The 115,343-nt window shown below is 63.1% G+C and carries 103 protein-coding genes and 6 pseudogenes (2 of these 109 running past the window's edge); 68 read left to right on the top strand and 41 right to left on the bottom strand.

What is annotated here, in order from left to right; genetic code table 11:
• Positions 1 to 631: the 5' portion of an IS5 family transposase gene (locus OVY29_RS23055; protein ID WP_313912364.1), read on the bottom strand. 191 nt of this gene lie to the left of the window's left edge; only the first 631 of its 822 coding nucleotides appear in the window; it begins with the start codon at positions 629 to 631; its stop codon lies beyond the left edge, outside the window.
• A gap of 574 nt (positions 632 to 1,205) precedes the next feature.
• Here OVY29_RS23055 and OVY29_RS23060 point away from each other — a divergent pair.
• The 10 genes and pseudogenes from OVY29_RS23060 to OVY29_RS23105 all read left to right on the top strand — a co-directional run bounded on the left by OVY29_RS23060 (position 1,206) and on the right by OVY29_RS23105 (position 15,019).
• Complete coding sequence (locus OVY29_RS23060; protein WP_037456189.1) at positions 1,206 to 2,510, top strand: replication protein RepA; 1,305 nt, start codon at positions 1,206 to 1,208, stop codon at positions 2,508 to 2,510.
• Between the two features lie 116 nt (positions 2,511 to 2,626).
• The gene (locus OVY29_RS23065) at positions 2,627 to 3,481 is read left to right on the top strand and encodes a toprim domain-containing protein (RefSeq protein WP_066521740.1); all 855 of its coding nucleotides are present in this window, start codon (positions 2,627 to 2,629) and stop codon (positions 3,479 to 3,481) included.
• Positions 3,482 to 3,562: 81 nt separating this feature from the next.
• Positions 3,563 to 7,786 carry a strawberry notch-like NTP hydrolase domain-containing protein gene (locus OVY29_RS23070; protein ID WP_126002771.1) on the top strand — a complete coding sequence of 1,408 codons (4,224 nt, stop codon included), beginning with the start codon at positions 3,563 to 3,565 and terminating at the stop codon, positions 7,784 to 7,786.
• A gap of 142 nt (positions 7,787 to 7,928) precedes the next feature.
• Positions 7,929 to 10,028 (top strand): ParB/RepB/Spo0J family partition protein, encoded by a 2,100-nt coding sequence (locus tag OVY29_RS23075; RefSeq protein ID WP_313912365.1) that lies wholly within the window; start codon positions 7,929 to 7,931, stop codon positions 10,026 to 10,028.
• An 86-nt stretch (positions 10,029 to 10,114) separates the two neighbouring features.
• A complete protein-coding gene (locus OVY29_RS23080) occupies positions 10,115 to 11,065 on the top strand; it encodes an ArdC family protein (protein ID WP_066521747.1) in 951 nt (316 codons plus the stop codon).
• A 31-nt stretch (positions 11,066 to 11,096) separates the two neighbouring features.
• A pseudogene (locus OVY29_RS23085) lies at positions 11,097 to 11,363 on the top strand (hypothetical protein); the annotation flags it as partial.
• A gap of 612 nt (positions 11,364 to 11,975) precedes the next feature.
• Positions 11,976 to 13,898, top strand: coding sequence for a reverse transcriptase domain-containing protein (locus OVY29_RS23090; RefSeq protein WP_024018999.1), 1,923 nt, complete (start codon positions 11,976 to 11,978; stop codon positions 13,896 to 13,898).
• Between the two features lie 20 nt (positions 13,899 to 13,918).
• A pseudogene (locus OVY29_RS23095) lies at positions 13,919 to 14,260 on the top strand (DUF6927 domain-containing protein); the annotation flags it as partial.
• Positions 14,261 to 14,303: 43 nt separating this feature from the next.
• Positions 14,304 to 14,504 (top strand): hypothetical protein, encoded by a 201-nt coding sequence (locus OVY29_RS23100; protein WP_209612836.1) that lies wholly within the window; start codon positions 14,304 to 14,306, stop codon positions 14,502 to 14,504.
• Positions 14,501 to 15,019, top strand: a complete 519-nt coding sequence (locus OVY29_RS23105) for a thermonuclease family protein (protein WP_209612837.1) — start codon at positions 14,501 to 14,503, stop codon at positions 15,017 to 15,019. The genes OVY29_RS23100 and OVY29_RS23105 overlap by 4 nt, the downstream gene beginning before the upstream one ends.
• A gap of 9 nt (positions 15,020 to 15,028) precedes the next feature.
• On the opposite strand, the gene OVY29_RS23110 is transcribed toward OVY29_RS23105, so the two are convergent.
• Complete coding sequence (locus OVY29_RS23110; RefSeq protein ID WP_209612838.1) at positions 15,029 to 15,517, bottom strand: hypothetical protein; 489 nt, start codon at positions 15,515 to 15,517, stop codon at positions 15,029 to 15,031.
• Between the two features lie 83 nt (positions 15,518 to 15,600).
• On the opposite strand from OVY29_RS23110, the gene OVY29_RS23115 reads away from it, so the two are divergent.
• The 17 genes from OVY29_RS23115 (at position 15,601) to OVY29_RS23195 (ending at position 26,970) form a co-directional block, all read left to right on the top strand.
• Positions 15,601 to 16,611, top strand: coding sequence for a hypothetical protein (locus OVY29_RS23115; protein WP_313912470.1), 1,011 nt, complete (start codon positions 15,601 to 15,603; stop codon positions 16,609 to 16,611).
• A 424-nt stretch (positions 16,612 to 17,035) separates the two neighbouring features.
• Complete coding sequence (locus OVY29_RS23120) at positions 17,036 to 17,530, top strand: hypothetical protein (RefSeq protein WP_209612839.1); 495 nt, start codon at positions 17,036 to 17,038, stop codon at positions 17,528 to 17,530.
• A gap of 106 nt (positions 17,531 to 17,636) precedes the next feature.
• Positions 17,637 to 18,281: a hypothetical protein gene (locus OVY29_RS23125; RefSeq protein ID WP_209612840.1), complete on the top strand. Its 645-nt coding sequence runs from the start codon at positions 17,637 to 17,639 to the stop codon at positions 18,279 to 18,281.
• A gap of 22 nt (positions 18,282 to 18,303) precedes the next feature.
• Entirely contained in the window at positions 18,304 to 19,455 is a 1,152-nt protein-coding gene (locus tag OVY29_RS23130) for a phosphoadenosine phosphosulfate reductase family protein (RefSeq protein ID WP_209612841.1), read from the top strand.
• Positions 19,452 to 19,775 carry a transposase gene (locus OVY29_RS23135; RefSeq protein ID WP_209612842.1) on the top strand — a complete coding sequence of 108 codons (324 nt, stop codon included), beginning with the start codon at positions 19,452 to 19,454 and terminating at the stop codon, positions 19,773 to 19,775. The genes OVY29_RS23130 and OVY29_RS23135 overlap by 4 nt, the downstream gene beginning before the upstream one ends.
• Before the next feature lie 12 nt (positions 19,776 to 19,787).
• Positions 19,788 to 20,600 (top strand): hypothetical protein, encoded by an 813-nt coding sequence (locus OVY29_RS23140; RefSeq protein WP_209612843.1) that lies wholly within the window; start codon positions 19,788 to 19,790, stop codon positions 20,598 to 20,600.
• A 1-nt stretch (position 20,601) separates the two neighbouring features.
• Positions 20,602 to 21,000 carry a hypothetical protein gene (locus tag OVY29_RS23145; protein ID WP_299105568.1) on the top strand — a complete coding sequence of 133 codons (399 nt, stop codon included), beginning with the start codon at positions 20,602 to 20,604 and terminating at the stop codon, positions 20,998 to 21,000.
• 347 nt (positions 21,001 to 21,347) lie between these two features.
• Positions 21,348 to 21,803, top strand: a complete 456-nt coding sequence (locus OVY29_RS23150; protein ID WP_209612845.1) for a macro domain-containing protein — start codon at positions 21,348 to 21,350, stop codon at positions 21,801 to 21,803.
• Between the two features lie 69 nt (positions 21,804 to 21,872).
• Positions 21,873 to 22,829, top strand: coding sequence for a hypothetical protein (locus OVY29_RS23155; protein ID WP_209612846.1), 957 nt, complete (start codon positions 21,873 to 21,875; stop codon positions 22,827 to 22,829).
• Positions 22,826 to 23,176, top strand: a complete 351-nt coding sequence (locus tag OVY29_RS23160; RefSeq protein ID WP_126849499.1) for a DUF3768 domain-containing protein — start codon at positions 22,826 to 22,828, stop codon at positions 23,174 to 23,176. Before OVY29_RS23155 ends, OVY29_RS23160 begins: the two co-directional genes overlap by 4 nt.
• A 231-nt stretch (positions 23,177 to 23,407) precedes the next feature.
• Positions 23,408 to 23,737 carry a hypothetical protein gene (locus OVY29_RS23165; protein ID WP_126849498.1) on the top strand — a complete coding sequence of 110 codons (330 nt, stop codon included), beginning with the start codon at positions 23,408 to 23,410 and terminating at the stop codon, positions 23,735 to 23,737.
• Between the two features lie 128 nt (positions 23,738 to 23,865).
• On the top strand, positions 23,866 to 24,375 hold the full coding sequence (locus tag OVY29_RS23170; protein WP_185867740.1) for a hypothetical protein: 510 nt from the start codon (positions 23,866 to 23,868) through the stop codon (positions 24,373 to 24,375).
• Between the two features lie 74 nt (positions 24,376 to 24,449).
• Positions 24,450 to 24,770 (top strand): hypothetical protein, encoded by a 321-nt coding sequence (locus OVY29_RS23175; protein WP_126849497.1) that lies wholly within the window; start codon positions 24,450 to 24,452, stop codon positions 24,768 to 24,770.
• A gap of 168 nt (positions 24,771 to 24,938) precedes the next feature.
• Positions 24,939 to 25,442 (top strand): DUF736 domain-containing protein, encoded by a 504-nt coding sequence (locus OVY29_RS23180; RefSeq protein ID WP_126849496.1) that lies wholly within the window; start codon positions 24,939 to 24,941, stop codon positions 25,440 to 25,442.
• A 184-nt stretch (positions 25,443 to 25,626) separates the two neighbouring features.
• Positions 25,627 to 25,893 (top strand): antitoxin, encoded by a 267-nt coding sequence (locus OVY29_RS23185; protein ID WP_126849501.1) that lies wholly within the window; start codon positions 25,627 to 25,629, stop codon positions 25,891 to 25,893.
• Between the two features lie 11 nt (positions 25,894 to 25,904).
• Complete coding sequence (locus OVY29_RS23190; RefSeq protein ID WP_209613462.1) at positions 25,905 to 26,303, top strand: type II toxin-antitoxin system VapC family toxin; 399 nt, start codon at positions 25,905 to 25,907, stop codon at positions 26,301 to 26,303.
• Between the two features lie 346 nt (positions 26,304 to 26,649).
• The gene (locus OVY29_RS23195) at positions 26,650 to 26,970 is read left to right on the top strand and encodes a single-stranded DNA-binding protein (RefSeq protein ID WP_126849494.1); all 321 of its coding nucleotides are present in this window, start codon (positions 26,650 to 26,652) and stop codon (positions 26,968 to 26,970) included.
• 63 nt (positions 26,971 to 27,033) lie between these two features.
• Here the strand turns inward: OVY29_RS23195 and OVY29_RS23200 are convergent, their stop codons facing one another.
• Together OVY29_RS23200 and OVY29_RS23205 are read right to left on the bottom strand one after the other, a co-directional pair.
• On the bottom strand, positions 27,034 to 27,207 hold the full coding sequence (locus OVY29_RS23200) for a hypothetical protein (RefSeq protein WP_185867739.1): 174 nt from the start codon (positions 27,205 to 27,207) through the stop codon (positions 27,034 to 27,036).
• Between the two features lie 111 nt (positions 27,208 to 27,318).
• Entirely contained in the window at positions 27,319 to 28,446 is a 1,128-nt protein-coding gene (locus OVY29_RS23205; RefSeq protein WP_126849493.1) for a hypothetical protein, read from the bottom strand.
• Positions 28,447 to 28,921: 475 nt separating this feature from the next.
• Here OVY29_RS23205 and OVY29_RS23210 point away from each other — a divergent pair, with 475 nt between their 5' ends.
• From OVY29_RS23210 to OVY29_RS23220, 3 genes are all read left to right on the top strand, one after another.
• Positions 28,922 to 29,896: a DUF2493 domain-containing protein gene (locus OVY29_RS23210; protein WP_313912366.1), complete on the top strand. Its 975-nt coding sequence runs from the start codon at positions 28,922 to 28,924 to the stop codon at positions 29,894 to 29,896.
• Between the two features lie 210 nt (positions 29,897 to 30,106).
• Positions 30,107 to 30,685, top strand: coding sequence for a hypothetical protein (locus tag OVY29_RS23215; RefSeq protein ID WP_126849491.1), 579 nt, complete (start codon positions 30,107 to 30,109; stop codon positions 30,683 to 30,685).
• A 121-nt stretch (positions 30,686 to 30,806) separates the two neighbouring features.
• Entirely contained in the window at positions 30,807 to 31,166 is a 360-nt protein-coding gene (locus OVY29_RS23220; protein WP_126849490.1) for a hypothetical protein, read from the top strand.
• Between the two features lie 67 nt (positions 31,167 to 31,233).
• Here the strand turns inward: OVY29_RS23220 and OVY29_RS23225 are convergent, their stop codons facing one another.
• The gene (locus OVY29_RS23225; RefSeq protein ID WP_209612848.1) at positions 31,234 to 31,407 is read right to left on the bottom strand and encodes a hypothetical protein; all 174 of its coding nucleotides are present in this window, start codon (positions 31,405 to 31,407) and stop codon (positions 31,234 to 31,236) included.
• A 344-nt stretch (positions 31,408 to 31,751) separates the two neighbouring features.
• The gene (locus tag OVY29_RS23230; protein ID WP_126849489.1) at positions 31,752 to 32,261 is read right to left on the bottom strand and encodes a hypothetical protein; all 510 of its coding nucleotides are present in this window, start codon (positions 32,259 to 32,261) and stop codon (positions 31,752 to 31,754) included.
• Between the two features lie 157 nt (positions 32,262 to 32,418).
• Between OVY29_RS23230 and OVY29_RS23235 the strand changes: the two genes are divergently transcribed.
• The 3 genes and pseudogenes from OVY29_RS23235 to OVY29_RS23245 all read left to right on the top strand — a co-directional run.
• On the top strand, positions 32,419 to 33,069 hold the full coding sequence (locus tag OVY29_RS23235) for a DUF998 domain-containing protein (protein ID WP_313912367.1): 651 nt from the start codon (positions 32,419 to 32,421) through the stop codon (positions 33,067 to 33,069).
• 290 nt (positions 33,070 to 33,359) lie between these two features.
• Positions 33,360 to 33,584 carry a hypothetical protein gene (locus OVY29_RS23240; protein ID WP_126849487.1) on the top strand — a complete coding sequence of 75 codons (225 nt, stop codon included), beginning with the start codon at positions 33,360 to 33,362 and terminating at the stop codon, positions 33,582 to 33,584.
• Positions 33,585 to 33,687: 103 nt separating this feature from the next.
• Positions 33,688 to 33,927, top strand: a pseudogene (locus tag OVY29_RS23245) (IS110 family transposase); the annotation flags it as partial.
• A gap of 122 nt (positions 33,928 to 34,049) precedes the next feature.
• Here OVY29_RS23245 and OVY29_RS23250 read toward each other — a convergent pair.
• The 3 genes from OVY29_RS23250 to OVY29_RS23260 are packed head-to-tail and all read right to left on the bottom strand — an operon-like array spanning position 34,050 to position 37,644.
• Entirely contained in the window at positions 34,050 to 35,054 is a 1,005-nt protein-coding gene (locus OVY29_RS23250) for a tyrosine-type recombinase/integrase (RefSeq protein ID WP_066489027.1), read from the bottom strand.
• The gene (locus OVY29_RS23255) at positions 35,051 to 36,418 is read right to left on the bottom strand and encodes a tyrosine-type recombinase/integrase (RefSeq protein WP_313912368.1); all 1,368 of its coding nucleotides are present in this window, start codon (positions 36,416 to 36,418) and stop codon (positions 35,051 to 35,053) included. The genes OVY29_RS23250 and OVY29_RS23255 overlap by 4 nt, the downstream gene beginning before the upstream one ends.
• Entirely contained in the window at positions 36,415 to 37,644 is a 1,230-nt protein-coding gene (locus tag OVY29_RS23260; protein ID WP_066489022.1) for a site-specific integrase, read from the bottom strand. The genes OVY29_RS23255 and OVY29_RS23260 overlap by 4 nt, the downstream gene beginning before the upstream one ends.
• Before the next feature lie 134 nt (positions 37,645 to 37,778).
• On the opposite strand from OVY29_RS23260, the pseudogene OVY29_RS23265 reads away from it, so the two are divergent.
• Positions 37,779 to 38,561: pseudogene (locus tag OVY29_RS23265) on the top strand (IS110 family transposase); the annotation flags it as partial.
• A 335-nt stretch (positions 38,562 to 38,896) separates the two neighbouring features.
• Here the strand turns inward: OVY29_RS23265 and OVY29_RS23270 are convergent.
• The gene (locus OVY29_RS23270; protein ID WP_126849486.1) at positions 38,897 to 39,115 is read right to left on the bottom strand and encodes a hypothetical protein; all 219 of its coding nucleotides are present in this window, start codon (positions 39,113 to 39,115) and stop codon (positions 38,897 to 38,899) included.
• A 706-nt stretch (positions 39,116 to 39,821) separates the two neighbouring features.
• Here OVY29_RS23270 and OVY29_RS23275 point away from each other — a divergent pair.
• From OVY29_RS23275 to OVY29_RS23305, 7 genes are all read left to right on the top strand, one after another.
• Positions 39,822 to 40,112, top strand: coding sequence for a hypothetical protein (locus OVY29_RS23275; protein ID WP_010405779.1), 291 nt, complete (start codon positions 39,822 to 39,824; stop codon positions 40,110 to 40,112).
• Positions 40,102 to 42,414, top strand: a complete 2,313-nt coding sequence (locus OVY29_RS23280; protein ID WP_313912369.1) for a type IV secretion system DNA-binding domain-containing protein — start codon at positions 40,102 to 40,104, stop codon at positions 42,412 to 42,414. The genes OVY29_RS23275 and OVY29_RS23280 overlap by 11 nt, the downstream gene beginning before the upstream one ends.
• A gap of 3 nt (positions 42,415 to 42,417) precedes the next feature.
• Entirely contained in the window at positions 42,418 to 45,480 is a 3,063-nt protein-coding gene (gene mobF / locus OVY29_RS23285; RefSeq protein WP_313912370.1) for a MobF family relaxase, read from the top strand.
• A gap of 43 nt (positions 45,481 to 45,523) precedes the next feature.
• Positions 45,524 to 45,724 (top strand): hypothetical protein, encoded by a 201-nt coding sequence (locus tag OVY29_RS23290; RefSeq protein WP_126849526.1) that lies wholly within the window; start codon positions 45,524 to 45,526, stop codon positions 45,722 to 45,724.
• Positions 45,725 to 45,729: 5 nt separating this feature from the next.
• A complete protein-coding gene (locus OVY29_RS23295) occupies positions 45,730 to 46,305 on the top strand; it encodes a DUF2726 domain-containing protein (RefSeq protein ID WP_313912371.1) in 576 nt (191 codons plus the stop codon).
• 11 nt (positions 46,306 to 46,316) lie between these two features.
• Positions 46,317 to 46,991, top strand: coding sequence for a hypothetical protein (locus OVY29_RS23300; RefSeq protein ID WP_126849525.1), 675 nt, complete (start codon positions 46,317 to 46,319; stop codon positions 46,989 to 46,991).
• Positions 46,992 to 47,139: 148 nt separating this feature from the next.
• Complete coding sequence (locus OVY29_RS23305; protein WP_209612851.1) at positions 47,140 to 48,750, top strand: hypothetical protein; 1,611 nt, start codon at positions 47,140 to 47,142, stop codon at positions 48,748 to 48,750.
• Positions 48,751 to 48,771: 21 nt separating this feature from the next.
• Here OVY29_RS23305 and OVY29_RS23310 read toward each other — a convergent pair whose 3' ends face one another.
• Positions 48,772 to 49,326, bottom strand: a complete 555-nt coding sequence (locus OVY29_RS23310) for an SOS response-associated peptidase family protein (RefSeq protein ID WP_260591690.1) — start codon at positions 49,324 to 49,326, stop codon at positions 48,772 to 48,774.
• A gap of 23 nt (positions 49,327 to 49,349) precedes the next feature.
• On the opposite strand from OVY29_RS23310, the gene OVY29_RS23315 reads away from it, so the two are divergent.
• On the top strand, positions 49,350 to 49,964 hold the full coding sequence (locus OVY29_RS23315) for an SOS response-associated peptidase (protein ID WP_209612852.1): 615 nt from the start codon (positions 49,350 to 49,352) through the stop codon (positions 49,962 to 49,964).
• A gap of 94 nt (positions 49,965 to 50,058) precedes the next feature.
• The gene (gene dinB / locus OVY29_RS23320) at positions 50,059 to 51,177 is read left to right on the top strand and encodes a DNA polymerase IV (protein ID WP_209612853.1); all 1,119 of its coding nucleotides are present in this window, start codon (positions 50,059 to 50,061) and stop codon (positions 51,175 to 51,177) included.
• A gap of 43 nt (positions 51,178 to 51,220) precedes the next feature.
• Here the strand turns inward: dinB and xth are convergent, their stop codons facing one another.
• Positions 51,221 to 52,021 (bottom strand): exodeoxyribonuclease III, encoded by an 801-nt coding sequence (gene xth / locus OVY29_RS23325; protein ID WP_126849291.1) that lies wholly within the window; start codon positions 52,019 to 52,021, stop codon positions 51,221 to 51,223.
• A gap of 4 nt (positions 52,022 to 52,025) precedes the next feature.
• A complete protein-coding gene (gene ligD / locus OVY29_RS23330) occupies positions 52,026 to 54,014 on the bottom strand; it encodes a DNA ligase D (protein ID WP_409574494.1) in 1,989 nt (662 codons plus the stop codon).
• Between the two features lie 49 nt (positions 54,015 to 54,063).
• Here ligD and OVY29_RS23335 point away from each other — a divergent pair, with 49 nt between their 5' ends.
• A complete protein-coding gene (locus OVY29_RS23335) occupies positions 54,064 to 54,240 on the top strand; it encodes a DUF3606 domain-containing protein (RefSeq protein ID WP_126849293.1) in 177 nt (58 codons plus the stop codon).
• 308 nt (positions 54,241 to 54,548) lie between these two features.
• On the opposite strand, the gene OVY29_RS23340 is transcribed toward OVY29_RS23335, so the two are convergent.
• From OVY29_RS23340 to OVY29_RS23350, 3 genes are read right to left on the bottom strand one after another with little or no spacing between them, the layout of a single operon-like run.
• Positions 54,549 to 55,526, bottom strand: a complete 978-nt coding sequence (locus OVY29_RS23340) for a serine protease (protein WP_126849294.1) — start codon at positions 55,524 to 55,526, stop codon at positions 54,549 to 54,551.
• On the bottom strand, positions 55,523 to 56,497 hold the full coding sequence (locus tag OVY29_RS23345) for a DUF2971 domain-containing protein (RefSeq protein ID WP_126849295.1): 975 nt from the start codon (positions 56,495 to 56,497) through the stop codon (positions 55,523 to 55,525). Before OVY29_RS23345 ends, OVY29_RS23340 begins: the two co-directional genes overlap by 4 nt.
• 52 nt (positions 56,498 to 56,549) lie before the next feature.
• Entirely contained in the window at positions 56,550 to 57,389 is an 840-nt protein-coding gene (locus tag OVY29_RS23350; protein ID WP_126849296.1) for a competence protein CoiA, read from the bottom strand.
• A 204-nt stretch (positions 57,390 to 57,593) separates the two neighbouring features.
• Between OVY29_RS23350 and OVY29_RS23355 the strand changes: the two genes are divergently transcribed.
• The 3 genes from OVY29_RS23355 (at position 57,594) to OVY29_RS23365 (ending at position 60,288) form a co-directional block, all read left to right on the top strand.
• Complete coding sequence (locus OVY29_RS23355; RefSeq protein WP_126849297.1) at positions 57,594 to 58,526, top strand: hypothetical protein; 933 nt, start codon at positions 57,594 to 57,596, stop codon at positions 58,524 to 58,526.
• A complete protein-coding gene (locus OVY29_RS23360) occupies positions 58,523 to 59,419 on the top strand; it encodes an abortive infection family protein (protein ID WP_313912372.1) in 897 nt (298 codons plus the stop codon). Before OVY29_RS23355 ends, OVY29_RS23360 begins: the two co-directional genes overlap by 4 nt.
• 62 nt (positions 59,420 to 59,481) lie before the next feature.
• Entirely contained in the window at positions 59,482 to 60,288 is an 807-nt protein-coding gene (locus OVY29_RS23365) for an HNH endonuclease signature motif containing protein (protein ID WP_260591669.1), read from the top strand.
• A 140-nt stretch (positions 60,289 to 60,428) separates the two neighbouring features.
• Here OVY29_RS23365 and OVY29_RS23370 read toward each other — a convergent pair whose 3' ends face one another.
• From OVY29_RS23370 to OVY29_RS23380, 3 genes are read right to left on the bottom strand one after another with little or no spacing between them, the layout of a single operon-like run.
• Positions 60,429 to 63,743 carry an error-prone DNA polymerase gene (locus OVY29_RS23370; protein WP_209612854.1) on the bottom strand — a complete coding sequence of 1,105 codons (3,315 nt, stop codon included), beginning with the start codon at positions 63,741 to 63,743 and terminating at the stop codon, positions 60,429 to 60,431.
• The gene (locus OVY29_RS23375) at positions 63,740 to 65,284 is read right to left on the bottom strand and encodes a DUF6504 family protein (RefSeq protein ID WP_126849301.1); all 1,545 of its coding nucleotides are present in this window, start codon (positions 65,282 to 65,284) and stop codon (positions 63,740 to 63,742) included. The genes OVY29_RS23370 and OVY29_RS23375 overlap by 4 nt, the downstream gene beginning before the upstream one ends.
• Positions 65,205 to 65,936: an ImuA family protein gene (locus OVY29_RS23380; RefSeq protein ID WP_126849302.1), complete on the bottom strand. Its 732-nt coding sequence runs from the start codon at positions 65,934 to 65,936 to the stop codon at positions 65,205 to 65,207. The genes OVY29_RS23375 and OVY29_RS23380 overlap by 80 nt, the downstream gene beginning before the upstream one ends.
• 198 nt (positions 65,937 to 66,134) lie before the next feature.
• Here OVY29_RS23380 and OVY29_RS23385 point away from each other — a divergent pair, with 198 nt between their 5' ends.
• From OVY29_RS23385 to OVY29_RS23420, 8 genes are all read left to right on the top strand, one after another.
• Positions 66,135 to 66,617 carry a hypothetical protein gene (locus tag OVY29_RS23385; RefSeq protein ID WP_313912373.1) on the top strand — a complete coding sequence of 161 codons (483 nt, stop codon included), beginning with the start codon at positions 66,135 to 66,137 and terminating at the stop codon, positions 66,615 to 66,617.
• Positions 66,618 to 66,748: 131 nt separating this feature from the next.
• Entirely contained in the window at positions 66,749 to 67,309 is a 561-nt protein-coding gene (locus OVY29_RS23390) for a hypothetical protein (RefSeq protein WP_126849304.1), read from the top strand.
• A 78-nt stretch (positions 67,310 to 67,387) separates the two neighbouring features.
• Entirely contained in the window at positions 67,388 to 68,491 is a 1,104-nt protein-coding gene (locus OVY29_RS23395; protein WP_126849305.1) for a type IV toxin-antitoxin system AbiEi family antitoxin, read from the top strand.
• Positions 68,488 to 69,345 carry a nucleotidyl transferase AbiEii/AbiGii toxin family protein gene (locus tag OVY29_RS23400; protein ID WP_126849306.1) on the top strand — a complete coding sequence of 286 codons (858 nt, stop codon included), beginning with the start codon at positions 68,488 to 68,490 and terminating at the stop codon, positions 69,343 to 69,345. The genes OVY29_RS23395 and OVY29_RS23400 overlap by 4 nt, the downstream gene beginning before the upstream one ends.
• 22 nt (positions 69,346 to 69,367) lie before the next feature.
• Positions 69,368 to 70,477, top strand: a complete 1,110-nt coding sequence (locus tag OVY29_RS23405) for an exonuclease SbcCD subunit D (protein ID WP_126849307.1) — start codon at positions 69,368 to 69,370, stop codon at positions 70,475 to 70,477.
• The gene (locus OVY29_RS23410) at positions 70,474 to 73,137 is read left to right on the top strand and encodes a hypothetical protein (RefSeq protein ID WP_313912374.1); all 2,664 of its coding nucleotides are present in this window, start codon (positions 70,474 to 70,476) and stop codon (positions 73,135 to 73,137) included. Before OVY29_RS23405 ends, OVY29_RS23410 begins: the two co-directional genes overlap by 4 nt.
• Positions 73,138 to 73,194: 57 nt before the next feature.
• Positions 73,195 to 74,385 carry a hypothetical protein gene (locus OVY29_RS23415; RefSeq protein WP_126849309.1) on the top strand — a complete coding sequence of 397 codons (1,191 nt, stop codon included), beginning with the start codon at positions 73,195 to 73,197 and terminating at the stop codon, positions 74,383 to 74,385.
• Positions 74,378 to 76,207: an ATP-binding protein gene (locus OVY29_RS23420; protein ID WP_209612855.1), complete on the top strand. Its 1,830-nt coding sequence runs from the start codon at positions 74,378 to 74,380 to the stop codon at positions 76,205 to 76,207. The genes OVY29_RS23415 and OVY29_RS23420 overlap by 8 nt, the downstream gene beginning before the upstream one ends.
• 181 nt (positions 76,208 to 76,388) lie before the next feature.
• On the opposite strand, the gene OVY29_RS23425 is transcribed toward OVY29_RS23420, so the two are convergent.
• Complete coding sequence (locus OVY29_RS23425) at positions 76,389 to 77,321, bottom strand: IS5 family transposase (RefSeq protein WP_313912375.1); 933 nt, start codon at positions 77,319 to 77,321, stop codon at positions 76,389 to 76,391.
• 60 nt (positions 77,322 to 77,381) lie between these two features.
• On the opposite strand from OVY29_RS23425, the pseudogene OVY29_RS23430 reads away from it, so the two are divergent.
• Positions 77,382 to 77,636, top strand: a pseudogene (locus OVY29_RS23430) (alpha/beta hydrolase); the annotation flags it as partial.
• Positions 77,637 to 77,760: 124 nt separating this feature from the next.
• Here OVY29_RS23430 and rbsK read toward each other — a convergent pair.
• The 5 genes from rbsK to deoA all read right to left on the bottom strand — a co-directional run bounded on the left by rbsK (position 77,761) and on the right by deoA (position 83,402).
• A complete protein-coding gene (gene rbsK, locus OVY29_RS23435; RefSeq protein WP_313912376.1) occupies positions 77,761 to 78,699 on the bottom strand; it encodes a ribokinase in 939 nt (312 codons plus the stop codon).
• 4 nt (positions 78,700 to 78,703) lie between these two features.
• Positions 78,704 to 79,690: a GRP family sugar transporter gene (locus tag OVY29_RS23440; protein ID WP_313912377.1), complete on the bottom strand. Its 987-nt coding sequence runs from the start codon at positions 79,688 to 79,690 to the stop codon at positions 78,704 to 78,706.
• Positions 79,691 to 79,780: 90 nt separating this feature from the next.
• A complete protein-coding gene (locus tag OVY29_RS23445; RefSeq protein ID WP_313912378.1) occupies positions 79,781 to 80,743 on the bottom strand; it encodes a nucleoside hydrolase in 963 nt (320 codons plus the stop codon).
• 6 nt (positions 80,744 to 80,749) lie between these two features.
• The gene (locus tag OVY29_RS23450) at positions 80,750 to 81,985 is read right to left on the bottom strand and encodes a NupC/NupG family nucleoside CNT transporter (RefSeq protein WP_313912379.1); all 1,236 of its coding nucleotides are present in this window, start codon (positions 81,983 to 81,985) and stop codon (positions 80,750 to 80,752) included.
• A 100-nt stretch (positions 81,986 to 82,085) separates the two neighbouring features.
• Positions 82,086 to 83,402 (bottom strand): thymidine phosphorylase, encoded by a 1,317-nt coding sequence (deoA, locus tag OVY29_RS23455; RefSeq protein ID WP_313912380.1) that lies wholly within the window; start codon positions 83,400 to 83,402, stop codon positions 82,086 to 82,088.
• Positions 83,403 to 83,575: 173 nt separating this feature from the next.
• Between deoA and OVY29_RS23460 the strand changes: the two genes are divergently transcribed.
• The 8 genes from OVY29_RS23460 to OVY29_RS23495 are packed head-to-tail and all read left to right on the top strand — an operon-like array spanning position 83,576 to position 93,215.
• The gene (locus tag OVY29_RS23460) at positions 83,576 to 84,925 is read left to right on the top strand and encodes an NAD(P)-dependent oxidoreductase (protein ID WP_313912381.1); all 1,350 of its coding nucleotides are present in this window, start codon (positions 83,576 to 83,578) and stop codon (positions 84,923 to 84,925) included.
• Positions 84,926 to 84,927: 2 nt separating this feature from the next.
• Positions 84,928 to 86,217: an NAD-dependent dihydropyrimidine dehydrogenase subunit PreA gene (preA, locus tag OVY29_RS23465; RefSeq protein ID WP_313912382.1), complete on the top strand. Its 1,290-nt coding sequence runs from the start codon at positions 84,928 to 84,930 to the stop codon at positions 86,215 to 86,217.
• Between the two features lie 34 nt (positions 86,218 to 86,251).
• Complete coding sequence (locus tag OVY29_RS23470) at positions 86,252 to 87,571, top strand: aspartate aminotransferase family protein (RefSeq protein ID WP_313912383.1); 1,320 nt, start codon at positions 86,252 to 86,254, stop codon at positions 87,569 to 87,571.
• Positions 87,572 to 87,577: 6 nt separating this feature from the next.
• Complete coding sequence (locus OVY29_RS23475; RefSeq protein ID WP_313912384.1) at positions 87,578 to 89,077, top strand: CoA-acylating methylmalonate-semialdehyde dehydrogenase; 1,500 nt, start codon at positions 87,578 to 87,580, stop codon at positions 89,075 to 89,077.
• A gap of 18 nt (positions 89,078 to 89,095) precedes the next feature.
• Positions 89,096 to 89,965: a nitrilase-related carbon-nitrogen hydrolase gene (locus OVY29_RS23480; RefSeq protein ID WP_313912385.1), complete on the top strand. Its 870-nt coding sequence runs from the start codon at positions 89,096 to 89,098 to the stop codon at positions 89,963 to 89,965.
• Between the two features lie 4 nt (positions 89,966 to 89,969).
• The gene (locus tag OVY29_RS23485) at positions 89,970 to 91,412 is read left to right on the top strand and encodes an NCS1 family nucleobase:cation symporter-1 (protein WP_313912386.1); all 1,443 of its coding nucleotides are present in this window, start codon (positions 89,970 to 89,972) and stop codon (positions 91,410 to 91,412) included.
• A gap of 1 nt (position 91,413) precedes the next feature.
• Positions 91,414 to 92,820: a dihydropyrimidinase gene (gene hydA / locus OVY29_RS23490; RefSeq protein ID WP_313912471.1), complete on the top strand. Its 1,407-nt coding sequence runs from the start codon at positions 91,414 to 91,416 to the stop codon at positions 92,818 to 92,820.
• Positions 92,817 to 93,215 (top strand): cytidine deaminase, encoded by a 399-nt coding sequence (locus OVY29_RS23495; protein ID WP_313912387.1) that lies wholly within the window; start codon positions 92,817 to 92,819, stop codon positions 93,213 to 93,215. The genes hydA and OVY29_RS23495 overlap by 4 nt, the downstream gene beginning before the upstream one ends.
• On the opposite strand, the gene OVY29_RS23500 is transcribed toward OVY29_RS23495, so the two are convergent.
• The 4 genes from OVY29_RS23500 to OVY29_RS23515 form a co-directional block, all read right to left on the bottom strand.
• Positions 93,202 to 93,867 (bottom strand): TetR family transcriptional regulator C-terminal domain-containing protein, encoded by a 666-nt coding sequence (locus OVY29_RS23500; protein WP_313912472.1) that lies wholly within the window; start codon positions 93,865 to 93,867, stop codon positions 93,202 to 93,204. The two genes, OVY29_RS23495 and OVY29_RS23500, sit on opposite strands and share 14 nt — an antisense overlap.
• Before the next feature lie 80 nt (positions 93,868 to 93,947).
• The gene (locus OVY29_RS23505; RefSeq protein WP_313912388.1) at positions 93,948 to 96,341 is read right to left on the bottom strand and encodes an aldehyde dehydrogenase family protein; all 2,394 of its coding nucleotides are present in this window, start codon (positions 96,339 to 96,341) and stop codon (positions 93,948 to 93,950) included.
• A gap of 8 nt (positions 96,342 to 96,349) precedes the next feature.
• Positions 96,350 to 97,342, bottom strand: a complete 993-nt coding sequence (gene deoC / locus OVY29_RS23510) for a deoxyribose-phosphate aldolase (protein ID WP_313912389.1) — start codon at positions 97,340 to 97,342, stop codon at positions 96,350 to 96,352.
• The gene (locus OVY29_RS23515) at positions 97,329 to 98,588 is read right to left on the bottom strand and encodes a phosphopentomutase (protein WP_313912390.1); all 1,260 of its coding nucleotides are present in this window, start codon (positions 98,586 to 98,588) and stop codon (positions 97,329 to 97,331) included. The genes deoC and OVY29_RS23515 overlap by 14 nt, the downstream gene beginning before the upstream one ends.
• A gap of 605 nt (positions 98,589 to 99,193) precedes the next feature.
• On the opposite strand from OVY29_RS23515, the gene OVY29_RS23520 reads away from it, so the two are divergent.
• Positions 99,194 to 101,395 carry a TonB-dependent receptor gene (locus OVY29_RS23520; RefSeq protein WP_313912391.1) on the top strand — a complete coding sequence of 734 codons (2,202 nt, stop codon included), beginning with the start codon at positions 99,194 to 99,196 and terminating at the stop codon, positions 101,393 to 101,395.
• A gap of 372 nt (positions 101,396 to 101,767) precedes the next feature.
• Here OVY29_RS23520 and OVY29_RS23525 read toward each other — a convergent pair whose 3' ends face one another.
• The 10 genes and pseudogenes from OVY29_RS23525 to OVY29_RS23570 all read right to left on the bottom strand — a co-directional run bounded on the left by OVY29_RS23525 (position 101,768) and on the right by OVY29_RS23570 (position 111,234).
• On the bottom strand, positions 101,768 to 102,220 hold the full coding sequence (locus tag OVY29_RS23525) for a heavy metal-binding domain-containing protein (RefSeq protein WP_313912392.1): 453 nt from the start codon (positions 102,218 to 102,220) through the stop codon (positions 101,768 to 101,770).
• A 436-nt stretch (positions 102,221 to 102,656) separates the two neighbouring features.
• Positions 102,657 to 103,589, bottom strand: a complete 933-nt coding sequence (locus OVY29_RS23530; protein ID WP_313912375.1) for an IS5 family transposase — start codon at positions 103,587 to 103,589, stop codon at positions 102,657 to 102,659.
• 184 nt (positions 103,590 to 103,773) lie between these two features.
• Positions 103,774 to 106,008, bottom strand: a pseudogene (locus OVY29_RS23535) (DUF5934 domain-containing protein); the annotation flags it as partial.
• Position 106,009: 1 nt separating this feature from the next.
• Complete coding sequence (gene traV, locus OVY29_RS23540) at positions 106,010 to 107,005, bottom strand: type IV conjugative transfer system lipoprotein TraV (protein WP_313912393.1); 996 nt, start codon at positions 107,003 to 107,005, stop codon at positions 106,010 to 106,012.
• Positions 107,002 to 107,886, bottom strand: coding sequence for a DsbC family protein (locus OVY29_RS23545; RefSeq protein ID WP_209612869.1), 885 nt, complete (start codon positions 107,884 to 107,886; stop codon positions 107,002 to 107,004). The genes traV and OVY29_RS23545 overlap by 4 nt, the downstream gene beginning before the upstream one ends.
• Positions 107,873 to 109,192 (bottom strand): TraB/VirB10 family protein, encoded by a 1,320-nt coding sequence (locus OVY29_RS23550; protein WP_209612870.1) that lies wholly within the window; start codon positions 109,190 to 109,192, stop codon positions 107,873 to 107,875. The genes OVY29_RS23545 and OVY29_RS23550 overlap by 14 nt, the downstream gene beginning before the upstream one ends.
• Before the next feature lies 1 nt (position 109,193).
• Positions 109,194 to 109,997, bottom strand: coding sequence for a type-F conjugative transfer system secretin TraK (locus OVY29_RS23555; RefSeq protein WP_209612871.1), 804 nt, complete (start codon positions 109,995 to 109,997; stop codon positions 109,194 to 109,196).
• Positions 109,997 to 110,563 carry a type IV conjugative transfer system protein TraE gene (locus OVY29_RS23560; RefSeq protein ID WP_209612872.1) on the bottom strand — a complete coding sequence of 189 codons (567 nt, stop codon included), beginning with the start codon at positions 110,561 to 110,563 and terminating at the stop codon, positions 109,997 to 109,999. The genes OVY29_RS23555 and OVY29_RS23560 overlap by 1 nt, the downstream gene beginning before the upstream one ends.
• 1 nt (position 110,564) lies before the next feature.
• Positions 110,565 to 110,855 carry a type IV conjugative transfer system protein TraL gene (traL, locus tag OVY29_RS23565; protein ID WP_209612873.1) on the bottom strand — a complete coding sequence of 97 codons (291 nt, stop codon included), beginning with the start codon at positions 110,853 to 110,855 and terminating at the stop codon, positions 110,565 to 110,567.
• Between the two features lie 58 nt (positions 110,856 to 110,913).
• On the bottom strand, positions 110,914 to 111,234 hold the full coding sequence (locus tag OVY29_RS23570; protein WP_209612874.1) for a TrbC/VirB2 family protein: 321 nt from the start codon (positions 111,232 to 111,234) through the stop codon (positions 110,914 to 110,916).
• Between the two features lie 370 nt (positions 111,235 to 111,604).
• Here OVY29_RS23570 and OVY29_RS23575 point away from each other — a divergent pair, with 370 nt between their 5' ends.
• Together OVY29_RS23575 and OVY29_RS23580 are read left to right on the top strand one after the other, a co-directional pair.
• Positions 111,605 to 112,066: a hypothetical protein gene (locus OVY29_RS23575; RefSeq protein WP_209612875.1), complete on the top strand. Its 462-nt coding sequence runs from the start codon at positions 111,605 to 111,607 to the stop codon at positions 112,064 to 112,066.
• A 104-nt stretch (positions 112,067 to 112,170) separates the two neighbouring features.
• Positions 112,171 to 112,701 carry a helix-turn-helix domain-containing protein gene (locus OVY29_RS23580; protein ID WP_209612876.1) on the top strand — a complete coding sequence of 177 codons (531 nt, stop codon included), beginning with the start codon at positions 112,171 to 112,173 and terminating at the stop codon, positions 112,699 to 112,701.
• A 10-nt stretch (positions 112,702 to 112,711) separates the two neighbouring features.
• Here the strand turns inward: OVY29_RS23580 and OVY29_RS23585 are convergent, their stop codons facing one another.
• Positions 112,712 to 113,614 (bottom strand): lytic transglycosylase domain-containing protein, encoded by a 903-nt coding sequence (locus OVY29_RS23585; protein ID WP_313912395.1) that lies wholly within the window; start codon positions 113,612 to 113,614, stop codon positions 112,712 to 112,714.
• A 201-nt stretch (positions 113,615 to 113,815) separates the two neighbouring features.
• Here OVY29_RS23585 and OVY29_RS23590 point away from each other — a divergent pair, with 201 nt between their 5' ends.
• Positions 113,816 to 115,111 carry a hypothetical protein gene (locus tag OVY29_RS23590; protein WP_313912396.1) on the top strand — a complete coding sequence of 432 codons (1,296 nt, stop codon included), beginning with the start codon at positions 113,816 to 113,818 and terminating at the stop codon, positions 115,109 to 115,111.
• 20 nt (positions 115,112 to 115,131) lie between these two features.
• Here the strand turns inward: OVY29_RS23590 and OVY29_RS23595 are convergent, their stop codons facing one another.
• Positions 115,132 to 115,343, bottom strand: partial view of a hypothetical protein gene (locus OVY29_RS23595; RefSeq protein WP_209612877.1) — the 3' portion only. The gene runs 58 nt beyond the window's last position; the window shows 212 of its 270 coding nt (coding positions 59–270); its start codon lies off the right edge, out of view; the stop codon is at positions 115,132 to 115,134.

Consider the following 115,343-nt stretch of genomic DNA (forward strand, 5'->3'; position numbering starts at 1 on the left):
TCTCGACAGTCCATTTGCCGATACGCCGGAGCGCTTCCCTGAGCTTGTCGCCAGCATAGCCGCCATCGGCAAAGACATGGCGCAGCCATGGAAAGCGGTGGATGATTTCACGCAGGACCAGCGGCGCGCCGTCGCGGTCCTGAATGTCGGCGGTATGGATCACCGCATGTACCAGATTGCCCTCGGTGTCGGTGAGGATGTGGCGCTTGCGGCCCTTGATCTTCTTGCCCGCGTCATAGCCGCGAGGGCCGCCACTTTCAGTCGTTTTCACGCTCTGGCTATCGATCACGCCGGCACTGGGCGAAGCTTCGCGACCAGTCGCTTCACGAGTCATCAACAGCAGGGCATGATTGAGCGAGAGCCACAGTTTGTTATCGCGCCACAGGTAAAACCAGCGCCGAACCGTCGAGACCGGCGGAAAGCAGGGCGGCAGCATTCGCCACGGCAGCCCCCCACGCAGCAGATACAGGATCGCCTCGACGATCCGTCGCAGCGGCCATTTGCGCGGACGGCCTACGTGGGAGGGTGGCGGCAAGAAAGGTTCGAGCACCGACCATTCGGCATCGGTCAAATCGCTTGGTAAAGTCAGTCCCGCGCGGGCATATTGCGCCCGAGTGGTATCGGTCCACATCGTTGATCTCCGGAAGTTTGTTGCAAAACCCCTGAATCAACGACTGCGGCAAGCGTCAAGCTAACCCGCTGATACCACTCAACTTAATTTCGAATCGGGCTCTTACAAGTTGACCGATGATCTCCGAGCCCCTTGCGCATGTGCGCGCTTTCTGGCCAATCGGCGGCGGCTGCGACCGATGATCTCCGTGCCTTTGCGTGTTGCTGCAAAGTCTGGCGCTGGGATTGTGGCGACAAACGGCTACCTGTGGATAACCACCGATGATCTCGGTACTTTGCGATGATCTCGGTGCGTATCAGCGATGATCTCGGTGCGAGTCGACCGATGATCTCAGAGCCCATACCTATTACTAGAATCACCCTATAAAAAACCGATTCGCGAATCGTTTTGATTTTTCGATTTTGGGTGAAGGAGGGCAGGGGGAGGGCGCAGAACGGCACCGACATCATCGGTGTTTCTGCAACTCTCGCGGCCTTTTCCCCTCCCAAACTGCCAACGGGGTTGATTTCACGCCTCAAACCTGTTGAGACATGCCCATCACAGCCCCCGGTAGATTCGGGGGGAAGGGCAGACCATGAATGGGGATCAGCATAGGCCGCTGGGGCATCAGTACGCACTAGCCATGCTCAACGGCGGCGAGGAGAGCGTCCGCAAGCTCGCCACCACCGCCGGCACCCAGCTCACCTTGGACGCATTCCTGCGCGTCCAGGACGAAGAACCGGTTCCTGCCTTCCTCCACTCCGCGCTTTGTGCGATGTCGCTGCCAACCAAGCGGCCCAAGGACGACACTCAGCCCATCGTCCGTGAGGACGGCAAATATGCGCTGGCCATCAATCCCAGGCCAGTGCTTCAGAATGTCGACGGCAAGTCCGTCATGCGAAGCCTTGGTGTGCCTTATGGCGCCTATCCACGCGTTGCCCTGATCTACCTCCTCTCTCAGGCGGTCATGAAGCAATCGCGGGACGTTTATCTTGGCCGCAATTTCACCGAGTGGATGCGCCGCCTTGGCTACCAGACCGTGTCTTATGGACCACGCGGGACGGCGAACCTGATGCGAGAGCAGGTGGATCGGCTGCTGGCGTGCGAGTGGCAGATCCGCTGGGACGGCACCGACACGGAAGACAACGCCTTCGCTGTCCGGGACGTCAAGATTTCCAACGAATATGCCGGTTCGCTCGACAAGAACGGCTCATTCGCGCGCGAAATCCGTATGTCCGAGGCGTTCTACTCGCACCTCATCGACCATGCCGTGCCACTCAATGAGATCGCCATCCGCGAGCTCAAGGGTACGCCAACGGCGCTCGATCTCTACACTTACCTTGCCTACCGGCTCCCGCGGATTGGATCCGACAAGGGCCAGGTTATCTCATGGGACCAGCTCGCCAAGCACCTTGGCAACGAGGCCGACAGCAAGCGCTTCCGACAGACCGTCCGCGAAACCATGCAGATCGTGTCGGCGGTCTATCCCAACGCAAATGTCGATCTCTCCGGGCGGAAGGTCATTCTTCATCCGTCACCGGCACCGCTGGAGCGCAAGCTCGTGGGGCCGCACCTTCGACTCGTCGGGGGCGAGGCTCCGAAAACGGCACCGAGATCATCGGTCAAACCGGCCCATGCAGCGAAGTCCGCGCCCGCGAAGGACGATGCGCCGACTCTTCCGTTCCCCGCCGGGTCTCTCTCATACGGCACGCGTGAGGCCGTCTTCCGCCAGATCGCGCTGACCAAGGGCCATCCGTGGTCAGTGGATGACATGGCGGCTGCATTCCGCAAGGGATGCCCCGATTTTAGCCGGCCGCGCACCGATTCAGAGTGGCTGCGGATCTGGGAGAAGTTCGTCGTCGCCTATGCTGAACGCCGCGCGAATCGAAGCGACGACTAACCGATGATCTCCGAGCCGTTCGCGTTGAGGCGAGCGCAGGCTGAATCTGTCTCCAAGTCTCAGACCGACCGAAAAGAGGAAAGGAGGGGCCGAGCGTGTAAGCAGGAGGTAGAATTATGCCGCTTACAGCCAGACGGCCATCGCAGGAGATAGTCGACATTGTCGGGGCCCTGGGCGGCACGTGGAGCGGCAATGTCGCGATGTGCCGCTGTCCCGCACACAGCGATCGCGATCCAAGCTTGTCGATTCGGCAAGGGGATCGCTGCATTCTCGTCACCTGTTTCGCAGGATGCTCGCGCGAAGACGTCCTGCGTGAACTGCGCCTTGTTCGCCCGGGTCGCCATTATCCGCCACCCGCCTTGGCGGACTCGCCGCGGCCGATGAACGTCGAAAGAATCTGGAATGAGGCGGTCGACGTTCCGGGCACCCTTGCCGAGCGCTACCTCCAGTGCCGGAACCTCCTCCCACCACCACGCGATCTTCGCTTCCATCCGCGTTGCCCTTACCTGCCCAAGCCGAAGACGATCTTCGAACCCGCTCTCCTGGTAGCGGTGCGCGAGGGAAACCGTCTGGTCGCAATTCAACGCATATTCCTGAACCCCGACACCGCCCATTACACGCGCAAGGTCATGCTTGGCGCCCCGGGGCACGGCGCTTGGCGGGGCGGGGCAGGGGGCAACACCCTTGCCATCGCCGAGGGCTTTGAGACGGCCGACGCTTTCGCGCGCCTGAGCAACCTCCCGTGCTGGGCTTCACTCGGCGCACGTCGGCTCAACCAGCTCGTCATTCCGCCCACGGTCACAACGCTCCTGGTCGCCGAGGACAACGATTCCGAAGGGCGCAGGGCAGCCGAAAGTGCCCAAGCGCATTACGCCCGGTCGGGCCTCATCATCGAACGCGCGCCCCCGCCGCCAATCTACAAGGATTGGGCAAAGGCGCTCGATGCCCGAGCGCAGCAGAGCCGCGTCTAGGCGCGAAGCGCCGGAGGAGAGGGGAGGGGGATCGAAAGGGTGTCGCTGCCGAGGGTGCAGCCCACTCTGGAGACCACACCCATGTCCGATCTCTTCGAAGCGGCCGCCCAGGCTGAGCGCGAGGCCGTGCGCCTCCTTCTACCCCGTCTGCGCTCCGACGAGGCCATTCAGCGTCGTCACCTCAACGACGCGATGACCAAGGCCTTCGGCGGTTCTGATGCCGACGGTCGCTGGACACAACGCGCCAGCTTTGAACTCCTCGAGCATGCCCTTGCCATCCATCTTCAGTCGAGCGCCCAAAAAATTGCGGCGTTCGGCGACGTCCGCGCGCTGATCGACTTGTCCGATCGCCTGCCCACTCAGACGGTTCGCAGCGAGGATCAGATCGAATGGCAGCAATTCTCGACACCTGTCGACATCGCTGCGGTTATGACGCTTCTCGCCAACGTCCAGCCCGACGACATCGTGCTCGAGCCGAGCGCGGGTAACGGCCTATTGGTCGCGCAGCTCCGTCACGTCGAATCGCTCCATCTGAACGAGCTCGATCCGCTCCGCCGTGGCCGATTGAAGGCGGCTTTCCCCTCAGCATCGATCACCGGGCACGATGGTGCGACCATCAATTCCACCCTCGCAAGCGTCGATCGACCAACCCTCATCCTGATGAACCCGCCCTTTTCGAGGTCGGTCGGCCGCGGCGCCGACGACTATGCCGCAGTCCGTCATCTGCAAGCGGCGCTGCGCCGTCTTCAACCGGGCGGCCGGCTCGTTGCCATCATGCCCGATTGGTTTGGCCCGAGCGCACGCATGCGTGAGCAATATGAGACGATCCTGCGCGACGTGAGCGTCCTGGCGGCCGTCCGTCTCGAGAAGTGCTACCTGAAGCATGGGACTTCGATCGCCGTGCGGTTGTTTGTCATCGACAAGGTCCCCGGCCGGTCGCCCCCCGCGCTCATCCAGCGTTCGTCCGTTGCCGAGCTGCTCGATATCCTGATCATCCCCGAACGATCGTCGGCGAAGCCCGATCGCGGAGCGTCGGCGCCGAAGCGCTCAGGTGGAGTTTCGCTCTTCCGGGCCGTCAAAAGCAGCCGTCCGGCGCCCCGCGCCTACCATGCCCCGGCACGCAACCACGTGCTCCCCGTCGAATATGCGAAACTTGAGACGCCGGCGCCGCTGCTCGAGCAGAGCGGCGTCTATCTTCCATATCGACCGAGCCGTATCAGCTTCGCGAGCGCTGGCGAGCATCCAACGCCGCTCGTCGAATCTGTCGCCATGGGCTCGATCCCGGCGCCGGTCCCAGAGTATGTGCCGGCGCTGCCCGAGCGCACCGTCGCCGAGCGGCTGCTCTCCGCCTCCCAACTCGAGACGGTCGTCTACGCGGGGCATGCCTGGACCCAGTGGATCCCAGGCACTTTCAGACCCGACAAGGAGGGTGTCGGCCTCGTGCTGGCCGAAGACGGCCATTCCTATCGTAAGGGCTTCTTCCTGGGCGACGGCACGGGGGCGGGGAAGGGTCGTCAAATCGCGGCCTGCATCCTCGACAACTGGCTCCAGGGCCGCCGCCGCAACATCTGGGTCTCGAAGAATGCGCCGCTCCTCGAAGACGCGCGACGCGACTGGACGGCCCTTGGCGGCCTTAACGGCGACATTCAGCCCATCTCCAACTGGAAGATCGATGAGCCGATCAGCCTCGACCAGGGCGTACTGTTCGTCAGCTATCCGACGCTGCGTTCGATGCGTGGTGACTACGGTCGCCTGAAGCAGCTGGTTGACTGGGCCGGGGCCGATTTTGACGGTGTCATCGCCTTCGACGAGGCCCACGAGATGGGCGGCGTTGCGGGTGGGGAGGGCGCTCTCGGCACCAAGGATGGATCCCAGCAGGGAATCTGCGGCGTGCTCCTCCAGAACCAATTGCCCGCGGCCCGCGTCCTCTATGCTTCAGCCACCGGCGCCTCTGTCGTCAACAACCTCGCTTATGCGGTCCGACTGGGGCTCTGGGGCCCAGGGACCGCCTTCCCCGACCGGGAGCAGTTCATCAGCAGCATCAGCAAAGGCGGGATCGCCGCGATGGAGCTGGTCGCGCGCGATCTCAAGGCCACCGGCCTCTACATGGCCCGCGCACTGAGCTTCGCAGGTGTCGAATATGACATTCTGCGCCATGAGCTGACCGCCGCGCAGATCGAGATCTACGACACCTATGCGGACGCGTGGTCGATCATTCACCAGAACTTGGAGAAGGCGCTCGAACTGACCGGCATCGTCGATGCGCTTGAGAACGCGACTTTGAACAGCGGCGCCAAGGCATCCGCGCGCTCGCGGTTCGAGTCCACGAAGCAGCGCTTTTTCGGACAGGTTCTGCTCTCCATGAAGCTCCCCACCGTCATCGCCGCGGTCCACGAGCATCTCGCCGCGGGGCAGTCAGTCGTGATGCAGCTCGTCACGACGGCCGAGTCCATTCTTGACCGGAGACTAGGCGCGCTCAGCCCCGACGACCGCGCGGACCTCGAGATCGACCTCTCGCCCCGGGAATATATGATCGACTATCTGGAGCGCGCTTTCCCGACCCGTCAGATGCGGATCTTCACCGACGAGACCGGCGCGCAGCGCTCGGTTCCGATGGAAGACGAGGCGGGCAACCCCGTCTACAATCCCGAGGCCGAAGCGGCGCGGGCCCAGCTCATCGAGAATCTCTGCGCCCTTCCGCCGATCATGTCGGCGCTGGAGGGCATCCTCGAGCATTTCGGTCACGATAATGTTGCGGAGGTGACCGGGCGCACGAAGCGCCTCGTCTCGACCGGCGATGGACGGCAGAAGCTCGAAAGTCGCTCGACCAGGACCAGTCAGGCCGAGGCCGCCGCGTTCATGCAGGGTCGCAAGCGGATCCTCGTCTTCTCCGATGCGGGCGGCACTGGGCGCTCCTATCACGCCTCTCGAGACGTCCCCAATCAGCAGCAGCGCGTTCATCTCCTGCTCGAACCCGGCTGGCGGGCCGATCGCGCGATTCAGGGCCTTGGCCGGACCCATCGCACCCATCAGGCGAGCACACCCCTGTTCAGGCCGGTGACGACCGACTGCAAGGGCGAGCTCCGTTTCACGAGCACGATCGCCCGCCGGCTCGACAGCCTGGGCGCGCTCACCCGCGGTCAACGCCAGACGGGTGGTCAGAACCTGTTCGATCCCGCCGACAATCTCGAAAGTGAATATGCCTGCGCGGCCCTGGTGAGCTGGTTTCATCTGCTCGTCGGAGGGAAGCTGACCAGCGTCTCCCGTGCCGAGTTCGAGAAGCGCACCGGTCTCGAGCTCTGCGACAAGGACGGCGTCATGAAGGACGACCTCCCGCCGATCCAGCGGTGGCTCAACCGCATCCTGGCGCTGCCGATCGCGCTGCAGAACAAGATCTTCGACGAGTTCCTCGCACTCGTCGAGACGCGCGTATCGGCCGCGCGCGAGGCCGGACGGCTCGATGTCGGCGTTGAAACCATCCTGGTCGATACGGCGACCCTCATAGACGACACCGTGCTGCGCACCGACCCGGTCAGTGGCGCGACCTCTCATCTGCTCACGATCGAGATCGCTCGGCGGCGGACGCCGGTCTCCCTTGAGCGGGTCCTGCGCATCGCCGACAATGACGGCACCGCCGATTATCTGATGAACGCCAAGTCCGGGATGGTTGCGCTGCAGACCCGCGCCCGCGCCCTCATGGAGGAGAAGGAGGGCACACCGATCCCGCGGTTCGAACTCATCCGTCCCACGCGGCGCGAATATATGCGCGAGCAAGAGCTGTTCGAAAGCGCCTGGAGCCCCATCGATCGCCAGCTCTTCTCCGAGAAGTGGCTGGAAGAAGCACAGGAGGCGGCCAACAAAGTCGATACGGAAACGATCCGCCTTGCGACGGGCCTCCTTCTCCCGATCTGGTCCGCGCTTCCCAACGACCACCTCGTCGTCAATCGCATCGCGGACAAGGAGGGCAACAGTTGGCTCGGCCGCCTGGTGTTTGACGATCACGTCGTGCAGCTCTTCACGAAGCTCGGCCTGGACCGGACCGACAATCTCCCGCCCACCGACCTCGTGAAATCCGCGCTGACCGGCCGGAGCGTCGATCTGGCACGGCCGTTCCCGATGTGCATCAAGCGCTCCCTCGTGAACGGATCACCCCGGATCGAGCTGGTGGGTGCGCCGCCGGCGCAGCTCGCCTGGCTCAAGTCGATCGGATGCTTCACCGAGGTGATCCAGTACCGGACCAGGGTCTTCGTGCCGGTACCGACGGCAGCCGAGATCGTCGGGCGGATCGTCTCGGGCTCGCCCTGACCGGTCTTCCGGCGATGAGGACGGTCCGATCGGCACGCGCGCACGGCGTACTTCTAAGCGACCTCAGGCACGCCTGAGAGAGAGGGAAGGGGGAGCTGGGGTGGTGTTCGGAAATACCCGAACGCCAGAAGGAGTTACCCCTGTGATCCAGACCATCAAGCTCAACAAGCTGCGCCTGTCTCCGATCAACGTGCGCACCGCCCCGGACGAGCAGCTCCAGATCGAACCCATGGCCGCGAGCATCGAGGCCAAGGGCGTGCTGCAGAACCTTCTCGTCACGCCCGCCAAGAAGCCGCGCGGCACCTTCGAAGTGTTCGACGGCGGCCGTCGCTGGCGTGCGTTGCGCCTCCTCGCCGAGCGTGGCACCATCTCCGAGACCGATTTCGATGTTCCGGTCATGGTGCTGACCGGCGACGATGCCGAGCTGTCCGAGACGTCGACCGCGACCAACTTCCACCAGCTCAAGATGACGCCGGCCGAGGAATGCCGCGCGTTCCAGCACTTCATCGGCACCACGGGCGATATCGACGCGGTCGCCAAACGCTTTGGCGTGACCCGCCGCTTCGTCGAGGGGCGGCTGCGCCTGGCCTCGCTTGCGGAGCCGATCTTCGAGGCGCTCAGCAAGGGTGCGATCACGCTCGACATCGCCAAGGCCTATGCGTCGACCGAGAACCAGGAGAAGCAGCTTCTGGTTTGGAACAGCTATCAGTCGAGCCACGTCACGGCCGACACCATCCGCCGCGTGATCGCCAACGAGACGCTGAAGGCGAGCGACCCGATCGCGGTGCTGGTCGGCGAGGCGCGGTATCGCGACGCCGGCGGCAAGATCGATGGGGATCTTTTCACCGACGGCAATGACCGCTGGGTCGATCCCGAAATCGCTCACCGCCTCGCCGGCGAGATCATGGAAGCCGAGGCCGCACGCATCGGCCAAGAGACCGGTCTTGCCTGGATCCGCCCGATCGCGAGCAACTACGCGCACAACGCGGCGCACGGACTCTATCGCGCGATCCTGCAGCAGCCTCCGCTCACCGACGAACAAGCCGCGCGCCTCGCGGAGATCGAGGAGCGCCGGTCCGTCATCGAGGCCGAGATGCAGGACGAGGAGCTCGACGACGAGGCGTTTAAGCTGCTCGACCAGGAGGACGATCGTCTGATCGCCGAGGCCGAGGCCATCGAGAACCGCGCGCCGGTCCTGCCGGAGGAAATGAAGGCTCATGTCGGCGCCTTCCTTCTCCTCACCCCGCAGGGCGAGATGCGGCTCGACAGCCAATATTACAGCGAGCAGGAGCTCGTCATCGACGAGCCCGGCGACGAGGACCACGACGACGGCGAGGACGGAGAGTCGACGCGCGATGGCGCCCGCATCGGCGGCAATGCCTCGTCCGAGCCGAAGTACCGGCCCGAGGCCGTGGCGCCCGGCGGCAAGCCGCTCAGCGCCCGGCTCTACGACGAACTGGCGGTCCAGCGGCGCGACATTCTGGCGTCCTGCATCCTGGCGCAGCCGGCGCTCGCGCTCGACTATGCGCTGTTCGTCATGGTCGACGCCCGGACCAACTCGGCGTCCCGCTACCTCAGCTCCGTGAAGTACGGCACGACCATCCGGGCCAGCGCGCCGCAGGATCCCGCCTCTGGCGACATTCCGGGCTCGCGCGCGCGCGATTATCTGGCCGAGGCGAAGGACGGTCTCGACGCCGCCTGGACGGAGCACGAGTGCGAGGTTGCGCGGTTCGAGGCCTTTCGCGCGCTCGACGACGACACCAAGGCCAACTGGCTCGCCTACATCGTCGCGATGTCGCTCGAGGCGAAGCCGGGTTGGTCGAACGAGCAGATCAAGCTTCACAATCGGCTTGCATCGATCCTCGAGATCGACGTCGCGAGCTGGTGGCGGCCGACCTCGGAGAACTTCTTCGACCGCGTGAACAAGGGCAGCATCCTCACGCTGCTCACCGAAATCGGCGGGCCGGCGCTGACCGTCCGTCATACCTCGCTCAAGAAGACCGAAATATCGGAAAGCTGCCAGAAGCTCTTTGCGGGCGAGGCGATCGTCGAGCCGGAGGTCAAGGAGGCGGCACTCGCCTGGGTGCCTAACGCGATGCGCTTCCTCGACGCCGCCACCGAAGCGCCGGCTGACCCGACCGAGGCCGATGACGGCGAAGGCGAGGCCAATGAGGTCGAGCCTTCGGACGGGGAGGGCGAACCCAGCGCCGATCACGAGACGCTCGAACCCGCGGACGCCTGAAGCGCGCTCCATCTCCTGAGCGACAGACCGCCGGTGCTCCTTCGCGCCGGCGGTCTTCCCTTGCCCAAACCACGGGACCAACGGTCATGCGCAGCAAACAGAAGCCGAGCCGCGACGCCGCGGCCGAGATCACCGACCTCATCATCCGCAAGCTCGAAGAGGGCGTCGCACCCTGGAGCCGCCCCTGGCGGGTCACCGGCGCCGGCGGGCGACCGCTTCGGCATTGCGGCACGCCCTATACGGGGATCAATGTCCTCTACCTTTGGGCAATTGCCGATGTGCGCGGCTATCGGTCGCGCTACTGGATGACATACCGCCAGGCCGAGGCGCTGGGCGCCAACGTCCGCCGGGGCGAGCAAGGCTCGCTCTCGGTCTATTATTCGAGCTTCAAGAAAACGGAGTCCGACCCCGTCACCGGCGCGGAGACCGAGCGCAGCATCCGCTTCCTACGCCACTACATCGTCTTCAACGCCGACCAGATCGATGGCCTGCCGGCCTATTTCTATCCGGCTGACGAAGATCCTACGCCGGTCGATCCTTCGGCGCGCCAATCCGCGATCGACGCCTTCTTCGAGCCGATTCCTGCCGAGGTGCGGCACGGCGGCGACCGCGCCTATTTTCACCCCACGTTCGATTATATCCAGATGCCGCATCAGCGCTCGTTCAAGTCGATGGACCACTATGCCTCGACCCGAGCCCATGAAACCGTTCATTGGTCCGGAGGCACGGCGCGGCTCGCCCGGACATTCGGCAAGCGGTTCGGTGACCAAGCTTATAGTTTCGAGGAACTCGTGGCCGAGATCGGGAGTGGCCTCGTCTGCGCGCACCTCGGCCTGCCCAATGAACTCCACGACAATCATGCAAGCTATGTGGGCCATTGGCTCGGCATCCTGCGCGCCGACAAGACCGCGATCATTCACGCGGCATCCAAGGCCGAGCAGGCCTTCAATTATCTGTGCGGGTTTGCGGACGACCAGATCAGTCCGGCCGAGTCCGCGCCCCTCGAGGCCGTCGAGCCGCTGGCCGAAGCCGCCTGACCCCACTTCCTCTTCGCCAAGGAGACCAGCCATGGGATGGCTGACCATGCCGTTCGCCTCGATGGGCGGACATCCGACTGCCAAGGCCTATCTCGACGCGCAATTCACCTACACGCGCGATGTCGAGGGCGGGACGAAGGGACTGAGGATCCTCGCCTCGTCCTGCCCCAAGAACCGCACCTATTACGCCGCTGCCCAAGTCCTGACGAATGGCATCGGGGGCGAGATCTTCGCGATCGTCTGCAAGGTCCTCTGGAGCCCCAACAGCAAGACCGGCGAAAATTTCGGCTACAAAGACAGTGCGCCGTTGCGGCGCTGAAATGGAGTATCAGTGATGATGAGGTAAGTTGAGAATGCCTCTGCTCGCCGGACTAACCTCGGGCCTCACAAGGTCTGAAATCCCGAAAGGGACGGGGAACAATAGCATGTTCGGAAAAGGCCAGATGCGTCTTAGTCGCAAATGGAGGCGATGACGGTCAGGGCAAGGTGCGTATGGTGAAGGCTACACTGCTTAAATCCCAGTCTGCAGCAATCTATATAGCGATACTGGCGAAAGCGACTGTCACGCCAGGTCCGGATGATGACAGCGGTCTCATGTCTTGGCCGCCTGTTTCTCAGCCCATCCGGTGCGCCTCTCGTCGAGGGGTTTAGTGGACGAACGGGACACCTAACCGCGCCGCATCTCCATTCAGCGTAACTACGGGATGCCCTAAACAGGCGGCTTCTGCCGGCCTGCATGGGTACGGAGCCGCCATATTACTCAAATGCCCGGGGTAATGCCCGGGACATCGACCTCTTCGGAGGCGGCGGTGCAACTGTATAAGGTCTCGAGCGATCGGGCCGAAAGCGGGGAAGACCGGGGGAAGGGCGGCAGCTGTGATTCTTCAACCACCGATCATGGGGTGTGCTGATGCTGCCAGAAACTGTGAAAGGCCGGTTGGAGGCCATTCCGGCGCTCGTTGCGTCGGGCAAAAGGGTGAATGGACTCTATCGTCTGATGGGGTCTCGCCTCCTTTGGGAGGAGGGGCTCCAGAAGATCGGATCCAACAAGGGTGCGATGACGCCGGGTATTGACGGCGAGACCTTCGCGGACTTCGGACCGGAAGACCTCGACCCGATTATCGCCAGCGTGACGGCAGGGACCTATGATCCCAAACCAGTGCGTCGGGTGTTTATCCCGAAAGGCAAGGGCAAACGGCGTCCGCTGGGCATTCCCACGCGCGACGACCGCCTCGTTCAGGAAGTGGCGCGGCAACTGCTCGAACGGATCTATGAACCGGTGTTCTCGAACGCCTCCCATGGATTCCGGCCGGGCCGGTCGTGTCATACGGCGCTTGAACACGTCAAAGCCGTATGGACGGGGGTGAAATGGCTCGTAGATGTGGATGTCGCGGGGTTCTTCGAGAACATCGACCACGACATCCTCCTGCGGCTGTTGCGGAAAAGGATCGATGACGAGAAATTCATCGGCTTGATCGGCAGCATGCTTAAGGCGGGTGTTATGGAAGACCGGGTTCACACCCGGACCTACAGCGGCACTCCGCAGGGCGGTATCGTCTCTCCAATCTTGGCCAACATCTACCTCCATGAACTCGATATGTTCATGGCGGAACGGATCGCGGCTTTCGAGAGGGGGAAGGTCCGTGCCACGAACCCGGAATATGGGCGACTGGCTGGGCGCATCCAGAAACAACGGAAGCGCGTCACCATGCTGCGGGCCAAAGACAATGTCGACGAGGTGAAGGTTGCGGCCTCCTTGGCCAAAATCCAAACCTTACTGCCGCAAAAGCGGTCCATCCCGTCGAGAGACGCGATGGACCCCGGTTATCGCCGACTTCGTTACTGTCGCTACGCGGACGACTTCATGATTGGGGTTATCGGTAGCAAGGAGGATGCACGAAGCGTGTTCGCCGAAGTCAGGGCATTCCTGACCGAGGCGCTGGCGCTCACGGTGTCCGAGGAGAAAAGCGGTATCCGCAAGGCGAGCGATGGAGCCGCCTTCCTTGGATATGAGGTCCGCACATATACGACACGCCAACGGGTTGTCCGGAGCCGACAAGGTTCCGTCAGCTTCCTTCGTAGGCCGCCGTCGGAAGTGATGCAGCTGCATGTCCCTTGGGAGAAGGTCCACGCGTTCGCTTCTGCAAAAGGTTATGGTGATCTGTCGGTGTTGAAGCCGCGTCATCGTAGCCTGCTGCTCAGCTGCAGCGACGTTGAGATCGTCCTAGCTTACAACGCCGAATTGCGGGGTTTTGCGAACTACTATGCTCTCGCCAAGGATGTGAGCTTCAAGCTGAACAGGCTTGAGTTTCTCCAGCGGTGGAGCTTGTTCAAGACCTTGGCCAGCAAGCACAAAACCAATGTGCGAGCGGTCGTGGCCCGCATGAGGACGGGGCAGGAATTCACCATCGGCTACGACGTCGATGGCCAGCCCCGATCGGTCAAAGTCTGGAAACTGGCTCATCTGAAACGTGATCCGGCCACCTCGTCCAGGATTGATATCCAGCCTTGGACGCAGGTGTTCACCCACTCACGTACGGACTGGGTTGATCGTCAGAATGCCAAGCAATGCGAGGCTTGCGGTCGATCCGATGTTCCGTGTCAGGTGCACCATATCCGGGGGATGGCCGATGTTTCGCACCGCGGTTTTGTCGTGAGAATGAAGGTGGCACGCGCCCGCAGGACGGTGGTCCTGTGCGAGCAATGCCACTGGGATACTCACAGAGGCCGCCTGCCCGATCTACGGCAAAGTGATGGTTCGTCACAGTGGAGAGCCGCATGCGGTGAAAGCTGCACGTGCGGTTCGGCGGGGGGATCAGGGCTGACTCCATGAGCAGCACCAATCCTACCCGACTGGATGAATCGATGGGTCCGTGCGAGGACAACTGCCCGGCCCATATTCTCGATCTTCTGACCCCGACCGACAAGGAATATGCGATCGACTGGCGCCGGCGCTGCCGCGCCAACCTTGAACGGCGTACCCGCAAAATCGAAGATGGCGACCGCATCAAGCTGGCCTCGCCGCTCACCTTCACGGACGGCCATGTCGGCGAGGAATTCATCGTCGTAAAGCGCGGGCGACGGCTAAGCTTCCGCGACCCTGAGACCCGCATCGGTTACGCAATTAGCCGCTTCATGCAGCGGGAGTGGACGATCGTGCCGGTCACGAAGGTCCACAAGACGATATTTGCCTGAGGCCGCGCGCCCGGGCCATGATGTCCGTGAAAAGGATTTCGACATGTTTGCCCCAGCACCCCGGCTGTCGCCCAAGCGCTACCTCCTGTGCAGCCGCGAGAATGCGCAGCGTGTCGCGGCTCGGCTGTTCGACGCGCAACCTGGCCGCGTCAGCATCATTCGGACAGGCAACCCGCTGCAGCCGTTTCATGTCTCCACCGCCCCTTCGCGCGACGCGCATGTCGAGGTCGAGATCGTGTCATGATGCGGACGATATTCCTCGCCGCCCTCGCGCTCGCTTCCTGTGGAGCCTCACCTGAAGTCGATAACGATCGGAGCTTCAACGCCCGGGCACGGGCGCTCGATGGTGACACTGTCGCCGTCGACTTCCGCCTCCTCGGCGTTGACGCGTTCGAGCGCCGGCAGCTGTGCGAGCGCCGCGGTGCATGCTGGCAATGCGGCAAGGCCGCGCAGGATTATGCCGCGAACCTGCTCCGGTCGAAGACAGCCCAGATCAGGCTTACCCCTTCGACGACCTATGGTCGGCCGGTGGCGACGGTGACCGTGGGTGGCGCTGATCTCGGCGAACGCCTGATACGCGCCGGTCTCGGTATCCCCGAGGCCCAGTATCTTCGCAGCGATCCCGGCCGTGCCGCCCGCTACGCCACCGCCTTCTCGCTGGCCAAGGCCGCGAAGGCTGGGGCTCTCGCCGGACGGTGGATCGAACCTTCCAAATGGCGGCGAGGAGAGCGTCTCCAGTGCGAGGGACGCTCCCGTTGAGCGTTAGCCTTAGGCCGTAAGCGAGGGATCTGCCCACCAGGACGGACCCTGCTCGAAATCCGCGTCTAGCCTGACGAGCGGGCCATCCGGAGCATCCGCGACATAGGGCTTCGTGAGCGGCATGCACCGACCCTTCATCCGCCGCATCTCGCCGGCCACGCGCCCACGGCGCTCGAGCATATCCTCCAGCCACTCAAGATCGTCGAGCATGTCGACCACCCCTCGGCCAGCGAGACAGAAATAGATGCAGCGCTGAAAATCGTCGGCGCCATCGTTGGCGAGGATCGCGGTCAACTTCCGCTTGGCCGACACGTCCCCCTCGTGCGTCCAGGCGATCGCCTCCCGAAGTTCGCGCACCGAGTAATACGCGTCCTCGACGTCCATGCCGATGGCGGCGTTCGCGAGCATACGACGGGTCGGTCGGTTGTCGGCATCCAAAGCGGCATCGCGCAGGGTAATGTCGAGATCGAACCGGTCGTGGAAAATGGTTTTCTTCATCGCAAGTCTCCAGCACGCGGGAACGTACCGTGAACATGCGCGCCGGTCAAGCCGGTCATGAACCACCGGGGAAGGTCTTCACCATGCAGATCGACATCATCGTCGGGCTCCCGCATCTCAACGAGGGTCCGATCCTCCAACGGGCGCGGACGCTACGCACCACAGCCCTGATTTCAGCGAACGGCCTGTCGCGCTGGTCTGACAAGCGCGGCTGGCGCGAGTGGATCGGCTGGCGGACGACTCAGCTTCGCAACGCAAAGGGGCTGGCTGGGCTCTGCCTGGACTCCGCCGGCTTCGTGGCCGCCTCGCGTTACGGCGGATTCCCCTGGACGATTGCCGATTATGTTGCCCTCGCCGCCGCCCACCCGTTCTTGTGGTGGGCGAGCGCCGACTATTGCGTCGAACCCGAGATCGCAGGCGATCGCGAAGAGGTGACCGACCGCATCTCGCGTACCATACGGGCAAACCGTGATTGCCGGAGACTGGCCGACGATCACGGCATCGCCAATGCGATGATGCCGGTCATCCAAGGCCGAACTCCAAGCGACTATGAGCGCTGTGCTGACGCACTGAGCGGAATCATCGGGCCGTCCGGCTTGCTTGGCGTCGGAAGCATGTGCAGGCGTGACATCCACGGGCCCGAGGGTCTGATCGCCGTGATCGACCATCTCGACCGAGTCCTGCCCGCGGGGGTCCGGCTCCATGCTTTTGGGGTGAAGGGGACGGCGCTGCCGTTCCTTTTGCCATACAGTCACCGCGTCGCGTCGATCGATAGCCAGGCCTATGGCGTCGCTGCCCGACGCGCTGCCATCGGCCGCGCTGTCCCCAAGACGGATGTGCTCGTCGCTGATCATCTGGAACGCTGGGTCGGTGCCCAACGCGCTCGGTTGGCCCGGCGGCCCCACCAGCTTCCTCAGGTTCGGCTCACGCCTCACGATCCTGTGTCAGTCGATCCCTGGGAAGTTGCCATCGCGCAAGCCCGCGAAGAGATCCGCGACCTGATCGAGGCCGGAGAGCTCGACCATGACGAGCTGACCTCCCCGTGGATCGAGCAATGGGCGGCCGACATCTATCGGGACAGGCTCGCAGCCTGAGTGAGGGGAGGGGGAGCAAAGGGCTGACGAGGGGCGGGTCCAAGCCGCTCCCCAGCGCCGAGGAGCCCCCCAATGCTGCAATCCGCCATCACCAATGACCTCCGTCCGCTGATCGGCGAACTCCGGTGAGCGCCCGGTCGACCAAGGCCGAGGTGCGGAACCCAATCCTGACCCTCCCGGCCGTAGCGCGTCTACGGGCGCTTAGCCCCGAGGCGCGCGTCGCACTCCAGGAGATCCTGCTCGACATCCAGCACGATGCGCGCCTGCGCGCCGAAAAGAGCTGGCGAAGCCGCAAACCGCCGGTCGCGGCCTACTGGGCTGCCTGTGGCGTCTACGCCGGACACATAGCGCGCACGATCGGACCGGGCCCCGCCCGAGGGCTTCGTGCGGGAGGCATCCCATTATCAAACGAGGGGTCCATCACATGCTGATCGAACTGCGCAAGCTCCGGATCATCAAGGCGCTCTCGGAAGAGACGCCCTGCTACACTGCGGAAATATGGATCGACGGCGCGCTCGCCTTCCATGCCAGCAATCGCGGTCATGGCGGTGCCGACGATTATCGTCAGGTCGGCGCAATCACCGAAGCCGAAGCCAACAGCTGGCTCCGCGCCAATAGACCGCAGCGCTCGTCCCACGGCATGACGTTCGACCCCGATCTGGAGCATGAGGTCGCAACGCTGATGGACCAGGCCGAGCAGCACGCCCTGCTCCAGCGTCGCCTGCGAACCCACATCGTCACGATCGAGGACGGAGCTGTCTACACCTACCCAATGAAGGGCCGACCCGCCGCTGTGATCGCAGCCGCTGTTCGTGCGAAAAAACCGAACATCGAGATCGTCAACGAGACCGGTCAAGCCGGGCTGACGCGTGCCGTCCAGCTCATGCTCGCGGCCGCACGGGACGCCGAAGACCCGTGACGGGCAAAGGCGCGGCTTTGCTGGCCGAGGGCCAGCGATCCCGCGGAAGAGAGGAGGGGGAGGGAACGGGCGAGCGGATTTGCGCTCGAGACCGGAGGGCCACCCCATGCATTACGATGTCGCCATGCGCCACCAGCAGGCGCTCGACCCGAGCGCGCTGACCACCATCGCCACGACGCTCCACGCGATCGAAGCCGCCATCACCGATTGCCGCAATGCCGGCAAGGACAGCGAAACCGATCCGGCTGTTGTCCTCCTCGCGCGGCATCTGGGCACGGTCTGCGCGCGCGCCGCGGACGACACGGTCCTGCGTCGGACGTGCCTTGATGAAATCGCCGACATCCGGCGGCACCCCGCCCTGCGCACGCTCGCCTATCGGGGCGTCAGCTATGATGAGGCGGCCAAGCGCGTCTTCCATGCCGAAGGCCGCGCCGCCATGCGGCGCCTGGCCGAGGCCCTGGAACTTGACGACGGAAGCTTCGACATCCGTTCGAACAAGGCGGGACCCGCGATCTCGGGCGAAATCACGCTCCACGGCGACGAAGTCTGGGTGCAGCTCTCGCTCAGCTGCATGGGACCCGACCACGAAGTCCTGTTTCGACACGTGCGCGACCGGAGCGATCATATCGGTGATCGCAATCGGTGGGCCTCGATCAATGAACTGCTCGCGCCCGATCGCTTCGCTGCGCGAATCCGCCGCGAATTGCGCCTCACTGCTCCTGCCGGCCAATCCGCGCGCCTCTTTGCCTGATCCAGTGACCAGGAGAATGCCAATGTCTGACCTCCCTTTGGCGCGGCCCGGTCGGCCAATGCCGCCGCCCCTGCCGGGCCTGCCTGAACTCGCCATCGGCCCGGAGATCATCGGTGCCATCCAGCGCGACGCATGGATCGTCTTCAACCTCTCGGGCGGCAAGGACTCGAGTGCGGCCATGTTCACGGTCAATCTCCTCCTCGATCGTCTTGGTCATCCTCGCGCGCGACGTATGGCGATCCACGCCGATCTTGGTCGAGCCGAATGGGCCTCCACGCCGGCAACGATCGAGCGCATCGCGGCGCAGGCCGGTATGCAGCTGACCGTCGTCCGTCGTGCCGCCGGCGATCTCGTGGACCGCTGGATCCAGCGGTTCGAGAATGCCAAGCGTCGCTACGCGGCACTCGAGACATATAACCTCATCGGTCCCTGGTCGTCCGCCTCGCTGCGCTTCTGCCAGTCAGAGATGAAAGCGGCCGTGATCGGGCCTGCGATCGCGCGGATCCTGTCGGGAGAACGGATTATCTCGGTGCTTGGCCTGCGCCGCGACGAAAGCCACACCCGCGCAGCGATTCCAGCGGCGAAGGCCGATCAGCGTTACGCCAAGGCCGGGAACCGGCGGGGCACGGTCATGTTGCTTTGGAATCCGCTGGCTGACTGGACGGCGGACGACGTGTACCGCGCGCATGACCAACTCGGCATTCCGTTGCACGAGGCCTATACCATTTGGGGCTCGACGCGCTTGTCGTGTCGCTACTGCATCTTTGCGTCGTTGCATGACCTGCAGGCCTCGTCCGCCGCACCGCTGAACCATGAGGTTTATCGGGTGCTGGCGGAGATCGAGGCCCGTTCGACCTTTCCTTTCCAACCGACGCGCTGGCTGGCGGATGTAGCCCCACATTTGTTGGGGACCTCGCTGGCGGCAGACATCGTCCGTGCCAAAGCGGACCAGGCGGAGCGGCGACGGATCGAAGCCGCGATGCCGTCTTCGTTGCGCTACGTTGCCGGTTGGCCGCCGCGCGTGCCAACACGCACCGAGGCCGAGGACATAGCTGCGGCGCGCCGTCCAATCCTCGCGCGGCACTGTCTCGACGACCGCTACCCGTCGGGCGCCACCGTCATGACGCGCTTTGCCGAGCTCATCGAGACGGCGGCACAAAAGAGGGCAGCATGACGACGATCGTCGCCCGCTTTGGCCGGTACATCGTCTCGACCGCCGTCGCCGAAATCCCGCCTCTTGGCTGGCGCTTCTGGACTCTTGCCGGCTTCCCCGGCGATCCGGTCGATCCGCGCCCCTACGCCGGCACACGCTGCCTGCCGCTCGCCCTTGTCGACCTGAACGGCGATGCACGTTGGCTTTGCGCTATGGAGCACGATCGCTCCTTTCGGCTGTTTGCCAGCCACGATCTCTTCCCATGCGCCGATCAGGACGGCGCCGCCGCCTTCGCGGGCGAGATTCTCGCCAACCATGCGCGGCAACCCAAGCTGCTCTGATCGGACCTCGTTATGGACACCACCCGAAGCCAACGCTGGCGGGAGCGTCGCGCGCTGTGGGCGCGCGACCTCACTGTCATTGATCCGAAAGCCTATACCGTCGATGTCGTCGAGCACGGCGTTGCTCGCAAGTTTATCGCAGAGCACCATTATCTCCCAAGCTTTCCCGCCGCGCGGCTCGCCGTTGGCCTATTCGGCCGCAACGCCATGCTCGAAGGCGTCGCCGTGTTCGCCGTGCCCGCGACGGACGCCGTCATCACCCGCCATACCGGTTTCGACGATCCGGGGCGGGGATGCGTGCTCGCCCGTCTCATTCTCACCGATACGGTGCCCCAGAATGGCGAGAGCTTCTTCGTCGCCCGGGCCTTCCGACACCTGCGGCGCGAGCGACCGGGCATCGAGGCCGTGGTCTCTTATAGCGATCCTGGCGCCGGTCATATCGGACGTGTCTATTGTGCTCTGTCGGCGGCGCACCGGGCCGTCACGCGACCGCGTACGGTGCTGCGCGCCAAGGGGGTCACGATTTCGGGTCGAACGCTCTCGAAAATCCGGCTCGGCGAACAGGGTCATGTCGGTGCGGTGGAGCAACTCGTGGCACTGGGTTTGCCTCGGCCGAACCTGTTCGAAGGGCCGACCGCGTGGCTCTGGCGTCTCGAGCGAGACCGCCATCTCATTCGCCACCGGCAGGCGGGTCTCTACGCCTATTGTTTCGAACTGACGCGCGAAGCGCGGCGCCGAGGCCGCGCACTGCCCCGTCTACCCTATCCCAAAGCGCTGCCGCTCACCCAGCCGATGCTGCCGCTCCTTTCGCCGATGGAGATCTGACATGGCCGATATCACGACCTTGCCCCTGATGACGGCCGCCGATGCCGAGAGCATCGGCTTCGCGCGGTTCAACGATGTCCCGACCCTACCGATCGACATCCCCGATGGGAATTTCACGATCAGCGCGAAGACCACCGATGGACGACGCATCACCTTTTTCTTCGGGGAGCATCGCACCGGTGCCCCTCCGAGTTTCGTCGATATCCAATTCCATGATCATGGCGCCACCATACCGAACGCCGACGGCGGTCGATCGCCGGTGTTCGACATGCTGACCATCGGCCTGCGCGGGCGGCAGGTATTCGACAGCCGCAAGAGCGCCATCGACGACAAACCTTCGATCGCCGTGATCCTCATCGGCGAGCCGCGCCCGTCTGGTTCACCCGCTGGGGACGACTAGCCATGGCTGTTTATGTCGCGCGTTATACACGCCTTCACCCATGCTTGTGGGCGCCTTACTCGATCACGGCGTATCCGCACGGATTCCACAATTGGCCAGACGGGCTCGCCGATCCGGTCTGGACGCCTAATGCTCGCATAGTAACCTCAGCGGGTGCAGCATCCAGGCCGCTCGCCGATTGCGCAACGCTCGATGCCGCCATCGAAGAATGCTGGGTCCATTTCGCGACTCTCGATCAGGAGCTCCAACCGTGCTGAGCGCATCTCAGCGCCCATGCGCGCCAAGAAAGAGGAGAGGGATTTCGACGACGCGCGGCGGTACGCCGCTCTTCAAGAAAGGAACGCTTGATGCGGATTGTACGCGGCGACTTGCTCCACCTTGCCCGTCAGGGCGATTTCGATGTCATCATCCACGGGTGCAACTGCCAGTGCGCGATGGGCAAGGGCATCGCGCTCGCCATCAAGCAGCAGTTTCCGGCAGCCTACGCGGCCGATCTCGCAACGGCGAAAGGCAGCGCCGCCAAGCTAGGAACCTATTCGTCGGCCTCCCTCGAAACCGACGCCGGCACGCTTACCATCGTCAACGCCTACACGCAGTTTCACTGGAACGGGCCGGGCGTGAAGGTCGACTATGACGCGATCCACCGTGTCATGCGCGCGATCGCGCATGACTTCGCCACTGCTCGGATCGGCTATCCGAAAATCGGCGCTGGTCTGGCCGGCGGCGACTGGTCGGTCATCAGCGCGATCTTCGACACCGAGCTGGAAGGCCTGGATCACACCTATGTCGATTTCGCCGGCTGAAGCGCCGGACTGAGGGGAGGGGGGCCGAAAGGCAGGCGCATTGCCACCTTTAAAGCCCGAGGCCTTACGATGTCATTCCTTCCGACCGCCCTGCAGAGGCAGGCCGACTATCTCAACATCGCCGAACCGCCGCCGGTCGTTCTTGCATATGGCATCGGTGTTGATTCCACAGCGTTGCTCATCGAACTCGAAGCGCGCGGCGAAGCCCCCGATCTCGTGCTGACCGCCGATCCGGGCGCCGAGAAGCCCGCAACCTACGAGTACCAGAAGCTCATCGCATCGTGGATGGCGGCGCGGCAGATTCGGTACGAGGTGGTTCGCTACGTGCCGCGGCGCTTCAAGCACTGGCCACCTTATTATTCGATCCTCGAAAACGTCCTTACCAATGCGACGCTGCCAAGCATCAGCCTGGGTCGGCACAGTTGTTCGCTCAAATGGAAGGTCGCGCCACAGGACGCCTTCCTCAAGCGATGGGCGCCGGCCCAAGCCGCGTGGGCGCGCGGGCATAAGGTCACACGCCTGATCGGTTATGACGCATCTCCTGCGGATACGCGCCGCTATGCCCATGCCTCAGCGATCGACGACCCGCTTTTCGATTGTCGCTATCCGCTGCGCGAGTGGCGCTGGACGCGCGACCATTGCACCGCTCGCATCGAAGCGGCCGGTCTGCCGGTCCCGCCCAAATCGAGCTGCTTTTTCTGCGGCGCGATCCGGCCCGATGAGGTGCGTGCGTTGCCGCAATGGTGCCTGCGCCTGATCGTCCTCATCGAGGCGCGGGCCGAACCGCGCCTTCGCACCGTCGAAGGTCTCTGGCGCCGGTCGACCAAAACCAAACCCGGCAGGATCACCGATTTCATTCGCGCGGAGCGCCTTCTTCCCGAGGCCGAGATCGATGCGATCCGCCGCGACGCACCGACCGAGCTTGTCCGCTTCCAGGACGCCGCCGGCCTCGTGCCAATGAGCGAGCGTCCGACGATGGAGGAATGGCTCGAGAGCTTCAACGCTGGCCGGATGGAGGCAGCATGACCGACCGAATGTCACGGATCGCCGCGCTCAACGACCGTTGCCGCCAGGGTCTGGATCCGACCGGCCGCATCGTCATAACCGCCGCCTGTCTCGCGACCTTCGCAGGGGAGGGGGGCAAGGTTGCTCAGATTTTGGCCCAGGCCGAGTTGATGGCCGCAATCCGTCGGTACGTCTTCAGACCCGAAGATTGCCGCGAGCGGGCGCGAGGCGACCTCGTCGTCGCCGGCCACGCCGTCCGCTTCACGATCGATTATTATGACCTGACGCTCGAATGGGGGTCCGAGGACCCGGCTGACCCGCTGGTCACGGTGAGGGTCATGACGATCATGCTCCCCAGCGACGACTGAGCGTCGCGCAAATTTCCGACACCCAATCCGGAGACCAGCCATGCGGCGGATTACACCGGCCGGGCCCGAACATGGGCAGGCGATAGCAATAGCAGTTGAGCGTCTGCGCGAAGCCCGTACTCTGCTCCGGCAGGCCGGCGCGCGTCAGGCAGCCTCGGCGGCCGGCAAGGCGATCAGCAGCGCCGAGGGTGCTGCTCGCCACGTGCAACACAGGATCCGAAGGACGACCCAATGAGCCGGCATGACCTTCAGCCCAAGGCCGACCAGCCGCATGTCGTGCGCGCGACCGTCGGTTGGGACCGCCCATTGCAGACGTTCTTCGCACAGGTGTTCTTCCGCACCGAAGACGAGCCGGATGAAGGGGAAGCCCTGATCTGGCTCGGCACCGAACCCGGCGAAATGTTGACGCCCGAGGCCGTGATCGCCGTGGTCGCGCCCCATGTCGAAATGCCCCCTGACCTCGCCGAGAGGCTCGATGCTGAAATGCGTCAGACGACCGGCATGAAAGACGGCCGCCATCAAGCCGCGGCCAAGCGGTCGCTGTTCGGCTCGATCCACTGATCCGCTGACGCTCTCACGCGGCGGACACGCCCCGCAACTCGTCGTCTTCCCCCATCCATCCGCTCCGCCGGCCATCACGGCGGGGCCCATCGTCACGTGCCCAGCGCACCGATGATCTAGGAGCCGTTATGGCAGACCGTGTCTCAGCATCGATCTTCATCGGTGGTTCGCTCTCGGCATCGGCATATGCCGAGCTTGCCGCACTGATCAGCGATGAGGGCCTTTCCACCGAATGGGACGGAGAAGCCTTCGCGCCTGAACATCGCGCCGTCGGCCGACCCCTCAACCTCTACGCGCACGAGGTCGCGTGGGGACGTTTCGGAGAACTCGAAAGCTGGTGCGTCGAGCGACTTGTCCCCTTTGCCAGATGGTCGGGCGGCTATTCCGGCCAGTGGGGCCCCGAGCGTGTCGTTCACCAGGGCGACGGGACACTGACCTCCTACGCGACGACCGAAGACGACATCGTCGTCATCCCGCAGGAGGTGCTCGAAACGCTCGGATCTTTCGAGGCAACCCTCGCACACTTCGCCGCAGTGGATTTCACCGTGCCGCCGCTCGTCGTCGAAGGCGATCTGCCCCAGTTCGGGATATCGACGGAGTCCACCCTGGATGCGGAAGGACTGCCGCATGTCGAATAGCTACTCCGCCTCTGATCGACTTCGCGGTTGCGCCACAGATGCAGACCTATAGCTTCATCGCCCGGAGACTGACGATGACCTCGATTTCGACCGATTATGATGCCGCGCGTGCGGCGCTGACGCGCCTCTTGCCGCTCGCGATGTCCGACACCGGCCAGGCGCGCCGCGTTGCCAACTTCCTGATGGCCTGGTGGAACGGCCCGGACCTGGGCCATTTCGAGATCGCCGATATGTTCGGCCTCGACGTTGCGATCGCCAACGACATCACGACGGTCATCGGCTTTCTCGGTCAGAACGACCGCGGCGCCGTCTATATCGACAGCCTGGGGTTCGCCGAAGAGATGCAGGACATCATCGCGCTGTGGCGCAAGCCGGCAACGCCGCCCACCAACTGACGTCTCCATACGCCCCTGAGACGATCAGGAACGACCCGACGGCGCCGAAGAGGCGTCCGTCGGAGCGGCGCTGGCGCGCCTTACTCGGCCGAACGGCCGAGGAGCTGAGTGGGTGAGAGAGTGTGTTCGGACAAGGGGTTCGAGCAGCACAACTCAAGGAGACTTCCCATGAACATCGGCACCATCACCCAGAACGCCAGCGGCACCTACACCGGCAAGATCTCGACGCTCACCGTTGCGATCGTGATCGCCCTCCGCACCGTCCAGTCCGCCAACCCGCGCGCGCCCAAGTTCGAAATCCTCGCCCTCTCGGCTGCCCGCCAATGGGTCCAGGTCGGCGCGCTGTTCGAGCTGTCCTCCAACTCGACCGGCGAGACCTTCCTCAACGGCAAGATCGAGGATCCGAGCCTCGACAAGCCGCTCTACATCTCGGCGTTCCGCCAGGAGGATGGCTCGTATAACATCGTGTGGTCGCGTCCGACCCGCCGCCGCGATGCCCCCACCGACGCTGCCGCAGCCGACGATGGCCTGCCGCCGCTGCCGGGCGCCGACGAGCCGTCTGCTCCTGCCGGCGGCGACGGTCTGGGTGAATCTTCGGCCGATGGCGCGTTCGGAAGCGAGCCCGCGGCGGCCGGTGGCCGCAAGCGCCGCACGCCCGAAATGGCCGACTGATCGGTCGCCACCCGTCCTCTGACGCGCTTCTTTCCCGGCGCGTAGCTCCTGACAGGGCTCGCTTCGCTCACCTGGCGAAGCGGGTCCTGTTTTTCGTTCGCTCGAATCTGTCATCCTGTCCGGCCGGCGCACTTGCATGCTCGGCAACCATGTATATGTTGATGTATATGCAAAGGAGGCCGTCGTGGCAGCTAATCATCCTCAGGCTTCAGTCTCGCGTGAAGTGAAGCTTTTCCGAAACAACAAAAGCCAGGCGGTGCGTATTCCCGCCGACTTCGAGCTGCCCGGCGACCGAGTGATGATCCACCGCGAAGGCGACCGATTGGTGATAGAGCCGATCAAGCGCAAAAACATCCTCGAGGTGCTCGCGGGCCTCGAGCCGCTCGGACCGGACGACCAGTTCCCCGATATCGACGATACGCTCCTGCCAGCCAGGGCAATCGACCTGTGAGCAAACTCTACATGCTCGACACCAACATCGTGTCTGAGCTTGCGCGAAATCCGCACGGTATCGTCTCGTCCAGGATCGCCGAGGTCGGACCAGACTCGATATGCGTCAGCATCATCACAGCGGCGGAATTGCGGTACGGCTGCGCGAAGAAGGGCTCGCCCAAACTGCTGACACAGATCGAAGCGATCCTCGGAAGCGTTCAGGTACTCGCCCTCGATGTCCCCGCCGACACCGAATATGGCGGGATCCGTGCCGAGTTGGAGAGCGCGGGCAAACCGATCGGTCCGAACGACCTCTTCATCGCTGCCCATGCCTATGCACTCGAAGCGACGTTGGTGACGGCCAATGTCGGCGAATTTTCACGCATCCGCGCGCTCACCGTCGAAAACTGGCTCACCGACCGCCCCTGAATCGGCGACTGGCCTGCCAAGACTGATGTCGCTTGGCCGGGGTCTCCTCGGTGAATGAGACTGCGACGCACAGCGGGACGGACTATCGCCGAGACCGTGATGGACTGATGGCGCAAGGCAAGCTTGGCCGGGTTCGCCCGCCTTCCTTCGCCTTTGACTGACACCTGCGGCGGACGGTCTCGCATCACAACCCCATCCAGTCGCCCGTGTTGCCGCTCCGCGGCTGCCCGCGCCAGCTCCCTCCAGGGGTTTCCCTGCGCTTAGCGCTCCGGTGCGATGCGATCCCGCACGCCGCTCTTCGGTGTCACCGGCGGGAAGGCCGTCGGACCCAACAAGGAGCACGCCCATGAACATCGTCAACATCACCGGCCGCGTCGCAAAGGATCCCGAAAACCGCGGCACGGTCACCACCCTCATCGTCGCAACCGACCGCGTGAAGCTCAAGGACGGCAAGACCTATGTCGACGAAGCCACCGGCTACACCGCCAAGGAGACCGAATTCCACAAGGTCACCTGCTTCAACGGCCTCGGCAAATCCGCCGCGACCCGCGAGAAGGGCAACGTCGTCGCGATCTCCGGCCGGATCCACTATTCGAGCTGGGAAGACCGTGACGGCGTGACACGCTACGGCTGCGAAATCATCGCCAACAGCATCGACTTCTTCTGACCCTGGGGCGGGCGGCGCCGAAGGCGCCGCCTCGCTTCGCAAGGATCGGTTTCCTGTAAGCGTTCAGGCGTGGCGCGGCGCGGCTCCAAGCAGATCCGCAACGCTCTGCGCAAAACTCTGCGCAAGGAGCGCCTCGTCGCGCGACAGCGTGATCTGGCTCGTCATGCTCGCGTCGAGCAACGCTTTGAGCCGTGCCGCCAGTGCCTGGGCGGCTTCCTTGAGCAGTGCCTCGTCCATCCCGCGCCTCGCGTCGTTGATGCTGCTGACCGATGGCGGGCACGGGAATCACATCGTGCTGCTGCCTATCGAGGCCGACTTATAGCATATTTCGGCCTGTCAGCTCGCGTCCTACTCTCCCCCTCCGGAGATCGGAGCGGCGAGCGGGGCCACAGCCGTGGAATAGACCCATGCCCGCGCCAACTGGTCGGAAAGCGGGTCACGGAACATGATCTTGCGCCACCGGCCCTTACTCTCCTCAACCGCAATTTCGGTGCCTTTGGGCGCCTTCAAGACGACGGCGCCATCGCGAGCCGGGGCATTTCGAAACGTCGCATCGCGTGAGAGATAGGCGCGCGCATGCTGCGCCAGGAACGCAGCCTCGGATTGCGCCGCCGCTTCATGGTAACGATGATGCTCCGCCTGCGCATGGTCGATCTTCTGGTTCAGCGTGCTGAACGCTGCTTTCTCCTGCGGGCTCATCGTCGGCTGCTGCGGAATAAGTGCATAAGCACCCAGCAGGGTCAGGATGAAGCTGATGAAGCCTACCAGACCCATACGCTGCAACTCGGGCAGGGTGTTCGGACCAAGGCCCTGGAAGAAGCTCAGCACGAGGTCGAACAAGGAACCTTGCAGGCGGGCAGTGTCTTCGTCCGTCTCTGCCGCGGCGATCGCCACGGCGACCCGCTGCATCTCGATCACCGTGCGCGCCGCAAACGACGTCGCGGTTTCCCGCTCATCGACGCTCGCGCGCAGCGTGAGCGTGTCGATCACGAGCATGCGCTCGGCAATCGCACTGAATGTCGAGAAACGCGGTAGCGCCGCGGCTATCATGCGTTTGTAGGTCGCGCCGGCATTGGCGGACGCGATCGCCGATGCGACGAGCGACTTGTTCGCATCGAATGCCTTCACGGTGTCGAGAACCGAAGAAGCCAGATGACGTTGCTGCTCGACCAACGACGTATTCTGCTCAGCGAACCGGCGCGCTGTGTCCGTAACCGAAAGCGCCCAGGCGTTGCTGGTCAGGTGCTTCAAGCTCTCGCGGTCCCTCCGATCGCGCTCAAGCGTGTCGAGTATCCCGCGATAGGGTGCGTCGAGATCCAGCCCGCGCAGCATTTCGCTGGCTGTCTTCGCCTGCTTGACCACGTCGGCGATCGCACTGCCGCCAAGTGCATTGCGGAAGAGGGCGGCACGTTCACGCTCTTCGCGCAGGAAGCGATCGGTGGCACTCTCGGGTAAGCCAAAGGGATTGTTTCTCATGATGCCATGATTGTCAGATCGGCACGACCAGCGCGACCAACATCTGGGCAACCAGAGTGCACCGCGGGCAGACAGTTCGACGCATCCCGGCAAAGCCGGGACCGGCGCTCTACTCGGCTATCGCCTCCCGAAGCCCCCGGTGCCCGGGTCTTCGCCCTGCGGGTAACGATCACCTTGCGGGGAGCCCGGGGGCGAGGGGGGTGCCCTAAAAAATCTCTCTCTCTGAATGCCTAGATATGACGTGCGGGGATCCGAGCCCGTCAAGGATGAGCGGTACCCCCAATTTTCACGCGGCCCGCCACTCTCGCTTCGCTTCGTTCTGGGCCACGAGAAAATCGGCTCCCCCACTCCCCGCTGGCGCGGCGTTAACCGGGGTCCGGCTGCGCCGGCTTCCCGGTTAACGTCCCTGACTGCCACGACCGCCGCACGTCGAATGAGAAGCCTCATCGAATGGATGAGATTCATGGAGGCTATCATGACCAACTTCACGAACTTCGCCGACCTCGCCAGCCACATTGCGGCCGCGCGCGAGAATGAAGACCTGACCCAAACCTACGAGGGTGCGTTCATCGAGCATAGCGAGATGGCGAAGCTGAGCATCGTCGAAGCGCCCGAAGCTCTCGACATGCCCGATCCGGAGCAGGTGCGAGCGGCTGTCGAAATGATGATGCAGACGATGTTCGATGTGCTGCGCGATACGCGCATGGAGCCGTTTGCCACCGATCTGGTCTGGGGGTTCGCCAACAGCTTCCATGTCGTCGCCAAGCGGATCGAAGGCCGCGAGGACGATGCGGCCAAAAAGTTAGGCGAACTCGCCCGTAGCTACGACCCTTCCGAAATCTACGCGACCGAACTGGAAGACACGCAACTGCTCTGCCAGACGCTGCAGGGGTGCCGCGAGGCAATGGAGTGCATGCGCGACCATGCCGCCGAAATGTACCGCGTCGAGACCGGAAAGCCCTTCTCGCCGGTCCGGGGGAGCCGGGTGTCGAGCGCGCTCAACGCCTCGATGATCGATGCCCGCGACTATCTGGCCTCACGTGCCCGGGAACGCCGGGAACAGTTCGCCCCCGAGGGCCCGGTGGTGGCCTTCTCTGGAGGCCAGGCGTGGGAGGATGCCGATCTGCTCTGGAACGGACTCGATGGCATCAAGGCCCGCATCCCGGAAATGATCCTCGCGACCACGGCGCAGGCCAAGGGCTGCGATGCCGTGGCGCACGCTTGGGCGGCCTCGCGCGGCGTGAAGGTCCTCCAGTTCCGCCTCGACCGGAGCCAGGGCAACCGCGCCGCCTTTGTCCGCAACGACCGCATCCTCAATCTAAAGCCGGTCGAAGCCGTCATCTGCGAAGGGTCGGGCATCCAGCAGAACCTTGCGCAAAAACTGCGGCAGGCCGGCGTCCCGCTGCACATCGTCCGCCTCGCGCACCAGCGCACCGCACAGCGGGCGTGAGCCCCTTGTGGAGAGGTCCTGGCTTCGGCCGGGGCCTCTCCACTCTTTTCTTGTGTCGACATGCGGCGCTCAGGGGCATCGAGCCCCTTCGCGCCGCGCTGGACTGAGCGCCTGCGCGCTCGCCGATCGAGACCCGCGGCCACAGATCAGGCTCACGAAGCGGTCAGAGGGGAGGGGGGCAGGAGAAGCGGTTCAACAGGGGAGGACGAGATGTCCATCACGTTCCGCATCGCTACCGCCGCCGACGATCAGCCTCGTCCGATTGCCACCATAAACGCCCGCCAGCTCGCCGCCTTCAGAGCATTCCTTCGCGAGGAAAGCGAGCGGACGTGCACTGTACTTCTCGCTCCGGACGCGGACGAAGACGCGTTCCTGTCCTATCATTTCGAAGCGCGCGTCTGCCCGTTGGCGCTTGCCGCGGTGACGCGCGTCTTCGACTTCCAAACCGACGTCATCAGCGTCGTCGAGGAAGCGCAGTTCCGCTGCCGACGCGTGAGCGTCTGTCGCATCGAAAAGACCGGCACGATTCACATGCGGGTCGCCTTGACGTCCGATCGGGGCTTGGAGCTCGACCTGGCCGCCGCCAACGCCTTTGCACTGCTCGAAGGCCTTGGCCTTCGCCCCGACAGCGTCGGCGAAATCCCGATCGACACGGTGCGCGCCCGGCTCGCTAATCCGGCCGTCCGGCGACGCGCCGCCGAGCACGGTGTGACGGCCTATCTCGACCGGCTCGATCAGCTGCTCGCGACCGCAGATGCCGACGACACTTCGCGGCTGGAATGGGCTTAGCCTCCGTCCACATCCCGCCGACGAAGGAGGGCGCGCCCCTAACGCTGGCGCGCCCTTTTTTTGCCTATCTGGCGCAAGCCTTGAAATCGTCACAGCCGGCCACGATCTCTCTCGGAAGGGCGTGGCCACGCCCTTCCATGGACAGCGAACCAGAACCAGCGAAACCGAAAACTCGAAACCAGCAAAACTCAGCAAACCAGACACACAGCAAACCGAAAACAGCCAGCAAAACTCAGATCCAAACAGCGAACCCGAAAAACCAGCAAACAGCAAACCCAGATCAAAAAGCGAAACATGGAAATATAGAGGTTCGGCCTCTCAAAACACCGAGCAAGCGCGTTGCAACGTAATACCCCTTCAATCTGGGGGCGCGTCCCCATCGCTGGAAGACAAAGCGATGGAATGGCACAATTTCGCAGAGATCCTGTTTGGACTCGCGGCTGTAATCACCGCCCTCAAGCAGGGCGGAAAAAAGAAATGAACGACGGGGCGGCAGGTGCAAACCTGCCGCCCTTTCGGGTTCGAGGGCGCCCTGGAAGCAGCCGCCGTCACGCTATGGCGGAAACCTTATCCGGGCGGTTTCGCAAGAGCGTGTCGATCGCCCCTTGGAGCTGTGTCGCGGTCGCTTCCTCCGTCACGCTCTGAAGCAGATTGTGAGCCTGCCGCATCAGCGCCAGTGCCATCGCCCGGGTGACGGCCGGGTCCTTCTCGTGATGTTCCATATCGCCCACTCGGAGGCGCGCTCATGCCGCGAGAGTGCTGGTGCGCCCGCCCAACAACTCCCGCGCGCTGGGCGCGGGAGCCGGGGCTGGTAACACGCCGAGACATGCGCCTACGCTTTTAGTGCCGAGGCACCTGGACATATGCGCAGGCACCCCGGCGTGAAGATCACACCGAGTTGCCGTTCTCAGCGGGATTACCAGTCCCGGCGCTGCCCGTTTTGCAGCGCCCGCCGGGACTAACACAGCGACTTGGTTGAACCAACCAGAAGGTCACTCCTCACCTTCTCCAATCCCGGACGAGGCCATCATCGACCAGCGTCCGCTACGGGCGGGAATGCCGTTCGTTATTTCGGGGATAGGAGGATCAGCTTGGACTGAAGGCGCTGCGCGTCAGCATGAATCCGGTCGGCCAGGTTTCGCGCTTCTTCTTCCTCCCAGACGAAAATGGTCCGCTCCGCACGCCGGTTTTTGAACGACGTCATCCGCACGACTAATGTCCAACGACCAGCCTGATCGACGCTGATCTTGCCTAAGCCATGGCAAAGCGGCGCGCGGACGCTGTCATGTGCGCGGAACGCCTCGAGCGCCTTGAGGACCGGGGCCGCGCCGTCACCGAATGGCCCGTTCGCGGCGATCGCAGCGGCCAATGCCTCGAAGCGCTGGCCTACCAGATGGGGGAGTTTTACCAGGGCTCCCCGCTCCGCGTCCTGCGATAACCGGTCCAGCGCCTCGGACACGGCATATTCGGCGCGCGAAAACGCGTTCAGGCAGCGGCCGCGCCATGCATTTACCGTCTCATGGACACTTGCCCATGCGATGGTGTCGGCGGCGGCGATAGAAACCTGTTCGTTCATCGCACGCTTCGTAGATGTCGCGTCTTAAGTCCAGGTTGCCACATCTTCGGCGGATAAGCGGTGTCGACATCTGGCAGATCAGCAGGGCCTATTACGCTTGCAAGCAGTAACCGATACCATAGTCTGTCGGGATACTGGCTCAGCGGGAAAGCAGACGATGAAAGAGCGTTCCAATCTGCCATCGCGTAGTGTCGTTTGGCTTGCCACAGCGGCGCTCCTGCTCTTTTCCTATTTCATCGCAGCGCTCCTGCTCCTGCACGTCCTGCGACCCGACTATACGATCGCGGATCACATGATCAGCGACTATGCCATCGGTGCTTTCGACCCGATCATGACGAGCGCCTTTTTATCGATCTCGCTTGGCTGTCTGGCGCTAGCAACGGGCCTACTGCGGATAGGACCAAAATCGTGGCTCGGGAGGGCGAGCGCGGGCCTCCTCATCGTTGCATTTGCGGGATTGATCGTCACGGCGGTGTTCCCGACCGATCTCGAAACCGCGGCATCCACACGGACGGGAGATATCCACAACATCAGCTTTCTCGTGAACATCGTGAGCATCATGCTCTCATCGATCTGTCTGAGCCTGAGCTACACTTTCGACCCGCAGTGGAAGCGCCACCGGGTGGCTGCCCTGGCACTCGCCGGCGTCCTCCTCCTCGCCTTCGTCGCGCAATACCTCACCCTGCACAGGGGCGCGCCTTATGGGATCACCAACCGCCTGTTCGTGGCGGTCCTGATGGTCTGGCTCCTTTCGAACAGTCTGTGGCTCAAGGCCGCGGCGAGCATCAGGCTTGCGCAGCCCGAATAAGCGAAGTTCAGATGGCGCCAAGCGCAACCGTATGCGTGCCCATCAGAGGATAAAATCTCTCACAGAATTCCGAGCATGTCGTTGAGGGAGCCACCGCGTCAAGGACGGCGGGGCCCCACCATTTTCTTCGGCGGAGCGAGCGGCAGTGCTTCCTTTCGGCGGCGGTGGCCGCCGAAGAAAATCGTGACCCCCACCGCCGCTTCGCGGCGCCGGCTGTGCCGGCGTCCCTGACCCGGCGGCTCCCTCAACGACGACCTTTCCCCTGTCATTTAAGACGACAGGAGGACAACATGCAGATCATCTCGACCGCCGCCCATGCCGACACCGCCAACTATCTCGCCGCGCTGGCCTTCGCAGAGCGTCGCGCGCTTCACAGCTTCTTCGACCAACACGTCATTGAGGACGCGCCCGGACGGTACATCGCGGTCGACGAAGGCGACTATAACGCGCTGCCGATGATGCTCATCGACCGGGTGGTCCACACGGTCCCGGGCCGGATGTCCGACGAGTTCTGAAGGATCATGGGAGGGGCTCCGGCCTCTCCCTTATGGGATGGCCCGCCCCTTTTCACCAGCATCAGGTATGATGCTGGTGCTTGAAAGGGAAAGGAGCGGACCGATGTCTATTGTGATCCTTGGCGTTGATTTGGGCAAGAATGCCTGCAGTGTCGTAGGCGTTGATGCAGCAGGCGCTGTCATCGTGCGTAAGTCGATGCGCCGACAGACACTTATCGATTACGTGACCAAGCTTCCGGCTTGCGTGATTGCAATGGAGGCGTGCTGTGGTGCCCACCACCTTGGTCGACTTTTCGCCGCGCAGGGGCACGAAATCAGATTGATGTCGCCGGAGTACGTGCGCCCGTATGTCCGCTTATGCTCACCTCGCCATAAGCGGACTAATCACGAGGTCCCCATAATGCGGAGGAACGCGGCCTGATTGGCGGATTTTCGCCTTTCTGGGCCATGCTCCTCCTCATTATTTCAGAGCTTGTCGAGCCAGGCGAGCACGCTTGCATCGCGTTTCCAGGATGGTTTGCCGCCAGGTGTGGTCGGAGCGGCGACCTGTTCCAGGGCTTTCCGCTTCGTTTCCAGATTGGCCCTGGCATAGTGGTTGGTTGTATCGAGGCTCACATGGCCGAGCCAGCTGCGTATGATTGTAACGTCGACGCCCGCCGAGATGAGATGCACGGCGGTGGCGTGGCGGAAGGCATGTGGCGTCACATGCTTGGCACATAGCGTTGGCATGGTTTCGGCCGCAGACCTCACGTAGGCAGCAAGCTTGAACCGAACCCCCGAGGCACTGAGGGGTTCGCCATAGCGGTTGACGAACAGCCGCTGGTCAGGCGCCCGTGGCTGCCGCTCGAGCAGTTTGCGCAACAGCAGGACCGTTTCCGGCCATAGCGGGCAGATGCGTTCCTTCCGCCCCTTGCCGGTCAGACGCACGCAGCTCGGGCTTTCGAACCGGATCGCCTCGGGGCATAGATCTAGCGCTTCCTGTATCCGTGCGCCGCTGTTGTAGAGGAACGAGAACAGCGCATGGTCGCGCGCACCCTCAACGGTCGAACGGTCTGGCTGAGCGAGGATCGCCGTCACTTCCGCCGGATCCAGATAGCTCGGCGCCGACACGGGAGCACGCTTGATCGGGATATGGAGGATTTCGACGCATTGGGCGATCGACGCGGGATCCTTGGTGGCCACGAAGTGGAAGAAGCTGCGGATCGCGGCAAGCCGGCAGTTGCGCGTGCCGATTGTGCCGCCGCGTTCATGTTCGGCGTGGCTGAGGAACGCAATGACGGCGCTGGCGGTCAGATCGGCCAGCGTGATAACCACCACCTTCTTTCCTGCACGCTGTGCGACGAACCGCAGCAACAGCCGCCAGGTGTCACGGTATGAGCGAACCGTATGGATGGACGCGTTGCGCTGCTCGACCAGCCATTCGTAGAAGAACGCGCGCAACAGTTTCGGGAACGGGTCGGCTTTGCTCATGGCTGCGCCTCCCGCCCCAGGCTGAGGCATTGTGCGCCCATCGTGCGGAACCGCTCGTTGGCGAGGTGCAGCAACTCCTGCGTGACCGTAATGTAGACCAGCGTGGAGTTGATATCCCGATGGCCGAGGTAAGTCGCAAGGAACGGCAAGCGCTCCTGCGGATTGATGCCCGTTCGGTACCATTCGAGGATTCTGTTCACGACCATCGAGTGGCGCAGGTCATGCACGCGCGGGCCTGCTTTTCCTCGCAATGGTTTCAACCCGGCGCGGCGTATGACGTCGGAGAGCAACCAGGTGATCATTTCCGGGGTGTAATGGCCGTCGCCTCGCTCGTGCCAGAACAGACCCGACCGTGCGTCCTGTGATCCACCGGCACGCCGGCGCGCATCGATGTAGGCCCGAAGCTCGACTACAACGCTGCCCGGTAGTGGCAAAATGCGGGTCTTGAAGAACTTGGTCTGCCGGATGGTAATGCTACCCGCGTGCAGGTCAACATCACCAAGATCTAGACGGGCAAGCTCACCGCGCCGCAAGCCCGCGCAATAGGCGAGGAGCAGCATGGTGTACATGCTCTGTGGGCGAAGTGGTGCCTGCGGCGACGGGTAGTTACGTGCGATCTCGAGCATCCGCCGAACGTCGGCAGGCGAGTAGATATGAGGCGTTCGCCATTGCTTGGAGGCCTCCTTCCTCGGTCTCGGGTCAGGTCGGCGCATGGGTATCGACGGGTCGCGGTGACGCAGGATTTTCGCAAAGACGCGCGCGAGCTTTTCGCATTCCTCAGCGTGATGAAGCGTGCCATTCGTTGCTGCCCATCGATCCATCATGGAGCTCAGCGGCTCGGCTTCCGGTCCCGGATGCAACTGGAGGAACCGGTCGAACCGCAAAAGCAACTGGGGCTGCGATGTGTATTTGTATCCTCTGCGCCGCATCATCGCGACATGCTCGGCCATTATTTCGCCCAGCACGCTTCCGAACGGTCTGGGCTGGCGGAGTTCGGCAAGTGCCTCTTGCGGATTCCGCGACGCCAATGCCCGCCAGATCGGCATGCACTGCTTGATATTGCACTCATCGCGCAGAGCGGCGACGGGATTGCGTTGGATCGCGCCGATTTTCGCCAGGCGTTCGAGGAACCGGTCAACGATGCGGGTGCGGTGCAAGAGCGTGGACGGCGCTCGACGAACGGCCGATTCTCGTAGCCAGGCCAGCAGCACTTCCTGATCCAGTGCCTCGTAACGTTCAGCGACATCCTGCAAGCCATGCAAGACCTGGGCATAACCGGCTCGGCTTTTCGTGCTGCGCAGATCAAGGCTCGCGACATAGCGGCCAATGATCGCTCGGTCGGGATCGGGCCAGCGTGCGGTCATGCCACCAACTCCATTCCCGGCACGTCTAGCGCGATGGCCCTGAGGTCTTCGGTAGCAAGTTTGAGATAGGGAGCCGTCGATCCTGTCGAACGATGTCCCAGCACGTCGCCGATGACCTTTTGAGGCACCGCGGCGCGCAGCATTTCGACCGCGCGCGCATGACGGAAGATGTGGGGGCCGCACTTACCAGGCGGTTGAACGCCAGCGTCACGGAGCCGCCGCCGAACCATGCTGTATAGCTTATCGAGCTTTCGGTAGGGCGCGCGTGTACGAACGAAGATCTCCCTGGCATCGGTCGAGGGGCGCCCGGATCGCAGATAGGCGAGCACCGCTTCGCCGACCGGCTCAAGAAGGGGCAGGAATGTGCTGGCTCGCGTCTTGTGGTGACGCACATGGATGGCTTCCGTTCGCCAGTCGATGTCCTCGATCCGGAGATGGCGGATTTCACCTGACCGCAGACCATAGGCTGCGAGGAGTTGCAGGATCGCATAATCCCGCAACCCCGCCGGTGACTTGTCCTTCTCGGCACTCTCCAGAACGGCGATGATCTGCCCACGGCTCAGGACCGAAGGTACGCCTTCATATGCATAAAGCGTCGGCGCCAGCACATGCCCTGACAGATCCGTCGTAACGCGACCTGTGATATGGAGGTAGCGCAGCAACGAGCGAAGCCGCTCTGCCACAGACTTCAGCGAACAGCGCGTCAGTTTCGGCGCGCGCAAATCCATATAACGGTCAACGTCAGTGACGCTCAGATCCGCCAAGCCGTCGTTTCCGCAATCGATCTGCCAAGCCAGGAAGTTCCGGGCTTCCCACATCAGCGCTGCGACGCTCGCGCAAGCCATCCCGCGTTCCTCACGCAGCCAGATTTCGTATTCGTCACAGATTGAAAATCGGACCTCATCGGCCTCACAGGCTGGCTTGATGGCTGGCGGCCATTGGCCGTGAACAAGCCGCATCAGTGCGTGAATTCCGGAGCGTGGGACCTCGTGCCAGCGCGCACTGGGACGTCGACCACGCTGCTTTTCGAACTGGACGATTGCGTGCCGCAGATATCGTTCCACATGCACGTCGATCACGCCCGTGACGGGGATACCCCGCTGCTCCAGATAATCGAGAAATCCAGAAGCGTAGGCGCAGTAATTCCTCGCCACCACCGGGCTGTATCGCTGACCGATAAGCGACGACTTAAGTGTGGCGATTAGTTCGTGATGTTTATCCGACATTGGCGGCTCCTCTGCTGGTCTATTGACCCGCAGAGGTTCGGCGCCAAATAATGCGAAGCAAGTCGATCCGAAAACAACGAAAATCCGCCAATCAGGCCGCGTTCCTCCGCATTATGGGGACCTCGTGATTAGTTAAAGCGCAGAAGAATGATGATCGTGATGCGGAGGGGATTGCCGAGGCCGCCTCGCGCCCGACGATGCGCTTCGTCGAACTCAAGACTCAGGAGCAGTTGGACATCCAGACCCTCCACCGCGTCAGGTCCCGCCTGGTAGCCGAGCGCACAAACCTCATCAACCAACTGCGGGCGATCCTGCTGGAGCGGGGGACCATTTTCCCGGCCGGACGGCGCAAGCTGGAGCTGGGCATTGATGCCATGCTGGCCGCCGAAGATACGACCCTATCACCACGCTTGAAGCAACTGGTGGGTGAACTGCGTGCCGAATGGCACGAACTTGATACCAAGGTCGAGGCACTGAACGGCGAGTTTGTCGAACTGGCTCGCAATGATGCAGCTGCCCGGCGGCTCACGTCCATCCCCGGCATCGGTACATTGAACGCAACCGCTTTGATTGCAGCCGTGGGCGATGCCAGCAGCTTTGCCAAAGCGCGAGACTTGGGTGCCTGGCTCGGCCTGGTACCCAGGCAACATACTACCGGCGGCAAGCCCCGGCTGCTCGGCATCTCCAAGCGTGGCAACACCTATTTGCGCACTTTGCTCATCCATGGCGCCCGGGCAGCATTACCGTCACTGGCGCGCAGCGAAACCCCGCTGGGACGTTGGTTAACAGGAATGATCGAGCGAGGAGTTCATCGCAACGCAATCGTCGTCGCATTGGCGAATAAACTGGCGCGGATCGCTTGGGCAGCCCTCCGCAAAGAAGTGAGCTTCGAACGCGGCTATCCAGCAGCGGCATAACGGATCGGCTGCGTGCTTCTGCACGCGTAGCCCAACGATGTTTGCAGGAAGGATCGTGAAGATGGCCTGACAGTCGATCGGCGTCTGGAAAGCCCGGGCAAAAAAATGGCACCTGTTGCCGGTTCCCTTATTGTGGCTCCAGACGTGCGGATGTCCATCTTGGCCACGGGATGCTCCCGTGAGACCGCATACGTTGACGCAGACTGATCAGAACACCGTAAAATCCTACTTGCAAACGGGGCGGGCCATACGTTTTTTTTGCTGGGAGAGGTACGGACATGGGGGGCATCGAACCCCCCATGTCCGTGCCGCGCCGTTGGCGCGGCGGGTCAGGGTCAGGCTGCCAGCCGCTTCTCGACTGCCTCGATTCCGAGGGTCTTGATCCGGTCGGTGAGGGCCGCCAGCCGTTTGGCCTCGAGCTTGAGCAAGCCTGATCTTTCGACCGTCGAAATGGCCTGCTCGCGCTCTTTTTCTTCGAGCCTTCTGCGCCGCTCTTCCAGCCGACGCGCATCCTCTTCGAACGCCAAACGCTCCTGTTCCAGTGTCTTTGCCATAAGGGCCTCGTGTTCAACGCTAATCGGGCTGTGAACACCGTGACTATAACGGCGATTACAGCGCGCCGGAAGAAGCAGGTGAAGGCGGGGGCGCATCGGGCTCATCGCCCGATGACGGCTCTATTCGCTAGAGATCCCGTCGTCCTGGACGGACGCCGGGATCAAAGCTCACGGAGCCAAGGCGTTTGCCTTGTCTCCGCCCTGCCGGGTTACGATCCTCGCCCGGCCAATGGGGCCGGTGGCCCCCATTGATGCGCGCTTCGGGACCAAAGTCCCGGCGCGCATGGGGGAGGGCATCGCTCGCTTGCCCGTCCCCGATCGCGCAGCCTGACTGCTTCGCAGCAGACGCTATGCACGTTCCGCCCGTAGGCGGAGCGGTCCCCAGCCGGCCCCGGTAACGGGCACCCCAGCAGACATCGCTAGACAGCCCAGGGACAGGGTATCGGTCTCTGAGGATATGCACACCCTACGCACCTGAAGGTGCAAGGTTTCCGTTGCTGCGCAACGGTTTAGCGCGGATGGAAAGGCGACTACATTGTAGTATGGTTCTTGCGGCGCGTAAAAGCCACACAAATCCGCCACTTGAGCGTAGTACGGACGACTACGATGGTTTGGCACTCGACGATCAACTTGCCGCGTGCCAGCCTCTAGGCTATAAGTCAGGCCTTCTTCAGTCCCCACCAGCCTCCCTGCTAGGAGGTTGGTCTTGGCTACCAGTTACCGGCACTATAATGTGCGGCTCGAGCGGACCCAGTGGGATCGGCTGAGCACCATCGCTGCGGAGCGCAAGCTCAGCGTCGCCGACATCATCCGGTCGGCGCTGGACGTCTTCCTCTCCTCGTCCGATCTGCTGACCGCCAGCCACCGCCGTCTTGCACGGATCAGCGAGTTCCAGCAGCTCGCTTTGGACATCATCATCCGCGAGCAATATCCCGAGCTTCGCGAGCGGCTCGTCGCCGAAACCGACAAGCGCCTGGTTCAATATCATGGCGCGTGAGGACATCCGCTCGAACGGGAAAAACATCCCGCTGACCCATCACTCCGCGCGGGGCCGGGTTCAGCGCAACTCGGGCAATTTCACACGCGGCAGCCAGCTCCTCACCCATGAGATGCTGATGTGGTTTTCGGGCGCGAAGCTGCCCATCATCGCCTGGTTCTTCGCCTTCCTCGCCGCCTGGTTCATCATCCTTTCGCTGCGCCTCGACGAGCATGGATTCCAGCTCGTCTGCATGAAGCTCTATTCGGCGCTTTGGAACTGGGTCGACCTCAATCCCAACAAGCGCGTCAACGTCACGCTGCCGAACGGCGAGATCTACAAAACGATCATGCCGGCCGTGCCCTATATCCCCGCCGTCCAAAAGGCGTGGGCAACCACGGTCCACGCGTTTATCGGCTCGATCCTCGTCTCGGTTTTCGTCATCGCGCCGATCACGATCTGGTTCGTCGATATCTCCCGGCGGCGCGGCAAGACCATCCTCCAGGAACGCCACGAACGCGGCGCGATGCTGGTCGAGCGCGATGTCCTCTTCGCCGAAATCGCCCAGCATAACGCCGCCAAATTCGAGGAAGATGCGCGTCAATTCTTCCCCCGGCTAAGCCCTTCGGCGGTGCTCCGATTGCCCTTTGCCGAGCGGAAAGCCGGCGGCATTCACCACCCCTATTCGCTTGCCGGCGTGCCCTATCCGCACCGCATGGAGCAGTCGCACACGATGCTCATCGGCACGACCGGATCGGGCAAGACTACCGAGCTTCGCAGTCTCGTCGCGCAGATGCGGGCGCGCCAGGACAATGCGGTCATCTTCGACCTGACAGGCGCCTATGTCGAAGCCTTCTACGATCCCGAGCGGGATACGATCCTCAACCCGATGGACCAACGCTGCCCGGCCTGGTCGATCTTCAACGATTGCCGCACGCACAGCGAATTCACTGCGGCGGCTGCAGCCCTGATCCCGTCGGACGGTGGATCCTCGGAGCCCTTCTGGGCGCTGGCGGCGCGCACGCTGTTCATCGAAATGTGCGTCCGCCTCCAGGAGCGCGGCCAGACCACCAATCTGGCGCTCAGCGAAAACCTGATGACGGCCGATCTGAAGCGCGTTCACCGTTTCCTCGCCAACACCATCGCCGACCCGCTGACCGCCCCGGAAGCCGCCCGCATGGCGGAATCGATCCGTGCCGTCTTCAACACCAATGCGCAGGTCCTGCGCTTCCTGCCCGACGAGGGCGAGCAGTTCTCGATCCGCGACTGGATCACCGGCGACAAGCAGCCCGGCGCGATCCTCTTCATCACCTCAAACTATGTCGATCTGGCGATGAACCGGGCGCTGCTGACGCTCTGGATGGACCTGTGCATCAACCGTCTCATGACCATGCCGCGCACCCGCTCCTTGCGCATGTGGTTCATGTTCGACGAGCTCGGCGCGCTCCACAAACTGCCGGCAATCGAGAATGGCCTCCAGACCGCGCGCGCATTCGGCGGCGCGATGATCCTGGGCATCCACAGCTTCGAGAAACTGGTCGAAGTTTATGGCGAGCAGGGCGCCCGCAATCTCGCCTCGCTCGCCCGATCCAAGCTCATCCTGGCAACCGCAGACCTCGACACGGCCGAGCAATGCGCGCGCTACATCGGCAACCGTGAAGTGCGTCAGATGGATGAGGCGTACAGCTATGGTTACAACAACAATCGTGACGCCTCGACGCTGACCCCGCGCAAGCAGGTCGAACCGCTCGTGATCGCCGACGACATCACCAACCTGCCTTCGATGCATGGCTTCGTGAAGTTCCCCGATGGCTTTCCGGCGGCCCGCATTCTGCTCGAATGGCAAGACTATCCCCAGGTCGCCCAGGGGTTTGTCGCGCGACCCACCATGAGCCCGGTGCGGTCGAGGCGCGGAGAGGAAGTGTTCGCCGAAGAGGACGGCGCAGGAGGCGAGGCAGGTGGGCGTGATGGCGCCGTCCAGATCGTGGAGGAGGTGGTCGAGGCGACCAATCTCGCAAAGGAGATGGCGGCGCGGATCCTCAGCACTCCGACCGAAGAGGAGAATGCCGAGACGATGCGCGCGGCGCAGCGCACCGACGATCGGAACGAGCAGACGACGCCCGCTATCCATGCGGCTGACAAGGCGCAGACAGCGCGCGACAAGCCGGAGGAGCAGGCCGCCGGCACCCGGACCAGCGAGGAGCGCCGCGACGGTCGCGACGCGCAACCGCGCGCCGCCCAGGTCGAGGATCAGACCCTGGTCGAGCTGCGGGAAGGCTTTGCCAGCGGGCGCGATTCCGATGGCATGGATATGGGGATCTAGGGCGTGCTCTCGGTCGCCTCGGTCCGCTCCGCCTCGGGCGCCGCGAACTATTTCGCGAAGGACGACTTCAAGGACAATTACTACACCGCCGATGGCTCGGCTGAGCAGAGCGAATGGGGCGGGGCGGGGGCCGAGACGCTCGGCCTCGAAGGCGAGGTTTCGAAACAGGCGTTCGAGGAAATCCTGAGCGGGACGCTGCCGTCAGGCGAGGGCGTCGCCCAAGTGGAAAACCGCCGCAACGGCGTGGATCTCACCTTCTCGGCGCCTAAGTCGGTGTCCCTCATGGCCTATGTCGCCGGCGACAAACGCGTGCTCGCGGCCAACATGGCTGCCGTCCAGAAGACGATGGCATGGGTCGAGAAGAATCTCGCCGAGGGTCGCAAGGATGTGGAGGGCCGCAAGGTCCCGGTCCAAACCGGCAATCTGGTCTATGCGCTGTTCCAGCACGACACGAGCCGCGCGCTCGACCCGCAGGCCCATGTCCATGCCGTCGTCGCCAATCTGACGCAGATGCCAGACGGCAAATGGCAGGCGCTCCACGCCGACAAGATCTGGAGCAGCAACACGACGATCGGCGCCATCTACCACGCCTATCTGAGGGCCGGCCTCGAGAAGCTTGGCTACAGCGTAGAGCTCAAGGGTAAACACGGCACGTTCGAAATAGCGGGCGTGCCCAAGGCGGTGATCGACGCCTTCAGCCAGCGCCGCGAGGCGATCCTGGAAAAGGCGGCGGCACTCGGCATCGTCTCGGCCAAGGGCCGTGACGGGATCACCACCAACACCCGTGATCCCAAACTCAATGTCGATGACCGCGACGGGCTGCTGAAAGGCTGGATCGACAAGGCAGCGGCGCTCGGCTTCGACGGAAAGAGCCTGCTCGCTTCGGCCGAGGCACGCTCAGGTCTGAGCGCCGCCGACGGCCGGCTTGAGCGCGGCTTCCGCGCGGTCAGCGACGCGATCGCCGGCGCGCGCGACCTGGTCGGCGGCTTCCTTCGCCCGCACGATCCGCTGGTCGATTCAGGGCTCGCGCGCGTCACCCAGTCTCCCGCGACAGCCCGCTCGCAGCTCGCCGTCGCGTCCGCCGTCCGGATCCTTTCCGAACGCGAGGCGGCATTCAACGTCCACCTGCTGGCGAAGACCGCGCTCGATCTGGGATTGAAGGGCGTCACGATCGACACCGTCGAGCACCGCATCGGCCAGCTGATCGAGAACCGGCAGCTGATCCCCGGCGTCGTCCGCGCCGGCGACAAAGGCGTGAGCATGGTCACCACGCAGGAGGCGCTCCGCACCGAAGAGAGCATCCTCAAGGCAGTCGAGGCCGGTGCGGGAAAAGCCGCTCCGATCGTCCAGACCGCCGATGCGCCCGCACGGCTACAGACGGCCGCGGATCGCCCGCTCAATGCCGGGCAGCTTGCCGCGGCCACGCTGATCCTGGCGTCTGAGGATCGCACCGTCACCATTCAGGGCGTCGCCGGCGCCGGCAAATCGACGATGCTGCAGGCGGTCGCCCGGGTCGCCGAGAGTGAGGGCCGCAATGTTTTCGGTCTCGCTTTCCAGAACAAGATGATCGCCGATCTTGCGACAAGTGCCGGCATCAAGAGCCAGACGATCGCCTCTTTCGTTCTCGCCAACGAACGGTTCGTGACCGAGCGCGACACGCCGCGGTTCGAGGCTGCGCAGGCGAAGTTCGCAGGGGCCATGCTTGTCGTCGACGAGACCTCGATGGTCTCGAGCGACGACATGCTGATGCTCCACCGGATCACCGAGGCGCTCGGCGTCGACAAACTCGTGCTGGTCGGCGACCGCCAGCAACTCTCCTCGATCGACGCGGGCAAGTCGTTCGCGATGATCCAGGCGGCCGGCGGCACCATGGCGCGGATGGACGAGAATATCCGCCAGCGCACTGATACGCTGCGGACCGTCGCGGCGCTCGCCAATGTCGGCAAGGCCGGCGAGGCGATGAAGGTGCTGGGCGACAACGTCCATGAGAGCGCCAGCGCGCCGGAGACCGCCGCCGACATGTGGCTGGCACTGTCCTCGGGCGATCGCGAGGCGACCGCCGTCTTCGCGTCCGGCCGGGAATCCCGTGCGATCATCAATCAGCGTATTCAGGACGGCCTCGCGGCCGAGGGCACCGTGAGGGGGCAGGCCATCCACCTCACCGTCTATGAACGGGTCAATCTGACCCGCGAAGAGCTGCGCTACGCGTCGACTTACCAGCCCGGCCAGACGCTCGATGTCGGCCGCGGCGGTGCGCAGGACATCGGCCTCGGAAAAGGCCGGTACGATGTCACCCGCGTTATGCCCAACGGCAGGGTCGAGCTCAGCGATGGCCGCCGGAAGATCCGGTTCGACCCGCAAAAACTCTCGCCGACCGAGAAACGCGACCGGCTCGAGCTCACCCAGAAGAAGGACCTCCACGTGCGGGAGGGCGACCGCATCCGCTGGACCGCCAACGACAAGCCGCGGGATCTCCACAACGCGGCGCTCGCCCGCGTGCTGACAGTCGATGCCAATGGCGTCACCGTGGAGACCGCCGGGCAGCAGAGGCTGACGCTCGATCTGGGCGATCCGATGCTGTCGCGTCTCGACCTTGCCTACGCGCTCAACATGCACATGGCGCAGGGCATCACGACCGACAAAGCCATCACGGTCATGGACAGTCATGAGCGCAATCTGTCCAACCAGCGCCTGTTCAATGTCGGCGTGACGCGCGTCCGCGACGTTCTGACCATGGTGGTGGACAACCGGGAAAAGCTCGAGCGCCAGCTCGATCTCAATCCCGGCAACAAGACCTCCGCGCTCGAGACGGTCGGTCGCCTCGATATCGACGCCAAGAAGGGACCGGCGCCCGCGGCGAAGTTCGACCCGGGTCCGATCGAGGGCATCAACATGGTCGATCAGCCCGACATCTTCGCCGATCTGCCACCGGTCCCGGACGGACCGGTCGCGCCACCCCCGGCCACGGCGAAGGCCGGCGACCTCAAGGCGCCGTCCGATTTGAAGCCGGACAAGAGCGACCTTTTGCCCCCGCTGCCCGAGCGCAGCCTGGGGCTCGATTTGTAGCGCAGCGTCGGCGCGGTGCCGGCCAGAATGAAGGAGACCGACCATGGCATGGGATTTTGACGAAGGCGGCAAGTTTGGCAGCGAAAAAGCGGCCGAGGATTATGCGCGCCGCAACGGCCTCAGCGAAGCGGATTTCCGCACCCGCCGTAAGGGCGACCAGGTCGAACTCGAGATCCGCCGCTCGGCGATCGACGGCCGCACGCTGCGGGACAGCAACGAGGGCCGCAAGGACGGCTGGAACTGACACCGTTGGCGCGTGATCGCCGCGAGGCGGTCGGCGCTAAACCGAAAAGGGGAATCCCCATGTCTCATCTTCCCAATTATCTCGCCCAACACCCGTTGGTGGTACCGATCCTGATCGGCGTCGCGGTCGTGCTCTTTCTCATGTCGCACGGTATGAGCGCGGTTCCTCCGGCACCGGTCGCGAAGCCTTTCCTGACGTCTCGCGAGCAGGCGATGCTCTTCGCGCTGGAAGAAGTTCTGCCGATGTACCGGGTTCACACTCAGGTTGCGATGGGCGCATTGCTCACCGTTCCCAAACGACTGGGGCGCAGGTCTACCCCGGCCGATCGCAATGCCTTTTCCCAGAAGATCGTCGATTTCGTGATCTTCGATCAAACGACGGGCAAGATCGTCGCCCTGGTCGAACTCGATGACCGGACGCACGACGCTCAGAAAGACCGGAAGCGCGATGCGATGACCGCACACGCGGGTTATCAGACAATCCGCATCCCCGCCTCGGCCCGGCCCACCGTCCCGGCAGCGCTGGCCGCCGTCGGTCATCTTCGCGAGGCGGCGCTCAGCGTCGCGCTCGCAGCCGCGTAGGGAGACGGCCGATGGGTCTCGATGATCGCGACTATATGCACGAGCGTCGCCGCCGCGAAAGCGGCGCTCGCCTCGGCAGTGCCGCCTGGATCGACAAGAAGGGGCGGCTTGAGCACCATGACCTGTGGTTCGACGGCAAGGATGTCGGTTCTGGTCGGAAACATCGGCACAGGTCCACGCCGCGTATGGTCTCGCATCCGTGGCAGAAGTGGATAATCTTGCTCTCGGCGACCTCAATCCTGGTCCCAATGTACGGAGAGGCCCAGCGTAAAGGGTGGCTACCGGATTTCGAGAAGGCGGCACCGTTTCCTGAAACAGGATCGGTAACGGTGCCGGCAAACATGGTCGGCATCGTCAGCAGAAGCTCTCTGACAATCGTGACGAGCGAGGCCAATGCTGTGGTTCAGCTCTTCGACCCGGATACAAATAACCACGCGCTGTCGATCTACGTTGCTGCCAACAGCCGGGTCACCGTTCCGGTGCCGTCAGCTACCTACCGGATGCGGCTGATCGAGGGACAGAACTGGCACGGAACGACGCGCTATTTCGGACCCAACACGTCGTACGAGACTGTCGCGGAATTGATGACCTTCGGGCCGCGCAGCGGGTATAGTATCGACCTGCATCGAAGGCCCGATGGCAATCTCAGGACCCGCCTCATGCTATCGCAACCAGAAAGCCTCTAGCTGCTGGTGCCACCCGTGACACTTTACCTGGAAACGCTGGGTAAAGTGTCACTGATGACAATTCCCTCGCTTTGCGCCCCTTGTTGCAGAAGCCGGTGCCCGATTTCCCCAGTTAGCTGTATTGGGGATAGACCAGTCAGGGATAACCATGCCGATCCAACAAAAGTATTTCGAGCTGCGCGACGTCCACGCCCTCCAGGGGCGGCCATGGATACCGCTGCGCCATGACGCCGACGTGGAAATCAGCCCCCCGGAACCGGGTATCCTGGAGTTAAAGGAATATACCGGGATCGCTACTGCCGCCATCTACGACACCAAGAGGATTGATGGCGAAAAGATCGGATGGAGTGACCTTGGCGTTGCCGCACATCGGGGCGGCATGGAGCCCTGGGGTTATCGTGCGTCCGATCTCTTCTATCGCAGAGCAGATGAGCCGATCGGTGTAAACCTCGTGATCGACCAATATCTCGAGGACGAACATCTCCACATCTGGCATCTGCATCCTGATTTGATCGTCGCCCTCAAGCTCTTACGCGAGGGCGATAGCTGGTTTCGGCCTTCGGAGGGTTGGGCCGAGGTTGCGCGACTGAAGCGAGACCACCACGAACGACCCGTGCTGCTTGAGATCCGGGCTGAGTTTTTGGGCGACTATCTCAGCGCGCGTGCCATGGCCCTCTACTGCTCAAGCTACTGGCAACGAACCGCCGTCACCGCCGACAAACCCGTTCACAGCTGGCCTGGTGACTCGTTTGACGAGGTGGCAGGAAGGGACACGCGCGAGGGGCGCATCAGCAATGGCCGCTGGCCCGTGCCAACCGATCATTTCAGCATATTGGGCGCGATGTGGCGGACGGAATGGGTTCAAGCGGGAGGACGCAGTACCCGCATCCGGGGCGATAAGGATCCTCACTCGACCAGTTTCGCGCTGGAGAATGATGGTCGGCGCGCGTCAGGAGAGGATCTCGCCGGCGTGTCGTCCTGGCTCTATTTCGACCCGACCGTGGTCTCCGCGCTCATGCGCCATCGCGGCGCGACGCTGCACTGGTACAGCGCGGAGACTGGCGCGCTCGGTGCCAGCACTAACGTGCATTTCGGGGTCAATCGGCTCGGCCTCATCACTGTCTTCGCCAAGGATATCGGCGCGCTCGATCCGTGGGAGCAACGATTGTGGAGTGCTCACAACGTGACGCCCGACGGTGGTGTGTCCGCGGAGCTTTTCGCCGCCCAAATGGAGGTGAGGCCAGCAGCCACCGTCGCACCCGAGTCCGAGCTCTCAGTTGCGCTCGACGAGATTGATACGGCCTTCAAGGCGAAATACGGGCTCCCACTGCTTCGAGCCGATAAGGCAGTTCCCACATTGCTACGCCGGGCGCACCGATTTCAGGTGGCTGAGGCAGACGGCCTCCTTGAGCTCTCGAAGGAAGTAACCCGCCTGTTTACGGAGCGGGTCGACGTCGACGCCGTCCTCTCGCCGCTCGCCGTGCCCAAGCAAAAGGACGGCAAAAAGCCCGGCTCGAACAAGGCGCTCGAAAAGCTCATCGGCAGCCTGCTCGGAGAGGCTGCTGCAAGCAGCATGACGGCACCCCTGTTCGGGATCTACGATTTACGGCTCGCCGACGCCCATCTTGGCTCGGGCAACATCGCGAGCGGCAAAGTGCGGGCGGGGGTCGACGACACCGCCCCGGCGGCCATGCAGGGGCGCCAATTGCTCGACACGTTCGTAAAGACACTGCGTCAGATCGCAGCGGCGATCATCTAGCGGCTATCAGGCAGGGCGTCGCTACAAGGCAAGCGCGGTTTGAATTGCGCTACCCGCAATCTCTTCGATGATGAAGGTTCGCGCCGGTGGTGTCTCTAGCAATTCGGTCTCTGGAACGGTTCGGTCAAGCCACTGCATGACTTGCCGCCGGTGAATGATCGCGCCGTGCCGCTCCTGGAACCGGCTGACCTCCGGGTTCGCCGTAACGGTGACGATCTTGTAGCTCTCTGGCCAGTCGGCCATCGCTGGCTCCCAGACCGCAGCGAGGTAGAAGAAGTTCCCGCCATCAAGCGTCACCCGATACCGCTTGTCTCCAACCGTCATGTGAAATTCGGAGGCGGGCACGAGGCAACGATGGCTCGGGAAGGTCTTGCCCTCAGACCGCACGAACCTGAAGGACGTCCCCGCGCCGAAGCGTGGATCGGAACCCCACCTGGCGTGGACCATTTCCAGTTCCAGCGTTTTCGCCGGGTTGTAGCGGATGATTGCGCGCTGTGAGCCGAGTGGCGCATCTGTGTCGAAGGGTGTTGCCTTGTCCATCGCAAGGAACATAATGGGAACGTCGTTGAGTCGCAAGCCAGATCAAAGTGAGAAGCCGGATGTGCAATGACTATCGCCTGGAAGTCGATATCGCGTCGATCGTCGAGGATTTCGATAACCTCAAGATCAAGGTCAAAATGCCCGAGGGGACTCCGAACGTCGAGGCTCGCGAGGACATCAAGATCAGCGATACCGCCCCAATCGTGCGGAGTGGGGAGGCTCGCGGAACGGGTGAACTGCTCAACCGTCGATGGAGTTGGGCCGGGCAGGGCGGCAAGCCGGTCTATAACTTCAGGTCGGAAGGTAGGGAGTTCACATCCCACCGGTGCCTCATTCTAGCCGACGGCTTCTACGAATTCACCAAGCCCGAGGATCCTAAGCAGAAGCGTAAGACCAAATGGCTGTTCACTCTTCGCGATCATCCCTGGTTTTGCATCGCCGGCATTTGGCGCGAGACGCCGGATGGCGAGGCTTTCACGATGCTGACCATGGAACCGGGGGAAGACGTCGCGCCGTACCATTCGCGCCAGATCATCCCGCTCACCCGGGATCAGTGGTCCGACTGGCTGGACCCGACCGTTCCGGCCAGCGCCGTGCTACGAAGCTTGCCAAAGGGAAGCCTGACGACGGCACGGGTTTATCCGCCGCTTGCTGCGCAGCATACCATGATCTGAACTCTTCTGCCGGCGCCACTAAAGCCACCACTCGAATCGACCGGTCGTCAAGCAAACGTTCTCTTTATGTTCGGATCGTGCTAACTCGGCATCCATGGTTTGCGAGTCTGCAGTCCGAAAAGTGATTCATGTCGACATGGACGCGTTCTTCGCGTCCGTGGAACAGCGTGATGACCCCTCGCTCAGGGGAAAGCCGGTCGCGGTAGGGCACGGTGCGACGCGGGGCGTCGTGGCTGCGGCGAGCTATGAAGCGCGGACCTTCGGCGTCAAATCGGCGCTACCGTCAGTGACCGCGCTGAGGCGCTGCCCCGATCTCATCTTCGTCCCGCCACGCTTCGAGGTCTACCGCGCTGTGTCGCAACAGATCCACAGCATCTTCGCCGACTACACCGACCTCATTCAGCCTCTCTCGCTCGACGAGGCCTATCTCGATGTGACCGCCGATCGCCGCGGCCTGAAGACAGCATGGCTTACCGCCAAGGAGATCCGCGCGCGCATCCTAGCGGAAACCGGCCTCACCGCGTCCGCCGGCATTTCCTACAATAAATTTCTCGCGAAGCTCGCCTCGGACCATCGAAAGCCCAACGGGCAGTTTGCGGTCACCCCAGACATGGGTGCAGCCTGGGTTGAGACGCTGCCCGTCTCCCGCTTCCACGGCGTGGGCCCCGTGACGGCCGAGAAGATGAAGCGACTGGGCATCGAGTCAGGCGGCGATCTCCGGTTAAAGTCGCTCGCTTTCCTGCAGCAGCATTTCGGCAGTTCTGCTGACTGGTACTTCGCGATCGCGCGCGGCGAGGATGAGCGCCCGGTCAATCCGAACCGGATACGCAAATCGTCGGGATCTGAAACCACGTTCCGGCAGGATCTTGTCGCCTCTGCAGACATCGAGGCTGGCGTCGTCCGCATGGCCGAGGAGGTTTGGGCATGGTGCGAGAAGCGCCAAGCGTTTGGCCGAACAGCGACCGTGAAGATCAAATACGCTGATTTCCAGCAGATCACCCGCCGTAGGAGCCGTCCGTCGGCGATAATGACATTTGAGGAGCTTCGCGAAGCGGCTCTCGACCTGATCCGGTCGATTCTTCCGACCACCAAGCCGATCCGTCTTGTCGGAGTGACAGTATCGACGTTTGAGGACGCCTCCCCGGCATCCGCACCACAGCTGTTCGAGGACGATCCGCAAGCTGCGCCCGAGCTAGTCGACGAAGGAGCGTGAGGCGCTCCCCGCGATCGGCCGCGCTCTCCGATTGAGGCTGGTGTCAGGTCCGTCGCCTTCGCGCAGCCTTCTCTGGCGCCAGCTCGATCCATGTCGGGGCGTGATCGCTGCTTTTCTCCCATCCGCGCACGTGACGGTCGACCTGAGCGTCGACGAGCCGGCCGGCGAGGGCGGGACTGAGCAGAAGATGGTCGATGCGAAGCCCGGCATTGCGGCCATAGGCGTTTCGAAAATAGTCCCAGAATGTGTAGATCGTCTCGTCGGGATGGATGGTCCGTAGCGCATCCGTCCACCCTTGCTCGATCAACCGGAAATAGGCAGCACGGACCTCAGGCGCGAACAGCGCATCGTCCAGCCAACGCTCCGGCTTATAGACATCGCGTTCGGTCGGCATCACGTTGAAGTCACCTGCCAGCACCACGGGCGCGCCGGTCGCCAGCAACTCCGCCGCATGCTCGATCAGCCGCTCGAACCAGGCGAGCTTGTAATCGAACTTCGGACCGGGACATGGGTTGCCGTTCGGCAGATACAGGCCTGCGATGAGGACGCCGTTCACTGCGGCTTCGATGTATCGGCTTTGGGTTGGATCAGGGTCTCCCGGCAAGCCGCGCCGCGTTTCATGGATGTCGCCGACGCGGCTCAGCATAGCGACGCCGTTCCAGCTCTTCTGTCCGTGCCAGATGACGTCGTAACCGAGGCTCCGGATGGCAGCCTCCGGAAACTTTTCCTGGGGAGCCTTCAGTTCCTGAAGCACCGCGACGTCAGGCTGCGCTTCCGTCAGCCACCGAAGAAGCACGGGCAGGCGACCGTTCACGCCATTCACATTGTAGGTAGCGATCTTCACCGTGTCACAGGTCCGGCAAGGTCTGGTCGGCGCGGCCCCAGCCCTTCAACACCTTGGAGGCAGCCCGTTTCACGAGTTCATCGGCATCGCCGATGTGGAAGTGGTTCGGCGCGTCGATCGTCTCCATTTCTTTCCAGGTGATGGGCGCGGCGACCGGCGCCTCCGGGCGCGCCCGTACCGAATAGGGCATGACAGCCGTCGCGCCGCGCTGATTGCGCAGGTAATCCACGAAGATGCGTCCCTTGCGCTGCGCCTTGGGCAGCGCCGCGGTGAAGTTTTGCGGATCGCTTTGCGCCACGGCCTGGGCCAGCCTGTGCGCGAAATCCTTCACCTCCGGCCATTCGGCCTGCGGTACGAGCGGCGCGATTACATGCACGCCCTTCCCGCCGGTGAGCATCGGGAAGGTCTCAAGCCCGATCGATTTTAGGATGTCGCGGAAATGAAAGGCGGCGGTGCGCACATTCTCAAAGTCCAGCCCCTCGTCCGGGTCCAGGTCGAAAACAAGGCGGTCAGCCTTTTCGACATCCTCGATACGGGCACCCCAGCCGTGGAATTCGATCGTTCCCATCTGGACGCAGGTCATCAGGCCATCAGCGGTATCGACGAAGAGATAGGGCTCCTCGTGGCCATCCTTCTCCAGAATGCCGACATGTTTGACGGCGTCGCCAAAGCTGCCCGCGTCATGTTTCTGGAAGAAGCACTTTTTGGCGCGGCCCTGCGGACAGCGCACCAGACTGATCGGGCGGCTGCCCAGCCACGGCAGCATGATCGGCGCGACCCCCGCATAATGGTTCGCCAGCTGGCCTTTGGTAATGCTGGATTCCGGGAAGATGATGCGGTCGGTGTTGCTGATCTTGACGCGCGATACCGCCGGTGCCGCGATCTCGGTCACCGATTGCTCGACTTCAAGGACGACCGCTTCAGCCTTCTTGTCGGCGCGGAGCCCGAGATAGCTCGGATGGCGCAGCGTGCCTTCGTTTGTCATCTCGGTGTAGGCGATCTCCGCTACGAGCTTGGGTAGAAGCCAATGGGCGCCGCGAACCTCCGCACGAGGTGCGTTCACAGTTGGCGTTGTCTGCTCGAGCGGGCGCATCGTCTCCATCAGACGCTCTATCTCGTCCATGCTAAAGCCCGTTCCGACCTTTCCGGCGTATCGCAGCTCGCCCCCCTCATGGATCCCGAGGATTAACGAACGAAACCCGCGCGACTTGTCGGACGGCGTCCAGCCGATGACGACGAACTCCTGGCGCTTAATGCATTTAGTCTTAAGCCAGCCGCCCGAGCGCGAACCAATGTAGCGGCCGTCGGCCTTCTTTGAGATGACGCCCTCGAGCCCGGCGTCGCAGAAACTGTGAAGCAGCTTCTCGCCGTTACCCTCGATATGTTCCGAATATCGGATGCGGTGGCTTCCTTCGGGTAGGATCTCACGCAGCTTCGCCTTCCGCTCCGCGAGGGGCAACCGGGTAAGATCTTCCCCGTCGAGCTCGAGCAGATCGAAAGCGATATAATCGATACTGGACGGCGCGCCTTTGAGCGCTCCCTGGAGATCCTGGAAACTGGAACGCCCGCTATCGTCCATCACGACCGCCTCACCGTCGAGCAGCGCCGACCGAATGTTGAGCTTGCCCGCTTCGCCGACGATGCCAGCGAACTTTTCCGACCAGTCCAGGCCGGACCGCGTGTACGCGCGGGCTTCATTGCCGCCGACGGCGACGAGCAGCCGGTAGCCATCATATTTCATTTCGTGCAGCCAGCGATCGCCGGTTGGAACTGTGTCGACCAAAGTTGCCAGCTGGACGGGTTGAAAAGGGGGCGGTCTCAAAGCTGGTAAAGCTCGAGCCCTCGACGGTTTCCGGGCCCTTCCTTCCCCTGGTTCTGCGAGCAACTTGGCCATGACTGATAGACTCGTGCCTGGCAGACTCGTTCCAGCGCTGATGTGACTCGGTTCATCGACACAGCGCGCCTTTGGAAAAGGCTGGCGGAAACTCTTCAGGCAACCGGCGTTCCGTTAGGGCAGCAACCCGCATCAAGGAGGTATGGAAATGGCTGACGACAAGACGCTCCGCGCGCCCCAGGATAGCTCGCGCATCGCGCTCGGCGAGGATTATGAGGTGGAATACTGGACCAATAAGTTCGGTGTCAGCCGCGACAAGCTCGCCGAGGCGGTGAAGGCAGTCGGCAATGGCGCCGACGCGGTGGGCGAATATTTGAAGCGGTAAGTTATTGGCGCGCATCATAGTATAATGCGACTTTCCGGATCGCAGAGGTGAGTGCCCGGGGACTATTCCGGAGCGCCCCAGGTTTACGACGAACGCGACAGTGACCCGGTAGATGGCCATGACGGTGGCCGCGAAGTCGCCGTCAGGACAGGCACGCGAAAGACACTTCCGTGCCGTCCCTTTTCGGCGGGGTCTTTGCGGATGGGGGAATTGTCCCACAAGTCGTCGGCAGCAATCGACCAAACCAAGAAGTTCGCAGCACGCTTTTGAAATGAACGGAACGAGGAAGTCTTACCGTTCGCCGAGGGTTAGGCTTTGGGCTTTGCCGCCGATGGATCAAACTCGTAGCGAAATTCATCCTCGGTCGACTTGCGCAGCCGCCAGCCCTCTTCAGGATCGAGCAAGTCGCTTAGAAGACCGCCGCCTGGCGGCCAATAGCCCGGCGGCCAAGCGGGAGACACTGGCTTTAGCAGGGCGTCCCAGATCAGCGTGACCATCGTGTAAGGTGCAGTGGCGGACTCGTCCGAGCTGGTGACGATCCCGATCATCTTGCCGTCGGCATCGAGCACCGGGCCACCGCTCATCGCACCGACGGTGGCGAGCGCCGCCGCGAAACAAGGTCGGGGCGCCATCACGCGGTCGCGGCCTTGCGGCCAGACTTCCAGTATCGCGCCCGAGCTGAGCAGGAAAGTCCCGGCTACGTCGGGAAGCACCTGAATTTCGGGTTCAAGTGCTTGCCGGGCGTTGCGCGGACGGAAGCCGACTGCCGTCACCCGGTCGCCGACCCGCGGCAGCTTCGCGCTGAGCAAGAAATGCGCCACGTCGACCGGCGAGCGGGGTTCGCAGGCATGGGCGAGGGTCAGCACTGCGAGGTCGCCGTCGAGGCTGTACGTGATCTTCAACACCTGCCAAGCAGCGAGCCCAGTCGCGCTCACGCCGAAGGCATAGAGCGCGGCGTCGACCGCCTCGAACAGCCCGTCGCCGTCATGCTCCGCGATGACATGCGCTGCGGCGATGGCGATGCCCGGGGCGACCAACGCTGCTGAGCCATAGATCGCGCATTGCCCGTCGCCAAAAGCAGCGAGAGTAAGGATGCTGCCCTCCAGGCCATCCATATTCTCGATGAAGTAAAGTCCGTCGTCCGCGAAGGGCGTAAGCCCGACCGGCTTTATATGAAGCTCTTGGTGCAGCAGGGGCTCGCGCTGCGCCGCGGCGATTACGACCGACGCAGATTCCATCACGGGATGCCCACCGCCCGCGGCGTCATAGATCGTTCGATCGGTCATTGCGTCCCGAGACTATCGGCGTCCGCTGCGTCTAGATCCTCGAACTCGCTGAAAATCTCGAAAATCCCGCGATTCCGTCGCGGGTGCGTCGCCAGGAGCTCGGCAGTATCCGCCACGCGCTTGTCGAGGAGGAAGCGCCCATGCTGCCCACGAATCTCGTAGAAGCGCACCGGACGATCCCGGCCTTCCAGAGCCCGGATAACAGCGAACATGACCGCCGAAGAACAGCGCATGCCGAAGATGACCTCTTCGAGCTCAAGCGGCGAATGCTGCTCGCCGCGTGGACCCAGCAGCCTCCATTCGCGTTCGTAGGCCCAAGGGCGGGCCTTCCTGAGGAGGACCGCTTCATCGACTCCGCGCCGAGCCGCACTGTCGCCGGCGAGCATTGCCGAGACCGCGCTGGCCTGGACGAGGCGCGAGCCGCCATACTTCATCTTGTGGATGTCGATGGTAGCATCGGCCGGCACCGAATAACCGAAGCAAATGCCGTGGTGCTGGTCGCCATAATGGCTCCACATCAACGGGCAGTTGACGCGCTCGGCGAGGGAGAAGACCCCACGGTCGTATCGCCGCAGCAGCTCCTCTTGCACGTATTGGCCAAGCAAGAACTGCTCCGGATCGGCCACCTCGTATTCCGGATTGGTGGCGTTATAACGAATATCAGCGAGCAGGCGTTCGGCGGCCTTGCGGCTTTGGCGCGCGATATGATCGAGCGTCTTTGGGCCGTTGTAGCGGATCGTCTTTGCCGCCGCCGCCATCTCGGCCGTTGTCCGTTCCTCAATCATCTGCGCCAGAACGGGTTCAAGCGCCGCGCTCGGCAGATCGGTGTCGAGCGTGGGCTTCGTGTCGAGCGGATCATTGAAGGTCGTCGGGTCGGCAAAATAGACCGTGTCGTTGACGAGCATGCCCAGCGTCAGATTGCTGAAGCTGCGATATTTGTAGAGCCGCTTCGGCGGAACGCGTTCGCTCATGTCACCCCCTCACTCCGGCCGTACTCAGCCCCCCCGTTGGTATCCGCCTGCGTCAGCGGTCGTCCGGCGGAAAGACAGGCGACGCGATCGCCCGCGCGTCCGTCTCGACCATGACCTCCTGAAGAAACGTCGTCTTAGGCACATAGCGGACACACGGCAGGTTGGACTCATCGTAAATTTCGAGCTTCACAAGAAAGTCGCCGCCGAAGTCGATGTAGACCGGACAGGTGGCTTCCAGCCACGTCCGCCGCGGGCGGACCCAGTCGTATTGGTGGTGGCCGCAATAGACCTCCTCGACATCAGCCTGGATGTCGCGAAGGCTGAAAATCCGCCCGAAACTCAGTGTCGCCTTTGTTACCGTCCGTTCGGGATAGTCACGCTGCGTCTCGGAAAGCCGGAAGAACAGCCCACCGGCCGCGCCTTGCATCGGCCGGGTGGCCTTCGCCCACACGATGTCCTGGGCGATCTCCGAACTCGGATGGGGCAGTCGATGATAGACTTCGAAGTTGCCGCGAAAACCTCGCCCGTCGATCACCCACACCAGGTTCTTGTAGAAGGCCTCGCGCGAAATACGCTCGGCGTCGGTCATCGCCGAATGTTGCACCTCAATGTAGATCCCCGTCGCGGTCATGATGTCGGCTCGGTGAATCTCGCCGCCGGGCGCGGTGTGGGAAATCTCCCGGCAGGCCTCGGGGAAGAGATTTTTCCATTCACGGTGCCACTCGGTTTCATTCTCCCACCACGGGTCGCAATTCCGCCGGCCGGCATGCGCCCAATGATGGAGGATGCGCGGCCCGCACTTGGCGATCATCGCCGCCCCGCAGGTCGGGCACTGCCCACGCCCGCCGGGGAAGGCTTCGAGCCGCTCTGAACCGACGAGTGCGAGTTGCATGATCTTGCTCCACCAGCTGCGGACCCCTCGGTTGTATCCGGATCAGCGATTGCATCGGATAGCGGGATCGGGGAGGCCGCGGCAACGCGGGCGGGAGAGATGCCCGTTGGTGATCGTAGGCGAGCCGCCTAGGCTCGGTTGCACCTTTGCCGTGCGGTCCTGACCCCGATCCGCTACGCACGTAGCGAATGGGAAGGGAGAAACGTGGCGCTGGCGCAAATCGGACAGGGAGATGAGGGCTGGTACGTCCGGGACGTGGGCCCCGGCCAAGGGCGGCAGCTATGGCGGTTTGTCGATGCGACCGCAATGCGCGCGGGCGTCACCAACCCCGAAGGGGGCGCGGGCACCTATTATGCTGCGGATCCGGGCGAGACGATCTGGGCGTGCCTGCGGCGCTCAACGCCCTGGCTCGACGGACTGGATGGTTCCGGCCCCTTTCAGCGGATGGTCCGTCGGCCTGGGGAATTTCACCCCCGTGTCGCACGCCCGCTCGCGTTGAGGGAGAAGGAAACGCTCTGGTTCCCCGACGATGCAAAGGAGCAGCGCTATATCACCAGCGCGCAGAACCAACTCGGATCCTTGATTGATGATCTAAGAGCGATCTGTCGCGTCGTGCAGCCCGCAGCCAGCACCCTGTCGGTTTATGGGCATGAAATCCGCAACCTCTTGATCCTGGCGGCGACCGAGGTCGAGATGCACTGGCGCGGCATTCTGACGGCCAACGGATCGACTGCAAAATTCAACACGAATGAATTCGTGAAGCTCGCCGCCCCTCTCGGTCTGCGGGATTACGCCGTTCACTTCCATCCTTGTCCAGACATTGCCCCGATCAGGCCCTTCGACGGCTGGGACGTCCTCGATCCAACAAATTCTCTCCCTTGGTTTGCGGCCTATCATGGCGTCAAGCACAACCGCGAACATGAGTTCGATCAGGCGAACCTGGCCAATGGATTTATGGCGGTCGCAGCTTGCGCGGTCATGATGGTCGCGCAGTTCGGGCAGGATGCGTTGACACGTGAACTTAAAGGTTTCCTGTCGGTCCAGCCGCCCGCCTGGCCAATCGAAGAGATGTATCTGATGCCCGAGGCGGAGGGCGACTGGTCTCCAATTCCCCTGCAACTCTCGGTGAAGCTGTGACCGGTAAATTCTCACCGTTCGTCGTCAAGGCGCTGGTCGACACCATCACGGGCGGGGCCGGCAACGACAATGCGCCCGCCATCGGAATCTATCGTTCTGGCCCCAAGATCGAGCAATTCTTCCTCGACTGCGGGCTGGACATGCGCATCGGCGTTGGCTCGCGCGTTCCAGCGACGACGGATTTTCTGCGCAAGACTGCAAACCATTACGACGGGAATGGCGATGCCCTTATCGCCCGGATCATCGAGCGGGTTTGTGATCCTCGTGATTACCTGGCGGAACCTGACAAAGCGATCGCCGTGCGCGAGCATCTCAACAAGGCGCTGGCTCCCGACGGCTTGGCCGTCGTCATCGTCGGCGGGAAAGCGCTTCTGACAGAACGCCGAGGGTCGGGCACGATCGTCGAGCCGTTCATCCAGAAAGTCGCGACCTTGGATTTCGACACCGTTCAGATGGAGATCGCCCGTGCTCTTCCCAATCTGGAAGATGATCCGGAGGATGCGGTGACGGCCGCGTGCTCGCTGATCGAAGCGCTTTGTCGCTCGATCCTCGTCGAGCTCAAATTGCCGCTTCCCGCCAAGAAGGACATCGATGGCCTTATCCGTGCGGTGCAGGAGCCGCTTGGGCTGTCGCCTGGTCGGTCAGACCTTCCGTCCGAGGTTGAAGCCGACGTTCGGCAAACCCTCAGCGGTTTGACATCCGTGGCCAAAGGCATCGGCGCACTGCGGACGCATGGTGGAGACGCCCACGGACGCGAGAAAGGCTTCCGCCGCATCGACGCGCGGATCGCCCGCCTTGCCCTCAACGCCGCAAGTTCGCTCGCCTTGTTCCTGATTGAGAGCTGGGAACGCAAGGAGCATCGGTCCCTGCCACAGCATGCTGGCGAGCCTTGATGCCTGAACAACCCTCCGCCACGTCCGAGCTCGAAGCGCTGCGCCCAGCGCGTAAGGATCGGGTGATCGACCTCGTGCGCGCCGCGGGTCTCGATGTGTCGGACTGGTCGAATAGCAGCCGGGGCGAGGCCGGGGCGGCCACCAATCCCAAATATTGCTACGAATGGGTCTTCGTCGAAGCCGGCAACGCCATTGTTCTCAACCTCTGGCACGTCCTACTGGCGGAAGACGCCGAAGGCCGCATCGTCCATCGCGGCAATTTTCGGGAGGATGCCGAGATCCAGTATGCGCGGGGTCGCGGCAACCCCTGGGGTCTGCGCGCCACACGTCTCGACGCGGCGCTCCAGGCCGCCCTTCGGGACGATCTTGCGGTCCGCGTCATCCTCAACGCCGGGGTTCGCCGGGATCGCGACGATCCCGATGCTGAAGCCTCAAAGGTGGAGCTGCGAACCCTCGACCCGGAGCCGTGGTCGATCGGCGCCTATGACGCGGCGACCGGCAAGCATCTGCTTATACGCGGCGCGGCGCCGCCGGCCTTCGTCGATCAATTCTCGATCGATTCGGATCCCGGCGGCGCGTCGGTGCGGAGCGAGCAGACCGGGTCCGTTTTCGTCCGTAATCCCAAGGTCCGCGAGGCGGTGCTCAAGCGCTCCTGCGGTCGCTGCGAGCACTGCGATGAACCTGGCTTTCGTCGAGCAGACGGCGCCATCTATCTTGAGACGCATCACATCGTGCCGCTGCACGAGGGCGGCCCAGACCTCATCGGCAATGTCATTGCACTGTGCCCGAACGATCATCGCGAAGCACACTATGGCGAGGCGGCCGCCGCGCTCCGCCTCCGCTTCATCGCCATTGTTGCTGTGGCCTGACCAGCGCGGGAATGCCTCATCAATTCCCGTTCCGAACTGTCGTTCGGATGAAACTGGAATCTCAAGTGTTGCTTGGTATCTGCCGTGCCTGGGATTCGCTGCGAGCGATCGCCTCGCCCCAATATTGGTTGCACCGTACGTTATCGGAAGTCGCGCGGTTTGATCTTGATGCCTTCTGTCGGCTGCCCTGGAACGATACCAGACCCAAGGGGGAGATCCGGAATGAAGATATCCCGCGGTGACCTGCCAAGCGGCGACGCGCCGAGGTCGCGTGGGTCCGGGCGCATCGGGCTTTTGACTACATCGGCACGACTGACGCGGTAGACTTCGGAAACGTCGACACGATGGCCGACGCTGGCGAGAAGGGGCGACAGGTCATCGAGGCGCTGGGCAATGAGGTGAATGACCTCGCCCTCACGCTGGACCTGCCCTCGCACGCCCATCATCGAGGCGCCGAGCACCGTGCGACGGTTCTTTTCGAACACATTGGTCCAAACGACGAGGTTGGCGACATTCGTCTCGTCCTCCAGCGTGATGAACATGACACCCTTCGCCGACCCGGGTTTTTGACGCACCAGCACGATGCCGGCCAGCTCGATCCAGCGTCCGTCCTTGACGGTCTGGAGCTGCTCGCAGGTGATCATCTTTCGCGCCTTCAGCTCATCGCGAAGGAACGCAAGCGGGTGCGCACGCAGTGACAGCCCGGACGCGCGGTAATCCTCCACGACCTCGGCTCCCTCGCCCATTGGTGCCAACAGCACGGTCGGTTCGATTGCCTCCTGCCGAAGCTTGCCATCGCGCTCGTCAGCAGCTGCGAACAGGGGCAGGGCGGCGTTGCCGAGCCCTTTCACGTCCCACAAGCCCGAACGACGGCTGAGCGCCAGTGAACCGAACCCATCCGCCTCGCCGATGCGATCAAGCGCCCCACGACCAACGCGGGCCCGGCGCTGGATTTCTTCAACGTTGGAATAGAGCTGTTTTCCGCGTGCCGTGACGATGGCCGCGCCGTCCGCATTGGCCAGATCGCGCACCATACGGAGGCCAAGCCGCACGGCCTTGTAACGACCGGCTGCCTCCTCGAGCGTGCAATCCCATCGGCTGTGGTTCACGTCGATCGGCCGGATCTCGACGCCATGCTGGCGCGCATCGCGCACGATCTGCGCCGGTGCGTAGAAGCCCATCGGCTGCGCATTGAGTAGCGCTGCGCAAAACGCGTCGGGATGATGGCACTTCACCCAGGACGAGGCATAGGCGATCAGCGCGAAGCTGGCGGCGTGGCTTTCAGGGAAGCCGTAGGACCCAAATCCCTCGATCTGCTTGAACGTCTTCTCGGCGAACTCACGGTCGTAGCCCCTCGCAACCATGCCATCGATCAGCTTGTCGCGGAAATGCGACACGCCGCCTGTCAGCTTGAAAGTGGCCATCGCTCGCCGAAGTAGGTCGGCCTCGCTCGCCGTGAAGCCGGCGCACTCGATGGCTACCCGCATGGCTTGTTCCTGGAACAGCGGCACACCGAGCGTCTTCTCCAGGACCCGTCGCAGTTCCTCGGTCGGATAGGTCACCGCCTCCTCGCCGTTGCGGCGACGCCGATAGGGGTGAACCATATCCCCCTGAATCGGCCCGGGCCGCACGATCGCGACCTGGATGACCAGGTCGTAGAATGTCTTCGGCGCCATCAGCGGGATCGACGCCATCTGCGCCCTGGATTCGATTTGGAAGACGCCAAGAGTGTCCGCCTTGCGAATCATCGCATAGGTCGCGGGGTCTTCCGCCGGGATCGTGGCGAGGTCGTGTTTGATCCCTTTGTCATTCTCCAGAAACTCGAACGCCCTGCGCATGCAGCTCAACATGCCAAGCGCCAACACATCGACCTTCATGAAGCCTAAAAGATCGATGTCATCTTTGTCCCACTCGATCACCTGGCGGTCTTCCATTGCCGCAGGCTCGATCGGAACAAGCTCGTCCAGCCGGTCGCGCGTCAGGACAAAGCCGCCAGGGTGTTGCGAAAGATGGCGCGGGGTGTTGATGAGCTGCCGCGCCAGTTCCAGCGTCAGCATCAGCCGCTTGTCGCTAAGATCCATGTTGAGCTCGGCCGCATGCTTTTCCTCGACGCCTTCCCGGCTCCACCCCCACACCGCACCGGATAGCCCTGCGGTCATGTCTTCTGAAAGCCCCAGTGCCTTGCCTACCTCGCGGACCGCACCGCGCGCGCGGTATCGCGTCACCACCGCGGTCAGAGCGCTGCGGTCACGACCATAGGTTTCGTAGATCCACTGGATCACTTCCTCACGCCGCTCATGCTCAAAATCGACATCGATATCGGGCGGCTCCCTGCGCTCCGCGCTGACGAAGCGCTCAAACAGCAGCTCGGAGCGCACGGGGTCGATCGAGGTGATGCCGAGGACGTAGCAAACGGCGCTGTTGGCGGCCGAGCCGCGCCCCTGACACAGGATTTCGCGCCGGCGCGCCTCCATCACGATCGAGTGCACGGTCAGGAAGTAAGGCGCATAATCGAGATCCGCGATCAGTCGCAGCTCATGCTCGAGCTGCGACCGCACCTTGGCATCCAGGCCTTCAGGATAGCGCTCGGGGGCCTTCTCCCACGTCAGCCGCGCAAGCTCCTCTTGCGGCGTGCGACCCGGGACCTGGATTTCGTCCGGATACTGGTATTTGAGCTCCTCAAGGCTGAACGTGCATCGGGCCGCCAACTCCACCGTACGGGCGACCGGGCTCACATCCTTCAGATAGCGTCGGAAAAGGCGCTCCATCTCCGCTGCTGTTTTCAAATGGCGGTCGGCAAAGCGCTCACGGCGCTCGCCCAGATCATCGACCGTGCATTTCTCGCGGATACAGGTGACGACATCCTGCAGAAGTCTGCGGTCGGGTGCATGATAGAGGACGTCGTTGGTAGCGATCGTCGGCACCCGCGCTGCGGCAGCCATGGCGGCAAGATCGCGAAGCCGGATCGCGTCGCGTGGGCGCCGGCGGATCGACAGTGCCGCATAGCAGCGATTTCCAAAGATGCGGCGCATGCGAGCAAGCGCGGTCTCGGTCGTGGCATCGGCGCCATCGGGTACGAGGAGCGCGATCAAGCCATCGTGCCATTCTTCGAGGTCCGACCAGTCCAGATGACAGGCGCCTTTGCCTGCGCGTCCCTTGCCGACGCTCAAGAGTCTGCACATGCGACCATAGGCCGCCTTATCGGTGGGATAGACGAGCAGTGCCGTGCCGTCAGTGAGATCCAATCGACAGCCCACTATCGAACGCACGCCGGTCGTCTTTTCCGCGTCCCAGGCACGTACAATCCCTGCAACCGAATGCCGATCGACAATGCCAAGGGCCGGCAGCCCAAGGAGCGCGGCTGCGGCAAAAAGCTCCTCTGGACTGGAGGCTCCGCGCAGAAAGCTGAAATGGGTCGTGACCTGCAGCTCCACGTAGCCGCTAGCGGCGGTCACGCGAACGCTCCATGGATGAACCAGCGCATCGGCCCTGTGACCGGATTCTCCCCGTCGCCTGCGCGAAAGAGCCAATAGCGGCCGCCGGTTTCGGTCTCGACCTGATAATAGTCGCGCACCGTATAGGGCTGCTCGCCTTCAACGCCGTGATCGCGCCACCACTCGCCATATAGGCGCTCGGGTCCATCGCCTTGGGTAACGCGGTATCGCCTTCGCCGCCAGATGAACAAGCGAGGTGCCTCGTCGGGGAGCAGGGCAACCACATCGATCGGTTCCGGCCGATCCAGCATGCGCGCCGGTCGAGGCAGGTCGCCTGCCCAAGCTATGCCGCTGGAACTGGCCAACGCCGCGAACCGCGCCACGGAGCGTTCAGGCATTGCGCTTGGCTGAGGCCCCGCGCGGTGAAGGTGCCTCTGGCCGAAGCGATTAGCGAGCGCATCGACCAGCGCGGCAATGTCCGGACCCTTGCGACCGGAACCTGCCAGGCCGTCGCTTTGCGAAGCGCTCATCGCTTCGGCAAGCGGCGTCACGAGCGTCATTGCTTCTATGCCCAGCCCTGGTTCGATCGTCTCAATCTTCGCGCACAGCAGCTTGGTCAGATGCGCGTGATCGCGCGACGGAGCGGCCGTTCCGACCCGAATTGCCTGCCGGTGCCCATCGACGCGAGCGAAATGACAATCGAGCCGACGAGCTCCTTTGCCCAACGCGGTCAACTGGACCACGATGTCGGCGACTAGATCGCCGATCACCCTTGCGAATGCCTCTGGCGTGGCGATCGGCTCCATCAGGCCACGGCGGGCCCGAGGCAGATGGTCCGGGAAGATCGGATCGATAGGCTCGGGTATCTGGCCCAGCGCCTGATCGAGCCGACGATAGAGTTGGCGTCCGAAGCGCTTGGCGAGGGGCGCCCGCGGCGCACCAACGAGTTGTTCAATCCGCTCGAACCCGAGCTTTCGGAGGCCTTCCACGTCTCGCGCATCCAGGCGCAGCGCAGCGATCGGTAGCAGCGCCATCGCTTTGCGGTGGTCGCCGGGAGCAATTGTCACGGGGCGGCCAGCGGGAACCTGGCGGGCCACCGCATGCGCACATCCCGCCGTGTCCGCGACCGCCAGCTGCAACGAGAGACCAAAACCAGCGACCCGCCCGTGCAGATCCTTCAGAAGCGCCTGCTCGGACCCGAAAAGGGGGGCGCAACCCGTAATGTCCAGCCAGATGCCATCTGGCACATCGGGCGCAACGACGGGGCTGTACCGCTGCCCGGCCCAAAGCGCGAGACGCCGCAACCCTTGAAGGTCGGCTTCCGGCTCCGCGTCGATGACCAGAAGCTCTGGCGCGAAACTGCGTGCCTTGGTGATAGTCATACCTGGTACGATCCCGAGTGTCCGTGCTTGCCCGTCAACGGACGCCACCACCCGTCTCCCATGGTCCGGGATCGCCGTGACCATCGGTGCAGGTGCCGCGTCAGGCCGCGAACTGGCGTTCTTCCTGCGCAGCCGGTCGGTCGACCAGTGCGGCAGGAAGAGCGATACGACCCGTCGCATCGCAGCCCTCCACAATCCAGCTGTGCGGATTTCCGCCGCGCACGCGTTCCAGCTCAACCCGCCAGCGTGGTCGCCCGAGGCTCGGAATACCAAGGTCCTCACTGGGGTGAGCTGTCACGCGCCAGCGCGTCACCGCAGCCGTTCCCTCTACGGCCTGCTCAACCCTCGAGGCGCGTCGGAAGACGAAGGCGGCTACGCCCGAACCCTCTGCCGCGAGCTGCAGGCGTTTGGAGGCAGTCGTCGAATATTTCGCGACTTCGCCAACCACCCCGGCAAGGCCTGGTTGGCGCAAACATTCCTCCATCGCGAGGAGCACGTTGGTGTCGCTGCCGGCCTCGACATGGATCACCCGGTCCGGATGCAGTCCAGCCAGGTGAAGGGCAGGGGCAAAGAGGTCACGCCAGCGCAGACACCAGAAGACCGGACCCTCGACACGCGCTAGAATGCCCGCAAGGAACACCGTTGCGCTAGCCTCGTCGGCCAGATCGGTACTGCCGGCGATCTCATGCAGCGCGCCTGTGGCTATGCCACCGCCTGGCAGGCGACAATCAATGCTCTCAATCCCGAACGGAATGGCGTCGTGTCGCCCATCAGCGCACTCGATCTGCGCGATGCGCGCACGTAGATCATCAAGGACGGCTGACTCGCGCATAGCATCACAGAGACTCGGAAGGCGGTTGATTCGTTCCCTCTTTGTTCTGATGAGGGCGCGCCAGAGTCAAGCGCGATGGAGATCGCCTCTCGCGCCGTCGCCGCAACGACCGGCAAAAAGGGACACATCTCCGACGCGAAAAAATTGGTGGAGGTCTCTTGGATAGCGGCCGACGTTGGAATCCGGCAGATTGCTCCGATGAACGATCTCAATGGCAAGTCTATCGCGGAGATGCTCGCGCTCCATGCCGCAATCAACGAGGAACTACGATCGCGCAACGTCTTGCGGTCTGCCAACAATCCGACCGGAGACCTGGCCGAATATCTCTTTTGCGCAGCTTTCGGTTGGGAGCAGGAGGCCAATTCGAAGAAGGGCTTCGACGCGGCGGACTCGGACGGCGTCCGCTATCAGATCAAGGGCCGGCGGCTGCACAGGCGCAACAAGTCGCGTCAGATGTCGGCGATCCGGTCGACGGACGGTTTCGATATATTGGTCGGCGTTCTCTTCAACGACGACTTCTGCGTCATTCGCGCGGCGCTGATCCCTGCAAGCGTGGTGTTCGAGCGAACGAGCTTCGTCGATTATACGAAGAGCCATAAATTCTACCTTCGCGATGATGTGTGGGATGCACCAGGCGTCAGCGACGTTACCGAGCGCCTCCGGGCCGTCGAGCAGGCCTAGATACCAACTGCGGCTGACCTGCGGTGGCCGCGCGAGCGGCCAAGCGGGCAAGAAGTGTCACAGCAGAAAAAACTGACGAAAGACGCACGAACGGGATTCACATTGCCGCAAGCGATGCTAAGATTCATCTTATGTTCCACCAAGCCGACCTTTTCGATGCCGTTGAAGTCGGTCAGGGAGCGCCTGCCAAGCCCCTGAATTTGCCGGCGCTGATCGAACGGATCGCGGATTTCTCGCCACGACCGCGCTATGCGTTCATGGTCCTCAACCTGATTGCCAAAGCCGCCGGGGGGAACAGCGGTTCAGCGGGCCCCTATGTCGATACCGAAGACGAGGTTCGCGTACCGCTCCGCGACTGGTTGTGCGATTCACTGGTTCCGATGGCAAAGCGTGATGCCCGTCGCCTGATCATCGTCGAAGAGGTCAAAGCTTCGCTTGCTGCGCAGGATGCCTTGCCAGACGACGCCGAGCAGGCCGCAAGGGCGATCGACAATGAGGTCCGTGAACGGGTCCGGCGCTCAGGCCGGTGCAACGTCAGCCGCGCCGTTTCTGATCTCGTGCGCGCCGGTCTGGTCCGACGACACTACCAGGGCTACCGCGTGGACCACCACAATCGTGGCGCTCAGCGCGAGGCGGTGTACACCATCACCGAAGCAGCGGCTCGGGCCCTTTGGTCTCAAAAAGCCTCATAACCACGCCGGGACCATAGATCATTTCACCATTCTGCGACTTTCAACGGTTTGTTGAAAAGCATGTTTCAGTGAAATAATTTGCAATTTCAGCCGAATCATGATTTCAACGGTTCGGTGAAAGACGCAATGGACACCGAACGACGGGCGGCAGAAGCGCTCAAGGCCTTCCTGGGCTCGATCCCCCAATTTGCCCTTGGCCAGATGACGATGATCGGCAAGCCAGGCGAGGCTGATCGCGGCGTAGACATCGTCGCGGAAACCGAGTTCGCCGGCCGACCGCTCAAGATCGTGGTCGAGGTCAAAGGCAACGGGCAACCCCGGATAGCGCACCAAGTGGCCTACCAGCTCAAACGCTATCTCGATCAGACCGGCCAAGAGGGGGTGCCGATGTTCATCGCGCCCTATTTATCCGAACAGGCGCAGGCGGCATGTCGCGAGGAAGACATCGCCTACCTCGATTTTCAGGGCAACGCGCGCCTCGTTGTCGATACCATCTTCATCGAGCGCAAGGTCGAGGGGAAACCCGATCCCGAACGACGTTCCCTGCGCACCCTGTTCAAGCCAAAGTCGACCCGGATCTTGCGCGTACTGCTGAACGAGCCGCATCGGCCCTGGCGCGTGACCGAGCTTGCTGAAGAAGCCAAGGTCAGCCTCGGGTTGGTCAGCACGATCGGCACCGCCCTGCGCGAACGCGAATGGGCCGATCAGACCGAACAGGGGCTGCGGCTCGTCGATCCTTCCGGTCTGCTGGACGAATGGGCCCGCAACTATGAGCCGCCCAGAGGGGAGGAGGTCCGCCTCTATACCCACCTCCATGGCAAAGCCCTGACGGAGCGCCTGCGTGATTTAGCGACCGAGCAGGGAAGGGTGGCGCTGGCCTCGTTCAGCGCGGCCGATTGGTACGCGCCCTTCGTTCGCCAAGGCACCAGCTATTTCTACGCTGACGAGAAGGGCCTTGGCGCCTTGCAAACAATCTTAAATCTGACTGCACCCGCAAAGGGTGCGAACATTGTCGTGCGCGTCCCCGATGAAGATGGCGTGCTCGACGACGCGCGGGCCGTCGCACCGGGGGTCATCGCGACGAGCCCGGTTCAAACCTATCTCGATCTCATGGCGGGCGGCGAGCGCGGCGTCGAAGGGGCAGAACATCTGAAGGACAAGCTTTTGCGGTGGCCTTCATGAACGACGAACCGCAATCGGCCACAGATTATGACGACCGCACCAGCGCCGCTGTGAAGTCGGTGCTCGTTGAGATCGGCCAGACGCTGGGCAGCTTTCGTGGGAAGTTCGCGGTTATCGGCGGCGCCGTGCCTTGGCTGCTGCTCGAGGACAGCGAGATGCGCCACGTCGGCACCCTCGACATCGATCTCAGTCTCGACGCGCAGGCCTTGGCCGCCGGCGAGGAGTATGTCGCTCTCGTCGATGCCCTCCACGAACAGGGGTACGCACCCCGCGACACGCTCAAATATTTCCAGATGGTCCGGACGGTCCAGCCGAAGGACGATGGACCGCCGATTGATGTGATCGTCGATTTCCTGCGGCCCTATGACGCCGTGCTGGAAAAGAACCGGCCGCCGCTCACCACCGAATTCGCGACCCAGCGTGCGTCGGGCGCGGAGCTTGCCATTCACTTCCACGAGCTCGTCGCGATCGAAGGCGATATGCCCAAGGGCGGGACCAACAAGGTGATGATCGCTGTCGCCTCGATTCCGGCGCTTCTCGCCATGAAAGGCTTCGCGCTCGACGGACGGTACAAGCAGAAAGACGCCTACGACGTCTATTACTCGATCCGGAATTATCCCGGCGGGATCGATGCGCTTGCGGACGATTGCCGCCCGCTGTTGGAGCATCAGAGTGGCCGGGACGGCTTCGCGCATGTCGTGGCGAAATTCGACGATCCGGACGGCTACGGGCCGACGTGCGTGCGCAATTTCGTCGAAGGCTCCGATATCCTGGACGGCCGAACGCCGGACGAGTGGCAGCAGGATGCCTTTGGTCAGGTCGATGCCTGGGCCCGTGCGATGGGATTGCGATGACACACCGATCTGCGAAGCCACAATGAAGCTCATTCACACAGCGGACTGGCAGCTCGGAAAGCCGTATGGCCGGTTTGAGCCGGAGGTACGCGCCGCGCTGTCCGAGGCACGCTTCGACGCCATTGATGCAATTGGCAAGGAGGCAGCTCTCCACGGCGCGGCTCACGTTCTGGTCGCCGGCGACGTCTTCGACACCGAGGGACCAGAAGACCGCACGATCGTTCAGGCGATCTCTCGAATGGAGCGCCATGCATGCCGGTGGTGGCTCTTGCCCGGCAATCACGACTTTGCGCGCAATGGTGGCCTCTGGGACCGCGTGCGTCACCGCGCTGGTAACGGCATTACCGTCTTGGCAGAAGCGCAGCCTCACGAGATCGAGCCGGGAATCTGGCTCCTGCCGGCGCCCCTTACGCATCGCCACAATCTCGATGATCCTACCGAGCTCTTCGACAGCATGGAGACACCCGGCAGTCGCATTCGCATTGGCCTCGCGCACGGATCGATCCGTGACTTCGGCACCCAAGGCGAAACCAAGAACCAGATCGCGCCCGACCGGGCCCGTCGCTCCTCGCTCGATTATCTTGCGCTTGGAGACTGGCACGGGACGCTCAATATCGACGCGCGCACCTGGTACGCCGGCACACCCGAAACTGATCGCTTCCAGCGCGACGAGCCCGGCCACGTGCTGCTCGTCGATATAGCCGAAGGCGGCGACCCGTCGGTCACCCCGATCCGCACGGGGCGTTTCCAGTGGATCAGGCGAAGCTGGACGGTGAACGACCAAGCCGGTTTCGATGCCGAGTGCGATCAATTGCTGGGATCCATTGATCCCCCGTCCACCCTCCTCGAACTGTCGCTGGCCGGAATCACCAGCCTTACGGATCGGGTCGGGATGCTGGGCAGGCTGGAAAATGATGTCGGGCACCGGGTCCGTTATCTCGACGTTCGGTCTGACGACCTTGTCGGCCGCCCGAGCGAAGACGACCTCGCAAGCCTTTCGGTAGAGGGCATGCTCGGCGTCGCGGCGGCGAAGCTGTCCGCCTCGATCGAAACGGGCGGTGCCGACGCTTTGATCGCGAAGCGTGCCCTGGAGCGCCTCTTCGTCGAATATAGCCGGGAGGACAGGGCATGAGCCTGTACCTGCGTCGTATCGCCGTCGATGGCTTCCGCAAGTTTCGGGAGCCAATGGCGATCGAGGGGCTGACCGACGGTCTCAATATCGTCATCGAACCCAACGAAACCGGTAAGTCGACATTGCTTGAGGCGCTTCGCGCGGCGTTTTTCGTTCGCCACGGCACGAAGAACCAGCTTGCCCAATCGTTCGCGCCTTATGGCGAAGCTGTCGGACCGGAGATTCAGGTTTCGTTCGACGCCGATGGCGCGCCATGGACGGTGACCAAGCGCTTCCTGCGTGGCGCGTCGATCGAGGTCACCGGTCCACAGGGCAAGGCACAGGGCGAAGAAGCGGAAGCCCGCCTGCACACGCTGCTGGGGTCAGTACGCGATACCAGCCAGAAGGGCGATGCCGGCACATACGGCGCGCTCGGACTTCTTTGGGTCGCACAAGCTGAGGCGCTCGCGGTCACCGGGCCAGGACAGATCGTGCGGGACACGGTCCGCTCGACGCTTGAAGCGGAAGTCGGCTCAATCATGGGCGGCCCCGCCTACACGCGCGTCCGATCCAGGATCGACGAGCAATATGGGCGGTACTGGTCCCCCACCGGACAAAAACGCGGGCGACAGAATGAAGCACGCGAGCGTGTCGAGCAGGCGGAAGCGGCCGCGCGCGACGCCGCTGAACGTCTGGCTGGGCTTGAAAGGACGTTCGCCGAGCTCGAAATTGCGCGGGCCCGGCTCAAGGTCGTTCACCGCGAGATCGCGGACGACACAGATGTGCAAACGCGGAAGGATCTCGCCGCCTCTCTCGAGACAGCTCGCGCGGCCGCCCAAATCCTCGCAACGCGGCGGGCCGAGCATGAGGCCATCAGCGCGAAGGCCCGTAGCTTGGAAGACCTTGTCGATCGTCATCGCAAGGCGACGGACGATCGGAACAGCGCCGAACTCGCGCTGGCCGATGCGCGCATACGCCGCGCCGAAATTCTCGATGGCTTGGCAACGGCGAAGCAACGTCTTGCCGAGACACGCAGCGCACTGGAGGCTGCGCGCACGGCCCGCCAGGAGGCTCGCCGTGCTCTCAGCACGGGCGAGGACGTTTTGCGCGCCTCGCGTCGCCGTAGTGCCGTAGACGCGGCACACGCGCGTCATACCGAACTCATCGACCTTGAGCGGCTTCAGGGAGAGGCTGCGGCTCTTGCCACGACGATCATTTCCACCAAAGCCATGGAAGCGCTTGAGACAAACGAGCGGCTCGTAGCTGAAGCGCGCGCGTTGCGGGCCGCAGGCGCCACGCGGATTGCCCTGGTGGGCGATGCAGCCGGCGTATCGATAGATGGCGAGCCGATGGCGCTCGGCGAACGCGCTCTTACAGGCGAGACTCGCGTTCGGTTCGGGAGTGCCGAGCTGGTCATCACGCCGCCGGCAGGCGCGGCGAGCGCCGAAGGAGCTTTGGCTTCAGCGCTGGAGCGCCAGAGGTCCGCTCTGTTAGAGTTGGAAGTTGAGAGCCTGTCGGCAGCACGCGCACGGAACGACGCCGCGCGCGACGCCGCGAGTGAGCTGCGCACTATCGCTGCGCGCATTGCGGCTGTCACCGCTTCGGATGACATTATCGAGCTCGCTGCCGGTCCAGAGGCGCTAAAGCTCTTTGTCGTCGGACTGATCGACGAGACAGCCATCGTGGAAGCCGATATTCCGGATATCGCTTTGCTTACCGCAAACTTGGAAGCGGCTGATACGACTCTTGCACGGGCCGAAGGTGCCCAGGAGAGCGCTGTCGAAGCCCTGCGCCGTGTTGAACAAGAGGACGCGCCGCTGGCCAGCGCGGAAGCGGGTGCTGCCAGCACTCTCACCAACGCCGGCACCCAGATCGAGACGATTGAAAGCCGTCCTGAATTCCCGACGCTCGCGGTGGACCTGGCTCGTGCCCGTGAGCAGACCGCCGAGGCAGCTGTGAAGCTGGAGGAGGCCGCGCGCGACGCTACGGCGCACGACCCTGCGGTGATCACGCGGAAGATCGAGACAATCGATGCGCGGACAAAGGCGGCGGGGGAGGCACGCACCAAGCTCGAGATGGACGAGGCGCGACTGGAGGGGACGATTGAGAGTGAGGGCGGCAAAGGTCTCGCCGATCGGGAGGCGGGTGCTCGCGAAGAGGCGGAGGCGGCACGCGCGGCTCTGCAGCGGATCACCGAGGAGGCCGATACGCTCAAACTGCTGCGCGATACGCTTGACGAAGCGCGCGATGAGACCTCAGCCAATTTCGTCGGACCGGTCGCAAAGCGCGCAAAGCGGCACATCGAGCGTCTTTTGCCGGGCTGCGACCTCAGTTTTTCAGAGGATCTCACCCTCGAAGCTGTGGTGCGCGGCGGGATCAGCGAAGGGTGCAGCGATCTGTCGCGCGGCACACAGGAGCAGCTAGCGGTACTGACGCGGATCGCGTTTGCAGATATGCTTCTCGACCAGGGGCGGCCGGTATCGTTGATCCTGGACGATCCACTCGTCTATGCCGACGATGCCCGGCTCGATCTGATGGTCGAAATACTGAGCGAGGTGGCCGAGCGGATGCAGGTCATTGTGCTGACCTGCCGCGATCGGACGTTCCGCCATGTCGCTGCTAATAGGATCAGCCTTTCTTCCGCCATGCTGAATGACCGCCTCAATGCGCCTGCTGCTTGAACTCTCCTTGACCGGTTGGGACCAGCAGCCCACGCTCAACATAGGAGGATGAATGCTGTGGCGCGGACTGCCGAATATTCGATCAAAGGTTACGTCTATCAGTTTCTCCGATATCTTTCGGAGATCCTCGAAGCGACTGACGGCTCTACTATAACGATCGAGGGAGCGATCGAGGACATCGACGTCACGACACCGGACCTAACGACGGCCGTGCAGTGCAAATATCACGAGCAGGCTGAGAAGTTCACATTGGGAAAGGTCTACAAGCCAATCCTGCTGATGCTGGAGCATTTCTCTCATCATAGCGCCCCTCCGAAGGTTCATTACAGACTGTTTTGCTATTTTCCTGGTTCGTCCGGTTCACAATCATTAACGCGCACAGAGCTGGAGACAGTACTCGCCACCAATTCCGTGCCACTCAAGGCGATAGTGGCACGCCTCGCGCACGGAGCGGATTTGGACCTGTTTCTGAGCCGGTTTTCGATCGAATTTGGGCCTACCTGCGAGGCGCTTCAGGACAGGGTCCTAGCTTCGCTGAACGCGAAGGGCTTCTCGTCCGAGGACGTCGACGCGATCGTATATCCGAACGCCTTCCAGCGCATAGTCGACCTAGCTACCCGGTCGACAGCTGCGGAGCGGACGGTTGAGCCATCGGCTTTCATCACGGCGCTGAACGATGTGCGGCAGGTCACCTTTACGCGCTGGACTCGCGAGCTTGCGACTCGTGCCAAAATTTTCCAGCGACTGCGCAAGGATCTGAAATTCTCGCTCGGTCAGAATTCACGAGGACGGTACTTCGTGATCGATCCGACGATGATCGCCAATTTTGACGGCGAGATAGTCAGATTTATCAAGAAGTTCAGCGAGCGCTATAGCTTCAAATATCTGCACGCCAACCCGCCGCTTTTCGCAATCACGGGAGAATATGACGTCGGCGCATTGCAGGCGCGACTGCACGACGTGGGCCTCCGATGTGCAAACGGCTTGGTGGGCGGCACCGAGTTTCGGCCCACTGAACTTTTCCGAAAGCCGATGCGACGGAAAAGCCCAGACGAACTCGAGTTCAGGGTGAGGTTGGCGAAGCGTTCGGTCGTGACCGAAACAGGCCCGAAGCGACCGGACGATCTGTTCCTAGTGAACATCGCGGACGACGACTGGGACCATCCAGACGTCAACGTTCACAAATTTGAGATCGAGCGCCTCTCCGACCTGGAATACGCGCTTCAGCTAAGGAACGATTATGCTTGAGCTTGGAGCCCCAATCGGCTGCGTGACCGACAGCTCGCCCTCGCTTATTCGGATTGAAATCAGCGGGGCGGAAGAATTCGAAAAGCACAAGTCGAAGCTTGGCGTAGGCCAATATCTCCTGATCGCCTCGGGAAATAGTCTCCACCTGCTGAGTACGATCACCGCGGTACGCGCGTCTCATACCGAGCGATCCCATGGCTCTAGCGACGCCGAGGTCGGCGGAGACGCTGAGGCAGTCGCCTTCCGATTTCAGGTCGATACGCAACCCATCGGCACCCTGTCCGACGAGAGCGAATTCACCCGAGGCTCGCATTCGTTGCCGGTGCCGACCGAATTTGCCTATGTCACTCCTCCGAAGGTGCTGAGCAGCATCTTCTCGCATCAAATCAAATCCCCATTCCCGCTGGGTACACTCAGCATCGCTCCTGAGGTTCGGTTCGACATCGATGGTGACCGGTTCTTTAGTAAGCATGTCGCCGTGGTCGGCTCGACTGGATCCGGCAAGTCATGCGCGGTCGCCAAGATACTTCAGACCGTGGTTGGGATCGAGTCCAAGGCGAACAGCCACAAAGCCGCGCAAAAGAACGCGCATATTGTGATCTTCGACATCCATGCCGAGTATGCTGCGGCGTTCCGGCTTGCCGACGAGGAAAGTTTCACACTCAACCTGCTCGACGTGGACACTCTCCGGCTGCCCTATTGGCTGATGAACGCCCAAGAGCTGGAAGAGATGTTCATCGAGAGCAACGAACTCAACTCGCACAACCAAGTTTCGCAATTCCGCCATGCCGTCGTGCGGAATAAGTGTCGGCATAACCCCGGCCTCTCAAACGTGTCGTTCGATAGCCCCGTCTATTTTTCTATCGATGAGGTGGTGACCTATCTGGAGAACATGAACTCGGAGGTGATCGGCAAGTTGCCCGACGAGGGAAAGCCGAAGCTGGCGGCTGGAACGCTCATCGCGGACCGAGACACGTATTATTTCGATGCAGTACAGAGCTTCGTGGTTTCGTCCACCGCTGCCGCGACGAAGGCGTCGAACGGTCCGTTCCACGGCGAATTCGATCGGCTCATCCTCCGGCTCCGTACCCGTCTCGCGGATCCGCGCCTTCGCTTCCTCTTCTATCCGCAGAAAGCCGATGGCAGCTCGTTATCGACCAGCGACTTTGCGGACGTGGTACGACAATTCACCGGCTACCTTACGAAATCGAACGTCTCCATTGTGGATCTCAGCGGAATCCCATTCGAGGTCCTCAGTATCGTCGTGAGTCTCATTTCCAGAATGATCTTCGACTTCGGATTCCATTATTCGAAAAGCCGCCACGTGGGCGGCCAAGTCAGCGACGTGCCAATCATGATCGTTTGCGAGGAGGCCCATAATTATGTGCCTCGATCCGGCGGTGCTCAATATGACTCTTCCAGGAAATCGATCGAACGCATCGCCAAAGAGGGCCGAAAATATGGGGTGACGCTGATGGTTGTGAGTCAGAGACCGTCAGAGGTCTCTGAGACAATTTTCTCGCAATGCAGCAACTTCATCGCGCTGCGGCTCACCAATTCGGTAGATCAAAGCTATATCAAATCGCTGCTGCCGGACCTGTCTGCCGGGATTGGCGACCTCCTTCCAAACCTCGGCCAGGGCGAGTTCCTCACGGTTGGAGACGCGCCCCTCATGCCAACGGTTGGGCGATTTGCATTGCCCGTGCCTGAGCCGCATTCGCGAAGCGTGAACTACCTTCAAGAGTGGAATGCGGGATGGCGGGAGGTCAATTTCGACGATGTCATCGAACGTTGGAGAGGTAAGATGCTTGCGGCATCATGATACGCTACCTGTCCACCGGGATGGTGCGCCTCTCGCCAGCGCGTTGGGTAGAATCATACTTTTGGAATGACGTTCATCGCTCATGACCGGACTGGGTCAGTTGCACCGCTCACGCTATGAAAAACCAACGGCTTTGTTGCATAAAGCGTGATGAGCGCAAACCTATGATTACTTGTGATTATTATGCGACACGGATGGTGTTGGGCATTCCGATTTGCGAGAAGCGATTGAGGATTGCGGCACGGACTTTGAGCTCGATCGTCTGGCGATCAAAAGTGCGCGCGGCGAGACGCTGACTGAGTAGCTTGAAACAGTGCATTTTGGTTTCGACGAGGCTGCGACGATGATAGCCACTCCACTTTTTCCAGATTGCCCTGCCGAGCTGTTTCATCGCGCGCAGGGTTTCATTGCGGGCATCGACGCCGGGTCCGTCTCTGGTCCAAGCCTTGCCGTTGCGGCGAACCGGGATGACCGGCTCAGCCCCGCGACCGGCAATGGCGGCGTGGCAATTCCTTGTATCATAGGCACCATCGCCACCAACACTGAGGATCGTCTCATCCTCGGGGATTTGCCCCAGCAGGTCAGGAAGGGTCTGGCCATCTCCATTGGCGTTGGTCGTCATCTCAAGCGCCCGAATATCCTGCGTTTCCGCGTCAATGCCGATATGCACCTTGCGCCACTGGCGGCGATAGGAAGCGCCGTGTTTCCTTGTTTTCCATTCGCCTTCACCCATCATCTTAATGCCCGTGCTGTCCACCAGCAGATGCAGACCGTCTGCACTTGGCCTCCCGCCCAGATCGACCGACAAACCCTTCTGGCGCCGACACAGCGTCGTGTAATCCGGTGCCGGCCAGTCCAGCCCCGCCAGCTTGAGCAGGCTCTGGGTCAGACCGGTCACTTGCCGCAACGGAAGTTGAAACAGCCCTTTCAAGGTCAGGCAAAACTCAATCGCCCGGTCCGAAAACCGCAGTGGCCGACCAGCCCGCCCGTCGCGCGGTGCAAACCAATCCATCCCAGGGTCAAACCAAACATCCAGCGAGCCTCGTCGCCGGAGCGCCGCATTATACTCGGGCCAATTGGTAGTGCGATACTTCGGCGGTGTCGGTCTGGGCATCCCGCCCATCTATGACAAACGATTCCTCAGGGGAATCCAGTATGTTCGTTATGCAACAAAGCCCCCACCTGGCAGGCGGTGGCACCCAACGCACCTGCGTTTCTGCTGCTGCATGTGCAGCGCCCGGACGGCATCGCGCAGGCGAAAGCGCTGGAGGCGGCGCTCGCGAAGGCAGGAACGCCAGTCGAGCGCCGGGATTTTCCAGGCACGGGCCTCAAGGGGCATATGGAGATCAACCGGTCGCTGGGCGACCCCGATTACCCCGAAACCGCCGTCGTGGACGCATGGTTAAAGGGCGTGTTCGCGCGGCGGTAGGGCGGGCGACCCTCGCGCTGCGCGAAGCAGTCAGAGAGGTTTGCGAGGCGAGCAAGGGGCCTGCGCCTCTTGAGGAACTGGTCGAATCGCTCCGGCTATTCGCCTTCGCGTGACCGGCCCGGTGTCACGAAGCTGCGTCGCCGGAGCCAAGGAACTCCTCAAGCTCTTCGCGGGACGGCATACTGGCCTGGGCGCCCAGCCGCGTAACGGACAGGGAGGCGGCGCGGGTCGCGGCATGGCACGCCTCGCCAAGGGCGCGTCCCTCCGCAAGCGCCACCGCCAGCGCGGCGTTGAAGCAATCGCCCGCAGCCGTGCTGTCGACCGCCCTGACCGCAGGCGCGGAAATTCTGAGCTCGACGCCGTCCTGCATCAACAGGCAACCCCGCTCACCGAGCTTCAGCACCACGTTCGGCACGCCGAGCTCCTGTATCTCGCGCGCGGTCGCGGTCGTGTCGCTGTCCGACGCGCGATCCGGGGAGCGGCCAGTCAGGTGCGCGGCCTCGACCTCATTGGGCGTGATGATATCGACGTTGGCGAGCAGTTCGGGCGGCAATGGCTGTTCCGGCGCGGGCGCGGGATCGAGGATCACGGTGGCGCCGTGAGACTTGGCGAGCCGGGCGGCGGCGATTATCGTCGGCAACGGCGTTTCGAGCTGCAGGAGCAAGATGGCCGCCCCGGCAAGGGCGGGTTCCGAAGCCTCTACCTGTGCCGCATCGAATTGCGCGTTCGCGCCCGGCACGACGACAATGCTGTTCTTTCCGTCCTGCGAAACGACGATGACCGCGATACCGCTGTGGCCCGGCGCGACGGCGATCCCCGACACGTCGCAGCCTGCCTCGCGAAGGCCGTTTACCAGCTGCGCGCCGAAATCGTCCGAGCCGACTTTTCCGATCATGCTCACATGTCCGCCCAGACGGGCTGCGGCGAACGCCTGATTTGCACCCTTTCCGCCAGCATTGGTGAGAAATTCGCTGCCGGTCAGCGTTTCTCCGACGACCGGAATCCTGGGCGCGACCGCGACGAGATCCATGTTGAGGCTGCCTGCCACGACGATCTTTCGCATGATCTCAACCCCTGTAAGCCAGCGCGATCACGACGATCGCGGCGATATAGCACGCCGTCATCATCGCCAGCATGCGCCACGCCCTGGACGATGCGCCCCTGAATTCCTGCCAGACGAACACGCCCCACGCCGCGGCGATCATGGGCGCCGACTGGCCGATGGCGTAGGAGATGGGTACGCCTACGAAACCCGCCGCGATGAAGTTCAGGCACCCGCCGCAGCCCCAGGCGACGCCGCCGACAAGGCCCAGAATATGATTGCGCGCGTCGGCCCGGCGATATTCCCCGAAAGTCACCGGAGCGCCTTCGATCGGTCGCCGCATCAGATAGGTGTTGAACAGGAAGCAGCAGAGAAGCGCGCCGATGCCGAAAAACACCGAGACACTGTATGGTGTCAGCGCATGGCCGTGGGTCAGGGCGCGGGTGACCAGCGGCGCGAAAATTCCCATCAGGAGGCCGGAAATGATGCTGATCGCGATGCCGCGATTGCGCCGCGAACCGTCGTGGCCCGCCGTTCCGATCGCACGATAGGCCTGGGCGTTGAAGATCACCGCCAGCAGGGCGAGCGCCACGCCCGCCGAGAGGAACAGGACGCTTCCCTTGGGCTGCAGCGCGTAGCTGACCAACACGCCCTCGACCACGGCGATGCCGATCGCGATCGGGAACGCGATCGACAGACCGGCAATATCCAGCGCCGCGACGAGAAGGACATTGGCGATGTTGAAGATCGCGCCCGCGACCAGCGCGAAACCGATATTGGATCTGTCCGCCGCCGCCAGATTTGCCAGAAACGGCTCGCCCGCAGACCCGGTGCTGCCCAGCGTGAACGCAAAGACGACGCCCGCCAGCACCACGCCAAGGATATAGTCCCAATAAAACAGCGCGAACGGATAACCGCGGGTGCCCTTGTAGCTATTGGCCCACGACCCCCAAAAAACCGCGCTCAAGATGGTCAGGAGCAGGGCCTGACCGAAGCTTTCCGGCAAATACATGGTATCTCTCCCGTCCTTTCCGCCTTGTTTCGTCGCACTCCGCCGTCAGAAAATTCTCTGGGCAACCGACATTCTCTGTTGTCGCCTCGGTCACATATCCTGGCCTCGCCCGCCATAGCGCGAGAGACAATCCGTCAGCAGATCGAAAAACCCCTCGCTGTCCACCTCGAAAGCCCAGCGCGCATTGTGCGGTTTTGTCGTCACATGCCAGAAGTCGACGGCGGTATGGCCCACCGTCAGCGGCGACGTGGTCTCGATGCTGATGTTGCATGGCTTGAGCTGAAACAGCTCGGGTCGCAGCAACCACGCGATGGTGCATGGATCGTGCAGCGGCGCTCCTTCGGAACCATATTTTGCGCTGTCGAAACGGTTGAAAAAGCTGAGCATCCCATAGGCCGCATCCGCGACCGGGTTGCCGAGCGCCCTGATCCGCTCCAGCCGGTCGGGCAGGCCGAGCAGCCGATGCGTCACGTCCAGCCCGAACGCGACGATGGGGCGACCGCAGCCGAACACGACCTCGGCGGCATGAGGATCCACCAGGATGTTGAATTCGGCGGAAGGCGTAAAGTTGCCCGCTTCGCGCATCGCCCCGCCCATCAGGACGATCTGCGAGATTTTCGATGCGATCGCCGGTACCTTGGACAGCGCCGCGGCGATGTTGGTGAGCGGGCCGGTCGGCACAAGGGTGACGCCGTCATCGTCGGCCGCCTCCAGCGTGGCGATGATGAAATCGACCGCATGCTGCGGCTGCAGCGGAACGGAGGGAGCACCCACCGTCATGCCGTCGATCCCTTCCGGTCCGTGCACCTGATGCGCGGTGATCGGCTCGCGGATGAGCGGGCGGTCGCACCCGGCATATACCGGAATGTCCGGTCGCCCGGCGAGCGCACACAGCAAGCGGATATTCCGCTGTGTGAGGTTCAGCGGCACATTGCCGGCGACGGCCGTCACGCCGAGGATGTCGAACCGGTCGGGCCGGGCAAACGCCATCAGCAGGTTGATGGCATCGTCCTGTCCCGGGTCGCAGTCGATGATGACGGGCAGCGCGGTCACGACAGGTCAGAAATTCAGGATGATGCCAGCCATCGCGGCACTCATCAGGTTGGAGAGAGAGCCGGCGGCCACGCCGCGCAATCCGAATCGCGCCACCTCCGCGCGCCGGCTGGGGGCCAGGATGCCAAGGCAGCCCATCTGGATCGCGATCGACGCAAAATTGGCAAAACCGCACAGCGAGAAGGTCACGATGGCCTGGGTACGTGCGCTCAGTTCGCCGGCCACCTGACCGAGATGGAAATAGGCGATGAATTCGTTCAGGATCAGTTTTTCCCCGAACAGGCCGCCCGCCACCCTTGCCTCGCTCCACGGAATATCGAGCAGATACATGACCGGAGCGAAGATCGTTCCCAGTATCAGCTGCATCGAAAGCGAAGGGTAGCCGAACCAGCCCCCGATGCCGCCGATGATGCCGTTCACCATGGCGATCAGCGCGACGAAGGCGAGCAGCATCGCGGCGACGTTCACCGCCACCTTCACGCCGTCCTGCGCACCCGCGGCGGCGGCCATGATGACGTTGACATGTTCGGACGGCATGCGGTCGATTGCGCGCAGGTCGGCGCTGGTGGCGCCGTTGCCGACGTCTTCCGGCGCATCGGGCATGATGATCTTGGCCATCAGCAGCCCGCCCGGTGCCGCCATGAAACTCGCCGCGAGCAGATAGTCGAGCCGGATGCCCATTTGCGCATAGGCGGCGAGCAGCGTCCCCGCCACCGATGCGAAACCCGAAACCATCACGGCGAACAGCTGCGGCGCCGTCAGTCCGGGGATATAGGGCTTGATGACCAGCGGCGCTTCCGACTGGCCGACCAGTATCGTCGTCGCGGCGTTGAGCGATTCAACCGGGGCTGTACCGATGATCCGCTGCAGCGCGCCGCCGATCAGCCGCACCACCTTCTGCATGATCTTGAGATGATAGAGCACCGCCATCAGCGAGGAGAAGAAGACGATGATCGGCAGCACCTGAAAGGCGAAGCTGATCGAGGGCAGGTTCGCCACCGCGCCGCCGAACACCATGTTGATACCGACCCTCGCATAATCGAGGATCGACACGACGCCACTCGACAGCCCGGCGATCATCTCCCGGCCCACCGGTACATAGAGCACGAAGATCGCGATGGAAAATTGCAGGAGGAACGCGCGCAGAACGATGCTGTATCGGATGCGGCGGCGGTCGGTGGATATCGCCCAGGCAAACAGGAAAATCGCCGCCAGCCCGATCAGTCCCGAAAGGTGATGCACTCCCGTCTCCCCATTCCATCGTTGTTTTTTGCCTGAATGGCCCGCGCGGCGTGGCCGGCCCGCAGACCGTCTGTGTCCGTCGTCTGACGGGGAAAGTCCGTCATCCCAGTTGCGCGTGGATGACGGGTGTCTGCGGTGGCGCGTCCGGTGCGATGACGCAGGCCTGCTTCACCAGCGCCGCCGCCTCGGTCCAGTGGGCTTCGCTCGCCGCATGGATCGTCGCGAGCGGGCGTGTCTGGTCCACCCGGGTCCCGATTGGCACGACATCGCCGAGACCCACGCCGAGGTCGAGCTTGTCCTCCACCTTCCGCCTCCCACCGCCAAGGGTGATGATGGCGTTGCCGATCCGCCGGGCGTTGACGGTGGACAGATATCCCGGTTCGTCGGCGAAGACCGGACGCTGTATCGGAGCCTTGGGCAGGTAATCGGCGGCGCGTTCCATGAAGTCGGCGGGCCCGCCCAGCGCCGTCACCATCCGCGCGAATGTCTCCGCCGCCTTTCCCGACGCCAGGCTGGCTTCCACCTTGGCCCTCGCCTCGTCGGCCGTGGCGGCGAGGCCGGTCAGCAGCAGCATTTCCGCCGAAAGCGCGACCGTGACCTCGTGCAGTCGCGGTTCGCGGGCGACCCCGAGCAGATAATCGACGCTTTCCTGAATCTCCAGCGCGTTGCCCGCCGTGCAACCCAGGGTCTGCCCCATGTCGGTGATGAGCGCGCGGGTCGGCAGGCCGATGCTGGCGGCGGTGCCGATGATGCTCTGCGCCAGGGCCTCGGCGCCCTCGAACGTTTCCATGAAGGCGCCAGAGCCGACCTTCACATCCATGACCAGCGCCTGATTGCCCGCCGCGACCTTCTTGGAAAGGATCGACGCGGTGATGAGCGGTATCGATTCGACCGTGCCCGTCACGTCGCGAATGGCATAAAGGCGACGGTCGGCGGGCGCGATGTCGCTGGTCTGGCCGATGATGGCGCAGCCGCATTCCCGGACGACGCGCTGAAAGCGTTCGATGTCCGGCGTCGCGCAATAGCCGGGAATGGCGTCGGCCTTGTCCAGCGTGCCGCCGGTATGGCCCAGGCCGCGCCCCGATACCATGGGCACGAACCCGCCGCACGCCGCGACGATCGGCGCGAGCAGGAAGCTTACCTTGTCGCCGACCCCGCCCGTCGAATGCTTGTCCACCACGGGTCCCGGAAGGTTGAGGGCCTGCCAGTCGAGCCTGCGTCCGGAACTCGCCATGGCCCGCGTCAGCGCGCCGGTTTCCTCAAAGCTCAGAGAACGGAAAAAAATTGCCATCGCGAGCGCGGAAACCTGCTCGGGCGGCAGGCTCTGGTTCGCGAGGCCGGAGACGAAAAAACCGATCTCGTCGGCGTCAAGAGCGGCTCCATCACGTTTTTTGGCAATGATTTCGGTGAACAACATGACCCGGATGCTCCACAGCCGCCTGATCGCGATATGCGCTCAAATCGCGGCGATCCGCAAGGGACAAAAGAGGCTTCCAGAGATTTTCTTGACCAAATGATCCAAATAACTATGCTGAATCGGGAAGCAGGACGGGGCGGCTGACGCCTCCGGCGAACAGGATGAATGCACGCATGTCGAAGCAGTTGGTCGTCTCGCACGCTGGGGCTGGGTTATCGCCGTGTGACATCGCCGACAACTTCGCCGACCTTCACCCGCCGCTGGATCGCGGCGCGGCTGCAGCAGAGGCGAGTCGTTGCCTGTATTGCTATGACGCGCCCTGCATGAACGCCTGTCCCACCCATATCGATATCCCGGGCTTCATTCATCAGATCGCCACCGACAATGCGCTGGGCGCCGCGCAGCGGATATTGAACGAAAACATCATGGGCGGCACCTGCGCCCGGGCCTGCCCGACCGAAATTTTGTGCGAGGGTGCCTGCGTGGTCAACAAGACCGAGGGCGCGCCGGTCAAGATCGGGCAGTTGCAGCGCTTTGCCGTCGACCGTCTGCTGGACGCGCCGTCGCCCCATCCGTTCGGTCGCGCGCCGGCATCGGGCCGCCGCATGGCGGTGGTGGGGGCGGGGCCCGCCGGCCTCTCCTTCGCGCATCGGGCGGCGATGCTGGGTCACGACGTGGATGTGTACGAGGCGCGTCCCAAGGCGGGCGGTCTCAATGAATATGGCCTTGCCACCTACAAGATGGTCGACGACTTCGCCCAGCGCGAAGTGGCGTTCCTGCTGGGGATCGGCGGCATCGCGCTGCATTCGGGCAAGATGCTCGGCCGCGATATTCATCTTGACGATCTCGCGCGGGAATATGACGCGGTATTTCTGGCGCTGGGGCTGGGCGGCGCGGCCCGGCTGGACGTGCCGGGGGAAGAGCTGTCGGGCGTGGGCGATGCGCTGGGCTTCATTTCGCGGCTGCGGCAGGAGGCGGACAAGTCGGCTGTTGCGGTAGGCGGGCAGGTGGTGGTGATCGGCGGCGGCAATACCGCGATCGATGCCGCGATGCAGGCGCGCTGCCTCGGCGCGGCGTCGGTCACGCTGGCGTATCGGCGGGGGCCCGAACAGATGGGCGCAACCGCATGGGAGCAGGATCTGGCGCGGCTGAACGGCATCGCCATCCGCACCTGGGCCCAGCCGGTCGCTATCGAGGGCGACGGCCATGTCGAACGGGTCCGCTTTGCCGTGACCGAGCTGGTCGACGGCAGGCTTGCCGCCACCGGCGAGACCTTCGTCCTGCCCGCCGATCAGGTTCTGGTGGCGGTGGGCCAGCAGATGGTGCGGACGGGCCTTGATGGTCTGCGCGCCGATGGCGCCAAGCTGTGGGTGGACGATGACTATCAAACCTCGCGGCCGGGCATATTCGCCGGCGGCGACTGCATAAGGCGTGGGGACGATCTGACCGTTCAGGCGGTCGAGGACGGGAAGCAGGCGGCCGTGCGGGTCGATGCCCGTCTGCGCGCGAAAGGACGGGACTGACCATGGCCGACTTGCACTGTAACATCGCGGGCGTAGCCAGCATCAATCCGTTCTGGCTCGCCTCGGCGCCGCCCACGGACAAGAAGATCAACGTCGAGCGCGCCTTTCGGGCCGGCTGGGGCGGGGCGGTCTGGAAAACGGTAACCGTCGATCCGCCGGTCATCAACGTTGCCAGCCGCTATGGCGTGCACAAGGATCATCATGGCACGATATTGGGCATCAACAACAACGAGCTGATTTCCGACCGTCCGCTCGACGTGAACCTGCGCGAGATCGAGGAGCTGCGCCGGGAATGGCCCGACCGGGTGATTATCGGGTCGCTGATGGCGGTGCTCGATGAGCAAGCCTGGAAAGAGGTGGCGATCAAGCTCGCCAATGCGGGCGTGCAGGGTATCGAGCTTAATCTCGGTTGTCCGCACGGCATGTGCGAGCGCGGCATGGGTTCGGCGATCGGCCAGGTGGCGGAGCTGGTGGAAAAGACGACGCGCTGGGTCCGCGAGGCAGTCGACCTGCCCGTGTTCACCAAGCTTACGCCCAACATCACCGATATCCTTGTGCCCGCCGAGGCCGCGCACAAGGGCGGCGCGCATGCGGTGTCGCTCATCAACACGATCAACTCGATTGTCTCGGTCGATCTGCAACGCATGGCGCCGCGCCCCACGGTGGACACCGCTGGTACGCATGGCGGATATTGCGGATCGGCGGTGAAGCCCATCGCGCTCAACATGGTCGCCGAAATCGCGCGTGACCCGGCGCTGAAGGATCTAGAAATCTCGGCGATCGGCGGCATCACGACATGGTCGGACGCGGCGGAGTTCATCGCGCTGGGCGCCAGCGGCGTGCAGGTGTGCACGGCCGCCATGCTCTACGGGTTCCGCATCGTCGACGACATGATCGACGGCCTCGGCCGCTTCATGGATCAACAGGGCTATCGCACGCTCGACGATTTCCGGGGCAAGGCGCGCGCGCATGTGGTCGACTGGAACGCGCTGAACATGAATTTCGACGTGAAGGCGCATATCGATACGGCGAGCTGCATCGAATGCGGGCGTTGCCACATCGCGTGCGAGGATACGGCGCATCAGGCCATCCGGATCGAAACGGGCGACGATGGCTCCCGGCGCTTTACCGTCGATGACGCCGAATGCGTGGGCTGCAACCTCTGTCAGCATGTCTGCCCGGTCGCCGGCTGCATCGAGATGCGTGTGGTGGAGAACGGTCTGCCGCCGCTTACCTGGCCCGAACATCCCCTGAACCCGCTGAGAGCCGATCCGCAGACGGTTTCTGTCTGATCGGCCCCACCCCTCCGACCATCGAGATAGTGACATGCCGCACAGCATAACGAACGACCTGAACGCCCACTGGATGCCCTTTACCGCCAACCGGCAGTTCAAGGCCAATCCGCGCATGTTCGTGGGCGCGGAGGGCATGTTCTACAAGACGTCCGACGGCCGCGACGTCATGGACGGTATCGCGGGCCTGTGGTGCTGCGCGGCGGGCCACAAGCGCACGCAGATCGGCGCGGCGATAGCGCAGCAGTTCGATACGCTCGATTATTCGCCCGCGTTTCAGATGGGCCACTACAAGGCCTTTGAGCTGGCCGAGCGGCTGAAGAACCTGATGCCGGGTTCGCTCAACCGGATCTTCTTCACCAATTCGGGGTCGGAGTCGGTCGAAACGGCGCTCAAGATGGCCATCGCCTATCACCGGATGCGCGGCGAGGGCCAGCGGGTGCGGTTGATCGGTCGCGAAAAGGGATATCACGGCGTCAATTTCGGCGGCATGTCGGTGGGCGGGATGGTCGCCAACCGCAAGCATTTCGGTACGCTGGTGGCGGGTGTCGATCATTTGCGTCATACGCACGGTATCGCGGGCAACGCCTTTTGCCGCGGCCAGCCGGAAAACGGCGCCGACTATGCGGATGACCTCGAACGGCTGTGCCAGTTGCACGATCCATCCACCATCGCGGCGGTGATCGTGGAGCCTGTGGCGGCATCGGGCGGTGTCATCATGCCGCCCAGGGGCTATCTCGAACGGTTGCGCGAAATCTGTACCCGCCACGGCATATTGCTGATCTTCGATGAAGTCATCACCGGCTTCGGTCGGCTGGGCGCGCCGTTCGCGGTCAATTATTTCGGGGTCGAGCCCGATCTGGTGACGACCGCCAAGGCGCTGACCAACGGGATCATTCCCATGGGGGCGGTGTTCGCGCAGGATTTCATCCACGATGCGTTCATGCAGGGGCCGGAGCATGTCCCGGAGCTGTTTCACGGCTATACCTATTCCGCGAACCCGATCGCCTGCGCGGCGGCGCTGGCGGCGCTCGACATTTACGAGGGCGAGGGGCTTCTCACCCGCGCCGCGAGCCTCGCGGACTATTGGGCGGACGCGCTGCACAGCCTCAGGGGGCTGCCGCATGTGATCGATATCCGCTCGATGGGGCTGATCGGCGCGATCGAACTGGAACCGATGGCCGGGAAGCCCGTGATGCGTGCCTTCACCGCTTTCCTGAGGGCCTATGAAGCCGGCGCCCTCATCCGCACGACCGGGGATACCATCGCGTTGTCGCCGCCGCTCATCATCGACAAGAGCCAGATCGATTTTCTGGTGGGCACCGTCGGTGATGTTCTCAAAGGTCTGGAGTAGGGCGCCGTGGAGCATATCGATCACATCATCGCGGGCAAGGCCTATCGCGCGCCGCGCAATCCGACCGCGGCGGTCTTCAACCCGGCTTCGGGCGAGCAGGTCGCCGTCGTCAGCCTGGGCGGCGCGGACGAGGTTCATCTCGCGGTGGCGAACGCGCATGACGCGGGCAAGGCGTGGGCCGCGACGCCGCCGGCCAAGCGGGCCAACGTCATGTTCGCCATGCGCGAGCTGATGCAGCGCCATCGCGACGACATTGCCCGCGCGATCAGCCGCGAGCATGGCAAGACGCACGACGATGCGCTGGGCGAGGTCGCCCGCGCGCTGGAGGTCGTCGAGTTCGCCAGCGGCATCGCGCATCACCTGAAGGGCAGCTTCAGCCGCGAGGTCGCAAACAGTGTCGATGTCTATGCCGAACGCGCTCCGCTTGGCGTCGTGGCCGGGATCACGCCCTTCAATTTCCCGGCGATGGTGCCGTTGTGGATGATCCCGATGGCGCTCGCGTGCGGCAACAGTTTCGTCCTGAAACCGTCGGAGCGCGATCCGTCGGTGACCACCCTCATCCACGATCTGTTCGCGGAGGCGGGGTTGCCGGCCGGCGTGTTCAATATCGTGCACGGCGGCAAGGAAGCGGTTGACGCCCTGCTCGATCATCCGCTGGTCAAGGCGGTCAGCTTCGTCGGCTCGACACCGATCGCGCGCTATATCTACACGCGCGGCACCGCGGCGGGCAAACGGGTGCAGGCGCTGGGCGGCGCGAAAAACCATATGGTCATCCTGCCCGACGCCGATCTCGACCAGGCCGCCGACGCGCTGTTGGGCGCGGGTTTCGGTTCGGCGGGCGAACGGTGCATGGCGGTTTCGGTCGCGGTGCCGGTGGGGGAAGAGACCGCGGATCAGCTGATCGCGCGGCTTGCCCCGCGTGTCGCTTCGCTGAAGATCGGCCCCGCGACCGACAGCGACGCCGATATGGGGCCGCTGATCACGGCGGCGCACCGCGACAAGGTCGTGGGTTATATCGACGCGGGCGAGGCAGAGGGCGCCAAGGTGGTGGTCGATGGCCGCGGCTTTCGCCTGCAGGGGTATGAGCAGGGCTTCTGGGTCGGCGGCACCCTGCTCGACCGTGTCGAGCCGCACATGCAGGTCTATCGCGAGGAGATTTTCGGGCCCGTGCTGTCGGTCGTCCGCGCGCCCGATTATGCCACCGCCGCCGCGCTTATCGACGGCCATGAATATGCCAACGGCACCGCGATCTTCACGCGTGACGGCGATGCCGCGCGCGATTTCGCGGCGCGGATCGAGGTCGGCATGGTCGGCGTCAACGTGCCCATTCCGGTGCCGGTCGGCTATCACAGCTTCGGTGGTTGGAAGAGTTCGATCTTCGGCGCACACGGAATCTATGGACCGGAGGCGGTACATTTCTATACCCGCCTCAAGACCGTTACCTCGCGCTGGCCGACGGGCATCCGCGCCGGTGCCGAATTCAAGTTCCCGAGCCTGAACGGCTGAGCATAGGAAAGCAGGACGATGACAATATTACGCGGCGGCCTCATCCAGATGGGCCTTAAGGGCACGACCGACATGCCCGCGACAGCGATCACGAAGATGATGATCGACGCGCATGTCCCGCTGATCGAACAGGCGGGCGAGGCGGGCGTGCAGGTCCTGAGCTTTCAGGAAGTGTTCTCTCAGCCCTATTTCTGTCCGTCGCAGGATGTGAAATGGTATGATGCGGTGGAACCTATCCCCGACGGCCCGACCGTCAGGCTGATGCAGGATTATGCGAAGAAATACGAGATGGTCATCGTCGTCCCGATGTACGAGCAGACCGGGGTGACGGGCGTCTATTACAACACCGCCGCCGTGATCGACGCCGACGGCACCTATCTCGGCAAATACCGCAAGACCCATATCCCGGAAGTCGCCGGTTTCTGGGAAAAATTTTACTTCAAGCCGGGCAAGTCGGACTGGCCGGTGTTCAACACCCGCTACTGCAAACTCGGCGTCTATATCTGTTACGACCGCCATTTCCCCGAAGGCTGGCGCGCGCTGGCGCTCAACGGCGCGGAATATATCGTCAATCCCTCGGCGACGGTCGCGGGCCTGTCGGAATATCTCTGGAAGCTCGAACAGCCCGCCGCGGCGGTCGCCAACGGATGCTGGATCGGCGCGATCAACCGGGTGGGGCGTGAAATGCCCTGGAATATCGGCGAATTTTATGGCCAGAGCTATTTCGTCAACCCGCGCGGCCAGATCGAGAAGATCGCAAGCCGTGACAAGGACGAACTTATCATCCATGACATGGATATGGGAATGGTACGCGAGGTACGAAATCTGTGGCAGTTCTTCCGTGATCGCCGTCCGGAAACCTATGGCATCCTGACCGACCAGGGCTGAATGCATGGACAAGGGCCGCGATCCTAGCCTGTGGAACGAAGACCTTGCCCCGGTCGGAGACGCGGCCCGTACCTGGGACTGGAAATCCTATGCGGCCCTGTGGGTCGCCATGGTCGTCTGCGTCCCGACCTACCTGCTTGCCGGTGGCCTGATCGCGGAGGGCATGAGCTGGTCGCAGGCCGTCCTTACGGTGTTCCTCGGCAATGCGATTGTGCTCGTTCCCATGGTTCTCGTGGGGCATGCGGGCGCGCGCTATGGCTTGCCTTATCCCGTATTGCTGCGTTCGGCCTTCGGCACGACCGGCGCGCGCTTTCCGGCGATGGCCCGGGGACTGGTCGCCTGCGGCTGGTTCGGCATCAACACCTGGGTGGGCGGATCCGCCATCTATGTGATCCTGAACACGCTTACGCATGGCGCGCTGAAGGGCACCGCGCTGCCGGTGCTGGGCATAGACGGCGCGCAGGCACTGTGCTTCCTCGCGTTCTGGGGCGCGCACCTCTATTTCATCCGCCACGGCACCGAATCGATCCGCTGGCTCGAAACCCTGTCGGCGCCTTTCCTCATCCTGATGTGCCTTGTTTTGCTCGGCTGGGCCTATGTCAGGGTGGGGAGCTGGGACGCGATGCTCGGCGGTCCTTCGGCCTTCGCGCCGGGAGGACCAAGGGAAGGGCAATTCTGGCCGGTGTTCGTGAAAAGCCTGACCGCGATGGTCGGTTTCTGGGCGACGATGGCGCTCAACATTCCCGATTTCACCCGCTTCGCCCGCAGCCAGCGCGACCAGATGCTGGGGCAGGCGCTGGGTTTGCCCATACCGATGGCGGCACTCGCCTTTGTTTCCGTCGCGGTCACCGGCGCCAGCGCGCGCGTTTTCGGCGCGGCGATCTGGGACCCGGTGGAGCTGGCCGGGCATCTGGGCGGCATGGGGGTGATCCTGGCGCTCGCGGCGTTGCTGGTGGCGACACTGACGACCAATCTCGCCGCCAATGTCGTGGGTCCCGCCTATGATATTTCGAGCCTGGCGCCGCGCCATATCTCGTTCCGCATGGGCGGCTACATCACCGCCGGCATCGGCGTCGCCATGTTCCCGTGGAAACTGCTGGCGAGTGCGGGGACCTATCTGTTCACCTGGCTTGTCGGCTATTCCGCCCTGCTGGGTCCGATCGCGGGCGTGCTGCTGGCCGATTACTACCTTATCCGCCGGACCCATCTGGTGGTGGATGAGCTGTTTTCGTCAGAAGGGCGCTATTCGGGCGTCAGGGGCTGGAATCTGGCGGGACTGGGCGCTGTCATAGTGGCCGTGCTGCCGAACCTGCCCGGCTTTCTGCATGCCGGGGGTCTGGTCGACCACGTGCCGCCCGTTTTCGACACGATTTATACCTACGCCTGGTTCGTGGGCTTTGGCATCGCCTTTCTTCTGTACCTGGCGATGGGACGCAAGGAGCGCTGACATGTCCATCCTCATTCGCGGCGGCACGGTCGTCAACGCCGATCATATGGTGCGGGCCGATGTCTATTGCGCCGACGGCGCGGTCAGGGCGGTGGGCGACGCGATCGAGGCACCGTCCGGCGCCCGTGTCATAGAGGCCGACGGCCTGCTCGTCATGCCCGGCGGCATCGATCCGCACACCCATATGGAGCTGCCGTTCATGGGAACGGTCGCGTCGGAAGATTTTTTCACGGGGACGGCGGCGGGTTTCGCCGGAGGCACGACCTCCATCATCGACTTCGTCATCCCCGGCCCCCAGCAGAACCTGATGGATGCCTATCGCACCTGGCGCGGCTGGGCGGAAAAGGCGGCGGGCGACTATGGCTTTCATGTCGCCGTCACATGGTGGGACGAGACTGTGCACGCCGACATGGCCCGGCTGGTGCATGAGGAAGGGGTCAACAGCTTCAAGCACTTCATGGCCTACAAGAACGCCATCATGGCGACGGACGATATCCTCTACCAGAGCTTCGCCCGCGCGCTTGAGCTTGGCGCGATGCCGACGGTGCATGCGGAAAACGGCGAGCTGGTGTTTCAGTTGCAACAGGCGCTGGTGGCGCAGGGCGTCACCGGGCCGGAAGGGCACCCACGCTCTCGTCCCCCGGCGGTCGAGGGCGAAGCCGCCCAGCGCGCCATCCGCTTTGCCGAGGTGCTCGGCGTCCCTCTGTACCTCGTGCATGTTTCGACCCGCGACGCGCTGGAGGCCATCACCCAGGCGCGCAGCCGCGGGCAGCGCGTATATGGCGAGGTGCTTGCGGGCCATCTTCTGCTCGACGACAGCGTCTATCTGAACCCCGATTGGGAAACGGCCGCCGCGCATGTCATGTCGCCGCCCTTTCGCCCGGCGGAGCATCGGGACGCGCTGTGGCGGGGCCTTCAGTCCGGCAATCTTCAGACCACCGCGACCGATCACTGCTGCTTCTGCGCGCCGCAGAAGGCGATGGGGCGGGACGATTTCACCCGCATCCCCAACGGGACCGCCGGTATCGAGGACCGGATGGCGGTGCTCTGGACCCACGGCGTGGGCAGCGGACGGCTGACGGCGCAGGAGTTTGTGGCGGTGACGTCCGCCAACGCCGCGAAGCTGTTCAACCTCTATCCGCGCAAGGGACGTGTCGCCGAAGGCGCGGACGCGGACATCGTGCTGTGGGACCCGGCCGCCAGCAAGACCATCTCGGTGGCGACGCATCACCAGAACGTCGATTTCAACATCTTCGAAGGCATGACCGTGACCGGTCTTCCCGCCTACACCCTCTCGCAGGGGAAGGTCGTGTATGCCCAAGGCCAGCTCGATGCGGTGCGCGGCGCGGGGCGCTATATCAAGCGTCCGGCGTTCAACCGGAATATCGGTTTCGGGGGGCAGGCATGAGCGTGACGGCGGAAGACCTGTTCGAACGGGCGCAAGGCGTACGGATGCGCGCGCACGCGCCCTATTCCCATTTCCTGGTGGGGGCCGCGATCGAGGACGATCAGGGCCACGTCCATGTCGGGTGCAATGTCGAGAATGTGGCCTATCCGCAGGGCGCCTGTGCCGAGGCGAATGCGATCGGCGCCATGGTTTCGGCGGGTGGGCGGCGCATCCGGCGCATCGCCGTCATCGGCGGCAGGGACGACCCGATATTCTGCGCGCCGTGCGGCGGTTGCCGGCAGCGCATTCTGGAATTCGCGGATCAGGAGAGCGAAATTCTGCTGCGCCACCCCGACGGGCGGATCGAGCGGCACACGATCGAAACCCTGCTGCCGGCCTCGTTCAAGGCCTTTTAGCGAGCACGCCGCCCAGGATGATGGTGACGATGGAATCGCCGATGTCCTGAAAATGTTTCCTGCCGAGGCGCCTGACGCGCATGATGGCCGTCACCTGCGACTGGAAATCGGCATAATGCTGGGTCGCGGCCCAGATCATGAAGATCAGATGGACGGGATCGACAGGCCGCAACTGGCCTTGCTCGATCCACGTCCGGATAACGGCGGCCTTCTGCTCGACCACCTGCCGCAACTCGGTCTTGAGATAGGTGTGGAGCACCGGGGCGCCGTGCAGGATTTCATTGGCGAACACGCGTGAGGCGAGGGGCGCCTTCCGCGACATTTCGATCTTCTCGCGAATATAATGTTCCAGCTCCTGCGCCGCGTCGCCGTTCACGTCGAGCATGCGGAGCGGTGCCACCCAGTCGTCCAGTATGCGCCGCAGCACGGCGACATAGAGCAGGTTCTTAGTCTTGAAATAATAATGGAGATTGGGTTTCGAAATCGCCGCCGCTTCCGCGATCATGTCGATGGTCGCCCCGCGAAAGCCCGCTTCGGCGAATATCTGTTCGGCGGCATCCAGGATGCGTTTTTCGTTGCGCGCCTGAATGCGCGTGCGTTTGCGGTCGTTCACGTCCGCCTCCGCAAGGCTGGCGGGCTGCAGGTCGGTCACGTCCGGCAATTGTGACACCTCTCCAATATGAACGGCCTCCGTTCATCTGTTATGCGATCTTGGTCGCGCCGCACCTATAGTCAATCGCCATAAGGGAGCCAGATATTTTTCACCTGCGTCGCCTGGCGCAGAAACGCGGTTCCTTCGCCATGCGGGCCGGACCAGTCGCGGGTCCTGCCGCCGCTTACCCAGCTACGCTTCATATTGCCGGTGGACGCCTTTTCGACGAAAGCGCTGCCGTCCGCCGACCCGAAATACCAGAGCGCATCGACCTGATCATGCTCGGCGAGCGTCTTGGTGAGTGTATCCCGCCCGCCGGTGACGATGTTGAGAACGCCGGCGGGGACATCCGACGTTTCCCAGATCTGGTAAAAGTCGGTCGCGGGCAACGGATTGGCTTCGGACGGCACGATCACCGCCGTGTTGCCCATCGCGAACACCGGCGCCCAGAGCGAGACGAAACCCAGCAGCGGCGCGTCGTCGGGGCAGACGATCCCCATCACGCCGATCGGCTCGTTGACGGCGAGCGTCAGGCCGCGCAGCGGCGCCTGGTGCACCTGGCCATCATATTTGTCCGCCCACGCGCCATAGCTGAACAGCCGCTCGATGCTCGCGTCCACCTCGCGCCGCGCGTCACGGGCGCCATGGCCCGAGATCCGGACGAGGCGCCGGGTGAATTCGTCCGCGCGCGCGTCCAGGTTCTCGGCGACATAATAGAGGATTTGCGCTCGCAGATGCGCCGTCGCGCCGGCCCATCCCTGGGCCGCGAACGCGGCCTCCACGGCATCGCGAATGTCCTTGCGATTGCCTTCGCCCACCAGCTCGGCCGGCTGCCCCCCGGCGTCATAAACCGGCCGGCTGTTGCCGCCGTCGGGCCGGGTCTGCTTGCCGCCGATGAAGTTCTTCGCGGTGCGGTCGATGCCAAGGCCCGCCGGTCTCGCGGAAGCGGCCTGTGCGGGCGGCGCGGGCCGCTGTTCCGTGGCGGGCAGCCATTCGTCCTTGAGGCGGAGGTAGTCCCACAACCCTTCGCGGCCGCCCTCCCGGCCATAGCCGCTTTCGCGCACGCCGCCAAAGCCGCAGGCGGCGTCGAACTGGTTGGTGGTGTTGATCCACACGACGCCGGCCTTCAGCTTGGCGGCGAGTTCCAGCGCCCGGTTGATGTTTTCGGAATAGAGCGTCGCCGCCAGCCCATAGCGGCTGTTGTTGGCAAGGTCGACCGCCTCCTTCAGCGTGCGGAAGGTCGTCACGGCGAGCACGGGACCGAAAATCTCCTCGCGCGCCGCGACGTTGGACGGGTGCACGTTGGTAAGCAGGGTCGGGCGATAGAAGCAGCCGTCGTCGGGGCAGGGGATGTCCGGCTGCCACAGCTCGGCCCCTTCCACCACGCCCTGCTGCACCAGCGCATCGATCCGCTCGCGCTGCACCGGCGCCACGATCGCACCCATGTCGATCGCCTTGTCGAGCGGGTTGCCGATACGGAAATGCGACAGCCTGGTCTTGATCTTCTCGATCAACCGGGGGGCGATTCCTTCTTCGACCAGCAGTCGCGATCCGGCGCAGCACACCTGCCCCTGATTGAACCAGATGGCGTCGATCAGCCCTTCGACGGCGGCGTCGAGATCTGCGTCCTCCAGCACCAGGAACGGCGACTTGCCGCCCAGTTCCAGGCTGAGCGCCTTGCCTGAGCCGGCGGTTGCTTCGCGAATATAGCGGCCGACCCGGGTTGATCCGGTAAAGGCGATCTTGGCGACATCCGGATGTTCGACCAGGGCGCTTCCCGTCGCCGCGCCGCCGGTGACGATGTTGACGACGCCGGGCGGCACACCTGCCTGCGCGCAGAGTTCGGCGAAGAACAGGGCGGTGAGGCTCGTATAGTCCGCGGGTTTCAGCACCAGCGTGTTGCCGGTGGCGAGCGCTGGCGCAATCTTCCATGCAAGCATGAGCAGCGGAAAGTTCCACGGAATGATCTGTCCGACGACGCCGAGCGGTTCGGTGCCCGGCATTTCGCGTGCCAGCAGCTGCGCCCAGCCCGCGTGGTGATAGAAATGGCGCGCGACCAGCGGAATGTCGATGTCGCGTGTCTCGCGGATCGGTTTGCCGTTGTCGAGCGATTCCAGCACCGCGAAGAAGCGGCTGTGCTTCTGTACCAGCCGGGCCAATGCATAGAGAACCCGCGCCCTCGCGTGACCGCTGGTCGCCGACCATGCGGGAAAGGCGCGCGCGGCCGCCTGTACGGCCGCGTCCACATCGTCCGCGCCCGCCACCGCCAGCCGGCCGAGTGTCTCCCCGGTCGCGGGATTGTGGGTGACGATCGTTTCCGTGCCGCCCAGCGGCGCCACGAACTGGCCGTCGATGAACAGCCGGAAACCGTCGGCATGGCTGGCGAGCCAGTCGCGTACCGGGCCCAGTTCTTCCGGCGCGGGTCCATATTCCATGCTGTCGAAAATTTGCGCGACGCTCGGCATGCTGCTCATGTCGTTTCCTAACCCAGGGGATGGCGGTTGGCTGCCGAATAGCGGCCGGTCACAAAATGTTCGAGCTGGCGCTCGATATCGCCCAGCATCCGCGAGGCGCCGAACCGGAACAGGTGGGGGCTGAGCCAGTCGTTGCCCAGCTCTTCCTTGATCAGCATCAGATAGTGCATGGCGAGCTTGGCACTCGTGATCCCTCCGGCGGGCTTGAACCCCACCTGCTGCCCCGTGCGTTCCGCGAAGTCGCGGATCATCCGGAGCATGACGAGGCTGACCGGCAGGGTCGCGTTGGTCGCTTCCATCCCGGTCGACGTCTTGATGAAATCCGCGCCCGCCATCATCGCCACCATCGATGCCTTGGCGACCTTGTTGATCGAACCGAGTTCCCCGGTCGCGAGGATGGCCTTCATGTGGGCGGGGCCGCAGGCATCGCGGAACGCCAGCACCTCGTCGTACAGGGCCTGCCAGTTGCCCTCCAGCACCAGATGGCGGCTGATGACGATGTCGATCTCGTCCGCTCCGGCGGCGACCGATTGCCGGATTTCCTCCAGCCGCAGCGGAAAGGGAGACAGCCCCGCGGGGAAACCGGTAGACACCGCCGCCACCGGCACATTGTGTCCGGCAAGCGCCGCCACCGCCGTCGGCACCATCGCGTGATAGACGCAGACGGCGCCGGTGGTCAGCGGCCGCTTGTCCATGCCGAGCGCCTCAAGCAGGTCGCGGCGCACCGGCTGCACCGCCTTGGCGCACAGCCGTCTCACCCGGTCCGGCGTATCGTCGCCCGCCAATGTGGTGAGGTCGATGCAGGTGACGGCCTTCAGCAGCCATGCCGCCTGCCATTGCTTCTTCACCGTGCGCCGCCCGGAAAGCGTGGCCACCCGTCGTTCGACGGCGGAAAGATTGACCCGCACCCCGTCGACGAGCGCGCTGTCGAACGGGATGGGCTGGACCCTGGGCGGCTGATTGCTGTGCAGGGTGGTTATGCTGAGGCTAGGCTGTGACATTGTGCTCCAGTCCCCGTCGGATGGGCGTGTTGAGGAAGGTCTCGCCATGGGCCAGCGGTGGCAGGCCCAGATGCCGGGCGACGCTCTGGCCGATGTCGGCGAAACTGCTCCGCCCGCCGATATCCCGTGGGGTTATATGCGGCCCAAATCCCAATATCGGCACATATTCGCGCGTATGGTCGCTGCCGGGCCAGCTGGGGTCGCAGCCATGATCGGCGGTCAGGATCACCAGATCATCGGCGCGCAGGCCCGCCCGGACCGCCGGCAGCTGGCTGTCGAACCGTTCCAGCGCCGCCGCATAGCCCGCGACGTCGCGGCGGTGACCGTACAGCATGTCGAAGTCGACGAAGTTCGCGAAGATGAGCGATCCGTCGTCGGCCGATGCCATCTGCTCCAGCATGACCTCCATCACCGTGTCATTGCCCACCGCCTTGCAGCTCTTCGTGATGCCGCAGCCCCCGAAAATGTCACTGATCTTGCCCACGCCGACCACGGCGCCGCCCGCCGCCTGCACCTGATCCAGCAGGGTCGGCCCGTGGGGCGGGGTCACCAGATCCCTTCGGTTGCCGGTACGGACGAAGCTTCCACGGTCGTGCCCGGTGAACGGCCGTGCGATGACCCGGCCGACATTATAGTCGTCGACCAGCCTCCGGCCGACCTTGCAGACCTCGTACAGCCGGTCCAGCCCGAAGGCTTCTTCATGGGCGGCGATCTGAAGGACCGAATCCGCCGACGTATAGACGATGGGCTTCAGGGTGCGCAGATGCTCCTCGCCAAGCGCCTCGATGATGGCGGTGCCGGACGCGTGGCAGTTGCCGAGGACGCCGGGCAGGGCGGCCTCGCTGATCAGGGCGTCCAGCAGGGCAGGGGGGAAAGTGCCCTCCCGCGCTTCGAAATAGCCCCAGTCGAAATCGACCGGCAGCCCCGCCATCTCCCAATGGCCGCTTGGCGTGTCCTTGCCGCGGCTTTGCTCCGCCGCGAAACCGTGCAACCCTTCCGGAACGGGACGGTCGACACCGGGCAGGGGCAGGGCGCGCGCGGCCTCCGCCAGCGCGACCATGCCCAGCCGCGTCAGGTTGGGAATTCGCAAGGGCCCCTCGCGTAGACCGGCGCGGTTGCCCTCGCCGTTCGCGCAGGCTTCCACGATATGGCCAAAGGTGTCCGCGCCCGCATCGCCAAAGGCCGCGGCATCGCTGCTGGCGCCGACGCCCAGACTGTCCAGCACAGCAATGATCGCGCGCGCCATGTACCACTCCCGATCCGGACTTCTCCGGCGTCAGACCGTTCCGCGTCCCGATCAGATCGCCCGGCGATATAATCGACCTCGGGGGAACGGTCCATATCTGAAGCGCGGACCCCGTTTCCCGTCGGCGGAACGGCCGTTGCCGGTCAGCTCCGGGGGATCGAGGTACTGCCTTCGGGATCAATTTTAGACCAAATTGTCAAAATTTAAAGCGGAAATATGCTGTTGCTGCCCTGCCCTTGGCTTCCTCCGTTCGAAGGTCCCGTCGGCCCCCATGAACGAAGCGCGCCACCCGGAAAGGCGGGCCTGTGGCCGGGGGCGTGACGAGTCTTTCCGTGAAGCTGTCGGAAGGCAACGCGTGCACCTGTTGCACGAATGCAACGATCAACCAAAAATCGAATTTTGCATCCGGAATAAATCTTTTCCGGACGGTAAAAAATTGTGAGGATGCCTCGAACCCAAGCGTGTCAATTCTGACTCGACAGTAAAATTTCGTTTGATGGTAAAACAGGGCCGGCCGGATCTCCCCCATGGGGTCTCAGCCCGCCTGTTCGAGGAAAGTCGTTACGCCGTCATACCGCAGATCCAACCGTGTAAGGGGAAACTTCATGACCAATCGGGTACGTCACGCCGCAACAGGAAATTCGGTCGCCTTTCTGGGTAAATTCAGTCTTTTCTGCACAACGGCCCTGGCGGCGACCATCTGCCTCGCGTCCCCCGTCCAGGCCCAGGATCAGGGCAAGCCGGCCGACGCGGCTGAAACGGACGAGATCGTGGTGACGGCGCTCAAGCGTTCGGAAAACCTGCTCGACACGCCCGTCGCCATCAGCGCCTTTTCAACGGATTCGCTGAAATCGCTCAACGCGGCGACGCTGGCCGATGTCGGCAAATATGTGCCCAACCTCAACATCAGCCGCTATGGCGTCGGCAACACCGCGCAGGCCGCCGTGTTCATTCGCGCGATCGGCCTGCAGGACCACCTGATCACAACCGATCCGGGCGTTGGCGTTTATCTCGATGGCGTCTATCTCGGCCGTCAGCTGGGGTCGAACCTGTCGCTTTCCAACATCGAGCGGATCGAGGTGCTGCGCGGGCCGCAGGGCACGCTCTATGGCCGCAATACGCTGGGTGGCGCCGTCAACATCATTACCAGCAAGCCGGGCAGCGATGAGGGTACGGAGATCCAGGCGCAGGTCGGCACGCGCGGGCGCATCAATGGCAGCTTCTACACCGATACGCGCCTGTCGCCGACGCTCGCCGTGTCGCTGAACGGCAGCTACGAGCGCCGCAACGGTGTCGGCACCGCTGTCAATATCCCCAACCCCAGCGCCAGCATCGGTGAGCAGAACGACGCCAGCGGTCGCGCCGCGGCCTATTGGACGCCGACGGAGAATTTCTCGATCCTTGCTTCGGTCGATTTCGTCCGCGCACGCGATGGCCAGTCGCCGTACAAGGTCGACATCTATGACGAAGGCAACCCGATTTCGTCGTCCGAACTGGTCAGCCCCGACGATTCCGGCACGTCGGTTCCGGGTCTGGAAACCACTTCGCTCGATCTTTTCGGCGCGTCCGTGACCGCCGAGCTGAAGCTCGACGATCACCTGTCCACAAAGCTGCTTAACAGCTATCGCCAGACCAAATATACCGGCGGTCTGGCCGACAATGACACGCCCGCCCTGATATCCATCTTTCCCGAACAGGGCGAGGCGAAGCAATATTCCTCGGAACTGCAGCTGAACGGTGAATATGGTGCGTTCAATTTCGTGGGCGGGCTGTATTATTTCCATGAAAACGGCACCAACCAGTCGTCTCCGGCATTTTTCTTCGGCGGGTTCAGCGATTATTACATCAAGCAGGTTTCGAACAGTTATGCGGCCTATGCCAATGCGAACCTGAATCTGGGCGAGAAGCTGACCATCGGCGCGGGCGTGCGTTATTCGCACGACAAGAAGACCGCGACCGCCGACTTCGCCAGCTTCCCGGCGCCGGTGACGCGTTCGGCGACCTATGAAGCGGTCACCGCGCAAGGCAATATTTCCTACAAGCTCGCCGAAAATGTGAACGTCTATGGCACGATCCAGCTCGGCTATCAGCCGGGCAGCTTCACGCCTCGCCCGTTCGGCGGACCCAGCTCGTTCAACGCATCGCCGAAGACGACCGCGACCAACTACGAAGTCGGCTTCAAGGGTAAGATCTTGCCGAACTGGACCCTGTTGCTGTCGGGCTTCATCACCGAATATGGCGACCGCGGTCTGCCCTATTCGTTCATCAACGCGAACGGGTTCAACACCGTGATCATCTCGGCGGATGCCCGCGCGAAGGGCGTCGAGGCGGAAACGACGATTACGCTCGGCGGTCTCCGGTTGAAGGGGTCGCTCGGCTATCTCGACAGCAAGATCACCAGCGTGAATTCGTTGCCGCCGGCTTTCTTCCCGACCGGTGGTACGCCGGTGGCCGGCGCGCCGACCGCGCTCAGCCCCGATGTGACGGGGTCCGCGGTGGCCAGCTATGCCTTTGATCTGCCGTCTGGCGGCACGATCACGCCGCAGGTCGACTATTCGTATCGCGCGAAGGAATATGGCCAGCCGGTCGCACGGGCGAGCGAGCTGCTCGCGGCGCGCAACCTGGTCGGCTTCAACCTGAAATATGAAAATGCCGCCCGCACCATGTCGTTCGCGGTCTACGGCAATAATATCTTCAACAAGGTCTACGACACGGGTCGGCTCGATCAGGGCGGCTTCGTTGGCGTGGTCCGCAGCAACGACCGCAGCGAGTTTGGTGTGCGTTTCACCCGCAAGTTCGGCGGGTGATCGTTCCCCGAAACTGACGGGGTGATGGAATAAAGAAGGCAAGTGGCACCGCCCTGACCGGGGTAGGTGCCACTTGCTTTTCGGACGGACGCCTCGGCATGCGGCTGCTGCTGCTGCCAAAGCTGCTCCGGCTCCCCGACCGCCGATACGCGACGCGCCGAAGAGTGTGCCGACAGCGTCGGATATTTTCGGTAAAGAGTCCGCCGGACGCGCAGGGAAGGCGGCGGCTGGCCATTCTGGCCGCTGCAAGAAAGCGCGGCGAACCCTCGGCGCCGGTGCGGCCCATCCGGACTGGCCGCCCTGCATGGCCTGGCCTGCTATCGACCCCGCCTTGGCGGTGCGCGGGCTTGGGCGCCCGCGCCGCCGATCAGATCAGGGAGCCGGGGGTGCCTCGTCCGTGGCCGCTGCCGCATTCACGGCGGCGTCCGTCGGGGCCGCGGGCTCCGGAGCGGCTGCGGGAGCAGGCGTGAACTTGATGGCGGTGCCGGTGGCATTGGTCTTGCCCCAGCTGAACGCCGAAATATGGGAATCCCCATATCTGGCATTGATCACGGCATCGGCGCCAAGCTTTTCGGCCTTTTCCCAAAGTTCGCGGTATATTTTCGCCTGCGAAGCTTCCTTGCTGAAGACGGTGGCCTTGCGTACACCGGCTTTTACCTCGCCGATAACCGTGTAGGGGCGATCGGTGATATCATTCGGAAATACCGGAACCCCGACATCCTCATTGACCACGGCGTAGGTCTTGGCGTCCTTGGCGACAAGCGCATGCGCGGGCACCAGCGCCAACAACATCGCCAGTGAAAGGGTATTGCGAACTTTCATCATCTCCTCCCCCAGGTAGTGATGCGGCTACTGAACAAAATGAAAGCAGGCTGTCAACACGGAAGAACCCGGCGCCAGCTTGACGCGCTTTTGCAATTTGCGCATGCCGACAAGGGTAAAAATTCCGGGGGGGCGTGATGAAGCGTTTAGGGCTGGTGATTTTTCTGGTCGGTCTCGTGTCTTTTCCGGTGCTGGCACAAGATCAGCATGGGGGCGATCCGGATAATACATCCATTACGGATCAAGTTGTACCGCCTCAGGGCTCCTATGTCGTCGTGAAGAGAGACACGCCGGTGGAGCTTATGGCCTACAGCGAGATCAGTACGGCCGATGTTACGGCGGGCAAACGTTTCCGGCTACTCCTCAACCAGCCGATCAGCGTCGACGGGCTTTGTTGCATAAAGCGTGATGAGCGCAAACCTATGATTACTTGTGATTATTATGCGACACGGATGGTGTTGGGCATTCCGATTTGCGAGAAGCGATTGAGGATTGCGGCACGGACTTTGAGCTCGATCGTCTGGCGATCAAAAGTGCGCGCGGCGAGACGCTGACTGAGTAGCTTGAAACAGTGCATTTTGGTTTCGACGAGGCTGCGACGATGATAGCCACTCCACTTTTTCCAGATTGCCCTGCCGAGCTGTTTCATCGCGCGCAGGGTTTCATTGCGGGCATCGACGCCGGGTCCGTCTCTGGTCCAAGCCTTGCCGTTGCGGCGAACCGGGATGACCGGCTCAGCCCCGCGACCGGCAATGGCGGCGTGGCAATTCCTTGTATCATAGGCACCATCGCCACCAACACTGAGGATCGTCTCATCCTCGGGGATTTGCCCCAGCAGGTCAGGAAGGGTCTGGCCATCTCCATTGGCGTTGGTCGTCATCTCAAGCGCCCGAATATCCTGCGTTTCCGCGTCAATGCCGATATGCACCTTGCGCCACTGGCGGCGATAGGAAGCGCCGTGTTTCCTTGTTTTCCATTCGCCTTCACCCATCATCTTAATGCCCGTGCTGTCCACCAGCAGATGCAGACCGTCTGCACTTGGCCTCCCGCCCAGATCGACCGACAAACCCTTCTGGCGCCGACACAGCGTCGTGTAATCCGGTGCCGGCCAGTCCAGCCCCGCCAGCTTGAGCAGGCTCTGGGTCAGACCGGTCACTTGCCGCAACGGAAGTTGAAACAGCCCTTTCAAGGTCAGGCAAAACTCAATCGCCCGGTCCGAAAACCGCAGTGGCCGACCAGCCCGCCCGTCGCGCGGTGCAAACCAATCCATCCCAGGGTCAAACCAAACATCCAGCGAGCCTCGTCGCCGGAGCGCCGCATTATACTCGGGCCAATTGGTAGTGCGATACTTCGGCGGTGTCGGTCTGGGCATCCCGCCCATCTATGACAAACGATTCCTCAGGGGAATCCAGTATGTTCGTTATGCAACAAAGCCGCGTCGACGGCAAAGTCATAGCGCCGGTCGGAACGCCCGCGTGGGGCGAAGTCACCTCTGCCCGCGATTCCGGGGGGCTGGGTAAATCGGGCCGCATGACCGCGAAGTTGCTTTTCCTGCTGTCGGAATTCTCGAGCGCCGCGATCGAGCCGGCCGATTTGTAGTAGTCGTTGAGTGACTGGGTCGCCGTGACCAGTGAGGCGCCGTACTTGCGGCACGTGCGGGCATAGGTCTCGATAAAGTCGGCCATCGCGCCACCCCGGAGCATCTGCCACGCCTCGTCGAGCAACAGCGCTTTTGGAATCGATCGATCGAGCTTGCGCATCATCTGTTGCGACATGAACATGATCGCCGTCAGCACGACGCTGCGCAGCTCCTCGCGCGCCGACAGATCGGAGAGCTCGAACACCGTGAGCTGCGCTTTCAGCTCGAACGATACCTGGCCCTGAAAGAACCTCCCATAGGTCCCGCCCGACGAGAAAGGCCGCATGGCGATGCCGAGATTGGAAGCAAGCGGGTTGCCGGTCGCCTCCAGCGCCTCGATCACCAGGTCGATCGACCCTTGGCTGCCATGTTCCTCCCACACCTGGTTGACGGCGCCGTCGATCAGGCCACGTTCGGTATCGTCGAGCAGGTTTATATGGCGCGACATCTGATTGATGATCGCCTTGAGCATCGCCATGCAGTCGAGAAGATAGTCTTCGTCCTCGGCCGCCTGCTCCTGATCGATCATCGAGAAGGGGTTGAGGCAGAATCCCGAGCTCATCGTGAACTCGACGAACGCGCCGCCCTGGAGCTTTGCAGAATGCTCGAACGATCGGCCGTCGTCGATGACCACGACCTTCGCGCCGGCGCCACACAACGAGCCACAAAGTTCCTGGAGCGCGACCGACTTTCCCGAACCGGACTTGCCGAAAACCGCGACATTATGATTGCCGGCGGCGTTCTCGAAAGGGCTCCAGAAGAAGGGCTGTCCGCGCCGACCGATCAACAGCAGGTGCGGCACCGTGCCCCCAAGATATTCTCCCTGCAGCGGCGCAAGGTTCGCAGCCGTCGTGGTCAGAAGCGTACGCATGCGTTTCATGCGCTCGAGATCCTTCGACAGCCCGTTGGCCATCGTCATCGGCATCGCGCAGAGCAGACCCATGACCTGCAGGTATCGATCGTCGAGAAGATCCCAGCCGGCTGCCCGGTAAACCGATTTCAGAACCCGCTCGTTGCTGTCGCCCTTGCCCTTGGGCGAGAACGCAGTGACGCTGAAGAACACGCGAACGAGCTTGCGGCCCTGCCGGATCTCCTCGTTGACGTAGCGCCACTCCTGCGATTGCTCGCGCAGCTGCGGCAGGAATTTCGACGATTTGGAGTCGGCAAGGCTTGTCGTCCGCATGAACTTGTAGCTGGCCTTGTTGGTCGAGGCCTGCGCGTCGGGGAAATCGATGCACAGGTTCGTTGCGACCGGGCACGGCATGCGCAGTTTGTCCGTGAACATGTCGCCGATCAGACGTGCCACATCCCAAGGTGCCCAGCGGTTTGGCAGGTTGCGCACCGAGAAGGACCGGACATCGAAGACGTCCGGGTAGATCTCGCCGATCTCCGGCGCGCCCTCCAGCGTCTTGCCCGTCGGCCTGAACCGTTCGGTCCGCAGTAGCATCCGATCCGGCTCGACCAGGAGTTCGATGTCGCGGCGAATGGCCTGGTCCGCGATCGGGTCGAGTGGATTATAGCTGACGGCGTCGTCGCCGGCGGCGGTGGTCGGCGAGGTAATGTCGTCGATCCATCCGATCAGTGCGACAGGGTCCATTTTGCGGGCCGAGACGTTGATCGACTGCAAGGAAGAAATGATCCCTTCCATCACCGAGACAATCTGCTCGACCGAGACGCTTGATGATTCCGGGGTGGAATAGGAGATGGCGACGCGGTGGTTGCGCAGACAGAATGGCGCGTCGGCGGAGAGCGATTCCCAGACCCCGTCGGTCAGGAAATCAACGCGGTGCTTCGCCATCCGTTCGTAGACGCCGCGCGCGGAATAGCGTGGCAAATACCATTTCGACAGGCGCTCGCCGATGCGCGGCGACATCCACTGGTGAAACTGCAGGCAGCCCGGAGCCGGTATCCCCTCAGATAGGAACTGCGCGAGAATCTCGCCCGTTCGCTCATCGGCGCCGACCAGCGGCGCCGCTTCAATCACGAAGCCGCGCGACGCGCTGTTGTAGAAGATGCCGGTCTTCGGATCGTGGCTGCGGTAGGGAAGCCAATGGGCCAGCATGGGCACCGCAAGGTCCGGCCGCTGCGTATCCGGGCGCTTGCTGTCTCCAAACACGCCGGCGAGCAGTTCGTCGAAGAATCCGCCCGCCATGTCAGTTGTCCTCCGGGACGGCGCCCGGAAAGCCGGCTGCGCGGACCGTCGCCTTCGAGGTCGGCTTCGGGTCGGATTGCAGCGCCGTCGGCGCACTGCCCCGCGCCGCTTCTTCGACCTGGGTGGCGCCCGCCTGGAATTGCGGAGTGGCCTTCACCCGCGCCGCGGCCTCCTGACTGACCGCGGTCTTTGAGGATGACGCGGCAGCCGACGCGACAGCTGGCTTCTGGGCTGTGCTGGCGCCGGTAACGGGCGGCGGCGCGCTCATTGGGCCGGTGCGGACATCGCGGTGCTCGGGCATCCTTCCCTGTGCCGCCGGCGACTGGTGCGCCGACGGCGTGCGGCCCGTCTTGGGGGCGAGACGGGCCGCAACCTCGGATTTAATCGCTTCAACTGGGTCGGCCGCCCGCGCCCGGGCGGCGGCGACAATGGCCGGATCCGGAAGATTGGGGTCGATCGCCGCAACCTCGCCGTTCGCCGGGTCGGCGCGGTCGACGGCTTCGGCGAGCGATTCCGGCGCCGACGGCGCGCCCCGTGCGTTCCGATCGGGAATGGCGGTCGCGCTGGCCAGGACCTGCTGTTGCCATTCGCCGCTCTGGACCACGGCGTGGACGGCGCTTGCTTCGTGCAACCGGCCCTGCTCGTCAATATAGGGCTGGAACACGATCCGCAGCACCCGTTCCTGGGTTCGCCGCGGATCTGCCTGGGCAATGGTCAGGCGTTGACCTGCCGCCGATGTCCGCCAGGCCTTCGCTTTTGGCCGCGAGTCCATATAGGGACCAGCCGGCGAGGCATCGCTAGCGGCGTTGTCGCCGGCGATCATCGCCAGTGCCCGATCGTCGATGGAAGACGAGGGCGCGCAAACACCATCGGGCGCCGCACAGGAAAAGCTGCCCTTCACATTGCCGCCGAACGTCGCGCATCCGCTCAAAGCTACGAGCACGACGGTGGCGATGATCGCCCGGCACCGGATCGCCCGAAGGCGTCGCGCGATCACGACTTGGCCCCGTTGAGCCAGGCCTCGAGGAATTCCCTCGGACGATATCCCTCGATCATCGCGCCGTCGCTGCGGACGATGACCGGCGTCCCGCTCAACCCATGCTGGTGCGCGAACTTCTCATTCGCATCGAGCCCCTTCGTGTCGCATGCGCTCGGCGCCTTAAAAGGCTCGCCGGCATAAGCGGCGTGCAGGGCCTGTTCCTGATTTTTCGAGCAATAGACCCGATCGGCGATGTCTCGGCTTCCGAGGACCGAGATTGGCCGCTCGACCACGCGCACGTCCATGCTGCGCAGAACATTGGTCAACGCGCGGCAATATCCGCACCGGAAATCGGTGAAAACAGTGACGGTCTGCTTGGCAGCCCTGTTGCCCCATATGATGGCACCGTCTGCCGGCAGGCTCGCAAGATTCAGCGCCGCTGGCCGCACCGGGCCCGTCGTCCTTCGCACGCCGCCACGCGCCAGCGAAACTTCCGGGCCTGCCTCCTCTGGTCCGTCGGCCGCAGCAGCATTTGCTTTGGCCGCGCCGCCGACCAACATGTCCGGGTTGATCTCGAGAAGGCGTGCCGCGGTCAGGTCCTGGCGCGTCTCCATGTCGTACACCCGGCCGATGATCAGGTACCGCGCGTCGTGGCTGACGTAGAACAGATTCGAGCCGGCGGTCACCTCGCACAGGCCGTCGATCTTCTTGCATTCGACCTTTGTCAGCTGGGTCTTCGGCAGTCGGGTTTTCAACAACCCCGTCACCTGTGCCTCGTCAGTCCCGGCGACGTCAGCCGCCAGCGCGATGCCGGCGACGCCGATCGCTCCGATCGCGATGATCGCAGGAGCGGAACGCGCAAGGGAGCCCAGCCCCCGCAAGCGGTCAATTACGAACATACACACCCTCCAGGAAGACGATTTCGACATCGATGCCGGTCGGCATCTCAATCACCGGCTGATATTGCTCGGCGCGCTCGATCAGGTATTTCGAGACCATGTCCCCGGTCTGGGCAACGCCCTCACCAAGGCCTCCCTCGAGGATCTCGCCGCCGGACAGCTTGTTGCGCTGACCGTTGGTGCTAATGTTGGTGCCTTGGAACACCGAGTTGGCATTGGCCGAGAATCCTCGCCCGAAGCCGCCAGCAAGGCCTGCGATGAAGGCTTGGGTCACGAGCGACCCTTCGCGCGAAACCACGCGTCCCCGGACGCCCGTCTTGCCGCCAAACGCGATGAAGCCCTTGACCTCGGATACGGCGTAACGCCCCCCCGGCTGGGGACAGGTCATCTTCTGGAGTTTGACGTAAACCTTCTCGCTCGAAAGCTCGCCGCGGGCGGCCCCGTTGATCAAGCAGCCCTCAATCTTTGTCGTGAGCAGCCGGCCGTTCTGATAGACCGATCGCGCCGGGCCGGTGACGCGCAGGACGACCGGCAGCGGATCGGTCTGGCTGTTCACGCCGGCGCTCGCATCGACACCGACGATGACCTTGGCACTCGCGAAGCTATTGGGTGGGAGATAGTTTATGCTGTCGGTGTAGGTCGTCGTTCCCTTTGCGACCCGTGTTGCCATCCCCGCGTCGGCGGTTTGGAAACTCACCATCTTCACCTCGGCCCCGCTCCCGATCGGCGCAATCTTGGGCGCAGACGTCCCATCCGGCCGCTGGTAGCCCTGCGTGCCGTTGGGGCCGTACATCGCAGAAGGACCGGGCGTTGGCGGCGGAGCAGCCCGGCTGGACGCAACCTCCCGCCTCAGCTGCTCGTTCTCCTGCTGGTAAGCGGTCAGCACTCGCGCGCCGTCTGCCTGCATCGCCTGGTTTTGGCCCTTGAGCAGCTCGATCTGCTGCGCGAGCTGGTCCATTCGCTGCTGCTGGCCGTTCACCGATTTCAGCTGGTTCTCGACCGACTGCATCTGATTTTCAGAGAGAGCCATCCACTCTTGCTGGTTGAGGTTCTTGTTGACCATGTCCTTGGTCGAGACCTCGACCTTGGCAGGCTCGTCGCCAGAGGACGCTGACTTGCTGCCGTCGTCGCCGAAGATCCAGAATGAAGAGGCGACCAGCCCGACGCCTGCCACCCCGGCGAGCAAGAGCCGCTGCCTCTTTCGAACGCTCTCGTTGGCGGTCAGGTCGCTCGACACCGGCGACACGCCGTCTTCGCCACCGTCCAGGGGCAGGCGCTTGCGCCTGAGAAGATCACCCAAGGCCATGTCATTGCCTCCCGTTTTGCGAGACGAGGTAGGCCGTCGTGACCTTCCCGGGATCGAGCTTTGGCTCCGCGATCGACACGGCGAGCGCGCTGCTCGGCGCCACCGTCGCTTCGGTCAGCGTGACTGGCGCGGCACCCTTGTTTTCGATGCGCAGCACGCGCCCGGTGAACTCAGCGCCGCGATATTCGGCGATCATCTGGACCTTGAGGTTGCCGACATAGACCGGCCGAAGCGCCCGCTGGCGCATCTCGTACCCGTCGACGACCTGGTTCGAATACATCGCCTGCACGAGTTCGACCGCGCCGTCCTGCGGATTCACTGCAGCCGTCTGCGGCGTCGCCTCTCCCGCCTTGTCCTTCGCGATCGCGGGGTTCGATATGAACACCTGGACGGCTTGCTCGCCGGCAATACGGCACACAAACTTGTAGACGTAGCCCCGCTTGCTGGTCGCAAAAAACGAAAGGGACTGGCGTCCGAAGCCCTCGGGCACCGACAGGTAGATGTCGCCTCGCACCGGCTCGTTCACGACCGAGAAATCGTCCTGCGGATTGCCGGTCGAGATCTTCGACACCGAGGCGAACTCATCCTCGACGAGACTGATCCGGGTCAGATCCTTGGCGGACGCGGCACAATCGACCTGGCTGCCGTCTGCGGCCATCACCGTCTGGTCCGCCCAGGCGGGCGCAGCGGTGATCATGAAGCTCATCACCAGCAGTGCCGCGCCGATGCACCGGCTCAAGAGGCAGTAAAAGCGGGAGAGGAAGACGGCACCGATCGCGGCGCTGCCGATGGCAAAGACCGACATCACTGATCCTTTTCCTTGCCGGTCGTCACCATGCCGAAGCCGACGAGCTTCAGGGACAGTCCGGAATATTGCCAATCGAAGCGGAAGGTCCGTCGCTCGTTCGACACAACCTTGTTGCCGACGATCGTGTGCAGGTCTCCCGTGACGGTGGACCACAGATTCTTTGGGTCGATTTCCATCGTCTGGATTGTGAAGAACTGCGAGATCGACGAGCCGCGCTGCTCGTTCACGATCTTCATCAGGTCCGCCCGGATCCGCCCCTGCGCACTTGGCGCCGTGATATCGAGGACCGACTTCATCCAATATTCGAGATTGGCTGGGCTGCGGTCGAGCGTGAGCACCGCGGTATCGCGTGTGATCAGCTCCAGATACTCCCGCGACACGCCGGCGCTATTCACCGTCAACGCTGAGCCGAGTACGGGTTGCAGGATGACCTCCCGATCCCGCGTCGCTGTAACCAGGAGCAGGATCGCCGACAAAGTGCCGAGCCCGGCTGCCACCAGCACCAGCAGGTTGCGCTGCCGGAGAACGCGCTGGCTTTGCGCGTGCGTGTAGGAGATCTCCATCTTACCCCGCCATCAGTCGAAGGTACGAGGGTGGTGTGGCCTTCATCCCGGTGAAACCGGCAGGAAGATGCCAATAAGCCATGTGAAGCAGCCAGGAAGTCGCCCGACCTGCCTTAGCCTTCTTCAATCCCCACCAGCCTGCGCCCGCAAGCAACATGCCGAGAAGGATATGCTGAGACAGGATTCCCCAGACGAATGGGATGACCATCGCCAGGAATTCATCTAGCGTCCACAGCCCGATTAGCTCCGGGTCGTCTAGATGAGACGGTATGACATACTTGTCCGCGGCCATTGCACCACCCCCTCCAAGAGCCGGCCGGAACTGCTATTCCGACCGACCATCGGACTCGTCAGATCGTTGCCGTTACCGTGGAGGTGACGATTGGAATGCCCGTCCCCGCGCCGACGCCCACGCCGACCGGGATCGCGATCTGGCCCATCGAGAAGCGCCCCGACGCGAGCGCCACGATGCCGCCGGCCAAAGAGAGGACGGTGATGATCTTGCCACCCGACCCTTCGAGGAAGTCCGTGAACTTCGTCAGGGCCGTATCGAAAGTCGTATCGGCGCCGGCGAACGCCGGGCCAGCGAAAAGGAGAAGCGCGAATGCCAGTGCGACGAGGGCGAGGATCGCCAGCTCCGCACGACCGCTGTACTTGGCGACAGACTGCATGAGAGTTTCCCTTCAAATCGAACGCGACGGATCCGCGCCCGAGTGAAGAGTGGGGGCCGCCAAACACGGCGGGCAACAATGCGCTCCGAGGACCGATCAGAATCAAACGAAAAATATAGGCTTGTCAGCGATTTCGGGACGACTCGTCCTTCATTCCGGGACACGCCGTCCGGCGTTCCGGGACGCCGCGTCCCAAACGCGCGGACACGATGTCCCAATCGCGGGACAGCCAGATCTCGCAAATCGGAGCCCGACATTATTCGCCGAGTCGTTGTTTGGACTCGAAGCGACTCGCCTTTTTGCCTATCGTTACACTGGGCTGCTCGACGGATGTACGTTGGCGCGGGGATCGACGGGTAGGAACACGAACATGAGTGCGGACACCCGCAATTACGTTCTGGATATTTCTACGGACCTCTTCCGTCTGTCGACCGAGAGTCTGCGCCTTCGCTCTAACGAAACGCTGGTCTACGCAACACTCGAGAGCCTCATTGATTCTCGCGCAGCTTCAAGCACTTACAGCGACGAGCTTAAGCCCGAAACGCTCCGAAAGCACCTCCGGGTGGTCCCGACCTCAGGCGATATCCGGATAAACCTCAACATTCGTAAGACCAGCGCGGAGAGCCTGGACGAGGCCCGCGCACGTCTCGGCCAGAGACTGGGATCGAACATGACGCTCGCAGATGCGATATCGGTCCTGCTATTCGACTATGTGGCCGAGAAACGGGCCGCTCAGGTACTGGATCGCGCCGGGTTGGGAGAAAACCTCCAAAATGGAGATGAATCGCCCGCGGGCGAAACGAACGCCGGAAATGTCGTCCCTCTTAGGTAATTAACCTTAGTCGTTTGCATTGCTTCGGATTCACAATATCTTGCCAATTTCTGGACCCTGTGATCTGCTCGACTTAACCGACCTTTACAATCGGGGGCAGTGTTATGTCATCCCTTGCCAGGAGTGCGGCGGGAACGGACGACGCTCATCATCTGACCGATGTTGAGCCCCGTGACTATATCCCGCTGATCCAGCAAGCGATGGCCGAGCGAGGCCTGCATATCCGCGAGCTCGCCCTGAAGACGGGCATAAGCAAGAGCCGACTCGGCCTGCTGCTGCATAGTGACCCCGCAAAAAGACCGAGCCTGTCCCTCGTTGAGTTTCAGACGATCCTGAGCGCCTTGGACATCAGCATAATCCTGGCGATCATCAGCGTCGAATCCGCCATCGATCAGAAGATCGTTCACGATGAACGCTTTGCGACGCTGCTCGCTATGCTGTCCGAACTCTTCAGCGGCCTGCCCTCCATGCTCATCCAGGCTCTCGACGAAATTGAGGGCATCGACGGTACGGAGATTCGGCGCGAGTGGGCCGCTCCCCTTAAAGAGGCAGTCGTCGAAAAGCTGGTCAAGGAGGTAACAAAAATCATGGCCCGCCGGGCCGTCCTCAGCGAAACAAGCCGAATCGGGCTCTGAGCCAGCCGCCCTAAAACATCGAAACCGTGGCTGAACGACCTGTCTTGGCCCGCCACCCGGCGGGGGGCCGCACGGCAATGCTTTGGCCCGCTACGGTCGTTTCCAGGCCGGCCAGCCGCTGCCAATTCAAAAGCACGTTGTCGACATATGCCTGCGTCTCAGCGATCCGCGGCAGGACACCGTTGCGCACCCTTCCAGGGCCTGCATTGTAAGCCGCCAACGCCAGATGCACCTGGCCGAACCGGTCCAGTTGCTGTCGAAGATACTTGGCTCCGCCGCGCAGGTTCTGCTCGATATCGTAGCGATTGACGCCCAGTCCCTCGGCCGTGTCTGCCATAAGCTGCGTCAGGCCGAAGGCGTTCTTTGGTGAGTAGATCGACGGCTGATAGCCGCTTTCCCGGATGATCATAGCGTCGAAGAGCCCGGTCGGGATTCCGTACTCGCAAGCAATGCCGCTCATCAGGCCATAATAGCCGAACCGCCTGTTTTCGGCGGCCGCGCTGAGGAAACCGGCAGGTCGATATGCACTTGTCCCACAGCCCGAACGGTAACTCGACGCGGCGGCCGCGAAGGCCAGACCGCCCCTCATCCACCCCGGGACAGATATTGGTGGCGCCAGCGGAACCGCGGCTGCTCGCGGGTCGGCTTCGAACCGCGCAATCCCGACATGAGCGAACGGATCATCGTCGATGGTGGGCGCCATCGCCGTCCCGGTCGAGGAGAGAAAGCTGCTCTTCATCTCAAATTCAACCCAGCGACGACTCAAGTCATGCACGCGAAAGGCGGCGTCGAGCTTGCCGGTCCCGGGCGCAACGGAGGTGTCTGCCTTGCTTCCCGGTTCATGCTGCTCCTCGGCCGCTTCGGGAGGCATCAATGGCGAGGCAACCCCCGACATCGAAATGACCTGGGCCACTCTCACCGGCCTGACTGCTTGTGCAGCTGCCTGACCTCCCGTCGCGCTCGCGACAAGCAGCACCGCACATCCCACTAAAAGTGATCGCATCCCGACCTCCAAAGCGACTGTTCTGAAAAGTTGAGATCAAGCGAATGAGGATTGTCAATCCACCAGCACTCGGCGAGCATGATGCGAAATCCCGCTTCGACAGGCTCGTTCATGTGGTTGATCGATCGCCATAGCGACGGGCTTGGCAAAGCCCGTATCCCCCTCCCCGGCCCACTTCGGGCCGCGCTAGTGCGCTGGTACGCCGGCGAAGGCTCCCGGCCGGACGAAGAGGCGGGCATCATGCTTGTCCAACAGGCTCGCATCGGCGAGAAATGGATCGCTTGCGACTGCCTTGGCAGCGATCGCGAGCCCCCGATGCTCACGCCGGCATTCCTGTCAGAGGCAGAAACCTACTATCTGCGCCGGCTTACTGGCTCGAAGCGCGCCGAACACCTTCCAACCTGCCCCTTTTTTCGTGACCAGGCGACCAACCGCATCAGCGAGGTCCGCAATCCCGAAACTCCGGCCGATCCGCCCGTCGGCTACTTCGAGGTCCTTCGGCCCGCTCCCGAGAAACTCGCTCAGCGTCCGGACGAAGACAGCAGCGACGATCGTACTCGGAACGCTTCCCTGCCGAGGTTGGCGCGGCTGCTCTGGCGCCTTTTGAACGTCTCCGGTCTCAATCTCTCCGCGCCGATCTCAGAGGAGCCGCCCGACCGCTCGATCACACATGAATTCGAAGCGTTGACCGCTGCGGCGGGAAAGATCGAGATCGCGCCAGGCATCGAACTCGGCCGGGCACTGTGGACACACGCCAAGGCTCTCCACAGCAAGCGCGCTTACGCTGGCATCCGCGAGCTGGCCCCAACATGGCCTCGCGGGCATGCGCCCCAGGGCTTTCTGACGGTCTTCGCAAAGGGGTTCTGCGGATCGACGATCTTTCCAGCAGGGTCGGATCCGATTTCCGTCGCAAACCGAATTCAGTCCCCATCGGTACGGGGCAATCACATCAAGGGCCCCTTTCTCGTTATCGTGGTGATCGGCGAATATCCCGAGGCACATGGCTATGCGCCTTTGAGGGCCTATGCTCAGCCCGTTTTCTCCGGCAACCGCTTCATCCCCGTCGATTCAGAATTTGAGCGAAGCATGTTGCGGGCGCTTCTCGGTGCGCGCTACGCCTTCGACCGTGGAGGCGTCGACATTGCGATCGAGAAACCGGTATTCGACAGGCTAACGCCGCTCGGCTCTTGCCGACCTGATTTCATGCTTGAGGCGCGCTCGCGGCGCACAGGCGAAATCCGGACGCTCATCGTCGAGGCGATGGGATTTTCCAATGAGGAGTACCTGGCCTCCAAGGCCGCCACCCATCCGAGAATGGCGCAGATCGCCCCCGTCGTCTGTATCACGCCGGAGGATCTGGAAGCTGGACATGTCGGCAGGATCCTGTCCGACGCGCTGCTGGGTTGAAGCGAGGACGGCCGCAGCCGTCAGGTCCAAGTCAGCGTCGCGGCGAATGATCCGACGATGAGCAGCGTCACAGGCGTCGATAACAAGTAGCTCTTCTGCCAACGCCACCAGGTTCTTGGCAGAAAGCGCAGCACATCCCCTGTCGACTTCAGCCCGAGCCAGGCCCGTTCGCGATACAGATCATAGATTGACGTCGCGACAGACAGTATCACGGCCAGGCCGCAACACACAC

The sequence above is a fragment of the Sphingopyxis sp. SE2 genome (genome assembly GCF_032227185.1).
Taxonomy (GTDB): Bacteria; Pseudomonadota; Alphaproteobacteria; order Sphingomonadales; family Sphingomonadaceae; genus Sphingopyxis.

Bases quoted from the DNA above. Each gene is read 5' to 3' on its own strand.
- OVY29_RS23060 (WP_037456189.1), top strand. From the start codon at position 1,206: ATGAATGGGGATCAGCATAGGCCGCTGGGGCATCAGTACGCACTAGCC.
- OVY29_RS23065 (WP_066521740.1), top strand. From the start codon at position 2,627: ATGCCGCTTACAGCCAGACGGCCATCGCAGGAGATAGTCGACATTGTC.
- OVY29_RS23070 (WP_126002771.1), top strand. From the start codon at position 3,563: ATGTCCGATCTCTTCGAAGCGGCCGCCCAGGCTGAGCGCGAGGCCGTG.
- OVY29_RS23080 (WP_066521747.1), top strand. From the start codon at position 10,115: ATGCGCAGCAAACAGAAGCCGAGCCGCGACGCCGCGGCCGAGATCACC.
- OVY29_RS23090 (WP_024018999.1), top strand. From the start codon at position 11,976: ATGCTGCCAGAAACTGTGAAAGGCCGGTTGGAGGCCATTCCGGCGCTC.
- OVY29_RS23100 (WP_209612836.1), top strand. From the start codon at position 14,304: ATGTTTGCCCCAGCACCCCGGCTGTCGCCCAAGCGCTACCTCCTGTGC.
- OVY29_RS23105 (WP_209612837.1), top strand. From the start codon at position 14,501: ATGATGCGGACGATATTCCTCGCCGCCCTCGCGCTCGCTTCCTGTGGA.
- OVY29_RS23110 (WP_209612838.1), bottom strand. From the start codon at position 15,517: ATGAAGAAAACCATTTTCCACGACCGGTTCGATCTCGACATTACCCTG.
- OVY29_RS23115 (WP_313912470.1), top strand. From the start codon at position 15,601: ATGCAGATCGACATCATCGTCGGGCTCCCGCATCTCAACGAGGGTCCG.
- OVY29_RS23120 (WP_209612839.1), top strand. From the start codon at position 17,036: ATGCTGATCGAACTGCGCAAGCTCCGGATCATCAAGGCGCTCTCGGAA.
- OVY29_RS23125 (WP_209612840.1), top strand. From the start codon at position 17,637: ATGCATTACGATGTCGCCATGCGCCACCAGCAGGCGCTCGACCCGAGC.
- OVY29_RS23130 (WP_209612841.1), top strand. From the start codon at position 18,304: ATGTCTGACCTCCCTTTGGCGCGGCCCGGTCGGCCAATGCCGCCGCCC.
- OVY29_RS23135 (WP_209612842.1), top strand. From the start codon at position 19,452: ATGACGACGATCGTCGCCCGCTTTGGCCGGTACATCGTCTCGACCGCC.
- OVY29_RS23140 (WP_209612843.1), top strand. From the start codon at position 19,788: ATGGACACCACCCGAAGCCAACGCTGGCGGGAGCGTCGCGCGCTGTGG.
- OVY29_RS23145 (WP_299105568.1), top strand. From the start codon at position 20,602: ATGGCCGATATCACGACCTTGCCCCTGATGACGGCCGCCGATGCCGAG.
- OVY29_RS23150 (WP_209612845.1), top strand. From the start codon at position 21,348: ATGCGGATTGTACGCGGCGACTTGCTCCACCTTGCCCGTCAGGGCGAT.
- OVY29_RS23155 (WP_209612846.1), top strand. From the start codon at position 21,873: ATGTCATTCCTTCCGACCGCCCTGCAGAGGCAGGCCGACTATCTCAAC.
- OVY29_RS23160 (WP_126849499.1), top strand. From the start codon at position 22,826: ATGACCGACCGAATGTCACGGATCGCCGCGCTCAACGACCGTTGCCGC.
- OVY29_RS23165 (WP_126849498.1), top strand. From the start codon at position 23,408: ATGAGCCGGCATGACCTTCAGCCCAAGGCCGACCAGCCGCATGTCGTG.
- OVY29_RS23170 (WP_185867740.1), top strand. From the start codon at position 23,866: ATGGCAGACCGTGTCTCAGCATCGATCTTCATCGGTGGTTCGCTCTCG.
- OVY29_RS23175 (WP_126849497.1), top strand. From the start codon at position 24,450: ATGACCTCGATTTCGACCGATTATGATGCCGCGCGTGCGGCGCTGACG.
- OVY29_RS23180 (WP_126849496.1), top strand. From the start codon at position 24,939: ATGAACATCGGCACCATCACCCAGAACGCCAGCGGCACCTACACCGGC.
- OVY29_RS23190 (WP_209613462.1), top strand. From the start codon at position 25,905: ATGCTCGACACCAACATCGTGTCTGAGCTTGCGCGAAATCCGCACGGT.
- OVY29_RS23195 (WP_126849494.1), top strand. From the start codon at position 26,650: ATGAACATCGTCAACATCACCGGCCGCGTCGCAAAGGATCCCGAAAAC.
- OVY29_RS23200 (WP_185867739.1), bottom strand. From the start codon at position 27,207: ATGGACGAGGCACTGCTCAAGGAAGCCGCCCAGGCACTGGCGGCACGG.
- OVY29_RS23205 (WP_126849493.1), bottom strand. From the start codon at position 28,446: ATGAGAAACAATCCCTTTGGCTTACCCGAGAGTGCCACCGATCGCTTC.
- OVY29_RS23210 (WP_313912366.1), top strand. From the start codon at position 28,922: ATGACCAACTTCACGAACTTCGCCGACCTCGCCAGCCACATTGCGGCC.
- OVY29_RS23215 (WP_126849491.1), top strand. From the start codon at position 30,107: ATGTCCATCACGTTCCGCATCGCTACCGCCGCCGACGATCAGCCTCGT.
- OVY29_RS23225 (WP_209612848.1), bottom strand. From the start codon at position 31,407: ATGGAACATCACGAGAAGGACCCGGCCGTCACCCGGGCGATGGCACTG.
- OVY29_RS23230 (WP_126849489.1), bottom strand. From the start codon at position 32,261: ATGAACGAACAGGTTTCTATCGCCGCCGCCGACACCATCGCATGGGCA.
- OVY29_RS23235 (WP_313912367.1), top strand. From the start codon at position 32,419: ATGAAAGAGCGTTCCAATCTGCCATCGCGTAGTGTCGTTTGGCTTGCC.
- OVY29_RS23240 (WP_126849487.1), top strand. From the start codon at position 33,360: ATGCAGATCATCTCGACCGCCGCCCATGCCGACACCGCCAACTATCTC.
- OVY29_RS23250 (WP_066489027.1), bottom strand. From the start codon at position 35,054: ATGAGCAAAGCCGACCCGTTCCCGAAACTGTTGCGCGCGTTCTTCTAC.
- OVY29_RS23255 (WP_313912368.1), bottom strand. From the start codon at position 36,418: ATGACCGCACGCTGGCCCGATCCCGACCGAGCGATCATTGGCCGCTAT.
- OVY29_RS23260 (WP_066489022.1), bottom strand. From the start codon at position 37,644: ATGTCGGATAAACATCACGAACTAATCGCCACACTTAAGTCGTCGCTT.
- OVY29_RS23270 (WP_126849486.1), bottom strand. From the start codon at position 39,115: ATGGCAAAGACACTGGAACAGGAGCGTTTGGCGTTCGAAGAGGATGCG.
- OVY29_RS23280 (WP_313912369.1), top strand. From the start codon at position 40,102: ATGGCGCGTGAGGACATCCGCTCGAACGGGAAAAACATCCCGCTGACC.
- OVY29_RS23290 (WP_126849526.1), top strand. From the start codon at position 45,524: ATGGCATGGGATTTTGACGAAGGCGGCAAGTTTGGCAGCGAAAAAGCG.
- OVY29_RS23300 (WP_126849525.1), top strand. From the start codon at position 46,317: ATGGGTCTCGATGATCGCGACTATATGCACGAGCGTCGCCGCCGCGAA.
- OVY29_RS23305 (WP_209612851.1), top strand. From the start codon at position 47,140: ATGCCGATCCAACAAAAGTATTTCGAGCTGCGCGACGTCCACGCCCTC.
- OVY29_RS23315 (WP_209612852.1), top strand. From the start codon at position 49,350: ATGTGCAATGACTATCGCCTGGAAGTCGATATCGCGTCGATCGTCGAG.
- dinB (WP_209612853.1), top strand. From the start codon at position 50,059: ATGGTTTGCGAGTCTGCAGTCCGAAAAGTGATTCATGTCGACATGGAC.
- OVY29_RS23335 (WP_126849293.1), top strand. From the start codon at position 54,064: ATGGCTGACGACAAGACGCTCCGCGCGCCCCAGGATAGCTCGCGCATC.
- OVY29_RS23340 (WP_126849294.1), bottom strand. From the start codon at position 55,526: ATGACCGATCGAACGATCTATGACGCCGCGGGCGGTGGGCATCCCGTG.
- OVY29_RS23345 (WP_126849295.1), bottom strand. From the start codon at position 56,497: ATGAGCGAACGCGTTCCGCCGAAGCGGCTCTACAAATATCGCAGCTTC.
- OVY29_RS23350 (WP_126849296.1), bottom strand. From the start codon at position 57,389: ATGCAACTCGCACTCGTCGGTTCAGAGCGGCTCGAAGCCTTCCCCGGC.
- OVY29_RS23375 (WP_126849301.1), bottom strand. From the start codon at position 65,284: ATGCGACGGGTCGTATCGCTCTTCCTGCCGCACTGGTCGACCGACCGG.
- OVY29_RS23380 (WP_126849302.1), bottom strand. From the start codon at position 65,936: ATGCGCGAGTCAGCCGTCCTTGATGATCTACGTGCGCGCATCGCGCAG.
- OVY29_RS23385 (WP_313912373.1), top strand. From the start codon at position 66,135: ATGAACGATCTCAATGGCAAGTCTATCGCGGAGATGCTCGCGCTCCAT.
- OVY29_RS23390 (WP_126849304.1), top strand. From the start codon at position 66,749: ATGTTCCACCAAGCCGACCTTTTCGATGCCGTTGAAGTCGGTCAGGGA.
- OVY29_RS23400 (WP_126849306.1), top strand. From the start codon at position 68,488: ATGAACGACGAACCGCAATCGGCCACAGATTATGACGACCGCACCAGC.
- OVY29_RS23405 (WP_126849307.1), top strand. From the start codon at position 69,368: ATGAAGCTCATTCACACAGCGGACTGGCAGCTCGGAAAGCCGTATGGC.
- OVY29_RS23410 (WP_313912374.1), top strand. From the start codon at position 70,474: ATGAGCCTGTACCTGCGTCGTATCGCCGTCGATGGCTTCCGCAAGTTT.
- OVY29_RS23420 (WP_209612855.1), top strand. From the start codon at position 74,378: ATGCTTGAGCTTGGAGCCCCAATCGGCTGCGTGACCGACAGCTCGCCC.
- OVY29_RS23425 (WP_313912375.1), bottom strand. From the start codon at position 77,321: ATGCCCAGACCGACACCGCCGAAGTATCGCACTACCAATTGGCCCGAG.
- rbsK (WP_313912376.1), bottom strand. From the start codon at position 78,699: ATGCGAAAGATCGTCGTGGCAGGCAGCCTCAACATGGATCTCGTCGCG.
- OVY29_RS23440 (WP_313912377.1), bottom strand. From the start codon at position 79,690: ATGTATTTGCCGGAAAGCTTCGGTCAGGCCCTGCTCCTGACCATCTTG.
- deoA (WP_313912380.1), bottom strand. From the start codon at position 83,402: ATGTTGTTCACCGAAATCATTGCCAAAAAACGTGATGGAGCCGCTCTT.
- OVY29_RS23460 (WP_313912381.1), top strand. From the start codon at position 83,576: ATGTCGAAGCAGTTGGTCGTCTCGCACGCTGGGGCTGGGTTATCGCCG.
- preA (WP_313912382.1), top strand. From the start codon at position 84,928: ATGGCCGACTTGCACTGTAACATCGCGGGCGTAGCCAGCATCAATCCG.
- OVY29_RS23470 (WP_313912383.1), top strand. From the start codon at position 86,252: ATGCCGCACAGCATAACGAACGACCTGAACGCCCACTGGATGCCCTTT.
- OVY29_RS23480 (WP_313912385.1), top strand. From the start codon at position 89,096: ATGACAATATTACGCGGCGGCCTCATCCAGATGGGCCTTAAGGGCACG.
- OVY29_RS23485 (WP_313912386.1), top strand. From the start codon at position 89,970: ATGGACAAGGGCCGCGATCCTAGCCTGTGGAACGAAGACCTTGCCCCG.
- hydA (WP_313912471.1), top strand. From the start codon at position 91,414: ATGTCCATCCTCATTCGCGGCGGCACGGTCGTCAACGCCGATCATATG.
- OVY29_RS23495 (WP_313912387.1), top strand. From the start codon at position 92,817: ATGAGCGTGACGGCGGAAGACCTGTTCGAACGGGCGCAAGGCGTACGG.
- OVY29_RS23505 (WP_313912388.1), bottom strand. From the start codon at position 96,341: ATGAGCAGCATGCCGAGCGTCGCGCAAATTTTCGACAGCATGGAATAT.
- deoC (WP_313912389.1), bottom strand. From the start codon at position 97,342: ATGTCACAGCCTAGCCTCAGCATAACCACCCTGCACAGCAATCAGCCG.
- OVY29_RS23515 (WP_313912390.1), bottom strand. From the start codon at position 98,588: ATGGCGCGCGCGATCATTGCTGTGCTGGACAGTCTGGGCGTCGGCGCC.
- OVY29_RS23520 (WP_313912391.1), top strand. From the start codon at position 99,194: ATGACCAATCGGGTACGTCACGCCGCAACAGGAAATTCGGTCGCCTTT.
- OVY29_RS23525 (WP_313912392.1), bottom strand. From the start codon at position 102,220: ATGATGAAAGTTCGCAATACCCTTTCACTGGCGATGTTGTTGGCGCTG.
- OVY29_RS23530 (WP_313912375.1), bottom strand. From the start codon at position 103,589: ATGCCCAGACCGACACCGCCGAAGTATCGCACTACCAATTGGCCCGAG.
- OVY29_RS23545 (WP_209612869.1), bottom strand. From the start codon at position 107,886: ATGTTCGTAATTGACCGCTTGCGGGGGCTGGGCTCCCTTGCGCGTTCC.
- OVY29_RS23550 (WP_209612870.1), bottom strand. From the start codon at position 109,192: ATGGCCTTGGGTGATCTTCTCAGGCGCAAGCGCCTGCCCCTGGACGGT.
- OVY29_RS23555 (WP_209612871.1), bottom strand. From the start codon at position 109,997: ATGTCGGTCTTTGCCATCGGCAGCGCCGCGATCGGTGCCGTCTTCCTC.
- OVY29_RS23560 (WP_209612872.1), bottom strand. From the start codon at position 110,563: ATGGAGATCTCCTACACGCACGCGCAAAGCCAGCGCGTTCTCCGGCAG.
- traL (WP_209612873.1), bottom strand. From the start codon at position 110,855: ATGGCCGCGGACAAGTATGTCATACCGTCTCATCTAGACGACCCGGAG.
- OVY29_RS23570 (WP_209612874.1), bottom strand. From the start codon at position 111,234: ATGCAGTCTGTCGCCAAGTACAGCGGTCGTGCGGAGCTGGCGATCCTC.
- OVY29_RS23575 (WP_209612875.1), top strand. From the start codon at position 111,605: ATGAGTGCGGACACCCGCAATTACGTTCTGGATATTTCTACGGACCTC.
- OVY29_RS23580 (WP_209612876.1), top strand. From the start codon at position 112,171: ATGTCATCCCTTGCCAGGAGTGCGGCGGGAACGGACGACGCTCATCAT.
- OVY29_RS23590 (WP_313912396.1), top strand. From the start codon at position 113,816: ATGTGGTTGATCGATCGCCATAGCGACGGGCTTGGCAAAGCCCGTATC.